Genomic DNA, 112,893 nt, shown 5'->3' with positions numbered 1-112,893 from the left:
TCCGCTGAACCTGTATGCTCGTGTGCGTGTTCTTATGCACATATTGCACACGAGACCGCGGGTGCAGCGCGCACCCGGCTTTCCCTGCGCCCTCTGCTTTCCAGGAGGGACGTACGATCAGGCAAACCTCGGGCGAATCCCGTCGCGAGAATGCGAACGCACATCTGGAACTTCAGCGTCATTGCGAGCGAAGCGAAGCAATCCATCGCGCCGCAAGAGGGCATGGATTGCTTCGTCGCTTCGCTCCTCGCAATGACGGTGGTGGTTGTTTGAAAATCGAATCCGAAAACAAACACCGGCGTCGTCCCGGCCTTGAGCCGGGACCCATAACCACAAATCTGCGCCGTTACGCCACGCTGGGGCCGCAACACGATCCACAACTCACGCCGGTGGTTATGGGTCCCGGCGTTCGCCGGGACGACTCGCGGAGAACGCGGTCCTCACGCCTTGCGCTTCGCCGCTTCCTTCTGCAAATCCGGCGCGTTGATGGTCGGGATCGCCACCCGGCCTGGGCCGGTGAGCGTCAGCGCGGCCGCGGCCTTTTCGTTCTCCATGATCTTGGCCATCACGGCTTGCCCCGCGCGCTCGAACACCGCGCGGTTCTCGATCACGAATTTCTGCGATTTGCGCAGGCCCGCGACATAGCCGTTGATTTCCGGAATCACGTAGCGCGCCACCATGTCCCAGCTGCGGCGGGTATTTTCCGGGTTGGCCCAGTCATGCACGAAGCCGACGATGGTGCCGACGCCGCCGGAGACCTCCATCAGGCTCTTGATGGTTTTGACGAGATCGTCCGGCGTGCCGATGGTGGAGGCGGCGTTCTCGCCGCCCGCGGTTTTCTCGATCGCGTCCTCGGGCGAGGTGAACGGCTCCAGGCCCGGCCGCTGCAGCGTGCCGACATTATATTCATTGTGCCAGCGCATCAGTCCGGCGCCGGCCTCGCGCCTTGCCTGTTCGCGGGTCTCGGCGATGTGCCAGCTCAACAGCACGCGCCAGTCGGACCGGCTCACGGTGGTGCCGGCCTTCCTGGCGGCGTCCTCGGCAAAACCCCATTGCGTCGGCAGCGCCATCAGGCCCTGCGTCGACATCGAGCCGAGCGAAATGATGCCGATGCCGTATTTGCCGGCCAGCGTCATGCCCGACGGCGAAATCTGCGACGCCACCACGAACGGCATCTCTTCCTGCAGGGGCAGCAACTGCAGCGCGGCGTCGTTCATGGTGAACCAGTCGCTCTTGGCGGTGACGCGCTCGCCCTTGAACAGGCGGCGAATGATCGCGATCGCCTCGTCCTGACGGTCGCGCTGCGTCATCGGATCGATGCCGAGCGTATGCGCATCCGACGCCAGTGCGCCTGGACCCGAACCGAAGATCGCGCGGCCGCCGGTCATGTGGTCGAGCTGCACCATGCGTTGCGCGACATTGAAGGGATGATGGTAGGGCAGCGAGACCACGCCGGTGCCGAGCTTGATGCGCTTGGTGCGCTCACCGGCGGCGGCCAAGAACATTTCCGGCGAGGCGATCATCTCCCAGCCCGAGGAATGGTGCTCGCCGCACCAGAATTCGTCGAAGCCGAGCGCGTCGATCTGCTCGACGAAATCGAGGTCGCGGCGGAATTGCAGCATCGGATGCTCGCCAATGGGGTGATGCGGGGCGAGAAAGGCTCCGAATTTCAGGCGCGCCATGGGTGTTCTCTCCGGATTTATTGTTTGGCTTTGTTGTTGTTTGGGTTCGGCCCCCAAACTACGGGCTGGGAAGGGGCAACGCAATCGCGTAAAGCCGCCGGCGGCGCATGGTTGTCGTGCGCGTTTATGTGACATACCGTCGCCCGGAATTTCTTCGCGGTAACGCTTGCGATAGCTGACGCCTGTAAACGACAATGAATCTGGCAAAACCCCGCATCGATATCGGCTTTGCGACCAACGACGCGCCGGCAGCGCTTGCGTTCTGGCAATACCAGATCGGCCTGCCGTTCGACCACATGCAGCCGATCCGCCGCGGCTACAAGCAGCACCGGCACGACCTCTGCGGCTCGATCCTGAAGATCAATCAGGTCTACGAGCCGCTGCCGGACAACCCGCCTTCGGGCTATCGCGAGCTTCTGATCGCCCGCGACGGCATTTTGGCGCGTGAGTCGATGATCGATCCGGACGGCAACCGGGTCTCGCTGGTGCCCAAGGGAATGTTCGGGATCGAACGCATCGGGATCCGACTCGGCGTGCGCGACGTCGAGGCGCATCGGCGCTTTTACATGGAGGCGCTGGGATTGCCGCAAGGCGAGGCGGCCGGTGCCGCGATGACCTTCCTGGCCGGCGATACGGTGCTGATCGTCGAGCCCGCGCCCGACGCGCCGGATGACGCGTCGTTCGAGGGCAAGGGCTGGCGCTACATCACCTTTCAGGTATTCGAGGTCGATCGCGAGCACGCGCATGTGCTGGCCCATGGGGGCCGCGAGGCCCGCGCGCCGGTGACGCTCGGGACGACCGCGCGGATTTCGATGGTGCGCGACCCCGATGGCAATTGGATCGAGCTGTCGCAGCGCGCTTCGCTCACCGGCTCGCTGGAGCCGTCGGCGCCGTAAACGCCAGCGTCTCTCTCAAACTTGCCATTGTCAGGGTTGCACGTTCAACGTCCGGACCACGCGGAAGCTGAAGCCGCCGCCGTCGACGATCGAGTCCTCGCGATAGCCCGAGCGCAGCATGTTGGCCGACCAGTTCCATCTGCCGCCGCGCAAGATGCGCTTGTGGCAATCGCCTTCCAGCCATGGCGAACCATCGGCCGGCGTATCCTCGGTATAGCGCTTGTTGAAGCAATCCTCGGTCCACTCGAGCACGTTGCCGTGGACCTGGTACAGCCCGAACGGATTCGGTGCGTAGGAATCCACGACCGCCGGTCCCTTGCTGTCCGGTCCATGCGGTCCGCTGCCATAGGGTGTCGATGCCTGGTAGTTGGCGTCCTGTGCGGTGACCGTGATACCGAACCAGAACGGCGTCGTGGTGCCGGCGCGGGTAAAATATTCGCGCTCGGATTCGCTCGGCAGCCGGTAGGTGCGGCCGACCTTCCGCGACAGCCACGCCAGATATGATTTCGCCGCCTCGAAACTGATGCCCTGCGCCGGCATGCGGCCGCGGCCAAAACCGTTGTCGTCGCCCTTGTTGCCGCCGCAGCCGCCGTCGGCGAGACAGGCGTCCCATTCGTCGAACGAGACCGCGAAGCGGCCGACTGCGAACGGCTTTGCCAGCGTGACGCGATGGATCGGGTCTTCTCCCTTGAAGCGGTCCGGCTCGTTCGCCGGGGTTCCCATCATGAACGAGCCCTTCGGCACCACCACCATTTCAGGGCAGGCGTCGCATTCCTTAAAGCTGTCCTTTGGCCGCAGGGACTGTTCGAGCTCGGGCGTCAGCGGCTGGATGGCTTTTTCGGGGAAGAACTGGCGCGGAAGCGGCGCGGGCGGGGTTTGCGCTTGCTCCACCACGGGCGCCGGTCCCGGTCGCTCCTGCCTTGGCCTGGCCGATGCGCCATCGGCGAGCGAAACAACGAGCGCACCGGCGATGAGTGCGAGCAAAAGCCGCGATATTTCGATCATGAACCATCCTTGGGGAGAGCCAGCATTGCAGCTTGGTCGCGCGCAAAGGAGATCGCGTTCACATCGAAGGCCGTCCCGAACGCGCGAATGGCTGAACAGACTGCAGGAAGCCCCGATTCCCATGCAGCAATCGGGCCAAATTCCCAGCGATTGCTTACCTGCCAGGTAATCGCCGGGATGACCGGAATCAGTAGCCTGGGCGTGCAACGGATTTCGGACAGGACCGCCCAACATGCACCAGATCGTTTCAAACCCGGTGGATTCCTCGCGCCGCTGGTGGGTGCTGGCGATCGTCGTCGCCGCACAATTCATGTTCGGCGTCGATGCCTTCATCGTCAACGTCGCGATCCCGACGATTGCGGTCGAATTGCGCGCCAGCGCGGCGCAGATCGAGGCCGTCATTGCGATCTATCTGATCGCCTATGCCACGCTGGTGGTTACCGGTGGCCGGCTCGGCGATATCTACGGCACCAAGAATGTATTCATCGCCGGTGTGCTCGGCTTCACCGTCACCTCGCTGTGGTGCGGGCTGGCACAATCCGGCCCGGAACTTATTCTCGCCCGGCTGGCGCAGGGCGCGACCGCGGCGCTGATGGTGCCGCAGGTGCTGGCTACCCTTCATCTGCTGTTTACCGATTCGTCCCGCGCCCGCGCGTTCGGCATTTACGGCATCGTGCTGGGTTTGGCGGGCGCGGCCGGCTTCATGCTCGGCGGCGTGCTGGTGACGCTCGATCTTGCCGGGCTCGGCTGGCGCGCGGTGTTTTTCGTCAACGTGCCGTTCGGCGTCGTCATCATCGCTGCGGCGTTGAAGATCATGCCGACGGTGCCGCGTCGCGCCGGCACGCGGCTCGACGTGTCAGGTGCGATCGTGCTGTTCACGGGATTGCTGTGCCTGATCGGCCCGCTATTGTTCGGCCACGATGTGCATTGGTCGCCGTGGGTCTGGCTGGTGATGGCGGCGGGTGTTGCGATCATTGCCGGATTCCTCAGGCTCGAACGATCGGTCGCGCGCCGTGGCGGCATGCCGCTGATCGATCTGACGCTGTTGTCGGATCTGGCCTTCATGCGCGGCCTGGTCGCCGTGTTCTTCTTCTTTTTCGCCAATTTGTCGTTCTATCTGCTCATGACCATGTTCATGCAACGCGGCTTGCAGATTCCGCCGCTGCACGCAGGGCTGGTGTTCGTGCCGCTTGCGCTGACCTTTGTCATCGCCTCAAGGCATAGTGGCGCGCGCGCCAGGCATCGCGGCACGCGGGTGCTGATCGAAGGCTGCGCGGTGCAGCTCGCCGGTCTTGCGGCGTTGGTGACGACGATCGAATCGGTGGCGGCGCCTTCCGCGATGTTGCTGGCGCTGGTGCTGATGGTCTTCGGCTACGGTCAGGGCCTGGTGATGGCGCCATTGTCGAGCGCCGTGCTCTCGACGGTGAAGCCGGCCAGCGCGGGCGCGGGCTCCGGCATGTACGGCACCACGGCGCAAATCGCCAACGCCGCGGGTGTGGCCGCAATCGGCGCGGTATTTTTCGCGATGGAAGCGGCTCACTCGGCGCAACTGGCGTTATTTGCAGCATGCGCATTGTTTGCGCTGTCGATCGGTATTTGCGCCGTATTTCTGTCATGGATGCGCCGCGCGACGGCCTGATCACGCATTAACGCCGATTCTCACAAATCCCTGGGGAACGACCGCACACGGCCTTTTCATTTTGCAGTGCAGCAACTATCTGCTCTTGGTGAGGTTAGAATGCAAATCACCTCGGGAGCTGCTGTTGTCCCTCGCCAAGAACGTCGAATTTTTGCACCACCTGCCCAAGCTGAACGGCTTCAATGGTTTGGCCGCCTTTGGACGCGGCCTTGCGCCGGGCGTTCACAGTCCGCTGTTTGAGATAACCGGATTCGGCACGAATCCCGGCGCGCTCAGGATGTTCTCCTTCGTACCTGAGCACCTCCAGCCCGCGCCCGCGCTCGTCGTGGTTCTGCACGGTTGCGGCCAGACTGCCGCCGGCTACGATCTCGGCACCGGCTGGTCGACGCTGGCAAACCATTACGGCTTTGCGTTGCTGATGCCCGAACAGCAGGCATCGAACAACGCCAACACCTGTTTCAACTGGTTCAATCCGGAAGACACCACGCGAGACGAAGGCGAGGCCTGTTCAATCCGGCAGATGATCGCGCACATGGTCGCCGATCACAAACTCGATCCCCGTCGCATCTACGTCACCGGGCTTTCCGCCGGTGGCGCCATGACGTCGGTGATGCTCGCGACCTACCCGGAAGTTTTCGCGGGCGGCGCCATCATCGCCGGCCTGCCTTACGGCATTGCCAGCAATGTGCGCGAAGCCTTGAGCGGAATGATGCAGTCGTCGTCGCGTCCGGCCAGCGAGTTGGGCGATCTCGTGCGCAACGCCTCGAAGCACAAAGGTCCGTGGCCGAAATTGTCGGTGTGGCACGGCAGCGCCGATCGCACGGTCAATCCTGCGAATGCCGACGAGATCGTCAAGCAATGGCTCGACGTGCACCAATTGCCGCAGGCACCGATGTCGGCGGCGGATGTCGACGGTTATCCCCGCGAGGTCTGGTGGAACGCGGATGGCGAGACCGTCGTCGAGTCCTACACCATTACCGACATGGCCCACGGCACCCCGCTCGGGATCGCCGATAATGACGAGCGATATGGCGAGGGCGGCGCATTCCTGATCGAAGCGGGAATTTCGTCGTCCTATCACATCGCGAATTTCTTCGGCCTGACCGAACGTGTCAGGCAACCCAAGGCCGCCCCGACCGGAGTTTCGCGGGAACGCACCGGTACGATTTCGATGACGGTTCCGGTGCCTGCACCAGAACCGGATCTCGCCGCGATCCTGTGGCCGCAGGCAGCGTCCAGCCGCCGTGCCGAGCCGCCGAAAAAGCCGCGTCGCCGCGCCATCGATGTCGGCGCTGTCATCACCCGGGCGCTGACGGCCGCGGGGCTGATGAAATAGACGCAAGCTGCAGCGTTCACGCGGCCGCACTGTCTCCCGTCATCCCCGGACGAACGCACTTGCGTTCGCTCGGGAGGTGCGCTCAGCGGCGCAATCGCGCCGCAGACTTGCGCGCCTCGCAGGATGAGCACCGCGCGTGGCCCATCCCTCGAGGCTCGCGCCTCCACCGCCAACGGCGAAGCCGTTGCGCAGGGATGACTGGTGCGCTGATTCAGCCCAAACTCATCATGTGCTAGGCCGCAGTTTCGGCGATCAGTTCGATCGGCGTGACCGTGACGTCGCCGCCGGCGACCTGCCTTGTCTTCTCGGTGTAGTGCTTGAAGAAATCCCGCGCCTGCAGCGTCTTGACCGCGAGATCGTCGGCGGCCGAGGCGAGGTGGAAATAGCTGGAATCGTCGCGGTTCTTCATGCAGCGGTAGTTGATCCGCCCCTTCAGCTCGGGGTCATTGTCGATGGCTGAAATGAAGCGGCCGATTTCCCGGTGCCACTCCTCGGTCGTGCCGTTGGCGAACGCATATTTGATCATGAAATGCTTCATTGAAGGCTCCTTCGTTGGGCTGCATCGGATCATCTGGTGCGCTTGAGGGCGAAAGCGCAAGTATGGACAAAATTGATAGTATGGACTTTCTTGTGCTTATTCCTATCCTCCCCGCCGGCAACGTATCGGAGGTCATGAGATGGCAAAGCCGAAATCAGCGTTGACCTGCGGCTGTCCGGTCGCGGCATTCCAGAAAATGATCAGCGGCAAATACAAGCTGCGCATCGTCTGGGACCTGAAGGATGGTCCGCTGCGCTACGGCGAAATCAGAACCGGCCTGCTGCGCGGCTCCGATGGCAGCTCCGAGATCGCGCCGCGCGTGCTCAGCCGCGAACTGAGGGCGCTGACCGAAACCGGGCTGATCGACCGCAAGGATTACGGTGTCGTGCCGCCCAAGGTCGAATATCGCCTGACCCGCAAGGGCAAGAGCTTTGTGCCCGTCATCGCCGCGATCCGCGACTGGGGCTCGCGCCATCTCGCTCAGGCTGGTTCAGGCGAAATGGCGAGCGGAATGGCGGCGGAATAGTCGCCGCCAGCTCTTTATTTTTGACGCGTTTTCTACCGCAGATAAGTCTACGCAATCCTCGTAAACTTGATTGCTACGCGAACCGGTATCGACCCCGGATCAAGTCCGGGGCAGGCTTTCGCTCGAAAACGCTCTACATCTCGCCGGTCAAAAACGGATTGGTCATCCGCTCCTGGCCGATGCTCGATCCGGCGCCGTGGCCGCAGATGAAGCCGACATCGCCGCCGAGCGGCAGCAGCTTTTGGGTGATCGAATCGATCAGCGTGGCGTGGCTGCCGCCGGGCAGATCGGTGCGCCCGACCGAGCCGTTGAACAGGACGTCGCCGACATGGGCGAAGCGCAGCTCCTTGTTGAAGAACACCACGCTGCCCGGCGAATGGCCGGGGCAATGCAGGACGTCGAAGACGAGATCGCCGATCGAGACCTGGTCGCCTTCATCGAGCCAGCGATCGGGTCCGAAATTGCGCACGCCGGTCATGCCGAAGCGCTCGCCGCTGCTCACGACATTGTCGAGCAGATATTTGTCCGCAATGTGCGGGCCTTCGATCTTCACCTGCAGCGCATCGCGCAGCTCGGCGGCGCCGCCGACGTGGTCGATATGGCCGTGCGTCAGCCAGATCTTCTCGACGGTGACGCCGGTCTGCTTGATCGCGGCCTGGATCTTGTCGACGTCCCCGCCGGGGTCGATCACCACGGCCTTTTTGGTCGGCTCGTGCCAGATGATGGTGCAGTTCTGCTCGAACAGCGTCACCGGAACGATGATCGCGCCGGCTTTCGGTTTTGTCTCGGTTTTGTCATCCATGGGGGCACCATATTCTTCCCTGAAACGCCGTCAACACGAGGGGACGCCGTGCGATCCGGGCCGGGTCTGTGATAGGGTTGAACGCAACATTTAGTGCTCAAGGCCGAAAGCGCATCGGCCGCAGGCTTGGTTTTTTGACGTCGGCAGGCCGGAAATTGCATGAGTCAGGCTTCCACATCGCCGCTGGGGGGGACGCGTACAACGGCCCGCGCGTTTTTTGTCGCCGACCGCCTGAATACGTCGGGCCTCGAGCGTGGCGACGTGCTGGCAACGACGCCGCTGGCGTTTCGCGTCAACGAGAACGGCGTCGCCATTCTGTTCCGCTATGGCGTCGTCGTCCTCATCGGGCTGAATGCGCTGGAGGAGGACGAATTCCTGCGTAGCCTGCAATCGCGCATGACAGGACCCGCGGCCCGGCGCGAGGAGGAGATCGCGACCATCGAACTCGCCTCCGAGAAGGACGACCAGATTCCGCCGGGTGGTCCGATCTACCTGCAGAGTCTGTCGCCGGAGCGGCTGATCCTGGTTGGCGAGGCGCTGGCCAAGAGCGTCGTTCTGGCGCGGCACGAGCGCGAGGTTGCGGCCGTGTTCGACATGACCGAACCGTTCGCGCGCGAACTGGCGCAGAACGGGCAGATGCGCGGTGGCCGGAACGCGATCCTGAAGCACATCGGCAATGCGTTGTCGGTGCGGCATCGCGTCTCCGGTCCGGTCGAGGTGTCCGAAAAGCCCGATATTCTCTGGGACAAGCCGCAGCTCGAGCGGCTCTATGCCCGGCTGGAGGATGAATACGAGCTCAAGGAGCGCGCCGAATCGCTCAATCGTAAACTTGCGGTGGTCGCCGAGACGGCGCAGGTCCTGACCGATATCATCGATACCCGCCGCTCGCTACGGCTGGAGCTGATCATCGTGTTCCTGATCCTGTTCGAGGTGCTGATCACCGTGTATCAGATCGCCATGACCCGGCATGGCTAAACGCGCAGGGCGTACGCATGGCAGGGGATTGTCCTGAAAAATCCGGTCAGCTTTAGCCCGACCGTTGCCGCTGCCTTGTTCAAGCCGGATTTGAAGGGTGATTTCCAAGGATGGATCAGGGCGACAAAAATTGGTGGCGGCACGGCGTTTTCTATCAGATCTATCCGCGGTCGTTTCAGGACACCAACGCCGACGGGGTCGGCGATCTCGCGGGGATCATCGAGCGGCTACCCTACTTGAGGGAACTCGGGATCGACGCGATCTGGCTGTCGCCGATCTTCCCGTCGCCGATGGCCGATTTAGGCTACGACATATCAGACTATACCGACATCGATCCGATGTTCGGCACGATGGAGGATTTCGACACGCTGATCGCCGCCGTCCATGACAGCGGCCTCAAGCTGATCCTCGACCTGGTGCCGAACCACACCTCGGACCAGCACCCCTGGTTCATCGAAAGCAGGAGCTCCCGCGATAACCGAAAGCGCGGCTGGTATATCTGGCGCGACGGCAAGCCGGAGGGCGGGCCCCCGAACAACTGGTTATCGGAATTCGGCGGCAGCGGCTGGGAACATGACGAGACGACCGGCCAATATTATTATCATGCCTTTCTCACCCAGCAGCCGGACCTGAACTGGCGCAACCCGCAAGTGCGTGAGGCGATCTATGACGTGATGCGCTTCTGGCTACGCAAGGGCGTCGATGGCTTTCGGGTCGATGTGATCTGGCATCTGATAAAGGACGCGAAATTCCGCGATAATCCGCCCAATTCACATTATGTCGAAGGACGGCCGCCGCACGAGGCCATCCTGACGCAGTATTCGACCGACCAGCCCGAGGTACATGAGGTGATCGCGGAGATGCGGCGCGTGATCGACGGATTCGATTCCTGCGTGCTGATCGGCGAGATCTATCTGCCCCTGCACCGCATGGTCGCCTATTACGGCAACGACCTTGCCGGCGCGCAGATGCCGTTCAATTTTGCCCTGTTGTCGACGCTGTGGAGCGCGCACTCGATCGAGAAGATCGTCGCCGATTACGAGCGCGCTTTGCCCGCCGGCGCCTGGCCGAACTGGGTGCTCGGCAATCATGACCGGCCGCGGGTGGCGAGCCGGGTCGGGCCTGAGCAGGCGCGCGTCGCGGCGATGCTGCTGTTGACGCTGCGCGGCACGCCGACGCTCTATTACGGCGACGAGATCGGCATGCGTCAGGCTATGATCTCGCCCGACCAGGTGCGCGATCCCTTCGAGAAGAACGTGCCGGGGATCGGGGTCGGTCGTGACGGTTGCCGCACGCCGATGCAATGGAGCGCGCGTCCGCATGCGGGGTTCTCGATGGCAAAACCATGGCTGCCGCTGGCGCATGATTTCGCGCGTGAGAATGTCATCAATCTCGATGCCGTCCCTGACTCGATCCTCAACTTCTACAAGGCGCTGATCGCGCTCCGGAAGAAATTGCCGCAACTGGTGACCGGCGCGTACCAGCCGGTCGCCGCCCAGGGCGATATCCTGCTCTATCGCCGCGAGGGCGAGGGCGGCGCGGTCGTCATTGCGCTCAATCTCGGCGCCGAGCCCGCTTCGATTGCCTCGAGCTCGATCGGCTTCGGGCGCGAGATCCTGCTGTCGACCATGCTGGATCGGCAGGGTGAGCAGGTCCAGGGCACGCTCGATCTGCGCGGTAATGAGGGTGTGATTCTCGGGACGCCCGCTCACGCCGGGTGACTGGCCTTCCCTGTCGCATCCGCATCGATATCGCTGCGCTTCAGCAGATAATCGAGGCCGCCGACGCGATACCATCGGTAGCCGTAACCTTCCAGCATCAGCGTATGCTTGCCGCGCTCATCGGCTTGGCTGTGATCCTCCGACAGCAGGTTGACCAGCAGCTTGCCGGCCTCGCCGGGCAGCCCGACCACAAACGTGACTTCGCGTGGCTTCTCGTCGAGATTATGCACGAACAGCACCGAATTGTTGCGCCAGTCGTAGCGGATCACCAGCACCGCGGGATCGCGCGCCGCAATCACCTTGAAATCGCCCCAGCCGACCTCGGGGACTTCCTTCCGCATCCGGATGATGCCCTCGGTCCAGTTCAACATCGAATCGGGATCGCGGCGTTGTTTCGCGGCATTGACATGCTCGTAGCCATAAGGACCCTCGTCGATGACGGGCGAGCAGGGCTTGTCGCTCTCGGTGAATCCGGCATGCGGTTCGGTCGACCATTGCATCGGCGTGCGCGCGCAATTGCGCTCGGGCAGATCGAGATTGTCACCCATCGCGATCTCGTCGCCATAACGAATGACGGGTGTCCCCGGCAGCGTGCACATCAGGCTGTAGGCGAGCTCGAGCCGCCGCCGGTCGCCGCCCAGCATCGGCGCGAGGCGCCGGCGGATGCCGCGATCGTAGAGTTGCATGTTCTTGTCGGGGCCGAACGCCTTGAACACGGTGTCGCGCTGCGGCTTCGTCAGCCGGCCGAGATCGAGTTCGTCATGGTTGCGCAGAAACAGGCCCCATTGCGCGGTCGCGGGCCGCGGCCTGGTCGCGGTCAGCGATTTCGCCAGCGGGCGGGTATCGGCGGAGGCCAGTGCATAAAACAGATGCTGGTTGACCTGAAAATTGAACATCATGTGCATGCGGTCGCCGTCTCGGCCGAAATAGTCCATGTCGGTTTCGGGCAGCACATTGGCTTCCGCCAGAATGATGGCGTCGCCTTTCCGCCATTGCAGGAATTCGCGGAACGAGCGCAGCATGTCGTATTGTTCGACGGGCTTCTTCACCTTGGCGCCCTTGGTCGCAATCACGAAGGGGACCGCGTCCATGCGAAAGCCGGAGACGCCGAGCTGGATCCAGAACCCCATGATCTTGAGGATTTCTGCCTGCACATGCGGGTTGGAGGTGTTGAGATCGGGCTGGAAATCGTAGAAGCGATGGAAATACCAGGCGCCCGCTTCCTTATCCCGCGTCCAGGTCGATTTTTGCACGCCGGGAAATACCACGCCGGTGTTGGCATTCGCCGGCCGCTTGTCGGACCAGACATACCAATCGCGGTATTGCGAGTCCTTTGCGCTTCGTGCGTCGCGAAACCAGGAATGCTGGTCGGAGGTGTGGTTGACGACGAGGTCGATGATGACGCGGATGCCGCGCTGCCGGCAGCCATGGGTGAATTCGACGAAGTCGCCGAGCGTGCCGTAACGGGGATCGACGCCGTAATAATCCGAGATGTCGTAGCCGTCGTCCCGGCCGGGCGAGGGCTGGAACGGCATCAGCCAGATCGCGGTGATGCCGAGACCGTGCAGATAATCCAACCTCCGCAACAAGCCTTTGAAATCGCCGATCCCGTCGCCATTGGCATCCATATAGGTGCCGACGGAGAGGCAATAGATGACGCCGTTCTTGTACCAGAGATCGTCAATCATGCCGGGCAGCTCTCATCGGTCCGCCCAGGACGTCGTTAGCGGCCGATAGATAAGCGGTGAGGGGGCTGCGAAGTTCCGGCGAAATTCACCGTCGTCCCGGCCCTTATGCGCAATTGCGCATCAGGAGCCGGGACCCATAACCACAGGACCGTGTTGTACGAAGGCTGTCGCCCTAGCGCGGTGTAACAACAGCCATCGGTGGTTATGGGTCCCCGCTCCCGTGCGCAATTGCGCACTAGGCGGGGACGACGATGTTGGATGCCGCTATCTCACCGCCTGATCTGCGCCTTCAGCGTATCCTCCACCACGCGATCGAACGACAATGCCTTCGATTGCGCCTTGGCGCGCTGCTCGGCGACGTATTTGTCCCGCATCGCCACCAGGGCCGAGAGCTTGTCGTTGAGCTCCTTGCGCTGGTTCATCTGCTTGTTGACTTCATCCATGCGGGCTTCCGGTTTCAACGCGCGCAGATTGTCCGGCAATTCCTCGTCTTTCAGCGTGGCAAGCTTCTGCCGGCCGGCGGCGATATCGCTGACCAGGTCGCCTTCGCCGGTGACGGCTTCCGAGGTCGCCTTGGCGCGCTTGTTGATGAAGCTCGCCATCTCGGAAGCCTGCGAGGGCGCCGCTGCCGCGACGTTCGACAGTTGCTGGGTCTTGTCCTCGGTGCGTTTCTGCAGCGCCCGCGGGCCGTAGGGGATCACGGTGCCGTTGATCTCGCGCTGCAGGATGATGATGTCCTGATCGAACGGCGTCTCGATCACGACGATCTGTCCGCCATCCTGCGGGATCGGAATGAAGCGGCCGTTACCGTTCTGGGCGATATCGCGCCAGACCCGTTCGGTATCCTGCGCGTTGCCGGCGAGCACGGTGTTGACGATGATGTCCTTTTGCTTCGCCACCGACAGCGTGACCGGATATTTGGTGTCCTGCGCGTAATCCATGTGCGGCGGCGCGTCGCCGACCAGAAACACGATCCGCCTGGTATCGCCGCCGGTGGTCCATTGCAGCTTGTTGACGGCGACATCGAGCGCCTCGTTGACACTTTCCGGCCAGTCGCCGCCGCCACGAGCCCTCAATTCCAGAAGGTGAGCGTAGAGATCCTGGATGTCGGTGGTGAGTTCAATCTTCCTGGTGACGTAGTCGTCGCCGATGTCGCGGTAGGCGACGAGGCCCATGCGGATGTCGGCGTCGGGATTGGAATCGACGATCGCGGTCGCGATCGACCAGATCTTTCGTTTGGCGCCTTCGATCAGCCCGCCCATCGCTCCCGTGGTGTCGAGAACGAAGGCGACTTCGACGGTGGGTTTTGCAACGGCGGCCGACAGCGGGAATGTTGCGAGAGCGAATGCGAGCGAGCGAAGTGCGATGCCTGACTTCATGGTTCTCCTCCGTGTGTTCCGTCCCTCGGAACCAAGGTTCCACTCGGTTCACGGTCGCCTGAGGTCGAAAACAAGGCGGGGCGGGTGCGAATTTGCGGTGCATTTCGCGCCCCCCTCCCGTTGGGCGGCGGTGCCGAAATCGGCTAGGATTGCCGGATGGAATCGCCCGCCCGCCAGATCAGCCTTGCGCCCGCGCCGGACGGCCGTCAGTCGGAGACCGCGCTCAAGATCGCGCGCGGCACCGCGAGGCTGTTGAGATCGCTCGGATTTTCCTGCATCAGCGAACTGCCGCTGCCGTCGGGCCGGCGCGCCGATCTGGTGGCGCTGAACGAGCGCGGCGACATCTGGATCGTCGAGATCAAATCGTCGCTCGAGGATTTCCGGGCCGACCAGAAATGGCCGGAGTATCGCGCGCATTGCGACCGGCTGTTCTTTGCCTTTACGCAGGATCTGCCGTGCGAGATTTTCCCAGCCGATACCGGCCTGATCATCGCCGACGCCTATGGCGCGCATATGCATTGCGAGGCGCCCGAGCATCGCCTGCCGGCGCCGACGCGCAAATCGATGACGGTGCGGTTTGCCATTGCCGCCGCACAGCGCATCAACCGGCTGGTCGATCCGCAGGGGCAGGGCGAGTTTTAGCGGGGCGAGTTGACCGAACCGGTCAACCCTTGCGCTTTACCGCCTGATACGCCAACCGCTTGAATTCGACCGCGAACGGATGCGTGAAAGCCATCTGACGCTGTGTCATCATCAGGCCCGCGACATTTGCCTCGGGTGAAATCCACCATTGCGTGCCAGCTATGCCGCCCCAGTAGAGTTCGCCGACGGAGTCCGGATGGTCGAACGGCGAAGGCTGCAGGATCCGCGCGCCAGCCAAGGCGAACCCTCTGCCCGGGAGATCGCCGATCCTGGCGAAGCGTATCCAGACGCCGTCCGGCAACTGGTTGGTCATCATCAGCGCAATCGTATCCGGCTTGAGCAGGGTGGGGCCGCCCGGAAGCAGGCTCCGGATCAGCGCCACCATATCCGGCAACGTCGAAACCAGCCCGCCGCCGCCATTCAGCCGCGGGACGGGACGCAAATAAGCTCCCGGATAGGGCGCGTCATCGGTGCGCGTGAGGCCCGGCTTCATCGGCTCCATGATATCTGCCCCCGCGTAATACGCGGCGAGGCGGTTTCGATTTTGCTCCGGGATGACGAATCCGGTGTCCACCATGCCAAGCGGATCCAGGATTCGCGCCTGGATGAATGCGTCGAACGGCTGCCCGCTGACGATTTCGACCAGCCGCGCCGTGACATCGCTGGCGACCGAGTACTCCCATGACGTACCGGGATGGAACACCAGTGGCAGGTCGGCCAGCACGTCCATCATGTCCGCCAGCGTTGTGGCGGGGTTGAGCACCTTGCGCTCGTTATACGCCTTGAAGATCGTCGTTCCTGGATCGAGCAGACCGTAGCTCAGTCCCGAACCGTGGCTCAGCAGATGGCGGATGGTGATCGAGCCCTTGGCGGGCTCGGTATCGTCCAACAAGGTTGCATCCGGACGCAGCACACGGCGGTTCGCCAGCTGCGGAATGAATTTTTCGATGGGGTCGTCGAGCTGGAAGCGCCCTTCTTCAAACAGCAGCAGCGCGGCACAGGAGGTGATCAGCTTGGTATTGGAAAACACCCGGAAGATGTGGTCGACCCGCAAGGGTATCTGCGCCTCCTTGTCGGCCCATCCAACGCAATTCACATCCACCAGATCCCGGCCGACCAGCACCGCCGACGAAACACCCGAAAGAATGTTGCCATCGACGTAGCGGCGCATGGCGGCATGCGCTGCGCCAAAGTCGTAGCCGCCGGCCGTCACCTTCATGTCTTCCATCATTGTCCCCTGTTCCCCGGAAATGCGTCACATGCATATCATCTCGCGACGGGGCCGCGAGTGAGAAATGACAAACAGCTGGCTGTTCGAATTTTTCCGTAGAGTGGGCAAAGCCAACGGGTCGCGCGAATGCGCGCCCGATGACAGGCTCCGCGTGCCCACCATGGAGTAGTCGATGTGGATAAATGGTGGGCACGGCGCAAAGAGCGCCTTTGCCTACCCTACGATCTCAACTCAGCGCGGCGCGCGCTTGGCCAGAATGCGCTGCAGGGTGCGGCGGTGCATGTTGAGGCGACGGGCGGTTTCCGAGACGTTGCGATTGCACATCTCGTAGATGCGCTGGATGTGCTCCCAGCGGACGCGGTCGGCCGACATCGGGTTTGCCGGCAGTTCGGATTTCTCGGTGCCGCTGGCCAGCAATGCCGCGACCACGTCGTCGGCGTCGGCGGGCTTTGAGAGATAGTCCACCGCGCCCATCTTCACCGCGGTGACGGCGGTGGCGATATTGCCATAACCGGTCAGCACGATCGCGCGCGCCTCCGGCCGCTTGCGCTTCAACGCGGACACCACGTCGAGGCCATTGCCGTCGCCGAGCCGCAAATCCACCACGGCGAAAGCCGGCGCGGCGCGGCCGATCTCGGCCAGTCCATCGGACACGGTGTCGCAGGACGTCACCGAGAAGCCGCGGGTCTCCATCGCGCGCGACAGCCGCTCCAGAAACGGCTTGTCGTCCTCGACGATGAGGAGCGAGCGGTCGGCGTGATCATTCAGTTCGGTGATGGCGTTCACGGTTGGATATCCTTGTGTCGGATATTCAACATATGGCGTGGCAAAATGGCGCTGCCAAGGCCACCTAAAGTCGACCGGACTGCCATCCTTAATGCCAGGAACCGCTGTTAGGACGCAGTCTCAGGTTCGGCCTCGGCCGCCTCGAAGCGGTCGCGCGGCCAGACGATATGAACCACGGCGCCGTGATCGGGAAACACGCGGTTGGAGAACGACACCTTCGCGCCGGTGCGTTCCAGCAGGGTGCGGGCGATGAATATCCCAAGTCCAAGCCCGCCATGCTGGCTTTGCGCCTCATCCGCGCTGCGCCGCCGCGATAAATAGGGCTCGCCGATCCGTTTCAGCATGTCCGGCGCGATGCCCGGGCCATCGTCGGAAATGTTGATCTCGACGGTGTCGGCGTTCCACCACGCGTTCACCTCGACGGTCGTGCGCGCGAAATCGACGGCATTTTCCAGGATGTTGCCGACCCCATAGAGGATCGCGGGATTGCGGGCGCCGACCGGCTCGCGCGTGGCTGCGACAGCAAGCCGCACCTTGATGGCGACACCGAAGTCACGGTGCGGTGCAACCGTCTCCTCGATCAGCGTCGACAGCGGCATGCGGTCGAACGGCGCGCCGGACGCGGAGAGCTGGGTAATCTTGGCCAAAATGTCGCGGCAGCGCTGCGCCTGCTCGCGCAAGGTCTTGAGATCGGCGGCGAGATGGCCGTCCTGCACGGTCTTCTCCAGTTCACGCGAAATCAGGAAGATCGTCGACAGCGGCGTGCCGAGTTCGTGCGCGGCGGCGGCGGCAAGCCCGTCGATCTGGGTGAGGTGCTGCTCGCGGGTCAACACCAGTTCGGTCGCGGCCAGCGCATCCGACAGCTTGCGGGATTCCTCGGTGACCTGGAACGCATACAGGCTGGTGACACCGATCGCGAGCACGATCGAGAGCCAGACGCCGAGCAGATAGATCGGCGGCAGCACCAGGGGATCTTCGTTGTCCCATGGCAGCGGTAGATGGAAGAACACCAGCGCCGAGGCGCAGGCCACCGCGAGCACGCCGAGCGCGATCGTCAACCGGATCGGCAGCGCGGTTGCCGAGATCAGGACCGGGGCGAGGAACAGGAATGAAAACGGATTTTGCAGGCCGCCGGTGAAGAACAGCAGGGCGGCCAGCTCGACGATGTTGAGCGCCAGCAGCGCCGCGGCATAGACCGGTTCCAGCCGCTGCATCGGATTGAACGCGATCTGCAGCGCGAGATTGACCACGGCCGAGAGGCTGACGATGGCGACGCAGGGGATGACGGGGACATCGAATTCGAGTCCCTGCGCCACGATGAAGATCGCGGCGAGCTGACCGAGCGCGGCCAGCCAGCGCAGCCGCAATATCGTATCCAGACGGACATAGCGGCGCGGCTGGCGGAAATCGGAGGCTGCAATTTCGGTCATATCCGCAGTTTAGCCGCGCAAGCGCCCGATCACAAACGCGCGGCTCACGGCTTCGATTCTCGCGCAAGTCTTGCACTCACCGCCGCAATGGCCCAATGAACGGCCCCAAATGGCGAAACGTGACCCGGTGCCTAATCCGTCGCCCGCCGCCGATCCGGCAGGATCCGCGGCGATCGACGTCGCGCATCTGGTCAAATTCTACAAGACGACCCGCGCGGTGGACGACGTGACGTTTCGCATTAGGCGCGGGAGCATCACCGGCCTGCTCGGCGGCAACGGCGCCGGCAAGACCACGACGATTGCGATGATCATGGGGCTGGTGCTGCCGACCGCAGGCCGCATCCAGGTACTGGGCGCCGCGATGCCCGAGCAGAGCGCCGACGTGCTGGGGAGGATGAATTTCGAAAGCCCCTATGTCGACATGCCGATGCGGCTCACGGTGCGGCAGAATCTGACCATTTTCGGCCGCCTCTATGCGGTCGAGAATCTGCCCGCACGGATCGCGCAACTCGCTTCCGATCTCGACCTCGGCGACTTCCTCGACCGCGCCAACGGAAAACTCTCCGCCGGCCAGAAGACCCGCGTCGCGCTGGCGAAAGCGCTGATCAACCAGCCCGAATTGCTGCTGCTCGACGAGCCGACCGCGTCGCTCGACCCTGACACGGCCGACTGGGTCCGGCAGCATCTGCAGAATTATCGCAAGACCCATGACGCGACCATTCTGCTGGCCTCGCACAACATGCTGGAGGTGGAGCGGCTGTGCGACCGCGTCATCATCATGAAGCGCGGCAAGATCGAGGACGACGACAGCCCCGACCAGATCATGGCCCGCTACAACCGCGCCACGCTGGAAGAAGTCTTTCTGGACGTCGCGCGCGGGCGGGAGCGGGAGGGCGCGGCGTGAGCGAAGCGGCGATCCGGCACACAATTTCGCTGCATCGCATCAACGCGATGGTGCTGCGCTATTGGTATCTCCTGGTGTCGTCATGGCCGCGGGTGCTGGAATTGATCTACTGGCCGGCGCTGCAGATCATCACCTGGGGTTTTCTGCAGAATTACATCGCGCAGACGTCGGGGTTCTTCGCCCGCGCCGGCGGCTCGCTGATCGGCGCGGTGATCCTGTGGGACATCCTGTTCCGCGGCCAGCTCGGCTTTTCGATCTCGTTTCTCGAGGAGATGTGGGCGCGCAACCTCGGCAATCTGATGATGAGCCCGTTGAAGCCGATCGAGTTCCTGATCTCGCTGATGATCATGAGCCTGATCCGGCTCGCGATCGGCGTGATCCCGATGACGCTCTTGGCGCTGTACTTCTTCGATTTCAATTTTTATGGCATCGGGCTGCCGCTGATCGCCTTCTTCTGCAACCTGATTTTCACCAGCTGGTCGATCGGGATCTTTGTTTCAGGCCTCGTGCTGCGCAATGGGCTCGGCGCCGAGAGCATCGTCTGGACGCTGATGTTCGGCCTGATGCCGCTCGCCTGCATCTATTATCCCGTCAGCGTGCTGCCGCATTGGCTGCAATATCTCGCCTGGGCGTTGCCGCCGACCTATGTGTTCGAGGGCATGCGCGCGCTGTTGATCAATCATGAGTTTCGGACCGAGCTGATGGTCGACGCCCTGGCGATCAATGCGGCGCTGTTCATTGCCTCATTTGCGATCTTTCTTGCCCTTTTACGCAGCGCCAAGCGGCACGGCTCGCTGCTCGGAGGCGGTGAATAACTCTCACTTTCCCGTGGATTTGCGGGGTTTTTGGTGGTTTTGGCAGGTAGATTTACCGATCTGTGCATTGACGCAATATTACGCATTCGGCACTATGCTGCGGCGCAAACGAGGGTCACAGATAATGCCGATTGGTGAATTTGGCGGAGCACCGCCACTGGCGGCCGAAGGCAGTCCGGCACTTACGACGCCGATGTACTGGATGTACGAATTGGCCCACGCGTCGCTCAACCCGGGGCGCGCCGTGACCGACGCCACGAAAATCCTGTTTCAAAACCCGCTCAATCCGTGGACGCACACCCAACTCGGCAAATCGATCGCCGCCAGTTGCGAATTGTTCGAGCGGGCCACGCGCCGTTACGGCAAGCCGGAATGGGGTCTCGACACCACCGAAGTCAACGGCATTCGCACGGCGGTGGAAGTCCGCTCGATCTGGGAAAAGCCGTTCTGCCGTCTGCTGTATTTCGATCGCAAGCTGACGCGCCCGCTGCGCGCGCCCCAGCCGCGCGTCCTGATCGTGGCGCCGATGTCCGGCCATTACGCGACGCTTTTGCGCGGCACCGTCGAAGCCTTCCTGCCGACGCATGAGGTCTACATCACCGACTGGTCGGACGCGCGCATGGTGCCGCTCGCCGAAGGCCGCTTCGACCTCGATGATTATGTCGATTACGTCATCGAGATGCTGCACGTGCTCGGCGGCAACGTGCATGTCGTCGCGGTGTGCCAGCCGTCGGTGCCCGTGGTGGCGGCGGTTTCCGTCATGGAAGCCGCAAACGATCCGTTCGTGCCGCTGTCCATGACGCTGATGGGCGGGCCGATCGATACCCGCCGCAATCCAACCTCGGTCAACAACCTCGCCGCCGAGCGCGGCATCGAATGGTTCCGCAACCACGTCATCACCAAGGTGCCGTTCCCGCATCCCGGTGTGATGCGCGACGTTTATCCGGGTTTCCTGCAGCTCTCGGGCTTCATCACCATGAATCTCGACCGCCATACCGACGCCCACAAGCGGCTGTTCAGCAATCTGGTCAAGGGCGACGGCGATCTGGTCGACAAGCACCGCGAATTCTACGACGAGTACCTCGCGGTGATGGATCTGACCGCGGAGTATTATCTGCAGACCGTCGACGTCGTGTTCGTCAAGCACGCGCTGCCGAAGGGCGAGATGACCCATCGCGGCAAGCCGGTCGATCCCTCGAAGATCAGGCGCGTGGCGCTGATGACGGTGGAAGGCGAGAAGGACGACATCTCCGGTCTCGGCCAGACCGAAGCGACCCACGCGCTATGCACCGCAATTCCCGCTCATCGCCGCGTGCATTACGTGCAAAAAGGCGTCGGGCATTACGGCGTGTTCAACGGTTCGCGTTTTCGTTCGGAAATCGTGCCGCGAATCTCCGATTTCATGCTGTCGGCGGCGAATACCAAGCCGAAATTGGTCGCCGCTGCCGAAAAATCGGTCGCCGCTGCCGAATAAGGGTGATTCTGGGTTCGAATCGGGGGGCGCGATAAGCCCCTGAATTGATTAAAAGAACCGAGATTCGCCGCCCTCGCAAAGAATGAGGATGACCTCAGTCTTTGAGGGAGCGTTTTCGGCCCGGTTCCATCCAAAATTTATGGTTCCGCCCCCAGCCGGTAGGGGTCAATTAGTGACCAGCCCCTGTATATTGGGCAAATGATTTGTTTTTGCGCCGAGCGATTTCAGTGGCGGCGGTTATGGCAGAATCCGGGCGAACTCCTGCTCCCCGGACTGTCAGACATGGCTACTCGCGCGCTCCTCTATCGGCGGCCTGCCGAACCCTCGACTGTCGTGGTCAAACACGGCTCCCAATTCTTCGCGATCAGGCTGCGCCGGCATCGCCGCGCGCGGCGCTACACCTTGCGCATTCATCCAACCGACCGCGAAGCGATCCTGACCATGCCGCCGCGCGGCACGCTCGCGGAAGCTAAGGACTTTGCGCAGCTCCACGGCGGCTGGATCGCCGCGCGTCTCGGCCGTTTGCCGAAGGCGGCGCCGTTTCATTCCGGCACGGTGGTGCCGCTGCGCGGTGTTCCGCACCGGATCGTGCATCGCTCCGGCGAACGCGGCACGGTGTGGACCGAAACCCGTGACAGCGGCGAGAGGATTTTGTGCGTGGCCGGCGGGCCCGAGCACATGGACCGGCGCGTCCACGACTTCCTCAAGCGCGAAGCGCGCAAGGATTTGCACAAGGCTTCATTGGCCTACGCCGCCGATCTCGGCGTGCGGGTCCGGCGGGTGTCGATCCGCGATCAGTCGAGCCGCTGGGGTTCGTGCACCTCGGCCGGATCGCTGTCGTTCTCATGGCGGCTGATCCTGGCGCCGCCTTACGTGCTCGACTATCTCGCCGCGCATGAAGTGGCGCATCTCGTCGAGATGAACCATTCGCCGCGGTTCTGGCGGGTGGTCGGCCGGGTCTGCGATCACGTCGATCGCGCCAAGCGTTGGCTCGATACCTACGGCAACGATCTGCATCGGTATGGGATCGAGGATTAGGGCGGCGTTCGCCACGTATCTCTCCTCCGTCGTCCCCGCGAAAGCGGGGACCCATAACCACCAGCGTCGATTGTTCATGGAAGGTGTCTACTCCGTCGCCCAACCGATAGGCCGCGGCGTATGGGTCCCCGCTTTCGCGGGGACGACCCGGGGATAGCTTTTCGCAAAACGGCGGTCACCTTCCGCCGAACACCCGGTCCATCAACCAGCCGTCCAGTCCCGCCGCCGCTTCCGGCCGCGCCGACGATGCAGGCGGCGCGGACGTCCGCGTCGGCGGCGGACGATAGCCGCCGCCGGATGGAATCGGCGCGAGCGGGACGGGGGCCTGGGCCGTCGGCGCGGAAGGTGCGCTGACCTGCGATACGGTCTGCATCAAATTCGAGAACAGCCCGCCGCCGGTTTGCGAGTTCGGTAGACTCGCCACCGGCACGCCCTGATGCGCGGCTTTCATGAAGCGGGACCAGACTTCGACCGGCAGGCCGCCGCCGGTCGCCTTCCTGGTTGGCGAGTTGTCGTCATTACCGAGCCAGACGCCCGTTACGAGATTGGCGGTGTAGCCGATGAACCAGGCGTCGCGGAAATCCTGGCTGGTGCCGGTCTTGCCGGCGGCGGTCCAGCCCGGAATTTCAGCCTTGTGCGCGGTGCCGGAGATCAGCGTCTCCTGCATCATGGTGTTCATCATTGCGACATGGCGCGGTTCGATTACCTGACCGAGCTGATCGGCCGGCCGCATATACAGCACCTTGCCCTCGCTGGTGCGGATCTTGGTCACGACATGCGGGGAGACGCCGAGCCCGCCATTGGCAAACGGCGCATAGGCGCCGACCAGTTCGATCACGGACACTTCCGAGGTGCCGAGCGCGATCGAGGCATTGGCGTCGAGCTTCGATGAAATGCCGAGCCGGTGCGCGGTCCGCACCACGTTTTTGGCGCCAACTTCGAGGCCGAGCCGCACCGCGACCGTGTTGAGCGACATCGCCAGTGCCTGGGTCAATGTGACCGCGCCGAAATATTCGTGGCTGTAATTCTCCGGCTTCCAGCCCTTGACGTCGAGCGGCGCGTCTTGCCGGATCGTTTCCGGCGTCAGGCCCGCCTCGATCGCGGTGAGATAAACGAACGGCTTGAACGCCGAGCCGGGCTGGCGCTTTGCCGTGACCGCACGGTTATACTGGCTCTCGGCATAGTTCCGGCCGCCGACCATGGCGCGCACCGCGCCGTCAGGCGTCATCGCCACCAGCGCGCCCTGGCTGACATTGAACTTTACGCTTTTCGCCGCGAGTTCGTCGATGATGGACGCCTCCGCCACGCTCTGCAGCTTCGGATCGATCGTGGTTTCGACGGTGATGTCGCGGTCGATCTGGCCGACCAGATCGTCGAGCACTTCGCCGATCCAGTCGGCGACGTAGTTGACGGTGCCGGCGCCGGCCGGCTTCACATTGATCTGGGGATGGCCGATCGAGGCCTGCGCCTGCGCGTCGGTGATGAATTTGGCGTCCGCCATCGCCGCGAGCACGGTCTGGGCGCGCTGCGCGGCGCCTTCCGGATTGCGGTTCGGCGCCAGCCGCGACGGCGACTTGACGAGGCCCGCCAGCATCGCGGCCTCGGCGAGGGTGACGTTCTTGGCCGACTTGCCGAAATAGCGTTGGGCTGCGGCCTCGACGCCATAGGCGCCGGAACCGAAATAGACCCGGTTGAGATAGAGCTCGAGGATTTCGGTCTTGGAATGCTTGCGCTCCAGCCAGAGCGCGAGTTCGACCTCCTGCAATTTTCGCTGCAGGGTGCGTTCCTGGGTCAGGAACAGGTTCTTCGCGAGCTGCTGGGTCAGCGTCGAGCCGCCTTGCGAGACGCCGCGATGCAGGATGTTGGCGACGGCCGCGCGTAAAATGCCGATCGGGTCGACGCCGTAATGCGAATAGAACCGGCGGTCCTCGATGGCGATGAACGCCTTCGGCAGATAGGGCGCCAAATCCTTGAGCGAAACATTGGCGCCGGCCATTTCGCCGCGCTGTGCCAGCACGCTGCCGTCCATGCCGACAATCTGGATCGTCGGCGGACGCTTTGGAATTTCCAGCGACTGGATCGCCGGCAGATGCGCGCCGACCCAGACCACGACGCCGATAACCGCAATTCCCGCCCACAGTCCGAGCACCGCGCCCCAATAGAACAGGCGCGCAAGACCGAGGCGGCCCCGCGACTTCGACCGGCGCCTGGCGCCGCCGCGGGACGCACGCGGTTTTCGCTCGCGCGGCGGCTCCTCGTCATCTTCTTTGCGGTTTGCGGATGATTTGGCGGAAGATTTGGTCGAGGATTTCCTGGGCGTGTCTTCGGCGGCGGGGATGCGATCATCCGGCGAAAGACGCAGCTCCGCGAGCGCGGCCGGAAGCCCGAAAAGCGGCTCCTTGCGTCCGCCGCTCTTTTTCCGTCCCAACACCATACGCACCGCCCACACCGGTCCCGCCGCACGCTAGCGCCCGGAATTTAAGGGCCGGTTACGCAAAGGTTAACGGGGGATTAGGAGGTGGGGCGGTGCGTGGTAAAGGTGGCCAAAGTCACAAGGAGAGCCGCATGGGCCACATCGATCCGACCAAGGAAGTTTTCGCGCAATTCCGCGCCAACGATCGGCCAGGGCCGATCCACATGCTCAATCTGGTGCGCTTGAGGGAACACGCGGCCTATCCCGACGGCCGCAAGGCAACCGGCGCGGAAGCCTATGCGGCCTATGGCCGGGAAAGCGGGCCGGTGTTCGGACGCCTCGGCGGGCGCATCGTCTGGCAGGGCCGGTTCGAGCTGATGTTGATAGGCCCTGCGGAAGAGCGCTGGGATCACTGCTTCATCGCCGAATATCCAAGCGTCGCTGCGTTTGCGGAAATGATCCGCGATCCCGTTTACCGGGAAGCGGTGAAACACCGCCAGGCGGCCGTCGAGGATTCGCGCCTGATCCGGCACGCGGTGTTGCCGGTCGGCAAGACGTTTGGGGAGATTCCGAAGTGAGTTTCGCTCGTCATGCGCGGGCTTGACCCGCGCATCCATCAAGAAAAACGCCTCCCTATGGGATAGGCTGCCGGATCAAGCCCGATAATGACAGGCGAAAAGCCGGCACAAAAAATCGGCGGCTCCGAGAAACCGCCGATTGCAGATCTTAACCGCCCGTCATTGCGAGCGAAGCGAAGCAATCCATCTCGCCGCGCCAAGAAAGAATGGATTGCTTCGTTCGCTGCGCTCCTCGCAATGACGAGCGTCGAACCGTACTACTAGCCCGCCGGGCCGGAATCCTCGAGGATCGGGCCGAACAGTTCCCAGCGCTCGCCGTTGAACTTCTGCATCTGCAACTGCTTGTTGACGCGATAGTCGTCCGGCGCGGTGCTGTTGACGATGCCCGGCAGCGACAGGTCGAGCTGGACATTCTTCAGGCTGGTGGCCTGCTTCATGACGTTCTCGCGCGTCAGGTCGTCGCCGCACGCCTTGAGAACGTGAATCAGCAACTGCGAGGTCGAGTAGCCATAGGTGTTGAAGATCGAGTCCTTGTCGCCATCGGGATAGTACTTCGCCATGAAGTCGAGATACTTCTTCATGCCGGCATCGTCCTTCCAGGTCGGATCGAGCGGATCCTTGCCGTAGTTGACGCTGATCACTCCCTTGGAGGCCTCGAGTCCCGCCGGCTTCATCACCGCGCCGACCGAGGTGGCGTTGATGTCGAGGATGTGCACCGGATGCCAGTCGAGCTCGGCGATTTTCTTGATCGCCTGTGCCGCCTGCTTCGGGGTCGATGCGCTGAAGAACAGGTCCGCACCGGAGGACTTGATCTTGAGGATCTGCGAATCGATGGTCGGATCGGAAACCTCGTAGGAGGCCTCGGCCACGATCATGGTCGCGGCCTTGTCGCCGAGGCCGGCCTTGATGCCGTTCAGATAGTCCTTACCGAGGTCGTCGTTCTGATAGAGGATTCCGACCTTGGCATTCGGATGATTTTTGATGATGTACTGGCCGTAGATGCGGCCTTCGACGAAGTAGTTGGGGTTGAAACCCATCGTCCACGGGAAATTCTTCGGGTCGGTGAACTTCGACGCGCCGGTGGCGGCGAACAGCTGCGGCACCTTCTTGGCATTGAGATATTTCTGTACCGCCGCGTTCGAGGGTGTGCCGAGGATCTGGAACGTGAGCAGCACTTCGTCGCTCTCGACCAGCTTGCGCACCTGCTCGACGGCCTTGGGCGGGGAGTAGGCGTCGTCATACTGGATCAGATTGATCTTGCGGCCGTTCACGCCGCCCTGGTCGTTGATCATCTTCATATAGGCGGCCTGGGTCTTGCCGATGGTCGCGTACGACGAGGCCGGTCCGCTGAACGGATTGGTCTGGCCGACCTTGATCTCGGTATCGGTCGCGCCGGTATCGTATTTCTTCTGCGCGTAGGCCGACGAGGCCGACAGCGCGATTGCGAGCGCCGTGCCGGTGACCAGATGGAGAATACCCTTCCTCATAATGCTTATTTCCTCATGTGTTGTGATTGAGCCGACGGTCTTGTCCCGGGCCTTGATCGGCCCAGTGGATGCCATCGCTGGCCGGGATACTGGCGGAACGCTTGCTGCAATGCAAGGTGAGCCCTGCCGAAAAGGTGAACGATTTCGGGCCGACGAAAGTAGGATTGATGCGGGTGCAGTGGCCCAGCGCCCCTTCTCCCCGCGTGCGGGGAGAAGGGGACTCTCCGCGGGTAATGCTCGCGGAGGGTCCCCCTCACCCGAAGCCTTCGCTATGCAAAGGCTTCGACGTTTCAAGAACGGCCGCCGCAAGCGGCGGCCTATGCTCTCCCCGCAAGCGGGGCGAGGTAAGAGAACTAACCCGCAGGTCCGGTATCCTCGATGATCGGGCCGAACAACTCCCAGCGCTCGCCGTTGAACTTCATCATCTGCATCTGCTTGTTGATGCGATAGTCGTTCGGCCCCGTCGTGATCGACATGCCGGGCAGCGCCAGGCTGGGGACGAAGTTCTTCAGGCTGGTCGCCTGCCTCATCAGGTTTTCGCGGGTGAGATCGTCGCCGCACTGACGCAGGATCTGCACCAGCAATTCCGCGGTCGAATAGCCGTAGGTGTTGACGGTGTTGAGCTTGTCGCCCTCCGGATAATATTTGTCCATGAAGGCGAAATAGGCTTTCAGGCCGGCATCGTCCTTCCACTGCGGGTCGGCCGGATCCTTGCCGTAATTGGTGGAAACGATGTCCCTGGAGATGTCGAGGCCCGCGGGCTTCAGCGTCGCCGACACCGGACTCGCATTGATGTCGAGGATGTGGACCGGCTTCCAGGCGAGGTCGGCGACCTTCTTGATCGCCTGCGCCGCGAATTTCGGCGTCGAGGCGTCGTAGAGCAGATCGGCGCCCAGCGATTTCAGTTTCACGATCTGCGAATCGATGGTCGGGTCGGTCAACTCGTACGACACTTCGCCGACGATCATGGCCGCGGCCTTGTCGCCAAGCCCGGCCTTGAGGCCGGTGATGTAGTCGCGGCCGAGGTCGTCGTTCTGGTAGAAGATGCCGATCCTGGCGTTGGGGTAATTCTTCAGAATGTATTTGGCGTAGATGCGGCCCTCCGACTGGTAATTGGGATTGAACGCGATGGTCCAGGGCGCATTTTGCGGATCGGAGAAGCGCGAGGCGCCGGTCGAGGCGAGCAGTTGCGGCACCTTCCTGCCGTTGAGGTATTTCTGGACCGCGGCATTCGACGGCGTGCCGATGATCTGGAAGGTGAACAGGACCTCGTCGCCTTCGACCAGCTTGCGCACCTGCTCGACCGCCTTCGGCGGCGAATAGGCGTCGTCATACTGGATCAGATTGAGCTTGCGGCCGTTGATGCCGCCCTGGTCGTTGATCATCTTCAGGTACGCAGCTTGCGTCTTGCCGATGCCGGCATAGGCGGAAGCAGGGCCCGAGAACGGCACGGTCTGGCCGATCTTGATCTCGGTATCGGTGGCGCCGGTGTCGTATTTCTTTTGCGCAAGGGCCGATGATGCCGACAGTGCAATGGCAAGCGCAGTCGTCGCGATTAGCCGGGTAATCCCGTTCTTCATATCGTTATCTCCCATATGTGCCGATGGTCGAATGCCATCGTTGACGGGGAGTTTGGGGGATCGGTTGTGGCATTGCAAGGCAATGCCAAGGCGAGTGCCTTACGCCAGCCTGAGCAGGATCAACGCCAGCACAGCCGGTGCTGCCTGCACATACAGGATCCGGCGGCTGACGGTGGCGGCGCCATAAATACCGGCAACGATCACGCAGAGCAGAAAGAAGGTTTTGATCTGGAACGCGAAGCCGGGATTGCCATGGAACAGGCCCCAGACAAGGCCCGCGGCAAGGAAGCCGTTATAGAGCCCCTGATTGGCGGCGAGCACCGCGGATTCGGCAGCCTTCTCGGGCGTGTTGCGAAAGGTTTTCAGGCCGAGCGGCTTGGTCCAGAGAAACATCTCCAGCACCAGAAAATAGACATGCAGCGCGGCGACCAGCGCCACCAGGCCATTGGCGATCCAAATCATGGTGCGGTCCCCCCAACCGGCAACGGAATTCGGGTGGACGCTAGCATGCCCAGCGTGAAAAGTGCGGCGGCTAACTAGGAATTGGACGAAAATGATGATGTCCGAAAACCGCCAGACAATCCGGTCCCGATCGATGATGCTTCGATCGATGCACCGCAACGCCAGGAAATGACAATGATGCCGGGTCGTAACGCCAGCAAGACCTATGGGACCGTCAGTGCCGGCACGCAGAAGGCGATGAGCGGGCTGGAATTCGTTCAGGGGCTGGCCGACGGAACGCTGCCCCTCAACACCATCGCCCAGACCCTGGGTTATGATGTGGCTGAAGCCGCGAGCGGGCGCGTGGTCGTTACCGCGAAACCGAGCGACATTCATCTCAATCCTGCCGGCACGGTGCACGGCGGTCTGGCGGCCACGCTGCTCGACAGCTGCATGGGATTGGCCGTCCAGTCGACCCTCGAGAAAGGCGTCGGGCAGACGACGCTCGAGTTCAAGATTTCGCTGCTGCGGCCGATTACGCCGGAGACCGGAGAGATCAGGGCCGAAGGCGTCGTGTTGAGCCGCGGCCGGCGTGTCGGCACCGCCGAAGGGCGCATCACCGATGGCAAGGGGCGTTTGCTCGCCCATGGTACAACCACCTGCCTGATTTTTGAGAGCTGATCGTTTGTCCGATATTTCCATGATGGATATGGACCGCACCGCCTGCTTCCGCGCGATCTCGACGCGGGATGCGCGCTTCGACGGAAGGCTGTTCGTTGGCGTCAGGACCACGGGCATCTATTGCCGGCCGATCTGTCCGGCGCGCACGCCAAAATTCGAGAATGTGTCGTTCTATCCTTCCGCGGCGGCGGCGCAGGAGGCCGGCTTTCGCCCCTGCCTGCGCTGCCGGCCGGAAGTCTCGCCCGAGCTTGCGTTCTGGCGCGGCACCTCCAACACCGTGTCGCGCGCGCTGGCGTTGATCGAATCCGGCGGGCTCGCCGGCGACGATGTCGAGGGCCTTGCCAACCGGCTCGGCGTCGGCGCGCGGCAGCTACGGCGGCTGTTCGCCCAGCATGTCGGTGCGTCGCCGGTCACGGTGGCGCAGACGCGGCGGGTGCTGCTCGCCAAGCAGTTGATCCATGAGACCACGCTGCCGATGGCGGAGGTCGCGCTGGCTTCGGGTTTCAACAGCGTCCGCCGTTTCAACGAAACCTTTCGTGACTTGTTCGGCCGTCCGCCGGCGGCGCTGCGGCGTATCCGCGACAGGGGCAAGGACGGGCGCGAAGCCGGCGCATTGTCGGTTCGTCTCGCCTACCGGCCGCCCTATGATTGGGACGCGATGCTGGCCTTTCTCGCCGCCCGCGCCATTCCCGGCGTCGAGACCGTGTCGGAAAATGTCTACCGGCGCTCGATCGCGATCGGCGAAAATTGCGGCGTGATCAGCGTCAAGCCGGCGGACAAGAATCGCGTCGATGTCCGGGTACGTTTTCCCGATATGGCGGCATTGCCGCAGATCATCGCGCGGGTGCGGCGGGTGTTCGATCTATCGGCCGATCCCGATACGATCGGGGCGCATCTGGCGCTCGATCCGGCGCTGGCGCCGCTGGTGGCGGCACGGCCGGGCCTGCGCGTGCCCGGCGCCTGGGACGGTTTTGAGCTCGCGGTGCGCGCAATCTTCGGCCAGCAGATCACCGTTCCGGCCGCGACCAGACTGCTCGGCAAACTGGTGCAGGCCTTTGGCGATCCGCTGCCGGCGGCGCTGCGCGAGAGCGAAGGCCTCAGCCATCTGTTTCCGTCGACCGCGCGGATCGCAGGAGAAAATCTGGCAACGCTCGGCATGCCCGGTGCGCGGGCGAGAGCGGTGACGTCGCTGGCGCAGGCGATTGTCGCCGATCCCGCGATCTTCAGCCGCGGCGCCAACCTCGAAGACGCCATTGTAAAACTGCGGTCGTTGCCGGGGATCGGTGAATGGACCGCGCAATACATCGCCATGCGCGAGCTGCGCGAACCCGATGCGTTCCCGGCCGCCGATGTCGGCTTGCTGCGCGCCCTGGCCGATTCCGACGGCCGGCGTCCCTCGCCGCCGGAGCTGCTGTCGCGCGCCGAGCGCTGGCGGCCGTGGCGCGCCTACGCGGCCTTGCATTTGTGGGCCGCCGGCGTCCAGCATCCCGCGCTGTCCGGAAAAATCGATGCCCGCGAAGCCGCCTGAAACGTTCGGTCTCGACCGGCTGCAAACGCCGATTGGCGTGGCGCTGCTCGTTACCGATGCCGGCGGCGTTTTGCGCGCGCTGGACTGGGAGGATTTTGCGCCGCGCATGAAGGAGCTGCTGCGGCTGCAAGTGGGTGCCGTGGTGTTGCGCGGCGCACGGGCTCCCCAAGAGCTCAGGGCGGCGCTATCAGGTTATTTCAAAGGCGATCTCGATCGCCTGACCGCGATCAGATGGCGCGTTGCCGGCACGCCGTTCCAGCAAAAGGTCTGGAACGCGCTGCCAGGAATCCCCGCCGGCACAACGATGAGCTACGGCGCGCTGGCGGCGAAACTGAAATTGCCCAACGCGATGCGCGCGGTCGGCCACGCCAACGGCTCAAATCCGATCAGCGTGGTGATCCCCTGTCATCGCCTGATCGGCGCCAATGGTTCCCTGGTCAAATATGGCGGCGGGCTCGAGCGGAAGCGCTGGCTGCTAAAGCACGAAGGCGTGGCGATTTAGCTGATATCGGCTTCTCGTCATTGCGAGGAGCGAAGCGACGAAGCAATCCATTCTTTCTTTTCGTGGTGAGATGGATTGCTTCGCTTCGCTCGCAATGACGTTTCCCTGGAAACGTCAGGTCCGTAAACCGCCAGACGAATTCCGAAACGGCCCTTAGCGTCTCCATCACACACAATGGAGACGACCAATGACCGATGCAGAGATTCAGGATTTCGTGACGCGATTTGCCGCCGCCTGGGCGGCGCGCGATGGCAAGGCTTTTCTCGATCTGTGGCACCCGGAAGGCTTGCTGCACACGCCGCTGGTGGACCGCGCGGTCTCGGGAAGCGAACTCGATCGACTGATGGAGGTGCAGAAAGCCGCCGCCCCGGATTTCGTCTGGCAATTGCTCGACTGGACCTCGCGCGGCGATGTCGTCATCATCGAATGGCAGACCACCCGGGTCATCAACGGCGCACGGTTCGACTGGCGCGGCGTCGACAAATTCCGGATTCAAGACGGCAAGATCATCGAGGAGCGCGTCTACAGCGACACCGCGCCGCTGCGCGCATTCCGCAAAGGCGAAACGCTGGAGCCGATCACCAAATTCTAGAAGCGCTCGTAACGTCTTCGAGTGAGCGCGTGGCCAACACGGCCAACTGGCGTGTTGGCCATTACACTGCAATCACCTCGGCGGGGATAGCCCTCGTCAGACAATCGTAACCGGCTTGTTTTCCTGGAGCTAATCGAGATCTTCGCCACGGGTGTTTCGAATGTCCCGCATGATCCAGGCGAACACAAGAAGCGAAGGCGCCCACGCGAGTACCGCTCCGACTATCATCGCTTGTGCTGTCGTCATCATAGCTCCTTGATGTCCCACGCGCTCCATCGACACCAATGCAACGGTTCAACGGGCTCGATTTCCGCAACGTCCGGGACGCGATTGCGGGTGCGCCGCGATTCCTTGACGCGCCCGGTTCCTTACGCGCCAATGACACTTCCAACTCCGGTATCGTCAAGAATGCCTCACGAGCGACAAGTATCCGGTCTGGGAGCTGCCGCGTCGCCGGACTATTTTTGGTCTGCGACAGACGCCTCAGGACATTTGTAGAGCCATCGCCAATAGGCTTTGTTGCGTTCGCGCTGACGTTTGTAGTTCTCGCGGCACCTGGCCGAGCAAAATTGCGCGAAGTGCCAGCTGAACCGGACTAACCCGAAGGGACGATCGCAGTCCGGATTGCCACAGCGATTGGTCACGACACGGCCTCCGCAATCGTCTGCTGCATCAACCGAATGAAGTTCTTCTGGCCTTCGCGAAGACAAGCGCGTCCGCAGTAATGTTCACCCGCAGGACTTCGCAAAGAGACTATCTTGGCGTCTTCACTGTCGCATTCGGAACAGCGTGGGCATGCACGCATGGCGGCCTCCTTTTGAGGAATTGCCATTCACTGATCGTAGTGTGATGCATTATCTCGCCGTCGAATTATCGAAAGGCGACGATACCCCTAGTCTCATTCCCGCCCCCCCGATATTCAACTTGTCTAGATGGTTGGTCCGCTCATCCCTACGTATATCGGGCCCCCGCCCGATGGCGTCGGTGGTACGTCGATGGTATGCTGTTCCCGTTTTGTCCGCCGTCGCCCGGACCGATCCGGTCGGTGCCGCCCTGGCCAAATTGCGTCAATTGCTCCTTCCATCGCCGTGATTACGCAGAGCGAGGTCGAGGCAGCTGATCAAAGCTTCTCCGGCGAACGGCTTGGCCAGGAAACAGGTCGCTCCTGCTGTCAGGGCCCGCGCGCGAACGTTCTCGGTAGAGAAAGCCGTGATGAAAATGAACGGCACCCGGTATCCGCCGGCAAGCAGGTGGGCTTGTAGTTCGAGACCGTTCATTATTGGCATGTGAACATCTGCTATCACGCACGAGGTGGCATTCAGGTCAGGCGAGCGCAGGAACTCCTCGGCCGATGCGAATGCATGGACGATGTATCCAAGCGACCTCACGAAGTTGTAGGTCGCGGCGCGAACGGAGCCGTCGTCGTCGATGATCGAAATTACGGCTGGGTTGGACAAAGCGGTCCTTCCTGGAGGGCGAGCAGAATACCTCTTGGTGTAAGCCGCTTTGCGGCAGAGTGCTCGGCAAATAAAGAACGGAAAATCATACTTAGGTTTGTAGGGCGCAAGCGGATGGCTTGATGATGCATCAGGTCACTTTATGCGCAGGTCACTGCGGCGGCGCCGCGCGCTGCAATCCGAGCCTCTGGGCCATCTTCACCAGATCGGCCAGCGATTTCGCGGCCATTTTTCGCATGATTTGCCCGCGATGTATCTTCACGGTGATCTCGGCAATTCCGATTTCGGCCGCGACCTGCTTGTTCATGAGTCCAGCGGTGACCAGAGCCATCACCTCCCGCTCCCGGGCGGTCAGGGTCTCGAAGTGCGCATGCAGGTCCGAGAGGATCTTGGCTTCATCGCGGCTATTTCGGTCGCGTTCGATCGCCGCCGCCACGGCATCCAGCATGTCCTGATCGCGGAATGGCTTGGTCAGAAAGTCGACAGCGCCGGCTTTCATCGCCCTGACCGTCATCGGGATATCGCCGTGACCCGTCATGAAGATGATTGGAATGTGGATGCCCGCCCTGGCAAGGTCGACCTGAAAGTCGAGACCACTCAGTCGAGGCAGCCTGATGTCAAGGATCAGGCAACTGGCAACATCCGGAAGCTTGCTCTGCAGGAATTCGGAAGCCGACCCGAACACTTCGACGCGCAAGCCCACTGACCGGAACAGACTGCTGAGTGCCTCACGCACCGACGCGTCATCGTCGACAACGTAGACGATCGGCTCCTCCGCGCTTGCAACGTTGCGAGGCGATGTCGAACGGCCGATCACGGTGTATTGTCCTCCTGCTGCATCGGCAAGCTGAACTGAAACGTCGCACCGGGTCCCGTATTGCCGGAGGCCGACAGCCGCCCGCCATGAGACTCGACGATCGATCGGCAGATCGACAGGCCCATGCCCATGCCGCCGGATTTGGTGGTGAAGAAGGGGTCGAACAGCCGGTCGGCGTGCTCGGCGGCCAATCCGACACCGCAGTCGCTTACCGTGACCAGAATTTGACGACCTTCATCCTGATGCGTCCGGATCACCAGCTCGCGCGGTCGGTCGGTGACGGGTTGCATCGCTTCAATGCCGTTGACAACGAGATTGAGGATTACCTGCTGCAGCTCGATCCGATCGCCGAGGACCAGGCCGAGGCCGGGGGCCAGTTCCATACGCAGCGACGTCCGCTGGCCGAACAGTTCGCGATGCAGCAAGGTGATCACCTCGTTGACGACTTCATTGATGTCCAGCGGCACTTTCTGGTAGGCGGTCTTGGTTACCAGAGCACGGACGCGCTGGATCACTTCGCTAGCCCGATTACCGTCATTGACAATCGACTCCAGAGCGATGTGCGCTTCCTTCAGGTCGGGAGTGTCGCGGTCGAGCCAACGCAGGGCGGCCGCGGCGTTGGCGACGACGGCAGCGAGCGGCTGGTTTACCTCATGGGCGATCGATGCAGCCAGTTCCCCGAGAGCCGTCACGCGCGCGACGTGCGCGAGTTCGGCCTGCGCTTCATGCAGTTTCTCTGCGGCTCGCTTGTGTTCCGTGACATCTGTCACCGCTCCGACAAATTCGACGCCGCCCGATGCATCGGTCACAGCATGCGCCGTCGCATGGACACATTTGGTCGAGTCGTCGGGCAGCAGCAATCGATATTCGTGATCGAAATCCCTCCCGTCGCTGGACGCCCGGTCGATGGTCTGTTGCGCGCCCGCTCGATCGTCGGGATGAATGCGTTGAACGACCATGTCGAGCGTGACGAAAGGTGCCCTGTCGTAGCCAAATATTCGGAAAGTTTCGTCCGACCAGATGCTTTCGCCGGTGGCGACACGCCAGCCGAAGCTGCCGGTGTGGCTCAATCGCTGCGCTTCGGCCAAATAGTTCCCACTCTGCCGCAGGGCGTTTTCTGCCTCCTTGCGCTCGGTGATGTCCTCGCATGCGATCAGGACGATCAACCGGTTATTCTGCCGTCGCACGGCTTTGGCGTTTTCACGAACCCATAGCGCCGAACCGTCGTTGCGGACCTTTCGGATCTCCCAACTGTGGGTTTGGCCGATATTGTCCAGGCAGACGGCAACATTATTCCGGACCCGGTCCCGGTCTTCCTCAAAGAAGACTTTCAGCACGGATTGCCCGAGCAATGCGCTGACCGGATAGCCGAGCTGCGCGGCACCAAAAGTATTCACGGACAAGACAGTGCCGTCCGCATCGACCATGAAGTACATGACCGGGTTGTGCTCGAAGACCTCCTTCCACTGCGCCTCGCTCTCGCGCAGCGCTTCTGTCGCACGCTGTTCGGCCCTTGTGCGGCTGTCGAGTTCGGCTTCCATTTGCCTGCGGGTACTCCCCACCAGGTGCACCATGATCATTGCGGCGAGAAACAAGGCGATCAGCAGCGCGACGGCAATCAAATGGTCAGCGATATCGGGTGCGGGGCCGAGCACGAGCCAGATGCAGGCTGCCGCCAGCCACGCCAGCGCCATGCCGCCGAGCAGCGATTGCTCGGCAGAGCGCGAGAATTTCAGTTTCTGGTTACGCATGGCAGCACTAAGCATTTGGCCATCCGGGCCGGCGCTGCGTCGTCAGGTGATCACGACCATCAGCGGCAACGACGTGGCCCTCCCAACGGACAGCATCCTAGCAGCTTTTCAAGCTTCGGCCTGTCAAGTAGTTGCGTGAATACCAGGACGTTATGGTGCGCCGCGATATGCGCAGCGTCTCAAGCCATTTGCCGTCGGGGCCGTTCGTGCGCCTGTCCCTCGCCAGGCTCAGGCCGCCGATCCTAAACCTAGGTATGTTCCTCTCAACCAAATGTAACCTACGGATCAACCTCCGTTCAATGGTCCGGCGCATCTGCGCGATTACGCTCGCTGGATAGCCGAGCCGCACCTGAGCGACCTGCTCGCATTGGACGTTGCATGTCGCCGCCGTTGTCCGGAATAGCCGCTTTGTTAATCCTGCTTGCTTAACGACCGCCGTCTTGTCCCGCCACAAATCCGGGGATTGATATGTCAAAGCCAAGCCTGCGATTGATCCATTGCTCGAATGGCATCGGACCGGAAGCAAGGCGCCGGCCGCGCGGCGGCGGCTTCCGACCATTCGTTATTCGTGGAGGCTATGGATCCGTGCCGGACGAGCGTTCATGGCAGGCTGCCCTTGAACTGATCGATCTCGGCTTTCTGGTTTTCTTTGGAAACTATTTTGCCCTCGTGGAGGCGAGTACGGCCGTTCTCGGCGGCCGCAACTGGACGGATCCCGAAAACACCAGCTAGATTGACGTGGTGCGCCCGAACCATCTGCCGCGACCGGGTGGGCCGCTGCAACAGCGCCTCAGGCGCATCGTTCGCATCGACGCTTTGTCCCTCCGGGTCGCGCTAGCTGCCTCGTCACATCGGCCAGCTTCGGCATCTTCCGACCCGCAGGCAGAGATCACCCTGCTGACCTGCGCGTCTCGAATTAGGAGATCAGTGCCTGATGTCACCGCTCGACAAGATCGCGCTCTTTATCGATGGCGCCAATCTCCACGCGACCTGCAGAGCGCTCGGTTTCGAGGTCGATTACAAGCGTCTGCTCAAGGAATTCCAGAGCCGTGGCGTGCTGCTGCGGGCGTTCTATTTCACAACCATTATCGAGGATCAGGAATATTCATCGGTCCGTCCCCTCATCGATTGGCTCGACTATAACGGCTATACCGTCGTTACCAAGCCCACCAAGGAGTTCATCGACGCCGGCGGCCGCCGCAAGGCGAAGGGCAGCATGAATATCGAGCTCGCCGTCAATGCGATGGCGCTCGCCGGTCATATCGACCAGATGTTTCTGTTCTCCGGCGATGGGGACTTCCGCCCGCTGCTCGAAGCGATGCAGCGCCGCGGCGTCCACGTTACCGTCGTCTCTACCAATGCCAGCCAGCCGCCGATGGTGGCCGACGAATTGCGGCGGCAGGCCGACCTCTTCGTTGACCTTGTGGGATTGAAGCCCAAGCTCGGGCGCGACCCGTCGGTGCGGCCGGGACCACGCGAGATACGCCAGCGATCGCCCCAATTCGCGTCGCGCGGGACGATCAATGGAAATGACCTCACGGAATGATTTCTCGACGCTAACCGGCCGGCGCCGAAAACCACAGCATGAGCTTGAGCCCCGGCGAATTGTCGCGCATCTCGATCCGTGCACCGTGCAGGCGGGCGACGGCGGCCACAAGGCTCAGCCCGAGACCGTTTCCCGGCGTGTAGCGGCTCTGCTCGAGCCGGTAGAAGCGCTTGAAGACATGCTCATGCTGGTCGGCGGGAATTCCCGGCCCGTCATCGGCGATCGAGACCACCGGCCTGCCGTCGATGGTCTCGTTCGCCACCACGACATGCCCTCCGGCGCGGCCGTGCTTGATCGCATTGTCGACGAGATTGGCGATCGCGTCGAAGATCAGATCGCGATCGCCCGTCACCAGCACCTTGGGATCGCCGACAATGGTGAGACGGGTGCCGTCCGGTTCGGCCGCGGCATCGTACAGCTCGACGACCTCACCGGCGATTTCGACCAGGTTCACGGTGCGGAACGCGCCCTTGCGCTCCCGGGTCTCGATCTGCGCAATCCGTGTCAGCGAGGAGAATATCCGCAACACCGCGTCGAGGTCGGCGATGGTGTCGCCGATCAGCGATTGATCGCCGGCGCCATCGCGCTGACCGTGATAGGCCTTCTCCAGCCGCCCGCGCATCCGCGTCAGCGGGGTCCGCAGATCGTGCGCGACGTTGTCGCTGACCTGCTTGACCTCGCCCACCAGGGTTTCGATGCGGTCCAGCATCTGATTGAGATTCTCCGCAACGCGATCCCATTCGTCATTGGTGCCGCGGAGCGGGATGCGCTTGTCGAGCCCGCTCTGCATGATGGCCCGGCTGGTCGCGTTGATCGATTCGATGCGCCCGACGGTCCGCCGCGTCACCAGAATGCTGGCGACTGCCGCCAGCACGAAGATCAATGCGATGCCCGAGATCACCGCGAGCTTCATCTGATCGGTAAAGCTGTCGAGGTCACCGATATCGCGTCCCACCAGCAGACGATCGCCGTTGGCGAAGGTTTCGAGCATGGCCCGCAGCAGCGGCCGGTCGGCCGTGCCACGCAACGGCTCCGGCGCGCGAAACTCGGCCCATCCCCTGGCCGCCGCGACCGTCGCCGGCCATGCCTTCAGGTTCCCGGCCAGCGGGACCAATGCGCGATCGACGAGCAGATAGACATTGCCGGCAAAGCCCCGGTCGGCGATGCGCTGCTCGATCAGGGCGGCCAGGCCTTCGCGCCCCGATTGCGCGTAAGCGCCTTGCAGGCTGACATAATCGGTCATGATGGCGCGATCCGAGCGGCCGCGCACGTAGGAGGAGGTGGATAGATAGACGTAGCTGAAAATCGCCGACGCGATCAGGCCAAATGTCCCGATCGCGATCAGCGCCAGCCGGAACGTCGATGACGTGAGCGTCTTAGTCAGGAGCACGGAGGCAGTATCCCATGCCGCGCACCGTATGGATCAGCGGATAGGCCTGCTGGCCGTCGACCTTGCGGCGCACGCGTCCGACATAGACATCGATGATATTGGTCGAGGGATCGAAATGAAGGTCCCAGACGTGCTGCAGCAGCATCGCCCGGGATACGACGCGACCCTCGTTGCGCACCAGATATTCCAGAAGCTGGAATTCCCTGGGCAGCAGCAGGATGTCCTTGCCGTGCCGGCTGGCGGTCCGCGACATCAGGTCGACGGCGAGATCGCCGACCCGCAAAATGGTCTCCTTGACGATGGTATCGCTGCGCCGCCCCAGCGCCTCGACGCGCGCCAGCAATTCGACGAAGGAAAACGGCTTGACCAGGTAGTCGTCGCCGCCGGAACGCAGACCGCGCACCCGGTCGTCGACCTCTCCGAGCGCGCTGATGATCAGCACGGGTGCGGCAACGCCGTCGTCGCGCAATTGACGCATCACCGCAATGCCGTCGATATCCGGAAGCATGCGATCGATCGTGATCACGGCATAGTCGGAGGTCGCGCCGCGGTTCAGCGCCTCGTTGCCGGTGGCGGCCAGATCCACCTGGTAGCCGCTGCTGGTGAGCGAATCCACCAGCTGCCCGGCGGTTTCCGGGTCGTCTTCAACGACCAGAATACGGCGGTGACCTCCCGTCATGGTCCTTGTTCTCCGAACGACCGGTCGAGCGCCCAATCAAGCGCCCAAACGAGCGCCCAAGTCTCAAGCGTCCAAGTCGCCTCGCTTGGCCTAGATATACGTCAGAAACCGAGTGGAAGGTCGTCTGACGGGTCGCACATAAGCGTGATGGCCGCAGCCGGCCGATCCAGATTCGGCTTCGCTGCTCACGACCGCAGCTTGCCCGTGAACCGAGCCGACGCGATGGTACGCGATACAGGCCAACGCGTCGGGCGGCGTTCCAGCCATGCGCCGGATCGAGATGACAGCGGCGTCCGTTCGATCGCGCCGCGCTTCGGCCGCGTCAGTAATAGTTGCCGTAGCAGACGTTGACCCACTGCAATCCATAGGACGTCCACACCCGGCGCCAGCAATCGTCGTAGCCGGCGTAGACATAGGACCCGTCAAAGAATGCGAAGCGATGGTGGCGATGATGGAAGAACCGGCCGTTATGGAAGAATCGGCCGTTATGGAACGCGAACCGGGGCGAGATTCCGGCATGGGCGAACCGCGCGCCTCCGAAACGTCCGCCGACGAAATGCGGTCCGCCGATAGCGGCGAAATGCGCGCCTCCACCGCCGAAGTGCGGGCCACCGCCGCCAAAGCCGCCGCCATGCATGCCGCCGCCAAAGCCGCCGCCATGACCGCCGCCCATGCCGCCGCCAAAGCCGCCGCCGTGTCCGCCACCGCCACCACCGCCGCCGTGCCCGCCACCACCACCGCCGCCACCGCGGGCGAGCGCCGGTGACGCAAGCGCTAGCGACGTAGCAAGCGCGCCTGCGATGAGGCTTCTAAAGAACTTGTTGTTCATCGGGATCCTCCTCCGTGGTTCAATTGCAGCGACGAATACCGCCGCAGGAAGAACGATCAGGAGACCCAACCGATCCAATGATTACAACTTACAAAGGCGACAGTTTCTGACAGCGAAGTTAGTTTCGCCGCACGTCGCGGAGGCGAAGTTGCTAGGGGCGAAGAACGAGGCTCGTAACGGGCTGTTCGACGGCCGGGAAGCGCCAATCAAGGCATAACAAGCGTGATGACCCCGTCGGCGCTGTCCCCGCTGTTGATGCCGTCGCGGGCCATCGATTCGATGACAGGCCATTTCTGCCGAAAAAGCGCCGACGCCTCGTGTATGTCCGAGGCGTCTACCCTGACGCAGCACGCCCGCCGTCCACCTTCGTTCGCGATCTGAAAGAAGAAGGTGTAGCCAGCCGGCTCCCCATTGCCTTTCATCGGCGTTCGTTCTTGTCGCATCCAGTATCCCCTCTGATTTGCGTCGAACCAGAGCAGACTGCATTTTCAATTTGGATTTTCGTGCGGCGCGATTGTGACACAGGAAAAATCCGCGCGCAGTGTTGCAAACATCAGACAGTTGGAACGGCGACGGTCTGGGAAGACGCAGCGATTCGCGGAATCGTCACGACGAAGGAGGACGAATCCTCCGGCGATCATGCATCACGGTACGCGCTGCCGCCGCATTTTCGTTCCGCGAAAATTTCGCGCCTGTCGCATGCACACAATCGTGATTCGTGGAACCGTGGCTGCGCGTAACGAAGGTGCCGCGCGTGCGTAAATCGGGAACGTGCCGCGAAAAGCGGCAGCTGTCGTCAATCTTGATCAGGGAACGAAATGGTCGGCATGAAAACATCACTCAACATCGCCGAAAAAGGCGCCGGATCCTATCGTGTTCTGGCCATACTGCGCTGGGTCATGGTCGTGATCTTCGTGTCGTTTGGCATGCAGAAGTTCACGCTGCAGTCGGCCCAGGGCATTGTTCAGTTCATCAGCAATAGTCCATTTATTTCGTGGCTATCGGTATTCGGCCTAAGGGGAGAGGCGTATTTCCTCGGCGTTGCTGAGTTTGGCATTGCGGCGCTGCTCGCGGCGGGCGCGTTCAGCCCGATCCTGTCGGCGATCGGTTCGCTGATGGGGGTGATCACTTTTGCCATCACTTGGTCGTTTTTCTTCACGACTCCCGGTGTTGTCAAATGGAGCCTGTCGACCGATCCGATAGCCTGGAATTTGACCGGCGAGTTCATATTCAAGGACATCGTCCTGCTGTGCGTCTGTGCGGTGTTGTTTCTCGCGTCCCTGCCGCAATCCGTCATCCGGTCACGCTCGGCCTAGAACGTGTCCATCATCGTGGCTCGCGGTTGCGCGTGCCGGAAATGACGCGCGGAGAGAGCGCCCGGCTCACGCCGCCGGCTGGGCCGCGGTGTCTTCGTTGGTGAGCAGATGGATCAGCGCGCTCTTGATCGCGGCCTGCCGCGTCGGTGCGTTGATCTGCGCGCCCAAGAGGTCGGTGACGTAGAACACGTCGCGGGCGCGCTCGCCGAAAGTCGCGACATGGGCCGAGGCGATATTGAGGTTGAGTTTCGAGATCGCCGTCGTCAGCTGGTACAACAGACCCGGCCGGTCGAGACCGGAGACCTCGATCACGGTGTAGCGGTCCGACCATTGATTGTTGATGATGACTTCCGGCTCGACCACGAAAGGGCGCGTCTTGCCGCGGCTCGCCGCCCGGCGCGCCACCACGTCGGGCAGGCGCAACTTGCCTTCGAGCACGTCCTCGATCATCTCGCCGATCCGGGTGGCGCGCCGTCCTTCGTCCTCGTCGCGGTCGTATTCCCGCGAGATCGCGATGGTGTCGAGCGCGCGGCCGTCGGTGGTGGTGTAGATCTGCGCGTCGACGATATTGGCGCCCGCCGACGCGCAGGCCCCGGCGATGATCGACAGCAGCCAGGGATGGTCGACGGCCAGAATCGTCAGTTCGGTGACGCCGCGCGCCTCGTCGAAGCCGACATTGATCGCAAGCTTGTGGCCGGCGGTTTCGCTGGCGCGCAGGAAGCGGGCATGGCGGATCTTGCGCGGCAGCTCGACCTTGAGCCAGTACGCCGGATAATGCCGGCCGATATAGGCGTTGAGTTCCTGCTCCGGCCATTCGTTGAAGGCGGCGCGGAATTCCCGTTGCGCGACCTCGATGCGCTGTGCGCGGTTCACTTCCGAGAAGCCGCCGGTCAGCACCGGCTCGGTCTCGTAATACAGCGTGCGCAGCAGCTGCGCCTTCCAGCCGTTCCAGACGCCGGGCCCGACGCCGCGGATGTCGGCCGTGGTCAGGATGGTCAACAGCTTCATCTGCTCGACCGACTGCACGACGGCGGCGAAATTCTCGATCGTCTTGCGGTCGGACAGGTCGCGCGACTGCGCCACCGACGACATCGTCAGATGCTGCTCGATCAGCCAGGCGATCAGTTCGGTGTCGGCGGTGTTGAATCCGAGCCGCGGGCACAGCCGCCGCGCTACCTTGGCGCCGGCGATCGAATGATCCTCGGGGCGGCCCTTGGCGACGTCGTGCAGCAGCGTGGTGATGTAGATCACCGCGCGGTGCTCGGGGCGGATCTTGCGCATCAAATCGCTGGCGACGATGAACTCGTCGTTGCCGCCGCGTTCGATCTCCTGCAAATGGCCGATGCAGCGCAGCAGATGTTCGTCGACCGTGTAGTGATGATACATGTTGAACTGCATCATCGACACGATCTTGCCGAAGGCGCGGATGAAATGACCGAGCACGCCGGTCTCGTTCATGCGCCGTAGCACGGTCTCCGCATCGTTCGATGCCAGGATTTCCATGAACAGCCGGTTGGCTTCCGGGTTCTCGCGCAGCGGCGTGTTGATCAGCTTCAGCGAGCGCGTCACCGTGCGCATGGCGTCGGGGTGGAAGGCGAGATTGTTCTTCTGCGCCAGGCGGAAGATCCGGATCAGATTGACCGGGTCGTGCTTGAAGACATCGGGGGCGGCGAGGTTGATGCGGTTGTTGTCGACGATGAAATCGTCGCTGTCGGGCACCCGCCGCCGGTGCATGCTCGGCCTTAAGCGAGCCACCATGCGGCTCAGGACCGGTGCCGGCTTCTTCTGCTCTTCTTCCAGCTTGGCGCACAGGATCGCGGTGAGATCGCCGACGTCCTTGGCGATCAGGAAGTAGTGCTTCATGAAGCGTTCGACATCCTGCATGCCGGGATGCGAGGTATAGCCGAGCCGGACCGCGATCTCGCGCTGCATGTCGAACGACAACCGCTCCTCAGGCCGCCCGGAGAAGAAATGGATGTTGCAGCGGACCGACCACAGGAAATCGGCGCAGCGGCGGAAGGTGCGGTATTCCTGCGCGTCGAACACGCCGCGTTCCAGCAGTTCGTCGGTCTCGCGCACGCGGTAGACATATTTGGCGATCCAGAACAGCGTGTGCAGGTCGCGCAGCCCGCCCTTGCCGTCCTTCACATTGGGCTCGACCAGATAGCGCGATTGGCCGGCGCGGCGGTGCCGCTCCTCGCGCTCGGCGAGCTTTGCGGTGACGAATTCGGACGCGGTGCCCTGCACGACCTCCTTGTCGAACCGGTTGACCAGTTCGTCGTACAGCGGCTGGTCGCCGGTCAGGAACCGGGTCTCGAGGATCGCGGTGCGGATCGTCATGTCGCCGCGCGCCTGCCGGATCGATTCATCGACCGAGCGGGTGGCGTGGCCGACCTTCAAACCCATGTCCCACAGGCAATAGAGGATGGCTTCGGCGACCTGCTCGCCCCAGGCGGTCTGCTTGTAGGGCAGGATGAACAGCAGATCGATATCGGACTCGGGCGCCATCAACCCGCGGCCATAGCCGCCGGTGGCGACCACCGCCATGCGCTCGGCGCCGGAGGGAATATGCGAGCGATAAAGGTGCCGGGTTGCTGCGGCGTAGAGGATGCGGATGATCTCGTCCTGGACGAAACACAGCCGCTCCGCGCAGTGCCGGCCGTGCCGGTCCTTCAGCAGCACGGCCTGGGCGGTGGTGCGCGCCGCGACCATTTCGGCCTTGAGCAGTTGCGCCATCGCCGCGCGAAACACGTCCTCGCGGCCGGCGTGTTGTTCGGCAAGCGCGTCGACCGCGGCGGTGATCCGCGCGGTATCGAACCGTTCGTCGGCTTGTGGGCGGGGCTCGGTCACGGCGCTGTCCATGACCTACCCCGATATCGGACGCCGCTTGCGCTGTCACTGTACATTCTGCGGCGGCGGCGTATCCATGGTGGAATTCCAAAGGGCATGTATATATAACGTATTGAACTATCAAATGATTTTGTCTGGGCCGCAACCTTGCGTGGTGACATCGGCGTGATTTGGTATTAAAGCCGCCCTACAAGAAGCATCCGGGAGAAAAAAATGGACGCTGCCGAACTGCGCATTATGCAGGCCCCGATCAAGGAACGTTACAAGTCCGATCCCTCCGCCGCGGTCATCACGCTCAAGGCCAAGGGCTCGATCGACAATGACGGCCTCACCTGCAAGGTCGAGACCGGCCGCGCGCTCGCGGTGGCAGGTCTGCATCCCGCCACCGGCGGCTCCGGACTTGAATTGTGCTCGGGCGACATGCTGCTGGAGGCACTAGTGGCCTGCGCCGGGGTCACGCTGAAATCGGTCGCGACCGCGGTCGACGTGCCCCTGAAAGCCGGCAACGTCATCGCCGAAGGCGATCTCGATTTCCGCGGCACGCTCGGCGTCGACAAGGAAGCCCCGGTCGGCTTTGCCGAAATCCGCCTGCGCTTCGACGTCGCAACCGACGCGCCCCAGGACAAGCTCGACCTGCTGTTGAAACTGACGGAGCGCTATTGCGTGGTCTACCAGACCATCAAGAACGGCCCGAAGGTTTCGGTTTCGATGAAGCGGATTTGATCTTGCGTCGTCCCGGCGAAAGCCGGAACCCATACGCCGTGTCCCCTCGTTTCTAGATCCGCCGCTCAACGGCTTTCGCGCCACACGAACAGCTGCGGTTATGGATCCCGGCCTTCGCCGGGACGACAAAAATGTCCCCCGAACTCATCTTCATCCTGACGCTCGTCCTTCGTATGGCGATCACGGCGGCGTTCGTGGTGACGGCCTCCGTCATCACCGAGCGGTCGGGCCCCGTGATCGGTGCGCTGGTCGCGACGCTGCCGATTTCGGCGGGGCCGTCCTATGTCTTCCTCGCGCTCGATCATGACGCCGCGTTCATCGCCGAGGGCGCGCTGGCGAGCCTGCCGATCAATGCCGCGACGATCCTGCTGGGGCTCAGCTATGTCATCCTGGCGCAGCGCCGCAGCGTGCTGGTCAGCGCCGGCGCCGCGGTCGCAGTCTGGATCGCGCTCGCGTCCGTGATCCGCTCGGTGCAATGGACGCTGGCCGGCGGATTGATCGCCAATGCGATTGCGTTTGCGATCTGCGTGCCGCTGTTGCAGCGCTACCGTCACGTCAAGATGCCGATCGTTGCACGCCGCTGGTACGACATTCCGCTGCGCGCCTGCCTGGTCGCGACCTTGGTGGCAACCGTGGTCACGCTGTCCGGCTGGGTCGGTCCCAAAATCAGCGGCATCATCGCGCTGTTCCCGGCCGTGTTCACTTCAATAATGCTGATCCTGCATCCGCGCATCGGCGGCCCGCCGACCGCGGCGGTGCTCGCCAACAGCGCCTGGGGATTGATGGGGCTCGGCGTCGCCATTGCCGTGCTGCATGTCGCCGCACTGCAGTTCGGCTCGGCGATCGCCCTCAGCGCGGCGCTGGCGGTCTGCGTGAGCTGGAATCTCGTGCTGTGGTGGTATGGGCGAAGGAAGGTGGCGCGGTAACCGTTAGGTTGTCATTCCGGGATGGTCCGAAGGACCAGACCCGGAATCTCGAGATTCCGGGTTCGATGCTCCGCATCGCCCCGGAATGACGGCTAGGGCTTCGGCAATTTCGCCTTCAGCGCATACAACGCCTCCAGCGCCTCGCGCGGCGACATCTCGTCGGGGTGCAGCGTCTTTAACGCCTCGACCAGCATTTCCGCCTCGGTCGGCGGCGCCGGTTCGGCGGCGGCGCGGGAGGGGACGGCGAACAGCGGCAAATCGTCGGCGAGCGCACGCGCGCTCTGGCCGCGGTCCTGCGCTTCCAGTTTTGCCAGCACCGATTTGGCGCGCGCGATCACGGCCGGCGGCAATCCTGCGAGTTTCGCGACCTGGATGCCGTAGGATCGGTCGGCCGAACCCGGCAGCACTTCGTGCAGGAACACGACGTCGCCCTGCCATTCCTTGACGCGCACGGTGGCGTTGAACATCCGCGGCAGTTTTGCCGAGAGCGCGGTCAGTTCGTGGTAATGCGTCGCGAACAAGGCGCGGCAGCGGTTGCTCTCATGCAGATGCTCGATCGCGGCCCAGGCGATCGAGAGGCCGTCGAAGGTCGCGGTGCCGCGGCCGATTTCGTCGAGGATGACCAGCGAGCGTTCGCTGGCCTGATTGAGGATCACGGCGGTCTCGACCATTTCCACCATGAAGGTGGAACGGCCGCGCGCCAGATCGTCGGCCGCGCCGACGCGCGAGAACAGCCGGTCGACGATGCCGATCCGCGCCCGCGACGCCGGCACGTAGCTTCCAATCTGCGCCATCAGCGCGATCAGCGCGTTCTGGCGCAGGAAGGTCGATTTACCGGCCATGTTGGGGCCGGTGATCAGCCAGATCTGGCCGGACTTTTGTCCGGGTCCCGGCGAAAGGTCGCAGGCGTTGGCGATGAACGGCTGGCCGTCGCGCTTGAGCGCCTGTTCGACCACCGGATGTCTTCCGCCTTCGATCGCAAAGCCGAGCGAAATATCGACGTCGGGCCGCACATAGTTATCATCGACCGCAAGCTTTGCCAGCGCGGTCGCGACGTCGAGCAGTGCGAACGCATGCGCCGCGCCGCGCAACTCGTCGCTGGCGGCGAGCGCCTGTCCGCACAGCCGCTCGAAGATCTCCAGTTCCAGCCCGAGCGCGCGGTCGCCGGCATTGGCGATCTTGGCTTCGATCTCGCCGAGTTCGGAGGTGGTGAAGCGAACCTGCCCGGCCAGCGTCTGGCGATGGATGAAGGTCGCGTTCAAGGGCGGCGACATCAGTTTGTCGCCGTGCTGCGCGGTGACCTCGACGAAATAGCCCAGCACATTGTTGTGACGGATTTTGAGGCCCTTGATGCCGGTGTCGTCGGCGTAGCGCGCCTGCATCGCGGCCACCACAAGGCGCGAGGCGTCGCGCAGGCTGCGGGTCTCGTCGAGGGCGGCTTCATAGAATTCGCGGACGAAACCGCCATCGCGCTTGATCAGCGGCAATTGCTCGGCCAGCGCGCGCTCGAATTCGCGCGCCAGATCGCGCGAGGGCCGGCGCAGCGCCTCCATTACGGCAGCAATCTCGGCCGGCGGCGCCTCGAGTTGCCCCAGCCGCGCCAGCGCCTGATCGGCCGCCAAAATGCCGTCGCGCAATCCAGCGAGATCGCGCGGGCCGCCGCGTCCGACCGATAGCCGCGCCAGCGCGCGCGACATGTCGGGCGCGCCTTTGAGCATGCTGCGGATATCGTCACGCGCGGCGCTGTCGGCGACGAAGGCGGCGATGGCGTCCAGCCGCCGCGCGATCGCGGCGCTGTCGGTCAATGGGGCCGCCAGACGTTGCGCCAATAGCCGCGATCCGGCCGCGGTGACGGTGCAGTCGATCGCATCGAGCAGCGAGCCGCGCCGTTCGCCGGCCAATGTGCGCGTCAATTCGAGATTGGCGCGGGTGGCGGGGTCGATCGCCATGGTGGTTCCGGCGGCCTCGCGCGACGGCGGCGACAGCGGCGGGCGTTTTCCCACCTGGGTGCGGTCGATATAGGTGACGGCGGCGGCCGCCGCGGTCGCCTCCAGCCGCGACATCGCGGACAGGCCGTCCATGGTCGCAACCGCAAAGTAGTCGCACAGCCGCCGTTCGGCGGTGGCGCTGTCGAACACGTCGCGGGTCAGCGGTGTCACCGCGGGCAGTTCGCGCAGCAGGGGACCGAGATCGGGATCGCCATAGAGCGCGTCGGTGACGATGACCTCGTTCGGATTGATCCGCGCCAGCGTTGCCGCGAGTTCCGCGGTCGCGCATTCCGTGACCGAGAATTCCGAGGTCGAAATATCGATCCAGGCAAGCCCGATGCGGTCGCCGCCGGCCGAGGCCCGGGCGCGGGCAATCGCCAGCAGATAATTGTTGGTGCGGGCGTCCAGCAGCGTGTCTTCGGTCAGCGTGCCCGGCGTCACCAGCCGCACCACGCCACGGCGCACCACGCTCTTGTTGCCGCGCGCCTTTGCTTCGGCGGGATTCTCGGTCTGCTCGCACACCGCGACGCGGTGGCCGGCTTCGATCAGGCGGTGCAGATAGTCCTCGGAGCGCTCCACCGGCACGCCGCACATCGGGATGTCCAGGCCCTGATGCTTGCCGCGCTTGGTGAGCACGATGCCGAGCGTTTTGGAGGCGATTTCGGCGTCCTCGAAGAACAGCTCGTAGAAATCGCCCATCCGGTAGAACAGCAACAGCCCGGGATGGCCGGCCTTGATCTCCAGGTATTGTTCCATCATCGGCGTGACGCGCGACGGCGCGTCATTGGCCGGAGTAGCCTCGGGCGTTGCTTCGGGGGGCACGGGGATGGACTGCTGGATTGTCATCGGGGGCGGAAACTACAAAATTTTCGCGGTCGGGTCCTATTCCTTTGCCGGTGTCATCCGGGTTTTCCACCTCTGTGGCCGCTTAATTCAGCACCCCGGCGCTGCGGGCATGACCGACCTCCCGCGAAAGCGCGGCGGGGGGCGCTGCGGTCAATTGACCTGCCCCAAAGGCGCTCCTAAAACTCGCCATCAAATCCAGCGGGGCCAACGCCTAAAACGCGGCATTCAGGGAGAAATTCGATGCGTGATGTCTATATTTGCGATGCCGTCCGGACCCCGATCGGCCGCTTCGGTGGCTCGCTCGCCAAGGTGCGCGCCGACGATTTGGCTGCGGCCCCGATCAAGGCCTTGATGGCCAAGCATCCGAAGCTCGACTGGTCGCAAGTCGACGAGGTGTTTTTCGGCTGCGCCAACCAGGCCGGCGAGGACAACCGCAACGTTGCGCGCATGGCGCTGCTCTTGGCCGGCATGCCGGACTCGGTTCCCGGCCAGACGCTGAACCGTCTCTGTGCCTCGGGCCTCGACGCAGTGGGCGCCGGTGGCCGCGCGATCCGCGCGGGCGAAATCGATCTTGCGATTGCCGGCGGCGTCGAATCGATGACGCGGGCGCCGTTCGTGATGGGCAAGGCGGCGGAAGCGTTTTCGCGCTCCGCCGACATTTTCGACACCACCATCGGCTGGCGCTTCATCAATCCCTTGATGAAGGCGCAGTACGGCGTCGATGCGATGCCCGAGACCGGCGAGAACGTCGCCGAGGAGTTTCAGGTGTCGCGCGCCGATCAGGATGCGTTCGCGATCCGCTCGCAGCAGCGCGCAGGCGCGGCGATCGCCTCGGGCTATTTCGCCGAAGAGATCACGCCGGTTTCGGTGCCCGGCGGCAAGGCGGGTCCCATTACCGTCGACAAGGATGAGCATCCACGCCCGGAAACCACGCTGGAAGGCCTCACCAAATTGAAGCCGATCGTGCGCAATCCCGGCACGGTGACCGCGGGCAATGCGTCCGGCGTCAATGACGGCGCGGCTGCAATGATTCTCGCCTCGGAAGCCGCGGTGAAGAGGCACGGGCTGACGCCGCGGGCGCGCATCCTCGGGCTCGCCTCGGCTGCGGTGCCGCCGCGCATCATGGGCATCGGCCCGGTGCCGGCGACGCGCAAGCTGATGGAACGGCTGGGCCTGAAAATCAGCGATTTCGATTTGATCGAGCTCAATGAAGCCTTTGCCTCGCAAGGCATAGCTTGCCTGCGGCAACTGGGCGTCCAGGACGATGCCGACTTCGTCAACCCGCATGGCGGCGCGATCGCGCTCGGCCATCCCTTAGGCATGAGCGGCGCGCGGCTGGCGCTGACGGCGGTGCACGGCATGGAGAAGCGCGGCGGCAAACGCGCGCTCGCCACCATGTGCGTCGGCGTCGGTCAGGGCGTCGCGATGGCGATCGAGAAGTTGAACTGAGGGAATCCTGGCCGTCATTGCGAGGAGCGCAGCGACGAAGCAATCCATTCTTTCTTTTTGCAGCACAATGGATTGCTTCGCTACGCTCGCAATGACGGGGAGGGTGCTGAAAGGACTTACCCCATGACTTTAAACTACCCCATCGAAAGCCTCGCGGCGCATCCGCCGCGGCTGTCGCCGGCCTACAAGAGCACGGTGAAACGCACGCCCTCGAAGCCGCTGATCATCATGCGGCACACGCTGTCGGAACTGACCGGACCGGTCTACGGCCACGAGACCGTGCGCGAGAACGACAACGATCTCACCCTCCAGTGCAAGGGCGAGCCGCTCGGCGAGCGCATCATCGTGCACGGACACGTGCTCGACGAAGACGGCCGCGGCGTGCCGAATGCACTGATTGAGCTGTGGCAGGCCAATGCCTGCGGCCGTTACATCCATGTCGTCGATCAGCATCCAGCACCGCTCGATCCGAATTTCACCGGCGCAGGGCGCACCCAGACCGACGCTGCGGGCTACTACAAATTCGTCACCATCAAGCCCGGCGCCTATCCCTGGGGCAATCACCACAACGCCTGGCGTCCGGCCCACATCCATTTTTCGGTGTTTGGCCATTCCTTCATCTCGCGGCTGGTGACGCAGATGTATTTCCCCGGCGATCCCCTGTTTCCGTTCGATCCGATTTTCAATTCGGTGACGGATGAAAAGGCGCGCAACCGGATGATCTCGAGCTTCGATCTGGAAAACACCCGGCCGGAATGGGCGCTGGCCTACCGCTTCAACATTGTGCTGCGCGGCCGCAACGCCACGCCGATGGAGACCAAGTAGTGCCCGAGAGTTCAAAAGGAGTTACGCCGTCGCAGACCGTCGGTCCCTATTTCGCCTACGGACTGACCCCGAACGGCAAATATGACTGGAACGACGCTTTCAGCAATAATCTCGTCACGCCGGACACCTCGGGCGAACGCATCCGCGTCGAGGGCAGGGTGTTTGACGGCGACGGCGCGCCGGTGCCGGATTGCATGCTGGAGATCTGGCAGGCCGATGCGCAAGGCGGGTTCTCCGATCCGCAGGACAAGCGCGCGCTGCCCAATTCATCGTTCAAGGGGTTTGGCCGCTGCGGCAGCGACGGCAATGGCGGCTATGCCTTCGACACCATCAAGCCGGGCGTGGTGCCCGATCCCGACGGCAAGCCGCAGGCGCCGCATCTCGTGCTCGCGGTGTTCGCGCGCGGCATGCTGCTGCATCTCTATACCCGGATCTATTTCGACGGCGAGGCGGGCAATGCCGCCGACCCCGCGCTGGCGCTGGTGCCGTCCGATCGCCGCGCCACGCTGATTGCGACCCGCAAGCCCGGGACAGGGAATGCAGTCTATTGCCTCGACATCCGCCTGCAGGGCGACAACGAGACGGTGTTCTTCGAGGTGTAGCGCAGCGTTCCAGGCGCGGAGTCGAACTCTTCTCCCTCGCCCCGCTCTTCGCGGGGAGAGGGTTGGGGTGAGGGGCTGCTTCCGCAAACACTGAATGCGCGGAGAGTCCCCCTCACCCGAAGCCTTCGGCTTCGACCTCTCCCCGCAAGCGGGGCGAGGTGACCTGAACGGCTCTAGGGAGGTCGGCATGATCATCGAACGTCAGCAGGATGTCACGGTTGCCGCGGCATCCGTGATGGAACGGACGTCCGATCCGCGGCTGCGCGAAATCATGGTGTCGCTGGTCAAGCACCTGCACGGCTTTGTCCGCGACGTCGGCCTGACCGAGGCGGAATTCCGCGATGCCGCCGCGATTCTGGCCGAACTCGGCAAGCTTTCGACCGACACCCACAACGAAGTCATCCTGATGGCGGGTTCGCTCGGGGTCTCATCGCTGGTGTGCCTCCTGAACAATGGCGATCAGGGCAACACGGAAACCTCGCAATCCCTGCTCGGGCCGTTCTGGCGGCTGCACTCGCCCAAAGTTGACAACGGCGGCTCCATCGTCCGGTCGGAGACCCCGGGCGCGCCGCTGTTCGTCACCGCGCGCGTGGTGGACCAGGCGGGAAATCCGCTTCCCGGAGCGGAAGTGGATATCTGGCACGCCTCGCCGGTCGGGTTGTACGAAAACCAGGATCCCGAACAGGCGGACATGAACCTGCGCGGCAAGTTCACCACCGATGCCGACGGGCGTTTCTGGTTTCGTTCAGTGATGATGATCGGTTATCCCATTCCGACCGACGGCGTGGTCGGGCGCCTGCTGAAGCTGCAGGACCGGCATCCCTATCGGCCGGCGCATCTGCACGCGCTGATCTTCAAGCCGGGATTCAAGGTTTTGGTTTCCCAGGTCTACGATCCCGCCGACCCGCATATCGACAGCGACGTGCAGTTCGGCGTCACCAGGGCGCTGATCGGCAATTTCGTGCGTCATGAGGAGCCGCATCCGACGGACGCCGATGTAGGTCGGCCCTGGTATTCACTCGACTACGTCTACAGGATGGAAGAAGGCGACGCCGTGCTGCCGCGGCCGCCGATCAAGTAGCGGGTACCTGCGCCGTGTCAAAATTCCCGGCAAAATGGCTGGGCGGCTAGAGCAACGTCTCATTGATACAAAAGGGGGGAGCCACGATGGCTATCAAGATCATGATCCTGAACGGACCTAATCTGAATTTCCTGGGCATTCGGGAGCCTCACATTTATGGCTCGACGACGCTCAAGGAGATTGAAGCGAGTTGTGAGGATGCGGCTGATTATCTCGGGGTCTCGATCTCGTTTCACCAGTCAAATCTCGAAGGCGAACTGGTCAATTTGATCCAGTCGGCGCACGGGACGTTCGATGCCATCATTATGAACCCGGCAGCCTACTCGTTTACGTCGATAGCACTGATCGACGCCCTGAAAATATTCGAGGGCCCAAAGATCGAGGTCCATATCTCCAATATTCACGCGCGCGACGATCTGCACCGGCATTCGATTACGTCGAGCGCTTCCACCGCCGTCATCTGCGGCCTCGGTCCTTACGGATACATCGCCGCCATCCTGGCTGCCGTGCAAAGGCTGGGGAAGTTGCCCGATGTGGTTCCGGCATCGTTGCACGGCTTGCGGGCGAAAGCGTAGCACTATCACCCACGTCGTCCCGGCCTTCGCCGGGACGACGAACAGCGCGCCCCTTCTACTCGATCACCGCATGCTCCGCCGGCGCGGCTTGCGCCCGCAGCGTGGCCTTGGTCGAGCCGATCATGATCGCGAGCGGGATCGAAGCGAGAATGAACAGCATCACCAGCTGATAGTCCTGCGAAAACGCGATGATCTGCGCCTGAATGCCGACCATCGCATCCGCCATGGCGCGGCCGGTGTCGGTGTTCATGTCGATCATGCCGGCGACATTGGGCATCTGCATGGCGTGGTTGAACGGATTGATGTGCTCGGAAAGATTGGCGTAGACGCGCCGCGATCCCTCGGTGAGCTGCGCGATCACGACCGAAATACCGATCGAAGAGGCGACGTTGCGCATCAACGTCAGCATCGAGGTGCCGTCGGTGCGCAAATGATTGGGCAGCGTCAGGAACGCCACCGTGCTCAGCGGCACGAACACCAACCCGAAGCCAAAGCCCTGGATGATGCTCAAGGTGACGATCTCGGGGACGCCGGTCTGGTCGGTCCAGCCGGTCATGTAGAACAGCGACAGGCCGGTCAGGCTGAGACCGCTGATGATCAGCGTGCGTGCCTCGATAAAGCGCATCAGGCGGCCGACCAGCATCATGGCGACGAAGGTGCCGGAGCCGCGGGTCGCCAGCAGCACGCCCGCGGTGATGATGGGGTAGCCGATCACGTTCTGCAGGAACGGCGAGGACAGCGCCATGGTCGAATACAGCACGAGCCCCATCACCGCCATGAAGACGCAGCCGCCGACGAAATTGCGGTCCTTGAACAGCGCGAACTGGATGAACGGCTTTGACGTCGTCAGCGAATGCGCGAAGAAATAATAGAAGCCGATGCCCGAGACGATGAACTCGCCGATGATCTCGCCGGATTCCAGCCAGCCCAGCTGTTCGCCGCGGTCGAGCGCGATCTGCAAGGAGCCGATGCCGATCGCCAGCGCCGTGAAGCCGAACCAGTCGAATCGCAGATCGAGGTCCTTCCTGGTCTCGTCCATGAACACCATCAGGCCGAGCACGGTGAAGATGCCGAACGGCAGATTGACGAAGAACACCCAGTGCCAGGAATAGGTTTCGGTCAGCCATGCGCCCAGCGACGGGCCCATGATCGGGCCCATCATCACGCCCATGCCCCAGATCGACATTGCTTTTGCCCGCTCCCGCAGCGAATAGGAGTCGAGCATGACCGCCTGCGACAGCGGCACCAGCGCCGCGCCGAACACGCCCTGCAGCAAACGGAACAGCACCATCTGGTTGATGTCCTGCGCCAGGCCGCACAGCACCGAGGCGATGGTGAAGCCGCCGGAGCAGATGATGAAGATGCGCTTGCGGCCGAAGCGGTTGGCGATCCAGCCGACCGGCGCGGTCATGATCGCGGCGGCGACGATGTAGGAGGTCAGCACCCAGTTGATCTGGTCGGTCGAGGCCGACAGCGTGCCCTGCATGTAGGGCAGCGCGACATTGGCGATGGTGGTGTCCAGCGCCTGCATGATGGTCGCCGTCATGGCGCAGATCGTCACCATGTTCCGGCGCAGGCCGGGAACGGCGGATGGTGATGGGCCCGGCGTCGGCATGGCTATTCCTGGTTGGCGACCGCCGGCGAGAAGCCGAGCAGGCCAGCCAGCGAACGGCGATGGTTGGTGTCGATGGTGGCGTAGACGCTCATGCCGGCCTTCAGCTTGGCGACGAACTTGTCGTCCTTGTCGAAATAGATCCGCACCGGGACGCGCTGCACCACCTTGACGAAATTGCCGGTGGCGTTCTGCGGCGGCAGGATCGCGAATTGCGCGCCGGTGCCGGGCGAGAGCGAGCCGACCGTGCCCTTGAACACGTGGTTGGGGAACGCATCGACGTCGAGCGTGACGGGCTGGCCGACCGCGACATAGGTGAAATCGGACTCCTTCGGATTGGCGTCGACCCAGGGGTTGGCGACATCGATGATGGAGAACACCGGCGCACCCGCCATCGCGAAGCGCCCGAGCTGAATCTGGTCGACCTGGGTGGCGATGCCGGCCATCGGCGCGCGCATCACGGTGTGGTCGAGATTGCGCTCGGCGATCCCGAGCGCCGCCTTGGCTTGCGCGTAGGGCGGAAACTGTTCCAGCGGCAATTCGGGATTGCCGAGCAACTGGGCCTTGGCGTTGGAAAGCTGCTGCTTGACGAACTGGGCCTGTGCGCCCGCGGTAACGAGGCTGGTCGCCGAATTGTCGAGGTCGAGCTGCGAGCCGACATTGCTCTTGACCAGCGCGGACTTGCGATCGACGTCGCGCTGCTTCAGATCGATGCCCTGCTGCGCGAGATCGAGCATCTGGCCGTAGATTTTGACGTTGGCGACCAGATTGTCGTAGGTCGTCTTGGCCTGTTCGAGCGTCGCTTTGGCCTGGTCGACGGCAAGGCGGAACGGCACCGGGTCGATCTCGAACAGCACGTCGCCTTCATGGACCTGCTGGCCTTCCCTGACCACGACCTTCTCGATCTTGCCGGAGATGTCGGGCGTGATCAGCACTTTCTGCGCGCCGACATAGGCGTCGTCGGTGGTCACGTAGCGGCCGCCATTGAGATAGAAGGTGAGGCCGGCGATCGCCGCCACCAGCGGCAGCACCACCAGCAGCAGAAAGCGGCGGTAGCGGCGCAGGCCGGCCATCAGCCGGCGGCGCGGCTCCGCGGCGATCTTGCTGCGGGGCGCGGGAGACGCCGGGCTGCCCTTCTGTTCGGGCGGGAATTTGAGGACGGGATCAGCCATAGCGCTGCTCCTTTCTGGGAGGCTCGCCGGCTGGGTTCTGGATGGCATTGCGAATGTTTTCCTTGACCGATTCCAGTTGGGCGAGCAGGCGGTGGGCATCGGCGGGATTGATGCCCTCCAGCGCGGTCGCGGTGATGTCGGAGCGCAGCCCCGAGAGCTTGCCGAGCAGCGGACGCGCGGCCTTGCGCAGATACAGGCGGTTGACGCGGCGGTCGGTCTCGTCGTCGCGGCGTTCGATCCAGCCATTGTCGCAGAGCTTGTCGATCAGTCGCGTCAACGTGATCGGCTGCATCTCCATCTGTTCGGCTAGTTCCGTCTGCTTCAGGCCCTCGGTACGCTCGACCTTGGCCAAAACCGCCCATTGCGCGCGGGTGATGCCGTAGCGCGCGGCCTGCTTGTCGGCATAGGCGCGCACCAGTCGTTGCAATTCGCCGAGCGTAAACAGGAAGTTCATATCCACGGAACCGCGCATGGTCTTTCCCCGCCTCCATAAGCTTTGGATATAATAAGCTAGCTTATGAATTCCGCATGGCAGGTTAACAATTGGCTGACCTGCTCTGAGAACATGGCTGGGGCGCGTGATGCGCCGGGCTTTGGGATTGCAGGCAAAAATGCTACAAATCGGGGTGATGACCCTGACAAAACCTACCTTCCCCGCGCCCGGCCACGATCACGGCCGCTGCACTGCGGATGCGATGACGCATGCCGAGCAGGTTTGCGCGCGGCGGGCGCAGAAATTCACGCCGATCCGCCGCCACGTGCTGCAGGCGCTGCTGTCCAGCCACCGTCCGCTCGGCGCCTATGAGGTGATCGACGAACTCGCCAAATCAATGCCGCGGCCGGCGCCGATCACTGTCTACCGCGCGCTGGATTTCTTGATGGAAAACGGGCTCGTCCACCGCATCGAAAGCCGCAACGCGTTTCTGGCCTGCGCGCATGACCATGACGCCACCGCCATGGTGGCTTTTCTGATCTGCGATCATTGCGGCTCGGTCGGCGAGATTCCCGCGGCCCCGGTGGCGCAAAGCCTCAATGCGGCGGCGCGCGCCCTGGGTTTTGCGCCGAAACTCTCGGTCGTCGAAATCGCCGGCACCTGCGCGCACTGCCAGAAACAATAACAAGAACACGGCGCCAAGCCGGCCACGAGGATCGATGTCGTCAACCCAGGTGATTTCTCCAAATCAAGCCGTCTCCACGACCGGGCGCGAGCTCAGCGCGGGGGCCATCGCCCTGATGCTGATGCTGTGCCTGAGCTGGGGTTTCAACCAGATCGCAGTCAAGCTGGTGCTGCCGGACGTGCCGCCGATGCTGCAGGCGCTGATCCGTTCCGCCGGCGCGTTGCCGGTGCTGCTCGTCATCGGCCGGCTGCGCGGCACGAAATTCTTCGAGCGTGACGGCACGCTGTGGGCCGGGCTGTCGGCGGGCGTGATCTTCGGCATCGAATTCGTGCTGATCTATCGCGGCCTGCTGCTGACCTCGGCGTCCCGCGCGGTGGTGTTTCTGTACACCGCGCCGTTCTTCGTGGCGCTGGGGTCCTATGTGTTTCTCGGCGAGCGGCTGCGCGCCTGGCAATGGGGCGGGCTCGGCCTGAGCTTTGCCGGCGTCGCGCTCGCGATCGGGGTGCCGCAGCCCAACGTCGATTCGAATGTGCTGCTCGGCGATCTTCTGATCGTCGCCGGCGGCGCGCTATGGGCGACGACGACCCTGATCGTGAAGGCCACCGCGCTGATCAGGGCGCCCGCGGAAAAGGGCCTGGGCTATCAGGTGGCGTTGTCGATCCCGATTCTCGGCCTTGCGGCGTGGATATCGGGCGAGCGGATCACCCACGTCCCGAGCCCGCTGTCGCTGTCGCTGCTGGCCTATCAGTCGTTCTGGGTGGTCGGACTGACCTTCCTGTTGTGGTTCGCGCTGGTGAAGGCCTATTCCGCCAGCAAATTGTCGGCGTTCACCTTCATCACGCCGCTGTTCGGCGTCGCCGCCAGCTATTTCATCATGCACGACACGCTGACGCTTGCATTCGGCGCCGCGGCGCTGCTCGTGATCGCGGGGCTCTATCTCGTCAACAAGCCCGATTCGAAGGTCGTGCCGGATCCGAATGTGCCGGCGTGATTGCCACCCCCGCCATTGCGAGCAACGGTCGTAGGATGGGTAGAGCTCTTGCGAAACCCATCAACTACACCGACGAAGGATGATGGGTTTCGCTTCGCTCTACCCATCCTACGAACTCACCGCGTCATTGCGAGGAGCAATTGCGACGAAGCAATCCATGCTTGAGCAAGCCGTGCGATGGATTGCTTCGCTTCGCTCGCAATGACGCGGTGAGAACGGCCCGAGCGCATAACCCGTCAACCCGTCTCGATCGGCAGCGACGAATCCCTGGCCCATTCGCCCATCGAGCCGTCGTAGAGCGTGAGGTTGTCGTAGCCGAGCTGGTCGAGCAGGAACAGATCGATCGTGGCCGAGATGCCGCCACCGCAATAGGCGACCACGCGCTTGTCCCTGGTGATGCCCTGGGCGGCGAATCTCTTCTCCGCATCGGCGAGCGGCACGAAAGCCTTGGTCTGGGGATCGAGCAAGGTTGCCGCCGACACATTGCAGCTGCCGGGAATGCGGCCCGGCCGGCCGTAGCGGCTGGGCTCGAGACCCCTGTGGAATTGCGGCCCGAGTGCATTGACAACGACGGTGTTGCGCCTGGCGCTCGCGGCAAGAACCTCGTGCTTGCCGACGAAATATCCGGGCTTCGGCTTCGCCGTGAACGTCGCCTGCGAATATCCCTTCGCGGCTCCGGTCTCGATCGCGCGGCCTTCGGCCTTCCATTTGTCGAGACAGCCGTCGAGCACCGACGCGTTGTCGAAGCCCAGCGATTTCAGCATCCACCAGAACCGCGTCGCCCACATCGCGGTGCCGATCGAATACAGCACCACCCGGCTGTCGGCCGATATCCCGTGACGGCCGAACGCAGCCTCGAGCTGGGCGACCGCGGGCATCATGAAGCGGAGCGCGGTCGTCTGGTCGGAGAACTCGCCCTGCAGGTCCAGAAAATCCGCGCCCGGAATATGCCCGGCCTCGAACGTATGCCGTCCGGGGACCGCGAGATAGGGAACCCCGCTGCCCTCGGGCGCAGGCTCGAGATAGGTCGTGCAATCGAACAGGCGGATATCCGCGTGAAGGAGGATGTCGGCGAGTTCCGCCGTGGTGATCAGCCCGCTCCGCTCCGCCATTATCTCCTCCCTCACCTTGTTTTGTCCGATGCTATTGGGTGCGATCGGCCATGAAAAGGCGGCAGATTGCCCTTTGAATCCCGTGATTCCCGTCCAATATAGCGGTGAGGCCTGGCGTCCCCGGGGCGCCCTTGCTTTCGACCCCAGCCCGCGTAATAAGCTATTGAATTAACAGCGTAAAATTTCCAATTCCGACGAAGGCGCCGCGCGCGCTCCCATCCCCTTGGTGAATGTCACCAAAACCTGATATTCGAGACGCCATGAACAAGCCTGAAAAACCGTCCCAAGAAAAACTTCAAGGCGACGTCGCCGGACCCAGCGCCCGGCATAAGACCACGCAAGTCATGGTGGGCAAGGTCGCCGTCGGCGGCGGTGCGCCGATCGTCGTGCAGTCGATGACCAATACCGACACCGCCGATATCGAAGGCACCATTGCCCAGGTCGCCGCGCTGTCGCGTGCGGGATCCGAGATGGTGCGCATCACGGTCGACCGTGAGGAAGCCGCCGCTGCTGTGCCGCACATCCGCGATGGCCTGCGCAAGCTTGGCATCACCACGCCGCTGATCGGCGATTTCCATTACATCGGCCACAAGCTCCTGGCGGACTATCCGGCCTGCGCCGAGGCGCTCGACAAATACCGCATCAATCCGGGCAATGTGGGCTTCAAGAACAAGCGCGACACCCAGTTCGCCGACATCATCGAGATCGCGAACAAGAACGACAAGCCGGTCCGCATCGGCGCCAACTGGGGTTCGCTCGATCAGGAATTGCTGACCAAGCTGATGGACGAAAACGCGCTGCTTCCCTCACCGAAGGATGTCCGCGCGGTGACCCGCGAAGCCATGGTGCAGTCGGCGCTGTTGTCGGCGGCACGGGCGCAAGAGCTCGGCATGCCCAAGAACAAGATGATCCTGTCGGCCAAGGTGTCGGCGGTGCAGGATCTGATCGCGGTCTATCAAACCCTTGCCGAACGTTCGGACTACGCCATCCATCTCGGTCTCACCGAGGCCGGCATGGGCTCGAAGGGCATCGTGGCCTCATCGGCTGCGCTCGGCATTTTGCTGCAGGGCGGCATCGGCGACACCATCCGCATTTCACTCACGCCCGAGCCCGGCGGCGATCGCACGGTGGAAGTCCAGGTCGCGCAGGAGCTGCTGCAGACCATGGGTTTCCGCACCTTCGTGCCGCTGGTGGCGGCATGCCCCGGCTGCGGCCGCACCACCTCGACCACGTTCCAGGAACTGGCGCGCTCGATCCAGGACTTCATCCGCGAGGAAATGCCGGGCTGGAAGACGCAATATCCCGGCGTCGAGGAGCTCAACGTCGCTGTCATGGGCTGCATCGTCAACGGCCCCGGCGAATCCAAGCACGCCAATATCGGCATCTCGCTCCCCGGCACCGGCGAAGCGCCGGCCGCGCCCGTGTTCGTCGACGGCAAGAAGTTCCGCACCCTGCGCGGCCCGAGCATTGCCGCCGATTTCAAGGCGCTGGTGATCGACTATATCGACCAGAAGTATGGCGCAGGCAGCAAGACGCCGGTGACCGCGGCGGAGTAACCATTCGTCGTCCCGGCTCAAGGCCTCGACGACGAAACGGATGCATTGCGCTTCGCATTGCGTGAGCTACGATGATCCCAATCAAGAACGATTGGGAGAACGTCGATGAGTTCGCTTTCCGGCAAGCACGGACCCCGCTATCGGCACCTCGCCGACGAAACCGAACCCTACGAGACCATCGGCGTCGAAAAACTGACGCCGATCATCGGTGCCGAGATCTCGGGCGTCGATATCGGCAAGCTCGTCTCCGACGATGCGCGCTCCAATCGCCAGATGGATGAGATCCATCGGGCGCTGGCCGAAAACCTCGTGATCTTCTTCCGCGACCAGCACATCACGCCGCAACAGCATCTCGCCTTCGGGCGCAAATTCGGCGATCTGCACATTCACCCTGCGGCGCCCCATGAGGGCAACGACCCGGCGCTGATGAAGATCTATGCCGACAAGGATTCGCCGCGCGCCAATGGCGAGGGCTGGCACACCGACGTGTCCTGCGACGTCGAGCCGCCGATGGGCTCGATCCTCTACATCCGGCAATGCCCGCCGCGCGGCGGCGACACGCTGTTCGCCAATATGTATGCGGCATATGAGGCGCTGTCGGACCGGATGAAGGCCTATCTCGAGGGGCTGACCGCGCTGCATGACGGCGAATCGACCTATCGCGGGCTCTACGCCAATTACGGTGTCGCCGACCGCCCGAGCTATCCGCGCGCCGAGCATCCGGTGGTGCGCACCCATCCGGTGACGGGCAAGAAGGCGCTCTACGTCAACCGCGGCTTTACCCGCCACCTCATCGGCATTCCCCGCGACGAGAGCGACGCCATGCTGGCGTATCTCTACCAGCACGCCGAAAACCCGCTATTTCAGTGCCGCTTCCGCTGGACTGAAAACGCCATCGCGTTCTGGGACAACCGCTGCGCCCAGCACCGCGCGATGTGGGACTACTGGCCGCACACCCGCGCCGGCACGCGGGTGACGGTGAAGGGGGAGCGGCCGGTGTGAGCTGAACCGCGTTGACGCCCCGCTTCGCCTGCGCCAAGCTTGCTCAAAATCAATAAGATCCCGGAGGACGCTCATGCTCCGCGCAGAAGACAACAAATTCCTCACCGAAAGCGGTGCGGGCACCGGCATGGGCGAATTGCTGCGCCGATTCTGGATGCCGGTGCTGCTCTCGAAGGAGTTGCCGGAAGCCGACGGGCCGCCGAAGAAGATCGTCGTGATGGGCGAGGAGTTGCTCGCGTTCCGCGACTCTAGAGGCGTGGTCGGCGTCATCGATCAATATTGCCCGCATCGCGGCGCCAATCTCTGGCTCGGCCGCAACGAGGAATGCGGCATTCGCTGCGTCTATCATGGCTGGAAATTCGACACCGACGGCCGCTGCGTCGACATGCCGACGTCCTACCCCGATCTCAACGCCAAGGACCTGATCCGCATCAAATCCTATCCGGTGCGCAAATGGGGCGACATGATCTGGGCCTATATGGGCCCGGCGGATGCCGTTCCGGAATTGCCGGCGCTGGAAATGGCGCTGGTGCCGCCCTCGCATCGCTACGTCACCAAGAAATGGCAGGACTGCAACTGGGTGCAGGCGATGGAAGGCTCGATCGACACCGCGCATTTCACCTTCGCGCATCTGAGCTTCGAGAAAGAAGAGAACGAAATCCTCGATATCAAGAAGCACTTCGTGAATCCGCTGACGCGGGTCGCGACCGACCACATGCGCTGGATCGCCGAAGATCCCCGCCCGGTGATCAAGATCAATCCGCACGATGCGGGTCTCACGGTCGCCGGCGGACGGCTCACCGGGTCAGACAATATCTACTGGCGCATCGCCCAATTCCTGATGCCGATTCACGCCTATGCGCCGAGCTCGATGCCCGGCGAGAATATTTTCGGCCAGAGCTTTGTTCCGGTCAGCGATACCAATTGCTGGATCTACACCTATGCCTGGAATCCGGAGCGTCCGCTGACGCAGGCCGAGCGCGATGGCTACGACCGCGGCAACGGCGTGATGTCGATGGTCGACGAGAATTACATTCCGCTGCGCAACAAGGGCAACGACTATCTGATCGACCGCAAACTGCAGAAGACCAGCAGCTATACCGGCATCAAGGGCGTGTCCGAACAGGACGCGGCGGTGCAGGACAGCCAGGGTCCGATCGCGGACCGCACCCGCGAACATCTCGGGCCGACCGATCTGGGCATCCTGCATTTCCGCAAGCTCGTGATGGATGCGGCGCGCGCGCTGCAGCAGGGGCAAGCGCCTTCACACCTTGCGCATCAGGACCGTTATACGGTGCGTTCCGGCGCCTGGGTGACCAGCAAGGCCAAGGATCTGACTGCGGTCATGATCGAGCGGTTTGGCGACGCGGCGGGTTATGTCGGGCGGCCGCGGACTGCGGCGGCGGAGTAGCCAAAGTCCATCCCACCGTCATTGCGAGCCAACGGGTCGCGCGAATGCGCGCCCGATGACAGGCTCCGCGAAGCAATCCATCTCGCGGCTGGCGAAGTAAAGAGTGGATTGCTTCGTCGCTTCGCTCCTCGCAATGACGTCTAATTACAGCGGTATCCTGCGATATTCGCGGTTGGAGAGGCTCGCTTCCTCCAGATCGAGATCGCGCTCGATCCGCCGCCGGGTCTCGTCGGTGATCTTGCCGTCGCGCAAGAGGGCGTGGATGAATTTTCGCTCCGTTGCAATCAATTCACGTGTCAGCGCGGTCCCCGCCGCCGTGACGTCGTGCGCATCGGGATCGAGCGAATCCGGCAATTGATTGGCGCGGATCTCGTGCCGCGCCCGCAGCAGTTTTACCACCTCGTCGGACAATTCGCGATCGTCCGTCATGGCGTCGAGCGATTCCAGCGCCTTGGCGAGCGCCTCGCGCCGGGCCGCGATTTCAGATTCGTGCTCGACGATGTGTTCGTCGCGTCCGTCGTCGGCAACGCCGAGCCATCGCACCAGCGGCGGCAGCCCCAGGCCGGTTCCGATCAGCGTGATCAGGATGACGCCGAAGGTCACGAACAGGATCAGGTCGCGATACGGAAAAGCCTCGCCGTTTGAAAGCGCATAGGGCAGCGCGAGCGCCGCCGCCAGCGATACCGCGCCGCGAACCCCGGTAAATGCGATCACGAACACCCTGCGCCAGGACGGGTAGGGGTCGCGCTCGCGCAGCCGCTTGTTCAGCGCTCGCGGCAAATAGGTCGCGGGATATACCCAGGCAAAGCGGGCAATGACGACAATGAATACGACCAGCCCGATGGCAGACACGATCTCCCCGAGCGGAAACGCTTTCGATTTCTCCAGCAGCGAGCGCAACTGGAAACCGGTCAGCAGGAACAGCAGGCCCTCGATCAGGAAGATCACGAGGTCCCAGAAGAAGACGCCCTGCAATCGCGTCGCGGCGGAAATCAATAGCGGGCCGTTCCAGCTCATATAGAGGCCGCAGGCGACGGTCGCGATCACGCCGGAACCGCCGAAATGTTCGGGAATCCAGTAGGCGACATAGGGCGTGATCAGCGACAGCGTGATCTCGACCTGCGGGTCACGTGCGCGGTGGCGCATGCGCAGGCTGAGCCAGCCGACGGCGGCGCCGAACAGCACTTCGGCGACGACAATGACCAGGAATGCGCCCGCCGCTTTCGGCAGCGAAAACATGCCGGTCGAAATCGCCATCACCGCGAAGCGGTAGAGGATCAGCGCGGTGGCGTCGTTGGCCAGCCCCTCGCCCTCGAGCACGACGAGGATCCGGCGCGGCAGCCCGAGCTTGCGGGCGATTGCCAGCGGCGCCACCACGTCCGGAGGTGCAACGATGGCCCCCAGCAGGAAACCGACTGGCCAGGGCAAGCCGATCAGGTAATGCGTGGCAGTGGCGACCGCGAAGGCGGTGAAGATGACTCCGCCGACCGCGAGCAGGGAGATGACGCGGAGATTGAACTTGAATTCGCGCCAGCTCATGGCGACGCTGGCCGAATAGATCAGCGGCGGCAGCACCACCAGCAGCACCAGTTCGGGTGGCAGTTCCAGCGACGGCATGCCCGGCACGAACGCGAGCACGATGCCGGTGAGCAGCAGCAGGATCGCCGGCGCGACGTTGACCCGGCGCGCCAGCAGGGCGGTTCCCGCCAGCACGGCAAGCAGGATCAGGAAAATCTGAAATTTGGCTTCCATGGCCCTTCAATTCGCCCGGAAGACCCTTGAGGTCAATCCGGCCGGACGACGGAGGTGCTGCGGTGCGGCTTATTCACGCAGATCGTAGCGATAGGATTTGGAGACGATCTGCCAGCCGTCGGCAAGTTTCATCGCGACCAGGTAGTCGGTGAAATAGCGCGGCGGCAATTGGCAGCGCACCTTGATGAAGGCGGTGGAGTCATCGGAGCGGTCGATGGTGACGATGAAATCCTCGCGCGGCTTGCCTTCCGCCTTGGCCGACGGCCGCTTGCGCACGCGGTCGAGCCAGTCGGGTACGGTCAGGACCTGCAGCTCGCCTTTTTCCAGCCAGCGCAGATCGGCGGTGGGATGAAAGATCGCCCCCAACTGGTCGGCATTGCCCTCATACAGGCCGTCGAAATAATTCCTGACCACGGCTTCGACGGTCGATCGGTCATGGCTCACGGCGGGTCCTCCGATTGGCTGATTGATCTTTGTTCGAATTGAATTAAGCCACGAACAGACCAATTGCGCTACGGCTGGCTTTCATCTTCATGCGAGGAAATTCCCGGTGGCAGGTTCAAAAAATCCGAATGCTCGCATTCTTGCCGGAGAATGCTTCTGCGGTGCGGTACGCTACGCCGTGGCGGACGCGTTTGCCTATGCCCTCAACTGTCATTGTTCGAATTGCCGGCGCACGACCGGCTCGGCGTTCAAGCCGTTTGCCGCAATCGAACGCGATAAATTCAGGGTGACCGAGGGCGATAGCGACCTGATGACATATGGCGAGGAGACCGGTCACGACGCGCACTGCAGGCGTTGTGGTTCCCTGCTCTATTCGGTGGTGCGCGACGGTACCTTTGTCCATGTCGCGATGGGGACCCTCGTCGATGATCCCTCGATCCGCCCGACCGCGCATATTTTCGTCGGCTCGAAGGCGCCATGGTACGTCATCACCGACGGCCTGCCGCAATATCAGGGGCATGTCACGGCGGACTGATCGCGGATCGTGACATAACTCACAAAGCCCGGCTGCGGCTTCTGGTAGGCATGCGGGTGTGTTAGAACGTGCGAGTTCCGGAAGCGGATCATGAAATCGGGATCGCTAAGATTGGATCGCTTTTTCCCTCGATTTTTCCTCGGATTTTTGGCTGCCGCACTGCTGTTGCTGTGCCAGCCGGCCTTTGCCGAGAAGCGCGTGGCGCTGGTGCTCGCCAATTCCGCCTATCAAAACGTCGCGGCGCTGACCAACCCGGTCAATGACGGTACCGTGATGGCGGCGACGCTGAAGGACGCCGGCTTCGATGTCGTCGATTTCCGCCGCGATCTTCTGGCGGCCGAGACCCGCCGCGCGCTGCGCGACTTCGCCGACCGCGCGCGCGACGCCGATATCGCCGTGGTTTACTACGCCGGTCATGGCATCGAGGTGGACGGCGCCAATTATCTGATTCCGGTGGACGCAAGGCTGGAGCGCGACACCGACGTCTATGACGAAGCGTTTTCGCTCGACCGCATCCTGATCGCGATCGAGCCGGTCCGGAAATTGCGGCTCGTGATTCTCGACGCCTGCCGCGACAATCCCTTTGCCAAGAGCATGAAACGGACGGTGGCGTCGCGCGCGATCGGGCAGGGGCTGGCCAAGGTCGAGCCGAGCAGCCCGAACATGCTGATCGCCTATTCCGCCAAGGCCGGCTCGACGGCGGCCGACGGCGACGGCAAAAACAGCCCGTTCACGATCGCGCTGTCGAGGCATCTGACGACGCCGGGGCTCGATGTGCGGCGCGCCTTCGGGTTTGTTCGCGACGACGTGCTCAAGAGCACCGGCAACCGGCAGGAGCCGTTCGTCTATGGTTCGCTCGGTGGCGACGACGTGCCGCTGGTTCCCGCGCCGGCCCGAGCGGCGCAGCCACCCGCGCCCACGGCGCAGAGCGAGGCCCGCCGCGACTACGAGCTGGCGCTGCAGGTCGGCAACAAGAGCGCGCTGAATGCTTTCCTCGCGCAATATCCGGACGGATTCTACGCAAGCTTGGCAAAGCTTCAGCTTGAGAAGATTGCCGCCGAGGAAACCCGGGTCGCCGCCACCGAAAAGGCACGGCTGGCCGAACAGGAGCGCGCGCGGCTCGTCGCCGAAGGCGCGCAGAAGGCGCAGCAGGCCAAGGCTGACGCCGCCGCCGGGGCCGCCGAGCAGGCGCGCCTTGCGGCCGAGAAAGCCAAGCAGATTGCCCAGGATCAGGCCGCCGCTGCCGAGCAGAAACGCGCCGCGGCCGAAACGCTCCCGTCCGACAAGACCGCTGCCGCTCCGGCACCCGCCGACAAGGAGATGAACCTTGCAGCCCTGAACGCCGGGCCGCCGCAGGCCGATGTCACCAAATCGGTGCAGGCTGAACTGCGCCGCGTCGGCTGCCTGACCGGCGCCGCTGATGGTGACTGGAATTCGTCATCGCAGCGTTCGCTCATGCTGTTCAACCGCTATGCCAAGACCAAATTCGACACCAGGCTGGCCAGCACCGATGCGCTCGATGCGATCAAGCTGAAGACGTCGCGGGTCTGCCCGCTGGTCTGCGAGCGCGGTTTCAAGGCCGATGGCGACCGTTGCAGCAAGATCGCCTGCGCCGAAGGCGCGTTCCTCAACGACGATAATGAATGCGAGAAGCGGACGGCGAGAAAGCCGGTCGCCAGGCGCGACAGGCCGGAAGCAAAGCGAGTTATTGCCAGGCCTTCCCATGCACCGACTTCACCGCGAACGGCTGCCGGTTTACCGGGTATGGGCCAGTCGGGCGAGCCGCTTACCGGCGAACAACGTGTTTGGGGTTGCAACACGAACAGCGCCATCATGTCAGGAAAGTGCCCATAACCACGGCTGCGTGTTATCGAACACGCTGAGTCCCAGCTTAAGGCCGGGACGACGAGGATGGATTTCGCGCGCTTCGCTAGATCGCACTCGCGGCGATGTTCACCATCAACGCCACCAGCGCAGTATTGAACACGAACGAGATGATCCCGTGCACGGTCGCCGTGCGGCGGATGATCTTGTCGGTGATGCCGACGTCTGACACCTGCGCGGTCATGCCGATCACGAACGAGAAATAAATAAAATCCCAATAGTCGGCATCGGCATGCTGGTCGCCGCTCGGAAACTGCAGGCCGCCGGGTTTGTCGCCGCGGTAAAATTCGTGGGCGTAGTGCAGCGAAAACGCGGTGTGCACCGCCGCCCATGACAGCGCGATCGTCCCCGTCGCCAGCGCCAGCCCGGGGACGCTGCGGTTCGAGGCGCCGAGTTCGAACACGATGGCGGCGATGCTGGCAAAGGCGCCGAGCGCCGTCACCAAAAGAATCAGAAAACGGCCATCGTCCTGCAGCGCCGCGTTGAGCCGGACATGCCGGACGCCGCTGCTCAAGACCATGGTGAAGACCAGCACTAGATAGAACGCGACGAAGACGTCCCAGCCGATCAGCGCCCGCGTCACCAGCCGCAGCGAGCCGGGCAGCAGGAAGAACGCGACGATCCCGATCAGAATCGAAATGAAGGTGCGCGGCCGCCCATAGACCACGCGGACCGGCTTCGGCATTTCCTGAATCGATGAAGGCGTTCCTCGAATTCCTTGCCGGGCATCTGGTTCCCTAGCTCTTGCGTTCGGCGACAAAGTGCGCCGCCGCCCGCAGCACGTCACCCCTGGCGCCGAAGATCGACAGCGCCGAATCGGCGCGCGCCAAAAGGTCGCGCACGCGCTGCCTGGCGCCGTCGATGCCGAGCTGGGTGACGAAGGTGGTTTTGCCGAGCGCTGCGTCCTGGCCGGTCTGCTTGCCGAGGGCGGCGGCATCGCCCTCGACGTCGAGCAGATCGTCGGCGATCTGGAACGCTTCGCCGAGCGCGCGGCCGTAATCGTCGAGCGCCTGATATTGTTTCGGCGTGGACTGGCCGAGGATCGCGCCGGCGATGCAGCCATAGCGCAACAGCGCGCCGGTCTTCATCTGCTGCAGGCGGGCGACGTCGACCGGCTCGCGGTCGCCGAACCGGCCTTCGCCGGCGAGGTCGAGCATCTGGCCGCCGACCATGCCGCCAAGGCCCGATGCGCGCGCCAGCGCCTGGGTCAGCAGCAGGCGGACCGTTGGGTCCTTGTGGATCTGGTCGCGGGTGATGATGTCGAACGCCAGCGTCAACAGCCCGTCGCCGGCGAGGATCGCGGTGGCGTCGTCGGTCTTCTTGTGCAGCGTCGGCCGGCCGCGGCGCAGATCGCTGTTGTCCATCGCGGGCAGGTCGTCATGGATCAGCGAATAGCAGTGGATGCATTCGAGCGCGGCACCGGCCAAAAGCGCGGCCTCGCGGCCGACGCCGAACACGGCCGAGCTCTCGACCACCAGAAACGGCCGCAACCGCTTTCCTCCGCCGAGGCTGGAATAGCGCATGGCGTCCATCAGCCGCTTCGGCCGCGCGATCTCGTCGGGCAACAGCGCGTCGGACAACAATCTTGCCAGCAGGGCTTCGGTATCCTCCGCGGTCTGGTCCAGTCGTTTCGAGAAGTCTGCAATAGTAGCGGTCGTCATCAAGAATAACTCCAGATCGATTTCGGCCGGACAATCGTTGATGCCACTGGCTTCGTCAATTCCGCTGGCCGGCCGGAAACGCCTTAAAAGGGCTGGAAAAACCGGTAATTATCATGGAGATGTCAGCTGATACGGGCTTGTTCATCGGCCCCGGGGCCGGGCGGCTCGAACCGGAAGCATCCTGATTTGCGCTTGGTCCGAATTCTTTTGCTGATTTTGCTGGTCGTGCTGCTGCTGCCCTATCTGCTGACGCCGCTCTATCGCACCGGCCATCCGGTCTCCACGCTGATGGCCTGGCGCTGGCTGAGGGGCGCCCAGGTGATGCGGCCATGGACCGATTTCCATGCGATTTCGTCGGCGCTGCCGCGTTCGGTGGTCGGCTCCGAAGACGCCAGATTCTGCAGCCATCGCGGGGTCGATTGGGGCGCGCTGCGCGAAGTGATCGACGACGCCGAGGATGGCGATGTGGCGCGCGGCGGCTCGACCATCACCCAGCAGGTGGCCAAGAACCTGTTCCTGTGGCCGGGCCGCAGCGTGGTCCGCAAGGCGCTGGAGCTGCCGCTGGCGCTATGGATTGACCTCGTGCTGCCGAAGCAGCGGGTTCTCGAGATCTATCTCAATATCGCCGAACTCGGGCCCTCCGGGCAGTTCGGCGCCGAAGCCGGCTCGATTTACGCCTTCGGCCATTCCGCCGCGACGCTTTCACCGCGCGAGGCGGCCCTGCTGGCGGCCATCCTGCCCAATCCGGTCAAGCGCAGCGCCCGCAATCCCGGCCCCGGCGTGCGGCGCCTGGCCGGGACCTATATGGCGCGGGCGAATGCGGTTCAGCGATGCTGGAGCGAAAATCGTGCTTTTTGAGCCAATTTTTGGCCGTTTTAACCGCAACCCGGCCTAGCTTTACGCCACCCCATCCTCTATAAGCGCGGCCTTATCGGCATTTCAGCCCGCGCGGGATAAGCGCCGGGCGTCCGCACCCGGACGATGCCCTCCGACAACACCCCTAGAGGACCGTTATGGCCGTTCCCAGAAGAAAAACCTCGCCGTCGCGTCGTGGCATGCGCCGCTCGGCGGATGCGCTCAAGAAGCCGACCTATGCCGAGGACAAGGATTCCGGCGAATTGCGCCGTCCGCACCACCTCGACCTCAAGACCGGCATGTACAAGGGCCGGCAGGTCCTGAAGGCCAAGAAAGAGTCCTGATCGGGCTTTGCGGGCAGGGCGCTGCGGCGCCTGCCCGAATTCGACCACCGAGAGGTATGACAGTTCCCGGTGGCGGCGCGGACAGCGCCGCACCAGGGAATGTTCCGGTTCTACCAACAGGGCCTCGCCGATGATCGGCTTTCCGCTGCTTCTGATTCCGCTCGCGGTCTACAACATCATCGTCTTCCTGATGCCCGGCGTGTCCTTCGCCGATCCGCTGATCAAGCTGACATTAGTGTCGGGTGCGGAATGGCAGGTGACGCTGAGCGACATTCTGCTCGGGCTCGGCATTCTGCTATTGCTGTTCGAAGTCATCAAGGGCGCGCGTCCCGGCGCGAAATATCTCACCGACCATTTGCTGTCGCTGATCGTGTTCGGCGCGGCCGCGGCCGAATTCGTGCTGTGGCCGAAATTCGCAACCTCTACCTATTGCCTGCTGACGCTGCTGGCGCTGGTCGATTTCCTGTCCGGCATTGCGCTGCGCACGCGCCGGTCAGCGCTCGCGACCTCGCCCGCCACCGTTTCCAGAAAGAGCGCGAGAAAAGCTGATCCGAAAGCCGATCCGCCGGTGGCCGAGCCTCAATTCGAACCGGTCCACGCGCCTGCGGCATCGGTGCCGCCCGCAGCCTCCGTCGCCGAATCCGTGCTGCTGGATCACCACGAACCGACGCTGGCGCAGCCTGCGGTGCAATCCCCGGGACTGCAGCCGGGCGGTAGCCCATCGCCGGATACACCGCAGCGCTAACTCAAATAATTTGCCGGGTCCGGAAGCCGACCCGCGGGCGCGGGTGCGGACCGTAAGCGATCTGCGCGTCGGCCAGCGAGGCCCGGCGCAGGCTTCGGGTCTGCGGCGCCTGCTCGGCGGTCGCGATCAGTTGGGTGACAAAGCCCGGATCGGGGCGCGTGAGGGGGCGTTTCGGCAACCAATGCACCGACGCGGTCACCGGCACGAGCTCGACAGAGGCGGGCCCAGCGTCATCCAGGACCTCGCCATCCAACACCTGCTCTGATCGATCGATATCCAGCATCGCACACCGTAACCGACTGAAATGTCACGTTTTGGGACGTTACGTCCCCTGCGATCTGACCCTCGCAAGCCCTATGCCGGTTCGTTGTAGATCGTTCCCGGCGGGTGTGAGAATGGTTTGAAACATGGTTTCCAGATTATTTATCAACTTTGCCTAGCGTGCGATTCGCAACAGCCACTATCCTTGGGATGTTAGAATCACCCGGCGGTGTGCCGAAACGAGGCGAATTTGATGCCCTCTGTCCCGCAAGCCTCCAGCATCCTCGCTTCGCTCGAGCAGGCGGCCTTCGTCTGGGATTTGGCTACCGATACCATCGCCTGGAGCGACAACGCTGCCCAGGTCTTCACCGACATTCCCCCGGCCACGCTGGCCAGCGGCGCCGAGTTCGCCAAGTTGATCGAGCCGGCGCGCTCGGTCCGCTTCGACGCGCTCGCGCAGTCGGGGCCACCGCGCGGCGGCGAAGGCGTGGCCTACCGAATCGAATATGGCGTGCGGAACTCGACGTCCGCGCCGGTGATCTGGATCGAGGAAACCGGGTGCTGGTTTGCCGGCCCCGACGGCAAGCCCGCGCGTGCGCAAGGCATCGTCCGCGTCAACAATGAGCGCCGCGCCCGCGATGAACAATTGCTCAAACTTTCGCGGCACGATCCGCTGACCGGCGAACTCAACCGCACCCATCTGATCGCCTCGCTGGCCGAGGCGATTGAGGAAACCGCACGCTTGCGTTCGTCCTGCGCCTTCATGCTGATCGGCATCGATCATCTGGCGCGGGTCAACGATGCCTTCGGCTTCGATGTCGCCGACGCCGTGATTGCCGAAGTCGGAAAACGCATTCGCACCCGCTTGCGCGGCGGCGACGTGCTCGGGCGGTTTTCCGGCAACAAATTCGGACTGATCCTGCGCAACTGCACCGTCGACGACACCAACGTCGCGGCGGAACGGTTCCTCGCCGGCATTCGCGACGAGGTGGTGCCGACCAAATCCGGACCGGTGTCGGTCACCGCGTCGATCGGCGCGATCAGCGTGCCGCGCTATGCCAAAAATGCCGACGAGGCGGTCAACCGCGCCCAGGAAACGCTCGACGGGGCCAAACGCCGCCGCGCCGGATCGTTCGCGCTGTGGCGGCCGAACGTCGAACGCGACGCCCAGCGCCGCGTCAATATCCGGGTCACCGACGAGATCGTGACCGCCCTCAACGAACGCCGGATCGTGACCGCGTATGAGCCGGTGGTCGAGGCGCGCTCGCGGCAGCCGGCGTTCTACGAGTGCCTGGTGCGGATGGAGCAGGACGACGGCCAGGCGCTGCTGGCGCCGGATATCGTTCCGGTCGCGGAGCGATTGGGCCTGATACGGCTGGTCGATCACCGCGTGCTCGAACTCGCGGTGGCGGAATTGGCGGCGTCGCCGAATGTGCGGCTCTCGCTCAACATCTCGCCCGACACCACGATGGATCCGGACTGGTGGAGCACGATTGAGTCGCTGATGCGGGCGAGCCCCGGCGTCGGCGAACGGCTGATCGTCGAAATCACCGAAACCGTCGCGATCCAGGATATCGACGACATCAGAGGTTTCGTGACGCGGCTGAAGAATTTCGGCAGCCGGATCGCGATCGACGATTTCGGCGCCGGCTACACCTCGTTCCGCAACCTGCGCAAGCTCGGTGTCGACATCGTCAAGATCGACGGCGCCTTCGTGCAGAACATCGCGCGCTCGGCGGACGACCGCGCCTTCGTGCAGACGCTGATCGATCTGGCGCGCCGGCTGCAGATCAAGACGGTCGCGGAATGGGTGCAGGACGAAGAGTCCGCGGTCATGCTGCGCGAGTGGGGCTGCGATTATATCCAGGGCCGCCTGATCGGACTCGCTTCGCCGGAGCGGCCATGGAGCGTGGCGGATGAAGCGGTGCTGCCCGCGGCGAGCTGAGCGTCGTCTCGCGCCAAGCGAGCGCAACTTTATCCGCCGTCGTCCCTGCGAAAGCAGGGACCCATACGCCGCGGCTTATCGATAAGGCGATTGGGTAGACGCCTTCGCGCAATATCAAAGATTTATGGTTATGGGTCCCCGCTTTCGCGGGGACGACGTGCTGAAAGATTCGCGTTTCGAAAGAAGAAAACTACTCTTCCTTCTTCGGCTCTTTCGACATGCGCTCGAGGCGCTCCTGCATTTCCTTCATCTGGCGGCGAAGGTCGTCGATATTGTCGTCGTCGACGGCAGGCTCCGGGACCTTCTCCGGTTCGGGCGCGGTTGCGCCAGCGCGCGGCGGCACGAACGGCTTGAACATCGAGAAGGTCTGCTGAAACAATTCCATGTTGCGGCGGACATGCTCTTCGAGCGGAGCAAAGGGCGTTCCGCTGAACGTGTTGGTGAGCTGCTTGCGGAATTTTTCCTGCTCGCGCGTCAGCGTGTCGATCGACTGCTCGAGATATTTCGGCACCACCATCTGCATGCTGTCGCCATAGAAGCGGATCAGCTGGCGCAGGAACGTGGTCGGCAGCAGATTCTGCCCTGCCTTGTTTTCCTGTTCGAAGATGATCTGCGCCAGCACGCCGCGGCTTATCGATAAGGCGATTGGGTAGACGCCTTCGCAAAATCAAAGATTTGTGGTTATGGGTCCCCGCTTTCGCGGGGACGACGTGCTGAAAGATTCGCGCTTTTAGAACAACGAAAGAAGAAAACTACTCTTCCTTCTTCGGCTCTTTCGACATGCGCTCGAGGCGCTCCTGCATTTCCTTCATCTGGCGGCGAAGGTCGTCGATATTGTCGTCGTCGACGGCAGGCTCCGGGACCTTCTCCGGTTCGGGCGCGGTTGCGCCAGCGCGCGGCGGCACGAACGGCTTGAACATCGAGAAGGTCTGCTGAAACAATTCCATGTTGCGGCGGACATGCTCTTCGAGCGGAGCAAAGGGCGTTCCGCTGAACGTGTTGGTGAGCTGCTTGCGGAATTTTTCCTGCTCGCGCGTCAGCGTGTCGATCGACTGCTCGAGATATTTCGGCACCACCATCTGCATGCTGTCGCCGTAAAAGCGGATCAGCTGGCGCAGGAACGTGGTTGGCAGCAGATTCTGCCCTGCCTTGTTTTCCTGTTCGAAGATGATCTGCGCCAGCACCGATCGCGTGATGTCGTCACCGGTCTTGGCGTCATAGACGAGGAAATCCTCGCCATCTTTCACCATCGCCGCGAGATCCTCGAGCGTCACATAGGTGCTGGTGCCGGTATTATAAAGCCGCCGGTTGGCGTATTTCTTGATCGTGGTGGGTTGGTCTGATTTCGCCATGGCTCACACATGCACACCGAGGACGGGGGAACCCGACGGCATCGCCGGCGGGCAGACGAGCAACGCAACGCAGCAAAGTAAGCATTTTCAATGCGGTTCGGCTACCGTTTTGTGCGGCACGGTTAATTCCAAGGCATGGAGGCTGCTCTGGAAACCGCCATCGACGCTAATTTGAATGCGTCGCGGCGTAATTTAGGCCTCTGACCGATTGACATGCCTCAATGACGTTAACAGGATGAGGCGAGAGACTGGCCAGCCAATCCGGCCGCCCGCCGTCCAAGAAACCTCAACCCCAGGAGATGTCCATGTCAGACGATGTCGTCATCGTCAGCGCCGCCCGCACCCCGGTCGGCAGTTTCAACGGCGCGTTCGCCACCATGCCGGCCCACGACCTCGGCGCGATCGCCATCAAGGCCGCCCTGGAGCGGGCGGGTATCGAGCCCGGCCGCGTCTCCGAAGTCATCATGGGCCAGATCCTGACCGCGGCGCAGGGCCAGAACCCGGCCCGCCAGGCCTCGATCGCGGCCGGCATTCCGGTCGAAAGCCCGGCCTGGGGCGTCAACCAGCTCTGTGGTTCGGGCCTGCGCACGGTCGCGCTCGGCTATCAGGCGCTGCTCAACGGCGATTCCGAAATCGTCGTCGCCGGCGGCCAGGAATCCATGAGCATGGCCCCGCACGCGCAATATCTGCGCGGCGGCACCAAAATGGGCCCGATCGAGTTCGTCGACACCATGATCAAGGACGGCCTGTGGGACGCCTTCAACGGCTATCACATGGGCAACACCGCCGAGAACGTCGCCCGGCAGTACCAGATCACCCGGGCCCAGCAGGACGAGTTCGCCGTCGCATCGCAAAACAAGGCCGAGGCCGCGCAGAAGGCCGGCAAGTTCAAGGACGAGATCGTCCCGGTCACCATCAAGACCCGCAAGGGTGACATCATCGTCAGCGACGATGAATATCCGCGCCATGGCGCCACCATCGACGCGATGGCCAAGCTCAAGCCGGCCTTCGAGAAGGACGGCACCGTGACCGCCGGCAGCGCATCCGGCATCAATGACGGCGCCGCCGCCGTGGTGTTGATGACCGCCAAGCAGGCCGCCAAGGAAGGCAGGAAGGTTTTGGGCCGCATCGTGTCCTGGGGCCAGGCCGGCGTCGATCCCAAGATCATGGGCACCGGCCCGATCCCGGCCTCCCGCGCCGCGCTGAAGAAGGCCGGCTGGAGCATCGGCGACCTCGATCTGATCGAGGCCAATGAGGCCTTCGCCGCGCAGGCCTGCGCGGTCAACAAGGACCTCGGCTGGGATACCGCCAAGGTCAACGTCAATGGCGGCGCGATCGCGATCGGTCACCCGGTCGGCGCATCCGGCGCGCGGGTGCTGGTGACGCTGCTGCACGAGATGCAGAAGCGCGACGCCAAGAAGGGCCTCGCCACGCTGTGCATCGGCGGCGGCATGGGCATAGCGATGTGCATTGCACGCGACTGAACAACAGGCAGAGTGACCGGTTGAATGATGAAAAGATCATCTGTCAACTTCAGACTACGCTGATAAAAAAGAAATGCCCGGTCTTGCGCCGGGCATTTTCATCTCTGGCGTTTCCGAACGAAGCGGGGACCTTCGTGAAAGAAACGCCTGACGTTCAACGATCAGGCTTCGTCAGGAGACCGGAACAATTCCGGCTTAAAAAACGACCGAGGAGGAGACCGACATGGCACGTGTTGCATTGGTGACCGGGGGTACGCGAGGCATCGGCGCGGCAATCAGCAAGGCGCTGAAGGCTGCGGGTTACAAGGTTGCGGCGAGCTATGCCGGTAACGACGCGGCGGCCGAAAAATTCAAGGCCGAAACCGGCGTTCCCGTCTACAAATGGGACGTCAGCTCGTTCGACGCCTGCGCCGCCGGCGTCAAGCAGGTCGAGGCCGATCTCGGCCCGATCGATGTCCTGATCAACAATGCCGGCATCACCAAGGACGGCGCCTTCCACAAGATGACGCTCGAACAGTGGAACGCCGTCATCAACACCAATCTCGGCTCGCTGTTCAACATGACCCGGCAGGTGATCGAGGGCATGCGCGCCCGCAAATTCGGCCGCGTCATCAACATCTCCTCGATCAACGGCCAGAAGGGCCAGTTCGGCCAGGTCAATTATTCAGCGGCGAAGGCCGGCGACATCGGCTTCACCAAGGCCTTGGCGCTCGAGAATGCCAAGGGCGGCATCACCGTGAACGCGATTTGCCCGGGCTATATCAACACCGAGATGGTGCAGGCGGTGCCGAAGGACGTGCTGGAGAAGAGCATCCTGCCGCTGATCCCGGTCAACCGCCTCGGCGAGCCCGACGAAATCGCCCGCGCCGTGGTGTTCCTCGCCGCCGACGAGGCCGGCGCCATCACCGGTTCGACGCTCACGATCAATGGCGGGCAGTATATGGTGTGACCGTTACTCATCGTCATTGCGAGGAGCGATAGCGACGAAGCAATCCATCTTCGCTATTGAAGACAGATGGATTGCTTCGCGGAGTTTATCATCGGGCGCGCATTTCGCGCGACCCGTTGGCTCGCAATGACGGATCAATGACCCCCCGCACCGCCACGCTGATCGGACTGACCGCAATCCTGATGTGGTCGCTGCTGTCGGTGATGACGGTTGCGACTGGAAAAATCCCGGCGTTTCAGCTGGCGGCGATGACGTTTGCGATCGGCGCCGCGGTCGCTTTCATCAGCTTCATCTGGCGGCCCGCAGCGTTCGGCGCGCTGAGGCAGCCATTGGTGGCGTGGGTCGTCGGCGTCGGCGGGCTGTTTGGCTATCACGCGCTGTATTTCCTGGCGCTGCGCTTTGCACCGCCGGCCGAAGCCGGGCTGTTGAATTATCTCTGGCCGCTGTTGATCGTGCTGTTCTCGTCGTTGTTGCCCGGCGAGCGGCTGGCGCCGCACCACATCATCGGTGCGCTGCTGGGATTGGCCGGCACGGTGCTGCTGTTCGCCGGCAACAGCGGCGGCGGGTTCGCGCCCGGCCAGATCCCGGGACTGGCTGCCGCCTTCGTCGCCGCGTTCGTGTGGGCGGCCTATTCGGTGATGTCGCGCAAGCTCAAGGCGGTGCCGACCGACGCGGTGGCGGGATTTTGCCTCGCGACCGCGGTGCTCGCAGCAATCGTCCATGGCCTGGTCGAGACCACGATCTGGCCGGAAACCACGACGCAGTGGCTGGCGATCATCGGGCTCGGCGTCGGTCCAGTGGGGGCAGCCTTCTTTGCCTGGGACATCGGCATGAAACGCGGCGACATCCGCGTGCTGGGCGCCGCGTCCTACGCCACCCCGCTGCTCTCGACCGCGTTTCTGATTCTCGCCGGCTTTGCCAAGCCGAGTGCCACGATCGCGATATCAGCGATCCTGATCGCCGGCGGCGGATTGATCGCAGCGAAGGATATGGTCTGGAAGCGCTGAGTCACACTCTCACTCCCGTCATTCCGGGCCTGCGCCAGGGGGCGCATCCACGATGTGAAATTGCACATCGGGGAATGACGAGCTCACGTCGGCTCCCAGTCCTTCGGCGCCAGCTCGAACGTCGCGAAATCAAATCCGGGCGCGACCGTACATCCGACCAGAGTCCAGTCGCCGCTGCTTACGGCGGATTGCCAGGTGTCCGGCGGCACGATGGCCTGTGGCAATTCGCCGGCCGCGAGATCCGGGCCGAGCCTGAAACTCCACTGCCCGTCGTCATCCGCAGTCTTCAATGTCAGTGCGCTGCCGGCGTAATAATGCCAGACTTCCACCGCGTCGATGCGATGCCAGTGCGAGCGCTCGCCGCGCGCCAGCAGGAAATAGATCGCGGTGGAGCGCGAACGTCCATCGGCGTCGGTGCGCGCATCGCGGAACGTCTCGCGAAAGTGCCCGCCTTCCGGATGCGGCCGCAATCCAAGCCGCGCGATGATGTCGGTAGCCGCCAGCGGAAGCGCCATCAGGATTTGTTCTTGCGTTCGCGCAATTCGCCGAACACGTCGGCGGCATTGGCGCCCTTCATGTGCAGCTTGGCGGCGACCGACGGATCGTCCGCGCGCAGGAACACGTTGGCCTTCTTCTCGTCGCCGAGCAGCGTCGGGATCGTCGGCTGGTTGGCGGCGCGCAGCCGCGTTACTTCCTCGGCGCGCGCTTTCAGCGCGGCATTATCCGAATCGACCGACAGCGCGAATTTGACGTTGGCCGCGGTATATTCGTGGCCGCAATACAGTTTGAAATCGTCGGGCAAGGCGCGCAGCTTCAACAGCGAATCCCACATCATCGGATAGGTGCCCTCGAACACCCGGCCGCAGCCGATCGAGAACAGGGTGTCGGCGGCAAACAGTGCCTTCTCGCCGTCGAAGACGTAGGAGATGTGATCGAGCGTATGGCCCGGGGTTTCCAGCACCCGCGCCAGCAGGCCGCCGACCTTGACCACGTCGCCATGGGCGGCGCGCAGGTCGACATTGGCGATCCTGGCGGATTTGTCGTGCGGCGCCACGACGCGGCAACGATATTTCTGCTTCAGCTCGGCGACGCCGCCGACATGGTCGTGATGATGGTGGGTGACCAGGATATCGGTCAGCGTCCAGCCTTCGCGCTCCAGCGCCTTGATGATGGGACCGGCCTCCGGCGCGTCGATCGATGCGGTCGCCTGGGTCGCGGGATCGTGGATCAAATAGCCGAAATTGTCGTTGAGGCAGGTGAAAGTACGAATTTCCGCGACCATGATATCTCCGTAAGTAAGGCGAACAGCCCCATGCGCCCAAGAAATATGGCGTTAACGCTCGCAGGGCAATGCAGGAATTGGCGCGCCGCACCAGCCGGCGGCGTGCCCTGTTGTTTTGACGCGTTTTCTCCGCGCGAACCGGTATCCACTTCGCTCGAAAACGCTATAGATTAAGCTCATGACCATCGATGTCATCGACCTCCGTGATTTCTACTCGCAGCGCCTCGGCATCGTGGCGCGGCAGCTGATCAACCGCGGCATCCGGGCGCGATGGCCCAATGCGGACGGCCAGCGCGTGCTCGGGCTTGGCTATCCGACGCCCTATCTCGGCCTGTTTCGCGAGGATTCGGAACGCTGCATCGCTTTCATGCCGGCGGCGCAGGGCGTGCTGAAATGGCCGACGGCGCGGCCGGCGCTGGCGACCCTGATCGATGAATTCTCGATGCCGCTTCCGGATGCCGCGGTCGACCGCATCCTGCTGGTGCATGCGCTGGAAATGTCCGACGATCCGGAGCGGTTGCTGCGCGAGGTGTGGCGCGTGCTGGCGCCGTCCGGCCGGCTGATCGCGGTGATTCCAAACAGGCGCGGGGTGTGGACCCGCACCGACAACACGCCATTCGGTCACGGCCGGCCCTATTCGCGCGCGCAGATCACGCAATTGCTGCGGCAGACCTGGTTCACGCCGACGGCGTGGGGCGAGGCGCTGTTCCTGCCGCCGGTCGGGAAAGGCTGGTTCCTGCGCTCGGCCATGGCGTGGGAGCGCGTTGGCGCGGCGCTGTCGCTGCCGTTCGCCGGCGTGCATATCGTGGAAGCGACCAAGCAGGTCTATCGCGCGATCCCCGCACAGCGCGAACGCGCGCGGCTGATTCCGTCGCTGCAGCCAGTGCTGGTGCCGACGTCAACGGCGACGCGGGGATAAAGACAGGGCGGGCACGCTTTCGCGGCCCGCCCTGTCAAATTGCTAAACGCGTATTGCGATAGCGCTGCTTATTCATTCCCCGGATTGAAATCTTCGCTCGGTGCCGCCGGTGCGGCCACGCCTTCGGGGCGCGGGCCGTGCGGCCGGCGGCGACGGCGCGGGAAGCGCTCTCCGCCGCCATTGCCTTCGAACCCGCCGGGGGCGCCATTCACCTGCGGCTGCGGGCCGGTGATGAACGACGGCAGACGATCGACCCCGCCGGCATCGGCAATCACCGGCTGCGGCTGGGGCTGCGGCGGCTGATATTGTGGCTGCGGACGATGCTCGCGATCACGATCGCGATAATGTTCGCGCGGCTGCTGGTCGCGCGGCTGGTAGGGCTGGCCTTCACGCTGATTGTTGTCGCGCGGATTGTTGTCGCGAACGTAGGGCTGCGGCTGCTGTGGAACGAAGCCCGGCTCCTGGCCGAAATGCGAGAAGCTCTCGCCCTCGTCGTCGCCTTCCTCGGCGGGCATTTCATTGTCGGTGCGCGGCTGCGGCTGGTTCTGCCGGAACTGCTCCTGGGCAGCGGCAATCAGGCGGAAATAATGCTCGGCATGCTGGTAGTAGTTCTCGGCGGCGACCGGATCGCCGGACGAGCGCGCGTCGCGCGCCAGCTGAACGTATTTTTCCGCAACGTGGGACGCGGTGCCGCGAATCTTGATGTCCGGTCCGTTGGATTCGAACACCCGGGTCATCGGGTTTTGACCGCGCCGGTTATTGTTGTTGTTATTATTATTGTTGTTGTTCCGGTTACGCATCCGCTTGTTGTTCTGACCGTTTCTCATGTCTCGCCTTTTATTCCAGCCCTGAAGTTATGCAGTTGCCGTCGTAGCCTGATCCGATCCGCCGCGCGATTGCGCGCACCGAATCACGATGCCGTCCAGATTCCTGTCGATTTCGCCAACCATCGCGTTCAGCAAAGACGCGTTCCCCAACGGCCGACATTCGTGCCAGCCGGACCAAATCATTCAGCCCGCCAAAGCAGGCCAGGTTCCTATTGCGTACGTGTTTCTTGCGTAAGTCTTCAAGCGCAATATCAGGCTTTCGTTCGCTTTGCGGTCGAGAGCAGCACAGCTTTGGCTATTGCGCTCGAATGGACCCGCGTTTTGGAACCTTTCAATCGGCGGGCTCTCGTCTCGAGAACTCTGGCCTTCACCCGTACACCTACGGGGCCAGTACCCCTGGACCGATGCTGTGGCCGGAACGTAGTCGCTCCCGGGCAATATTCCAAGCGATTTTTTTGCGTTCCAATGGGACTTTATCGGGGCGTTTTGCGGCCGGCGACGGCCCTCTGGATGCCCGCCAGGTCGGCTTTTGGGGCGCCTGCGGGCGCTAATCCCGCCGCCGTCATCAAGCCCTGGATCGGGCCGCTTTGGCCCTGTCCGGCCTCCACAACCAGCGCGCCACCCGGCGCCAGAAGACCCGCGGCCTGCGGGATCAGCGCCCGGTAGGCGTCAAGCCCGTCGGCGCCGCCGTCGAGCGCGGCGCGCGGGTCGTAATCCCTGACCTCGGCGGCGAGGCCTGCAATATCCGCGGCGCGGATATAGGGCGGGTTGGACACGATCAGGTCGAACGGGCCGGAGAGCCCGGTTGCATAATCGCAGGCCACGAACGTTGCGCGATCGGCGAGCCGGGCGCGCGCGGCATTGGCGCCGGCGGTCTGCAGCGCTTCCGCCGAGATGTCGGTGCCGAACCCGTGGGCCTGCGGCAACTCCGACAACAGCGCCAGCAGGATCGCGCCGGAGCCGGTGCCGAGATCGGCGATGCGCAACGGACGATGTAAGGCGCCGTCGTTGCGCAACATCTCCAGCGCCAGTTCGACTACCGTTTCGGTGTCGGGCCGCGGCACCAGCGTCGCGCGCGAGAGTTGCAGCGGCAGGCCCCAGAATTCCTTGTGGCCGAGGATCCGCGCGACCGGCTCGCCGGCGAGACGGCGGCGCGTGAAATCTTCCAGACGAAGCGCTTCGCCGCAGTCGAGAAGGCGGTCCGCTGCCGTGATCATGCCGGTGAGGTCGAGGCCGAGAACCGCGCCGACCAGCATTCGCGCATCGAGTTCGGCGGAATCGATGCCGCCGGATCTGAACCGCGCGGTGAGCGCGCGCCGCGCGGCTTCGACGGTTCGGCCGGCGAGGGTGTCGGTCATTTTCCGAACTCGCTCACACCTATCGACCCGTCGTCCCTGCGAAAGCAGGGACCCATACGCTGCGGCTTCTCGATTCCGGTGGTGGATGTCCATATCTCGGGCAATAACGAAGGCCTGTGGTTATGGGTCCCTGCTTTCGCAGGGACGACAACTCATTTGTGTTCACGCCGCGGAGCCCTGGGCAGCGAGCTGGGCGGCCTGATGCTCGGTGGTCAGCGCGTCGATCAGCTCTCCCAGCGCTTCGCCCGCGATCACCTGCGGCAACTTGTAGAGCGTCAGATTGATGCGGTGGTCGGTGACGCGCCCTTGCGGGAAGTTGTAGGTGCGGATGCGCTCGCTGCGGTCGCCGGAACCCACTTTCTCCTTGCGATCTGCCGAGCGCACCGCGTTGATGCGCTGCTGCTCGGCGTCATAGATGCGCGAGCGCAGGATGTTCATGGCCGAAGCGCGGTTCTTGTGCTGCGAACGGCTGTCCTGCATCATCACCACGATGCCGGTCGGAATGTGGGTGATGCGGATCGCCGATTCGGTCTTGTTGACGTGCTGGCCGCCGGCGCCCTGCGCGCGCATGGTTTCGATCCGCAAATCGTCGTTCTTGATATCGACGTCGACATCCTCGACCTCGGGCAGGACCGCAACCGTCGCCGCCGAGGTGTGAATCCGCCCCTGCGTCTCGGTGTCGGGCACGCGCTGCACCCGGTGCACGCCGGATTCGAATTTCAGCTTTGCGAATGCGCCGCGGCCCTGCACCTCGGCGACGATTTCCTTGTAGCCGCCCATGGTGCCTTCGCTGGCGGAGATCACCTCGACCTTCCAGCCCTGCAGGCCGGCAAAACGCTCATACATCCGGAACAGGTCGCCGGCGAACAGGGAGGCCTCGTCGCCGCCGGTGCCGGCGCGGATTTCCAGCACCACGTTGCGGTCGTCCATCGCGTCCTTGGGCAATAGCGCGACGCGGATCTGCTGCTCGAGCGCGGTGTTGCGGGCCTGCAGCGTCTCGAGCTCGGCCTCCGCCATGCCGCGCATCTCGGGATCAACCGCGGAGTCCGCGATCAAGCTCGCGGTATCGACGATCTCGGCCCGGACGGCGCGATAGGCCTTGACGGCATCGATCAGCGGATTGAGTTCGGCAAGCTCGCGCGTGATGGCAACGTATTTCTCGGAATTGAGCTGCCCAAGCAGCTGGGCTTCGAGGGAGGCGTGATGGGCGAGCAGGATATCGAGTTTGGCTTCGGGTAACATTGGAGCGTTCTCAACTGCGAAAGAGGGAGGCGGCGTTGTCGCGACCGAGCCTCGCTACAACGACAGCCCCTCGGCTTCCGCGAATGCAATCAGCTTCTCCCGGATCGACACGCTGCCGGACGGTGCGTCCAATAGCGGCATCATCATCGCCTCGGCCTTTTTGGCGTCGAGATCGAGGATCAGCGCCTTGACCGGACCATGCCCGGTGGCGGACAGCGACAGCGAGCGGTAACCCAGCGCGATCAGCGCCAGCGCGCCGAGCGGCTTGGATGCCATCTCGCCGCACAGGGACGCAGCTTTTTTCGCCGCGTTGGCCTTGCGCACGATGTCGCGCAGCGCGCGCAGGATCGGCGCCGACAGGGTATCGAACCGTTCGGAAACTTTTGCGTTGCCGCGATCGACCGCGAACAGGAACTGGAACAGATCGTTCGACCCGACCGAGACGAAATCGACCTTCTTCAAGAGTTCGTCCATCTGATAAAGCAGCGCCGGCACCTCCACCATGGTGCCGACGTCGATGCGTTCCGGCAGCGCGTGGCCGTGCTGGCGCAGATAAGTCAGTTCGCGCTCGACGATGCCTTTGGCCTGATCGAATTCGGCGACTTCGGAAATCATCGGAAACATGATTTTCAGCGCGCGGCCGCCGCCGGCGCGCAGCAGCGCGCGAATCTGGCCGCGCAATAATCCCGGCCGATCCAGCCCGAGCCGGATCGCGCGCCAGCCGAGCGCGGGATTTTCCTCGATCACGGTCTCCATATAGGGCAGCGCCTTGTCGCCGCCGATGTCGAGGGTGCGGAACGTGACCGGCTTGGTGCCAGCGGCATCCAGCACCGTGCGGTACAGCGCGAGCTGGTCGCTGGTCCGCGGCAGGCTCTGGCCGACCATGAATTGCAGTTCGGTGCGGAACAGGCCGATGCCGGCGCTGCCGGTATCGTCGATATGCGGCAGGTCGATCACGAGGCCGGCATTGATCATCAGTTCGACCGGCTGGCCGTCCTTGGTCACGCAGGGCTTGTCGCGCAACGCTGCATATTGCGCCTGCCGCCGGGCCCGGAACCGCACCCGCTCGGCATAGGCCGATTCGATCTCGGCCGAGGGGCGGACGTAGATCGAGCCCGAGGTGCCGTCGACGATGATGGCGTCGCCGGGGTCGGCGATCCCGGGCGCGTTGGGTATTTCGCCGACGGCGGGAATGCCGAGCGCGCGCGCCACGATCGAGACGTGGGAGTTGGCGGTGCCTTCCTCCAGCACCAGGCCGCGCAGCCGCTTGCGGTCATAGTCGAGCAGCGCCGCGGGGCCCATCGCGCGCGCGATCAAAATGGCGTTTTCGGGAAGCTGCTCGCGCGAGGGCGCATGATCCTGGCCGACCAGTTGCCGCATCAACCGGTGGCCGAGATCCTCGAGGTCGTGCAGGCGATCGCGCAAATAGGGGTCGGTCGAACGCAGCATGCGCGCGCGGGTGTCGGACTGCACGCGTTCGACGGCAGCTTCCGCGGTCAGGCCGGTGGCGACCGCCTCATGCAGCTTGTGCGACCAGCCGTGATCGTTGGCGAACATGCGGTAGGCTTCCAGCACCTCGCGGTGTTCGCCGCCCTCGGCGACGTCGCCGCGCTCCAGCATGCGGTCGAGATCGGCGCGCAGCTTGGTGAGGGCGGCATCCAGCCGCTTGATTTCCTTCGGCAGGTCTTCGGCGATGTAATTGGTGATGACGACGCGGGGCTCGTGCAGCACCACATGGCCGAGCGCGATACCGTCGGACAGGATCGCCCCGGTTTTGTGCAGGGAGTGCCGCGCCGCGGGCTCGGCGCCGGGCTGCGCCAGCGCGGCCAGTTCGCCGGAGGCGATCATCTCCGCCAGCACCATCGCGGTGGTCTGCAGCGCCTCGACCTCTTCCTCGACGTAAGTGCGCTTGGCGCGGTTCTGCACCACCAGCACGCCGAGCGTGTTGCCGGCGCGCAGGATCGGCACGCCCAGGAAGGAATGGTAGATTTCTTCGCCGGTCTCCGGGCGGAACGAGAACGCCGGATGGCTTTGCGCGTCGCTCAGATTGAGCGGTGTCGCCTCGCTGGCGACCAGGCCGACCAGGCCTTCATGCGCGCTCATCACCGTCCTGTGCACGGCGTCGCGGTTCAGACCCTCGGTGGCGTAGAGTTCGAGCGTGTTATCGACGCGCAGCACATAGGTCGAGCAGACCTCGGCGACCATGTTGGCCGCGATCAGCACCACGATCTTGTCCAGCCGCTCCTGGGCCGAGACCTGCTCCGCCATGGTTTCGCGGAGCCGTCTTAACAAGACGCGGGGGCCTCCCGACGCGCTCCGCATGTGCTGGTACCCTCCCCCGAAAGGCCAGCCCGCCGGGTGGCCGGTAGCTGGCGTGAAACGCAAGAAAAACGACAATTTTATTCATTCGGCGCCGCCACAAGCTCGCTCCCGGCCGAATCAGGATCGCCAAAAACTGTGGCACAGTTTGCGGCAGCTCACCTATCAGGCCGTATAGCCAATCGAGGCTTGCTTTGCCAAGCAAAACGCCTGCCAGACGCAATAACGCCTCTGTAACGTCTCTGTCAGCCAATGCTGCGCCCGCGAAGCGCGTTATCCGCCAAATGCGGGCGGTTTGGCGGTCAGATCACGCGCCAAGGCGAAAGGGAAAAATCTGCTACTTCGATCGCCGAAAATGGATTGGAAGTCCGCCAAACCCGGCTCAACCTTCCCAAAATCACACCTGATCGAGTCCATAGAGCGTGTGCAGGGTGCGCACCGCCAGTTCGGTGTAGGCGGCGTCGATCAGCACCGAAAACTTGATCTCGGAGGTGGTGATGGCGCGGATATTGATATTGCGCGCGGCCAGCGCCTTGAACGCCTGTGCCGCGACGCCGGCATGGCTGCGCATGCCGCTGCCGATCACCGAGACCTTTGCGACATCGGTGGCGCTGTCGAGCCGCGCATAGCCTATTCTGCTCTTGGACGCCGTAATGGTGTCGCGGGCGCGGTTATAGTCGGAAGCCGGCACCGTGAAGGTGAGGTCGGTGGTCTTGCCGTCCTCCGAGACGTTCTGCACGATCATGTCGACGTTGATATTGGCTTCCGCCAGCGGCCCGAAGATCGAAGCGGCGACGCCCGGCTTGTCCTCGATCTGGCGCACCGAAATCTGGGCTTCGTCCTTGGAGAAGGCGATGCCGGTGACGACGTGGCTTTCCATGATTTCCTCCTCGCTGCAGATCAGCGTGCCCGGCGGCGTGCCGTGCGGGTCGATATCTTCGGGCTTGTCGAAGCTGGAACGGACGAACACCGGCATATTATGGACCATGCCGAGTTCCACCGAACGCACCTGCAGCACCTTGGCGCCCTGGGAAGCCAGTTCCAGCATGTCCTCGAATGCGATCTTGTCGAGCCGCCGCGCCTTCGGCACCACGCGCGGGTCGGTCGTATAGACGCCGTCGACATCGGTATAGATATCGCAGCGGTCGGCATGGATGGCGGCGGCAATCGCGACCGCCGAGGTGTCGGAACCGCCGCGGCCGAGCGTGGTGATCCGGTTGGTCTGCGGATTGATGCCCTGGAAGCCGGCGATGACCGCGACCTCCTTGCGATCCTTGAAGCGGTTGACGATCTCGGAGCCGTCGACCTCCAAAATCCGCGCCGAAGCGTGGACGTCGGAGGTCCGAATCGGGATCTGCCAGCCCTGCCAGGAGCGGGCCTGGATGCCGATGGCCTGCAGGGCGATCGCCAGCAGTCCGGAGGTGACCTGTTCGCCGGAGGCGACCACGGCGTCGTATTCGCGGGCGTCGTGCATCGGCGACGCGTCGCGGCTCCATTCGACCAGCTCGTTGGTCTTGCCGGACATTGCCGACACCACCACGGCGACGTCATGGCCGGCGTCGACTTCGCGCTTCACATGGCGCGCGACGTTGCGGATTCGGTCGATATTGGCGACGGACGTACCGCCGAATTTCATCACGAGGCGGCCCATGACGACGCGTGCATTCCCTGCGAGGATAAGTAAGGTAACCCGCGCGGAAACTCGAGCGCCCGGGGCGAAAGCGGCGTATACATAGCGGCGCGGTCGGGGGCAAGCAACCGGGTTCATTTTCACCCGGAAATGGCGCAAATTGCTGTGGTAGCAGGTTAATTCAGGGCAGGCGTATGGGGCGTTATATCGACGAAATCCTCCAGCCCGGCGAAAAGGTGCTGTATTCGACCAATGCGCACTGGATGTTCTATTTGCCGGCGATCGCGGCCTGGATCGTGGCCCTGATCCTGCTCATCCTGTCCCGCGCGACGACGACCGAAGGCGTCGTCCTGTTGTGCCTGTCCGCCTCGGCCGTGGTGGCGGTCGCCGCGCTGTACTGGAGCGCCAAAGCCTGGTTCCATCGCTGGACCACCGAGACCGACGTCACCAATCTGCGCGTGATCCACAAGACCGGTTTCATCACACGCAAGACATTCGAGATGAGCCTCGACAAGGTCGAGAGCGTCGACGTCAACCAGAGCATTCTGGGCCGCATCCTCAACTACGGCGACGTCACCATCCTCGGGGTCGGCGAGGGCAAGCAAACCATCTCGACCATTGCCTCGCCGCTGGCGTTCCGCAATTCCATCACCGCGCGATAGGGCGCAGCGCGCAAACCCATGGCCATGCAACAAAATTCTCCCGCCAACATGTCAGGCGCTTCCACCAGCACCGTCGACCCCGCCGAAGTCGCGAAATTTTCAAAACTGTCGGACGAGTGGTGGGATCCCCGCGGCAAGATGGCGCCGCTGCACAAGATCAATCCGCTGCGGCTGACCTATATCCGCGATGCCGCCTGCCGCAAGTTCGAGCGCAACGTCAGAAGCCTGAATTGCCTGTCCGGCCTGCGCATGCTCGATATCGGCTGCGGCGCCGGCCTGTTGTGCGAACCGTTCACCCGGCTGGGTGCTCAGGTGATCGGGATCGATCCGTCCGCCACCAATATCGCGGCGGCAAAGCTGCATGCCGACAAGGGCCATCTGTCGATCGACTATCGCTGCACTACGGCAGAAGAAATGGACGTGCGTGAACGCTTCGACCTCGTATTGGCGATGGAAGTGGTCGAGCACGTCACCGATGTCGGCGTGTTCCTCAACCGCTGCACGGCGATGCTCAAGCCGGGCGGGATGATGGTGATCTCGACGCTCAACCGCAACTGGAAGAGCTTTGCGCTGGCGATCGTCGGCGCCGAATACGTGCTGCGCTGGCTGCCGCGCGGCACCCATCAATGGGACAAGTTCGTCACCCCCGACGAACTCGCCCAGCATCTCGCTGACAACAAGCTCACCATCACCGAGCAGGCCGGCGTGGTCTACAACCCGCTCGCCGACAAATGGAACATCTCGTCGGACATGGACGTGAACTACATGGTGGTGGCGGAGGGGGGTTAGGTTTCTGTCGTCCCTGCGAAAGCACTGCGAAAGCAGGGACGACGAGAGATTTTGGCGCAATCGCAATCCTGTCATGCGCCGTGCAGGTTGACCGCATGCCTCGCGCCCGGCACGGTGGCCGCCATTTTAGCCGGCAACGAATCCCCGCACATGTTCAGCATCGCCTCGCTCTGGATTCCCTTCACCATTACTGCTGCGCTCGGCCAGGTCGCGCGCAATGCGATGCAGCGGTCGCTGACGCGGCCGCTCGGCACCTGGGGCGCGACCAATATCCGCTTCCTGTTCGGGTTTCCGTTCTCGATCGTCTTCTTCGTGGTTGTGGTCGCCGTGACCGGCGACCATGTGCCATGGCCGACGGCTCAGTTCTGGCCGTGGCTGCTGCTCGGCGCGCTCACCCAGATCACCGCCACCGGCATGATGCTGCTCGCCATGAACGACCGTTCGTTCGTGGTGACGACGGCTTACCTCAAGACCGAAGCGATCCAGACCGCGATCTTCGGTTTTGTGTTCCTCGGCGATCATCTGACCTGGCTCAAGGTGATCGCGATCCTGATCGCGACGGCCGGCGTGGTCATTGCTGCGCTGCGGCCGGGTGCCGGAAAGGGCTTTGCGGATTTGAAGCCGACGCTGCTTGGCCTTGGCGCCGCTGCGTCGTTCGCGCTGTCGGCGGTCGGCTTTCGCGGCGCTGTCATCGTGGTGCCCGGCGTGTCGTTCGTGACCGCGGCGTCCTACACCCTGGTGTTCGGGCTGTTCGTGCAGACGCTGGTGCTGACGGTCTATCTGCTGTTTCGTGCGCCCGACGTGCTCAGAAAAATCCTCGGATTGTGGAGGCCCTCGATGCTCGCGGGCTTCATGGGCGCGTTCGCATCGCAGTTCTGGTTCCTGGCGTTCGCGCTGACCGCCGCCGCCAACGTGCGCACGCTGGCGCTGGTCGAAGTATTGTTCGCGCAGGGCGTGGCGTATTATTCGTTCAAACAGCCGCTGTCGGCGCGCGAATTGTCCGGCATCGTGCTGATCGTGATCGGCGTGGCGCTATTGGTCGCGGTCTAGTCAGCGCTTGAAAGCGATCAGCACGGCGCCCGCGGCGATCAGCGCGATGCCGAACCAGCCGTTCAGCGACGGCCGTTCGCCCAGAAACACCACGCCGAACAGCGCCACCAGCACCACGCTCAATTTGTCGATCGGCGCCACCAGCGTCGCCGGGCCGAGTTTTAGCGCGCGGAAATAGCAAATCCAGGAGGCGCCGGTGCCGAGGCCCGACAGCACCAGGAAGATCCAGCTCCTGGTCGAGATCGGTCCGAACTGATTGAACTGGCCGGTCGCGAACAGGATCAGCGCCAGGCTGAACAGCACGACGACGGTGCGGATCAGGGTGGCGAGATCGGAATTGATGTCCTCGACGCCGATCTTGGCGAAGATCGCGGTCAGCGCCGCGAAAGCGGCGGAGAGCAACGCCCAGACCAGCCAGGAAGGAAGCGTCTCCGGGCTCATGAAGAATCCTTCAAACGACACCGCCCGTCATTGCGAGGAGCGAAGCGACGAAGCAATCTATACTTTCTGTGCGGATAAATGGATTGCTTCGCTTCGCTCGCAATGACGTGGAGCCGCCAGCTACCGTTAACGCATCAATTTCTATCGTCCGGCAGTACCGGCAGCGGCGAGACCTCGACGCCTTCGTCAATCAGCGCACGCGCTTCCTCCGGCGAAGCTTCGCCATAGATCGGGCGGTGCTCGATATCGCCATAATGCATCTTGCGCGCCTCGTTGGGGAAGCGCTCGCCGACATTGTCGGCGTTTTTCACGATGTGATCGCGCAACTCCTTGATCTTGGCGCGCAGCTCGCGCTCCTGCGCCATCAACAGCGGCGTCGACCCCGGCGCCGCTACCTCTGTGGCTGCAACATCCGCAGGCGCTGCGGGCGCGGCACTTTCGCGGCCCTTCTTGCTTACGATCTGCGGGGCCATGATGGCCCGCTCGACCTTGGCCGAACCGCAGGCCGGGCAGTTCACCAGTTTGCGCTTTTCCTGGGTTTCATAGGCCGAGGAACTCTGAAACCAGCTCTCGAACGTATGGCCGCGCTCACAGCGCAGGTTATAGCGGATCATGCCGATCCCCGGACGAGATGCAGATGTTCCGGACCGGCCTTGGGGTCGGCGATGCCAAAACGCCGACCGTGCTGCAGCGACGGCACGGCTTTGCGCGCCATCTCGACCTTGGTGGGATCGATCCTGGCGAGGAAAACCCCGGGCTCGACGCCGCCCTCGGCCAGCACGACGCCCCAGGGGTCCACGATCAGCGAATGGCCAAACGTTTCGCGCTTGTTCTCGTGCATGCCGGCCTGGGCGGCCGCGAACACGAAACAGCCGGTCTCGATGGCGCGGGCGCGCAACAGCGTATGCCAATGCGCCTCGCCGGTCTTGCGGGTGAAGGCGGAGGGCACCGTGAGATACGACGCGCCGCTTTCGGCGAGCGCGCGATAGAGCGCGGGAAAGCGCACATCATAGCAGATCGTGAGCCCGATCCGGCCCCACGGCAGGTCCGATATCACGGCGGTTTCGCCCGGCTGGTAATTGGCGGATTCGCGATAGCTCTCGCCGCCGGGCAGATCGATGTCGAACATGTGGATCTTGTCGTAGCAGGCGAGCAAATTGCCGTCAGGTCCGATCAGGAACGAGCGGTTGACGGCGCGCTCCGGCGAAAAGCGCAGCGCCAGCGAACCGATATGGATGTGGATCTTCAATTCGGCCGCAAGCGCGCGATAGGCCTTCAGCGACTTGTCGTCCTCTTCGGGCGCGAGATGCTCGAACAGCGCCTTGCGGTTCAACTGCATCATGTTGCTCACCTCGGGGGTGAGCACATAGTCGGCGCCTTGCGCCGCCGCCTCGCGGATCAGTTTTGTCCCTTGCTCGAGGCTGGGCTCAGGCAACAATCCGGTGCGCATCTGCACCATTGCTGCGGTAAAAGTGTTGTCAGTGCTCATGAGCCGGCCTTTTCGCCCGCCAGCAGCCCATCGAGCCTGCCCTCGCGGTCCAGGGCGTAAAGCTCGTCGCAGCCGCCGACATGGGTTGCGCCGATGAAGATCTGCGGAAAGGTCGAGCCGGCGCCGGCACGATCCCACATCTGCTGTCGAAGTGTCGGGTCGGTGGCGACATTAAACTCGGTGTATACGGCATTCTTGCGCGTCAGCAACGATTTGGCGGCGGAGCAATAGCCGCAGCCCGGACGGGTAAAGATGTCGATGGCAGCGGTCATGACGCGCTCTGTTGTTGAGGGTTGCCGATTATATGGGAGCTTTATGGGTGTCCACAACCCGCGCAAATACCAGCACGTCGACTGCGGCGGCCTTGGCGCGCAATAACGCCCGCGCGCAGGCGTCGACCGTGGCGCCGGTGGTCAGGACGTCATCGACCAGAAGCACCCGGCGGCCGGCGATGTCGGCGGTTCGGTCGCTGGCGACCTTGAACGCGCCCTGGACGTTGCTGGCGCGCTGCGACCGGGACAGGCCGATCTGCTGCTCGGTGGCCCGGACGCGGCGGAGCGCTTCGGAGGCTAGTTTCACGCCGCTTTGCCTGGAAATGATGCGCGCCAGTGCACCGGACTGGTTGTAGCGGCGGCTCCAGCCGCGCCGCCAATGCAGGGGAACCGGGACCAGTATGTCGGCTTCGTTAAGTAATTCCTGACCCGCCCGCGCCATCCAGCGGCCCATCGCGGGCGCCAGATCGGTGCGGTCCTGGTATTTCAGCGCATGCACCAGCGTGCGCGCGACATCGTCATAGCGCACGGCGGCGCGGGCGCGCGCATAGGCCGGCGGATTGGCGATCGCTTCCATCGACAATAATTCGGGGCCGGGATCGTAGACAAAGGGAATGCCGAGCCGAGGGCAGAACGGCGGCGCGATGAACGACAATTTTGCCCAGCACTCGGCGCAGACGCCTTCGCCGTTGACCGGTTCGCGGCAGGCCACGCACAGCGTCGGCAGCGCGATGTCGAGCGCCAGCCGCGCCGTGTGGGCCCACACGCCACGGGCGGCGTTCAACGCGCCGCGCAAATGGCCGGTAATGGAGCGTGGTGGTGATGCCTCGGCGTCCATGGGCGAAGGTTAACGCCGCGGAGCGCGATGCTCAAGCGGCGGATTGCCAGATGTTGCGGGATCGGAGTACCAACCGGCATGGCTGCAAACCCCAACGCCGCGCCGATCCTGTTCGACCGCGCCTTGCTGCGCGCACGGCAGGCGCGTGCGCAACGCGGCGAGCCTGCGACGTTCCTGCTCGACCGCGTCACCGAGGATATGGTCGAGCGGTTGCAGGCGGTGACGCGGAATTTTTCCGATGTCGCGGATGTCTGGACCCCGGGCGCGGCGCTGCAGGAATTGTTGCGCGGTCGGTTCAAGTCGATCAGCCATGTCGGGCTGGGAGATTCCGAGACGCTTCCGCTGCAGCCGGAATCGCTCGACCTCGTCGTCTCCGCGCTGGCCTTCCAGTTCGTCAACGATCTGCCGGGCGTGCTGGCGCAAATCCGCCGCGCGCTGAAACCCGACGGGCTGCTGCTGGCGGCGATGATCGGCGGCGATACGCTCACCGAACTCCGGCAGGCCTTTGCGCAAGCCGAGGCCGAATGCGAAGGCGGGGTGTCGCCGCGGGTCGCGCCGTTCGCCGATCTGCGCGATGTCGGTGCGCTGTTGCAGCGCGCCGGCTTTGCGCTGCCGGTCGCCGACGTCGATCGCACAGTGGTGCGCTACGACAACGCCTTGGTGCTGATGGAAGACCTGAGGCGGATGGGCGCGACCAATGTCATGATCGAGCGGCGGCGGACGCCGACGCGCCCCACCACCATGTTGCGGATGTCGCAGATCTACGCCAAGCGGTTTTCCGATCCCGACGGCCGCATCCGCGCCACCTTCGACGTGATCTGGCTGTCCGGCTGGGCGCCGCATGAAAGCCAGCAGCAGCCGCTGCGGCCGGGTTCGGCGAAGGCGAGTTTGGAGGCTGCGGTGAGGAAAGCTGCACCCAAATCAACATGATCCGTCATTGCCGGGCAAAGCCGTCCGAAGGACGGCGTCGCTTCCGCTCGCCTATGACCCGGCAATCCATCCACTTCGCATAACTCTTTCTGAAGTTCGATGGATGCGCGGGTCAAGCCCGCGCATGACGAGTGTGGGCGTTGCGGCCAGTTCACATCAGCAAATCGATCAAATGCGGGATCAGCGGGATGTCCGCCGGCGGCATCCTGTAGTCGCGCAGTTTGTTGGCGCGGACCCAGGCCAGTTGCTGGCCTTCACGCGCGGTCACCTGGCCTTCCCAGCGCCGGCAGATATAGAGCGGCATCAGCAGATGAAAACTGTCATAGGCATGGCTGGCGAAGGTCAGCGGCGCCAGGCACGGTTCGCTGACGGTGATGCCGATCTCCTCGTGCAATTCGCGGATCAGCGTTTGCTCGGGCCGTTCGCCGGGCTCGAGCTTGCCGCCGGGAAATTCCCACAAGCCGGCCAGCGCCTTGCCGTCCGGGCGCTGCGCGATCAGCACCCGCTTGTCGGCATCGACCAGCGCGCAGGCGACCACGAGGGTAAGTTTGATGTCAGCCATGCGCCGATGTTTCGCTCACGACCGGTAGTCGCCATTGATCGCGACATATTCCTTGGTGAGGTCGCAGGTCAGCACGCGGTCGCGGCCCTTGCCGAGCCCAAGCGCGATCTTGATCTGGATCTTCGGGTTCTTCATCACTTCGGAAACTTCCGCCTCGTTATAGGACGGATCGCGGGCACCGCTCCTGGCGACGCGGATGCCGTTGAACGAAATCGAAAGCTTGTCGCGATTGGCGGGCTCGCCGGCCTTGCCGACCGCCATCACCACGCGGCCCCAATTGGCATCCTCGCCGGCGATCGCGGTCTTCACCAGCGGCGAATTCGCCACCGACATCGCGATTTTGCGCGCCGAGGCCTTGGTGGTCGCGCCGTCGACGATGATCTCGACCAGCTTTCGCGCGCCTTCGCCGTCGCGGGCGACCTGTTCGGAGAGGTCGGCAAGCACGGCGTGAAACGCCTTGGTGAAGGCCTTCAGCCTGGGATCGCCGGCGCGGCTGATTTTCGGCGCGCCGGTGGCTGCGGCAGCGCCGGTGGCAAAGGCGAGCAGGGTGTCCGATGTCGAGGTGTCGCTGTCGATGGTGAGGGCATTGAACGTGTCTTCGACGCCGCTCTTGAGCAGCGACTGCAGCACGCTTGAGGACAGCGGCGCGTCGGTGAACACGAACGACAGCATCGTCGCCATGTCGGGCATGATCATGCCGGCGCCCTTGGCCATGCCGTTGATGGTGACCTTGGCCTTGCCGAGCTTGACGGTCCTGGTGGCGACCTTCGGGAAGGTATCGGTGGTCATGATGGCTTTGGCAGCAGCCATCCAGTCGCCCGGCACAGCGCTTTCGGAAAGCGTCGCCAGCACGCCGTCGAACTTGGTGGCGTCGAGCGGTTCGCCGATCACTCCGGTGGAGGCGAGATACACCTCATTGGTGCTGCAGCCGACCGCCTTGGCGGCGATCTGCGCCGTCAGCGCGGTCGAGCTCTTGCCGGTCTTTCCGGTGAAGGCATTGGCGTTGCCGGAATTCACCACCAGTGCGCGGGCAGCGCCCTTGGCCAGTTTGGCGCGGCACCATTCCACCGGGGCGGACGGGCATTTCGACTTGGTGAAGACGCCGGCCACGGTAGTCCCCTTGTCCATTACCGCCAGCAGGACGTCGGTGCGCCCCTTGTAGCGGATGCCGGCCGCTGCGGTCGCGAGCTTCACGCCCGGGATCACGGGCATGTCGGGAACATCGGTCGGGGCGAGGGGGGAGATCGCGGTGGACATGATGAGGCGCCTTATCGACAGAGAAGCTGAACCGTCATGGCCGGATTTATTCCGGCCATCCACGTCTTCACCATCCGTCAATGAAGGCCTTAAGACGTGGATGCCCGGGCCATTATCTGGCCCGGGCATGACGTCTAATTACTGAACTTGGGCGGCGAAGTCGATTTACTTCTTCGCCGGCGCCATCTTGGAGTCGGCGGGCTTGGCCGGCTCCTTGGCCGCGTCCGGCTTGGCATCAGACTTCGCCGTCTCTTCCGGCTTGTCCATGCGCTCGACCTTGGCGGCTTCGCGCAGTTTTGCGACGTAATCGGCCTGCGCCTTCCGCGTCACATAGGTTTCGATCTGGGCCTTGACCTGCTCGAACTCGGGCGCCTTGCGGTTGCGCTTTTCCTCGACCTTGATGATGTGCCAGCCGAACTGCGACTTGACGGGATCGGAGATCTTGCCGGGCTCCAGCGCAAACGCGACCGCGGAGAATTCCGGCACCATCTGCTCCTTGGTGAAGAAGCCGAGATCGCCGCCGTCGGAGGCGCCGGGGTCCTTGGACTTCTTCTTGGCCAGTTCGGCAAAATCGGCACCCTTGTCCAGTTCCGCCTTGACCGCCTTGGCGTCGTCCTCGGTCTCGACCAGGATGTGACGGGCATGCACTTCCTGCTCGCCGGTGATCTGCTTGGAAGCGTCCTCATAGACCTTCTTCATGGCCTCGTCGGTGGTCGCAGCCTTGCCTTCGGTCGCCAGCAGGCTGTCCATCAGAAGCCGGCTGCGCGTGAACGCCAGGCGTTTCTTGAAATCCTCGGAATTCTCGAGCTTCTTGTCCTCGGCGGCCTTAGCGACGACCTTCAGGTCGATCAGGAAGGACAGGACGTTGTCCTTTTTGGTCGCCGGGTCCATCTGCGCGAGGCTGGGGCCGAGTTCCTCTTCGGCCAGGGCGACGTCGCTCTGGCGGATCTCCGCGCCGTTGACCTTGGCCAGCACGGGGTTGTCCTCGGCGCGGGCCGGCAGGCCCAAGCCCGGAGCAATGGCCAGAACCGCCGCCAGGCAGCCTGTTACGGCCAGGGAGGCCAAGCCGAAGCGCAGGCCGGTTTTCATTTCCGGGAACGGGGAGGTCATGCAAAATCCTTGTCTTGAAGATGGGATCCTAAAGGCGGCGGGACACTCGCCCAATCATGGGGCATTGGCAACGCGAAAAGTCTGTCAAAATGATGAATTCCCGGACAGGCCGGCGCCCCAAATCGGCGCCACCAGCCACGTTGACAAGCCCCTAACCCAGCCATATCTCTGCCCGATCGTGTCAACGGCGATAGCGCTTATTTTGCTGCGTTTTTGGCCGTTGAACCTTGGATTGCTTAATTCCCACTCATTAGGCGGATGACCCCTCGGTTTGGGGCTTTTGCCGCGATGCGTCACGGTGAGTTGATAGGCAATCCGGTGGACCACGTCACGGCTGCAACGCAGAACCGCTAAAGACAGGAATTCGGTATGATCGGCGCGCTCGCCCGCAAGTTTTTCGGCTCCGCCAACGACCGGCGGGTGAAGGGATACCAGTCCCGCGTCAGCGCCATCAACGCGCTCGAGCCCGAGCTCGCCGCGTTGTCGGACGACGCGCTGAAGGCCCGCACCGCCGAATTCCGCCAGCAATTGGCCGAAGGCAAGAAGCTCGACGACATCCTGGTTCCGGCCTTCGCCACCGTGCGCGAGGCGGCCAAGCGTACCCTCGGCCAGCGCCATTTCGACGTCCAGCTGATCGGCGGCATGGTGCTGCATGAAGGCGACATCGCCGAGATGAAGACCGGCGAAGGCAAGACGCTGGTCGCAACGCTTGCGGTCTATCTCAACGCGCTGGCCGGCAAGGGTGTCCACGTCGTCACCGTCAACGATTACCTCGCCAAACGCGACTCCGAATGGATGGGCCAGATCTATTCCTTCCTCGGCATGACCACCGGCGTGATCGTGCACGGGCTCGACGATGGCGAGCGCAAGAACGCCTATGCGTGCGACATCACCTACGGCACCAACAACGAATACGGTTTCGACTATTTGCGCGACAACATGAAGTACCGGCTGGAGGACATGGTCCAGCGCGCCCACTTCTACGCCATCGTCGACGAAGTCGACTCGATCCTGATCGACGAGGCGCGCACGCCCTTGATCATCTCCGGCCCGCTCGACGACCGCTCGGAATTCTACAACACCATCGACACCTTCCTGCCCAAGCTCGACAAGACCGACTACGACGTCGACGAGAAGCAGCGTACGGTGACGCTGACCGAAGCCGGCATGGAGAAGATCGAAACGCTGTTGCGCGACGCCGGCCAGCTCAAGGGCGATTCGCTGTACGACGTCGAGAACGTCTCGGTGGTTCACCACATCAACCAGGCGCTGCGCGCGCATTCCTTGTTCACCCGCGACAAGGATTACATCGTCCGCGACGACGAAGTCGTCATCATCGACGAGTTCACCGGCCGCATGATGCAGGGCCGCCGCTATTCCGAAGGCCTGCACCAGGCGCTGGAAGCCAAGGAGCACGTTCAGGTCCAGCCGGAAAACCAGACGCTGGCCTCGATCACCTTCCAGAATTATTTCCGGATGTACGAAAAGCTCGCCGGCATGACCGGCACGGCGCTGACCGAAGCCGACGAATTGTTCGACATCTACAAGCTCGAAGTGGTGGAAATCCCGACCAACGTGCCGGTGGCGCGTCTGGACGAAGACGATGAGGTCTATCGCACCCAGAACGAGAAATACGCGGCGATCCTGGCCGAGGTGGAGCGCGCCAACGCCCGGCTGCAGCCGGTGCTGGTCGGTACCGCCTCGATCGAAAAATCCGAAGTGCTGGCCGATTACCTGAAGAAGAACGGCTACAAGCAGATCGATTTCGGCAGCGAACACGGCATGGAGAAGCTTTATGCCGCGGCGCGCGCGGGCAAGCCGGCAAAGCTGTTCGCGGTCCTGAACGCGCGCTTCCACGAACAGGAGGCCTATATCGTCGCCGAGGCCGGCGTGCCCGGCGCGATCACGATCGCGACCAACATGGCCGGCCGCGGTACCGACATCAAGCTCGGCGGTTCGCTCGACATGCGGATCCTGCAGGAGACCGTCGGCATTACCGACGAGGCCGAGAAAGCCGCCAAGATCGAACGCATCAAGGCTGATATCGAACGCTTCCGCGACATCGTTTTGAAAGCGGAAGATGTTGTCGAGGTCGAACCGGCCAAGGGTTCGAAGCCCGCGAAAACCGTGAACAAGCCGGGCGGACTCTACATCATCGGCTCCGAACGCCACGAATCGCGGCGCATCGACAACCAGTTGCGCGGCCGCTCCGGCCGTCAGGGCGACCCCGGCCGCTCGAAATTCTTCCTGTCGCTGGAAGACGATCTGATGCGGATCTTCGGCTCCGACCGGCTCGATTCCATGCTGACGCGGCTCGGCCTCAAGGAGGGCGAGGCCATCATCCATCCCTGGATCAACAAGGCGCTGGAAAAAGCCCAGCAGAAGGTCGAGGCCCGCAACTTCGACATCCGCAAGAACCTGCTCAAATTCGACAACGTCCAGAACGACCAGCGCAAGGTGATCTTCGACCAGCGCGTCGATCTGATGAAGGAGGACAGCGTCGCCGAGACGGTGGCCGACATGCGTCACGCCTTCGTCGAGGATGTCGTCAACAAGCACGTGCCCGAGCATGCCTATGCCGAGCAGTGGGACGTGGCCGGCCTCAAGGAAGAATTGAAGCGGGTGCTGGACGTCGATCTGCCGGTCGACGCCTGGGCCAAGGAAGAAGGCATCGCCGACGAGGAACTGCTGTCGCGCATCGAGACGCGCGTCGACGAGCACATGGCGGCCAAGGTCGCGCAATGGGGCCCCGACGTGATGCGCTACGTCGAGAAAACTATTTTGCTGCAGACGCTGGATCATCTCTGGCGCGAGCATCTGGTGATGCTCGACCATCTGCGCCAGGTGATCGGCCTGCGCGGCTACGGCCAGCGCGATCCGCTGCAGGAATACAAGTCGGAAGCGTTCAGCCTGTTCGAGGCGATGATCGCGCATCTGCGCGAGGCGGTGACGGCGCAATTGATGCGCGTCGAGATCGTGCCGCCGGAGGAGCAGCAGCCGGTCTTGCCGCCGATGGAAGCCCACAAGCTCGATCCGAATACCGGTGAAGACGAGATGGCGTTCGCCCAAGCCAACTTTGCCCAGGCCTCATTGGTGCCGGCCGCGGTCGGCGCCGATCGCGACCCCAAAAATCCCGCAAGCTGGGGCAAGGTCGGCCGCAACGAGGATTGTCCCTGCGGAAGCGGCAAGAAGTACAAGCACTGCCACGGCAAGTACGCGTGAGTCTGCGCTGACTGTCATCATCCGCGAAAGCGGATGATCCAGTACGCCGCGCGCTATCTCGATTGCTGACCAAATTCCCGAAATACTGGATGCCCCGCCTCGGCGGGTGCGACCCGCTTTTGCTGTGGCAGGGAATGTCCAACCGCGCTTGCTTCATCGTCCCGAAGCGGACGCTTGCCTCGTTAGTCAGCCCGAAGTGCTCTTAAATGCCTTTAACGCGAAAGCAATAGCGACGACCAATGCCAGAGCTACTATCATTGCTAGTAGCAGCATATTCCGCTCATGCTCGGTGAGGAGAAACTGCATGAGGAGGAAAATGAACATACCGAGGCCCGAGCCTGTGCGGCCAAAGCGCCGTGGTTGATTTTGCTTCGACGCTGTTGACGGCATCAACGGCTCGCGTTGCAGACCCTCTGCTGCATGATAGTCCTGGTGGATAATCACTGGGGCGAAGGCCCCACGATCGGCGCGCAGGTGCCAAATGTAGGCGCCGAGCATTGCTGGAATTGGAACGCCGTACGTCGTCAGGGCATCAAGCCAGTGCGGCATGTGAGCGGTGGTATCTCCGCCGTGGCCGCCCCAAATCGCGTCGCAGACGCAAAACACAAACCATGCCGAGATCGATAAGGCGCCATTCAGGAGCTTCTCGTCTGGTGCTATTTTCGCGGCGATGTAGCCCGCCGGAACCGGCGCCAGGAAGAAGATCAATGTCGTTGCGGCAAGGAGCCCGGTCGACGATTTCATCTGGCCGAAGACGGCCGCCACGTCTGCGGCCCCGTCCGACGAAATAGTTGCGCCAGCCCAATAAGAACGATCGCGAGGACCCAGCCAGTCACAAAGAATATCCAATGCGCGAGGTTGGAAAGCGATAACATTCCTCCCTGCCATGCCGTTGTTGGCACATCGCGATATTTCGCTGGGCAGCGGGATTAGTCGGCTATCGGGGCGCAGCGGACATTGGACAAGCCGTCAGCTGAGGCGGAAACCGGAGAGATTTTCGAGGTTAGCTTTACTCTTCGTGGTATCTTGAACACCGTTGTGATGGCTCCCGGCTGGACGCCCTTGAGAGAAGAGCTTGCGCAAATGGAGCCGCCGATCGACGTGTAGCGCACGCCCGATCGAGACGCCTGAACAACGTGGAGGATGATCATGCCGAATTGGCTCGGACCGCTTCTGGCGTTATGCGCGCTGGTTGGATTTCTCGGCTTTGCATTTCGTCAGGGCACGAAGGTGAAGCCTGATGGCGACGGCAATCGCGACAATTCGATAGGTGGGTATTCCGGGTATTCTGGCGGAGATGGATCACACCACGGTTCTGACGGTCATTCCTGAGCAGGCCGGTATTAGGTCGGCATTGTATTGCGGTAAAAGTGCGCCCAACTACCACCGCGTAATTCAATTTAGTGCACCGGACTGCACCCCATAAGTGAGACACGGCAATCTCGCGTGGTTTGCTCGCGTTTGGAGGCACGGGTTCAGGGTCGATTTGGTCGATTTGCTTGAAAGTGTTTCAAGCGTCGTGCGTATTTTCTGATTATGACGCAGCCATAAGCTCTCTCGTGGTGCCGTAACGGCGAATGACGAGGTATGCAATGAAGACGCGGCAATTGGGAACCAACGGTCTCAAAGTCTCTGAAATAGGTTTCGGCTGCATGGGCCTGAATTCCACTTACAGCCACTCGCTCGCCAGTGAAGAGAGCATCGCGCTGATCCGATCGGCAGTCGATCTGGGCGTCACCTTCTTCGATACCGCCGAAATCTATGGTCCCTTTACCAACGAGCAGATTGTCGGCGAGGCTTTGCGCAACGTGCGCGACCAGGTCACTATTGCGACCAAGTTCGGCTTCGCAATCGATCCAACGACCAAGGCGAACACCGGCCTGAGCAGCCATCCGGACACCATCCGCAAGGCCGCCGTGGGATCGCTGAAGCGACTGGGTGTTGAGGTCATCGATCTGTTGTACCAGCATCGCGTCGATCCCAACGTGCCGATCGAAGATGTCGCCGGCACCGTCCGCGACCTGATCGCCGAAGGCAAGGTCAAGCATTTCGGCATGTCCGAGCCGAGCGTCGAGACGCTGCGCCGTGCCCATGCAGTCCAGCCCGTCACCGCGCTCCAGAACGAATATTCACTGTGGACGCGTGGCCCTGAGACCAACGGCATCCTCGGCGCCTGCGAAGAGCTTGGCATCGGCTTCGTGCCGTACAGCCCGCTGGGCAGGGGGTTCCTGACTGGCGCCATGTCATCGGAAACCAGGATTGCGGAGGGTGATTATCGAAAGCTTCTGCCCCGCTTTACACCCGAAGCGATGCAGAAGAACCAGGCGCTGGTGGAGCTGCTGAAGCGGATCGCGCGCGAAAAGAACGCCACCCCGGCTCAGCTCGCGCTCGCCTGGCTGCTGGCGCAGCGCCCGTGGATCGTCCCGATCCCAGGCACTACGAAGCTCCATCGCCTGCAGGAGAATATCGGCGCATCGACCGTCGAGCTGACCGCTGCCGATCTCGCCGAGATCGAACGCGCAGCTGCTGCGATCCAGGTCGAGGGCGACCGCTATCCCCCGCAGCTCCAAGCGATGATTGGTCGCTGATTGAGCTGCACTCCGCGGCCCTTGGTCGCCATCCTCGATGATATCCAGCGAAGGATTGCCGCGCTTACGCGGTGCGCGCCTCATCGGATGCCGTTGCAAGCTCCACCTCGACTTGTCGAACCTGCTCCCAGATGAAATCGATCACAAGACGCGTGCGTGGCGCGAGATGCCGTCGCGATGGATAGACCAGGCTGAACGGAACACCGGGAGCGGGAAAGTCCCTTAGTACGCGAACCAGCCTGCCATTGCGGAGGTCATCGGCCACTTCGAACAGGGCGAGATAGGCGATGCCGTATCCGGTCCGAGCGGCCAGGTGCACCGCACGTACGTCGTTGGCGAGAAATCCGCCCGACGCCCGAAAATCCCTGGGGCCATCCGGCGTAACAAAGGTCCAGAGGTCCGAATTCGGTCCGACGTCGTGCACAATGCAGGTGTGGTTTGCGATCTCGGCGGGACTGGATGGTTCGCCGTGCCGCCTGATGTAGCTTGGCGCTGCCGCGGCAACGCGCACGGCGGTCCCGCTACGGCGCGCCACCAGTGACGCATCCGTGATCTCGCCGACGCGCATGGCAAGGTCGAGCCGCTCTTCGATCATGTCGCCGAGCCGATCACCTACCACAAGTTCGACCTTCAAACCCGGATGACCGGCGAGCAAGATCGGCAGACGTTGCGCGAGAAGGCGGCTCGCCGCCACCGTGACACCCACCCGCACGAGCCCGACAGGTGAGCCGCGCTGCCGCCCGAGCGCTGCTTCCAGCCCGTCAACACCGTCCAGCACGGGCCGGGCCAGACCCAGCAGCACCTCGCCATCGTCGGTCAGGCTGAGCTTTCGCGTGGTGCGGTGAAAGAGGCGGACCCCGAAATGTTCCTCCAGCTGCGAGACCTGGCGGGCGACCGCAGCCTGGCTGAGTGCGCGCTCACGGGCGACGGCCGAAAACGAACCCGTCTCCACCACGCGGACCAGGACTCCGAGCGCGCCGAGAAGGTCCATCGATTTCCTCGAAGAACGCAAAGATCATTCAAGGAAATGTGGGCTAATCGCGCCGATTCAAGGGGGTTACCTTAGCACTACAGGAGACCGGCGATGCATGTGAGCCAGGTCGCATTTCACTCTTGCGACGCAGCCGGAAAAAGAAAGCGGGTGTCCGATGTCAAAGCTTCTCGCAATATTGGCCACTCTGAAGGCCATTCTCATCGCGGCCAGCGTCGCCTTTGCGCGCGGCGACATGCTCCCGGTCATCCTGATCTCGATCTTGCTCAACCTTACCCAGTTGGGCGCGAAGCCGATTGGTCAAGCGGTGCCGCGAGACCCGGTTGCGAGTCCGCCGAGCCAGGATCGAAACCGCTGATTTCGAATTCACGCAACCAAGTCTCTGGTGGCTGACACACATGGATGGCACCGTAGTTCACAGGAAGCTGAGGTTCGGCCCTTTTGAGCTTTCGATTGGCGAGAGGGTGCTCCGGCGCGACGGTCGAGTGCTTCCCCTCGGGGATCGGGCGCTGGATATTTTGACCCATCTTGCCGACCGCCCAGGTGAGGTCATCGCGAAGCAGGAGCTGATGGATCACGTCTGGTCGGACGTAACCGTTGAGGAAGGGAGCCTCCGGGTCCACGTTGCCGCCATCCGCAAGGCGCTTGGTGACGGCCAATTTGGCAATCGATACATCGCAAACATCAAGCGACGGGGCTATTCGTTCGTCGGCACCGTCGTCCCTCTCGCAGGCAGTGCGGAGAGCGGGAACGACTATGTGGCATTGAGCATACTCGGCTGCCTGACGGCCCTCTTTTCTGGCGATTTCGATATTGCAAGGGAGATGGTGGACCGTGCGGTCGCCTTAAACCCTAATTCATTGCGCGCATGGGAACAGCGAGGTTGGACTTATGTAATGGCGGGGCAGCCCGAAGAGGCAATCCGGAGTTTTGCGCGCACCATTCGGCCAAGCCCATTTGACCCGTCGCTTTTTTCAGCGTTTACAGGAATGGGCGCTGCATTCATCGGTCTTGGTCGTTTCGATGAGGCAGTCGCGGCAACCAGGAAGGCCATCCGCCGGAACGAGCTTTATCCGGTGACTTATCGTTGCCTTGCAATTGCCCTGGCTCATCTAAGGCGCGAAGCAGAAGCGAGAGAAGCAGCAGCCGGTCTGCTCAAACTCGAACCCGGTTTTCGCATTTCTGAATGGCCTGCCGGCCGACGGCTACCTCAGATCTATATCGACGGCCTCCGCCAAGCAGGGCTTCCGGAGTAATGCGCCGCCTTGTCTCGCGGCACCAACGATCGAGTAGGCCGCGACCGCGACTTCAGCTGTTGGCACGTTTGAGACATGCCGACAGGCTGTGACGATGTCCGTTGTTCGGGGTGGAGCAGAAGTGGCGTTTCTGGGCCGTCAGGGCCGGTTTTGACCCACGTCAGACGTTGACCATCTCATGATATAGTTTGAGAGAAACCGCCGGAGGCGGAAGCGCGAGAGCGCCTTCGGCGAGAGCGGCTCGGAGGTTTGCGTGGACACCAGGAGAGCCTACAAATCTTTTCGCTACAAAGCCAAGACCGCTTGGAGTTCCGCACGGCGGGGTACGCTTTCGGCGCTTGGAAAACCAAACATCGTCGTTGGCAGCCCGCCGGAGTTCAAAGGTCAGCCGGACATCTGGGCGCCCGAAGAGCTACTCGTGGGCTCGGTTAATACGTGCTTGATGCTGACGTTCCTCACGCTCGCCCAAGCGAAAGGCCTGGTTCCGGTGGGATATCAAAGCGAGGCCGAAGGCCTGCTCGAAAACATCGAAGGCAAGTACCGCATCACGGAAGTCACCGTTCGACCTCGTGTAACCCTTAATGACACAGCTGAGGTTGGGCGCGCCCGCGAAATCATGGAGAGCGTTGAGGCACAGTGCTTCATCTCGAATTCGATAAAATCGAAGGTCACGCTCACTGCGGAGTTTGTCATAGCTCCCAGCCCGAAGTGAAAAGGACCAGGGTCGCCCAAGAGTCCGTTCATGGCACGAAACGGACATGCCGGGTTGGCCGGACGATGTCTGCTCTTGAGGGTAGAACGGAAATGCCGTTCAGGCGGGGCCACTTCCGTTTTTTGACCCATCTCGGACATTGGGCAATCGGACATCGGCTTATTTTTCTGCTAAATAGTTATTTGATTTCCCGGTCGAGGTGCGTCTTGAGCGAAGAGCGCGTGGAACGGCGACTGGCGGCTATTCTTGCGGCGGACATCGCGGGATATAGTCGGCTGATGGGTGCCAACGAAGAAGGTACGGTAGCCCAGTTAAAGTCGATTAGAAAAGCGCTTGTCGACCCCGCAATCGCGGCGCATCGCGGCCACATCGTCAAGACTACGGGCGACGGAATGCTGGTCGAGTTTGCCAGCGCCGTCGATGCGGTGCACAACGCGGTTGAAATCCAGCGCAGCATGGCCGAGCAAAATACCGCCGTGCCGCAGGATCAAAGGATCGAATTCCGCATCGGCATTCATGTCGGTGACATCATTTTTGATGATAATGATATCTTCGGCGACGGCGTCAATATTGCTGCCCGCCTTGAAGGCATCGCCGAACCGGGCGGGGTCTGCATGTCCGATGATGCCTATCGGCAGGTTCGAGGCAAGGTCGAGATCGCCTGTGATGATATGGGACAGCAGTCCCTTAGAAATATAGCTGAGCCGATGCGAGCGTGGCGGGTACGGCTGACTGGTCAAGCCCCTTCCGCAGTAAAATCAGGTCTGGCTATGAGCCAACCTCAGGTCCTCCCTCCCCCCGACAAGCCGTCCATCGCCGTGCTCCCGTTTCAGAACATGAGCGGCGATCCGGAACAGGAATACTTTGCCGATGGAATGGCCGAGGACATCATCACGGCGCTGTCCCGTTTCAAGGCGCTATTTGTCATCGCCCGAAACTCCAGCTTCACCTACAAGGCGCGCGCCGTCGACGTGAAGCAGGTGGGGCGCGAGCTTGGGGTGCGCTACGTGTTGGAAGGGAGCGTTCGCAAGGCGGCAAGCCGAGTGCGCATCACGGGACAACTGGTCGATACCGCTACTGGAGCACATCTTTGGGCCGATCGGTTTGATGGCGGGCTCGGCGACATCTTCGATCTGCAGGACCAGGTGACTGAGAGCGTTGTCGGGGCGATCGCGCCTGCGGTGGAAAAAGCCGAGATCGAGCGCGCCAAGCGCAAGCCGACCGCGAGTCTCGACGCTTATGCGCTCTATTTGCGCGGTCTGGCCCGGCTTTATCAGTTTGGTAACCGGCAAGCGAACGACGAGGCATTGCGCCTGTTCAACAGCGCGATCGAGCTCGACCCGGAATTTGCCTCCGCCTACGGTCGTGCAGCCTTTTGCTACGTCATTGCCAAGATCAATGGCTGGATTTCAGATACAGCGAACGCGATTGCCGAAGTGAAGAGGCTCACCCAACGGGCGGTTGAGTTGGGCAAGGATGACGCGATCGCGCTCGCCGCTGGCGGGAATGCGTTAGCGTTTGTTGTTCGGGATCTCGGGGTAGGCGCCGGCTTAGTCGATCGCGCGCTTGTGCTTAATTCCAATTTGGCCGAGGCATGGAATTTCGGCGGCTGGGTAAAAATCTGGCTCGGCGAGCCGGAGACGGCGATCGAGCGCTTCGCACGTGCCATGCGCCTGAGCCCACTTGATCCGTGGCTGATGGGAATGCGAGCCGGGACCGCGTATGCACATTTCTTCCTGGGCCGCTATGACGAAGCGGCATCATGGGCGGCAATGGCATTGCAGTGCAGTCCGGACTATCTACCTGGATTACGTATCACCGCCGCAAGCAACGCAATGGCCGGGCGGCCGGAGCAAGCACACAAGGCAGCGGCTCGGCTGCGAGAACTGAACCCCACGCGCCTTTCCAATTTCAAAGACGTGCTTGGCCCTTATCGACGTGCTGAGGACGTCGCGCGATATGAAGAAGGATTGCGGCAAGCAGGGCTGCCCGAGTGACCATCCCGGCCAAGGTACGTCGCCCTTGGCGACGAGGTGATCGAATGAGCGCGACTTCCGCTAATGGCGCTTTTCGGACATGCCAACTGCATTGCGCCATGTCCGCTTCCAGGGGCAGAGCGGAAAACATATGCTCACATTGAGCTTTCCGGTTTTGACCCACAAGCGACATTTTGACCGAAGAACCATCTCGTTATTATCGAGCTGTCGGAAGGTTGATTATTTGGCCTCTTTGCTATGGACAAAATCCAGATACTCGGTCCGACATCCCGCTCTTGCGACGATATGATCTCCGAGTTCGAGGTACGGATCGGACCCAATCCGGTATGGCTGCCAATAAGGTAGATTGTCCCCATCTGGATCAGAATTAGCGTCAAAAACGTACCATCATGCCGCGGCGTCGGCCCCAATTCCCGCGGCCGGAAATGATTGTTGCGAAACGCGCAAACAAATGTTGGAGTGCTGGTCGAAATCGACCGAAGCCCTCGCCGGACTACCGAATGTCGCAGGAAGCGGCCGATCGGGCGAGTGCTCGACGTTTCGTCGCAACGGCGATACGGAGGCGCCAAAATGGACTATCTGGGCGCGCTGCGTATGTTCGTGCGAGCGGTGGAGGTCGGCAGCTTTTCGAAAGCTGCAATTGCCACGAATACCAAGACATCGACCGTCTCGCGAGCGATCGCCAGCCTTGAAGAGGATCTTGGTGTCAGCCTGTTTCATCGCACCACGCGCCGCGCGCATCTCACCGAGCCGGGCGCCACATTCTACGAGCACGCACGCGGCGTTCTGCGGGGTCTGGAGGAAGCGCGGGATGCGGCCTCGGCAATGGAGGGGCGGCCACAGGGATTGATCCGCCTGCATGTCCCGAGCGCCTTCGCCCGCCTGCATATAATGCCGTTCGTGCCAGACTTCCTGGCCGCCTATCCCGATATTCGTCTCGATGTCTCATTGACCGATGTGCGAGTCGATCTGCTGGCCGTCGGCGCCGACCTGGCGATCCGTATCGGTCCACTCATCGATTCCAGCATGCTGGCCCGCAAGCTCGCGCCGCACCGGCGCATTGTCTGCGCGAGCCCGGCCTATCTGGACCGCAGGCCGCCGATCGCCGAGCCGATCGATCTGCTGCAGCACAATTGTCTTGTCTATGCGCTGCAGCCGACCGATCGTTGGTTCTTTCGTCACCGGGCCGAGCCAGGCGATGCTTTCGAGCAAGTGCCCGTCACCGGCACGTTGCGCGCCGACGACTCCGAGCCGCTGCGCGATGCGGCGGTTGACGGCGTAGGGGTCGTGCTCCTCCCGACATGGCTGGTCGGAGAGGATATCAAGGCGGGTCGTCTGCGGCATGTGCTTCCCGAATGGTCTTCCATGATCGCTACGAAGCCGAGTGGCATATTCGGGGTCTTTCCTCCGCATCGCATGGTGCCACCGAAGGTGCGGGCTTTTCTGGATTTTGCCCAGAAACGGTTTGGCAGGCCGCCCTACTGGGATCCTGATTGGACAGAGGACCGGAATAAGAGCTCGCACGACGTCACCGAATAAGACGGCTCAGAGAGCGTCTGACAATCGCGGTGCGTTGCGCGCCACGCACTAATCTTTCCCAGCATCGGGCATAGAGCGCAGCCGATCGCCAACCCACATAAGCCTTACGCCTGACGGCGATGGTTTTGTTCCAGGTTCTTAAGGAGAAGCGTAATGTCGAAACTTGGTATTGTAGGGGCGACGGCCCTGTCACTCGCGTTAGCAGTTGCGACCCCGGCCTTCGCCATGGGGCTCCGTGGCGTCCGCGGTGGCGGTGCGATGTACGTCAGCAGCAGCGGGTCCCGCGTTGCTCAGACAAGCGCGGTATCGAGCGCTGATGCTTCCTATTGCCGGAGTCTTGGGGCGTACTACGACTCGACATCCCGGGAGTATATGGACGGCACTGGTCTGTGGCGTCCTTGCCCATAAAGGCAGGAAAAGAGCGGCTCAGGCCGCTCTTTTTCTATGCTCGACACTTTCCAGGCTCGACAATCGGCCGGAGTAGATTGAAAGCTATCAAGCCTCGCACTGTTCGGGCGGGTTTTCATTCGGCCGCCTCAGTTTGAGGGCTCGAACGACCTGAGATGAACCGATGACCGTTGCGCACTTCTGGTTATGGCACCCTTGAGACATGCCGGGGCGGTCTGACGATGTCCGCTGATCGGGGTAGAGCGGAAGTCTCGTTTCGGGGCCGTCAGGGCCGTTGTTGACCCTGGCTGTGTGAAAACGTGAAATCTTGCGAACGCTGGAGAGCCTAATACGCGGCGGAATCATAGGCCACGCGCGGCCCCCCAACGAGCATGGGAAATGAACCGATTTGCGGTCCAATCTAGAGGCCGAGCGTGCCTGCCTTCGCGGCGGCATAGCGCTGCGCGATCTTGCCCCAGTTCACAGTGTTCCACCAGGCTTTGAGGTAATCAATGCGGCGGTTCTGGTAGCTGAGATAATAAGCGTGCTCCCAGACATCGTTGCCAAACAACACGCGCTTTCCATCCATGAGTGGAGTGTCCTGGTTCGGGCGGGTCTCGATCTTGAGCTTGCCATCCTTTGTGACAGTTACGAACACCCAGCCCGAGCCGAACTGGCGTCCGCCCGCAGCATTGAAATCGGTCTGGAACTTCTCCAGGCCGCCGAGATTGCGATCAATCGCTGCCAATACCTCGCCTTCGGGCTTGCCGCCATGTGGTCCCATGATTTCCCAGAACATTGTGTGATTGGCGTGGCCGCCAAGATTGTTGCGCACACCAGTGCGGATGGACTCCGGCACCGCCTCAAGGTCGCCCAGCACTTCCAAGACCGGCTTTTCTGCGATCTGCGGATGGTCTTTGGCAAAGCTATTGAGGGCGGCGACATAGGCTCCATGGTGTCTGTCGTGGTGGATTTCCATGGTCCTGGCATCGATGTGCGGCTCAAACGCATTGGTCGGATAGGTGAGCGGCGGAATCCTAAATGGACCGCTCGGCACAGGCTCCGGTGCGGCCGCGGGCGCTTGAGCGAATACAGTACGAGGCGCCGTTACGGCGGCCGCGATGCTCGCCGCACCGCCGAAAAAATGACGACGCGACAATGATGATAACGACATGAATCCCTCCTTAAGATGACGAGTCCGGGTTGTTAGATACGGATTATGGAGTAAAGCGACTCCGCCGATTCAACCTGACGTCCCATCAAATTGACGTGTTGGCGCGGCTTCGTAGTGAACTGCTCATGCGAACGATCGACGAAGATCGAGTCTCATGGATTGCAGCGCAATACCGGTGCAAACATTGCTATACTGTCGGTGAACCAAGTACGTCAGCAGCTGCGTCGTTGCCATTAAACAAGAACTTGTAAAGCTGATCGCTTTCACCGAGCAGGTTAGTTAGGCTGCGCCTTCACTATCCATCATGGATGTCGGGTTGTAGCACGAACCCGACCTCCAGCGATGTCCGCTATTCGGTCGCTATCGGGTGTAGACCGGACATGGCGCAGACAGCCCGGTTCGGTCGTGAATGACCCCGGCTGTGTGAAAACGTGAAATCTTGCCAACGCTGGAGAATCTACTTCTCAGATCACGCGGCACTGGAACTCAGCATGCTCTCCGTAGTCTCAGAAGCGGCGTCAGAAGGAATGCTTTTCTCCGCAATTTGCGCGCCGTCGCGTTTTCACACAGCCAAGACCCATTTCGGAAGTATGAAGACCAAAGCGCGAATTCGGTGATTGAGGGCTGAACCCGCGAATATCCCGATCAGTGGCTGTGGCTCATCACTGCTGGCGGTAACGCCCACATCCTGGATGGGATTACGGACCGCGGGCTTTCCAAGCCAAGCGCACCAGCGAACTTTGCCGTCCACCAAACGGCATCCTCGATGAGCTCACAGCACAAGCTCCGTGGCCCTCACGGAGGCACCGTCCAACTCGGCAATCCGGCGGTCAATCTCACTGATCACGCGCTTCGAGAACGGCCCGAGGTGCATGTACAGCGCCATCAGCATCACGATG

The 112,893-nt window shown here is 62.9% G+C and carries 103 protein-coding genes and 1 pseudogene (1 of these 104 only partly in view); 52 read left to right on the top strand and 52 right to left on the bottom strand.

What is annotated here, in order from left to right; genetic code table 11:
• Positions 1-440 precede the first annotated feature (440 nt).
• Positions 441-1,682, bottom strand: a complete 1,242-nt coding sequence (locus tag NL528_RS44545; protein WP_309180693.1) for an LLM class flavin-dependent oxidoreductase — start codon at positions 1,680-1,682, stop codon at positions 441-443.
• 194 nt (positions 1,683-1,876) lie between these two features.
• Between NL528_RS44545 and NL528_RS44540 the strand changes: the two genes are divergently transcribed.
• Positions 1,877-2,578 (top strand): VOC family protein, encoded by a 702-nt coding sequence (locus NL528_RS44540; protein WP_309180692.1) that lies wholly within the window; start codon positions 1,877-1,879, stop codon positions 2,576-2,578.
• A 30-nt stretch (positions 2,579-2,608) separates the two neighbouring features.
• Here the strand turns inward: NL528_RS44540 and NL528_RS44535 are convergent, their stop codons facing one another.
• The gene (locus NL528_RS44535) at positions 2,609-3,583 is read right to left on the bottom strand and encodes a formylglycine-generating enzyme family protein (RefSeq protein ID WP_309180691.1); all 975 of its coding nucleotides are present in this window, start codon (positions 3,581-3,583) and stop codon (positions 2,609-2,611) included.
• Positions 3,584-3,815: 232 nt separating this feature from the next.
• Between NL528_RS44535 and NL528_RS44530 the strand changes: the two genes are divergently transcribed.
• A complete protein-coding gene (locus tag NL528_RS44530) occupies positions 3,816-5,222 on the top strand; it encodes an MFS transporter (RefSeq protein WP_309180690.1) in 1,407 nt (468 codons plus the stop codon).
• A gap of 124 nt (positions 5,223-5,346) precedes the next feature.
• Complete coding sequence (locus tag NL528_RS44525) at positions 5,347-6,558, top strand: PHB depolymerase family esterase (RefSeq protein WP_309180689.1); 1,212 nt, start codon at positions 5,347-5,349, stop codon at positions 6,556-6,558.
• A 232-nt stretch (positions 6,559-6,790) separates the two neighbouring features.
• Here NL528_RS44525 and NL528_RS44520 read toward each other — a convergent pair whose 3' ends face one another.
• Positions 6,791-7,096: a hypothetical protein gene (locus NL528_RS44520; protein ID WP_309180688.1), complete on the bottom strand. Its 306-nt coding sequence runs from the start codon at positions 7,094-7,096 to the stop codon at positions 6,791-6,793.
• Positions 7,097-7,235: 139 nt separating this feature from the next.
• Between NL528_RS44520 and NL528_RS44515 the strand changes: the two genes are divergently transcribed.
• Positions 7,236-7,622 carry a helix-turn-helix domain-containing protein gene (locus NL528_RS44515; protein ID WP_309180686.1) on the top strand — a complete coding sequence of 129 codons (387 nt, stop codon included), beginning with the start codon at positions 7,236-7,238 and terminating at the stop codon, positions 7,620-7,622.
• A gap of 133 nt (positions 7,623-7,755) precedes the next feature.
• Here the strand turns inward: NL528_RS44515 and NL528_RS44510 are convergent, their stop codons facing one another.
• Entirely contained in the window at positions 7,756-8,424 is a 669-nt protein-coding gene (locus NL528_RS44510; RefSeq protein ID WP_309180684.1) for an MBL fold metallo-hydrolase, read from the bottom strand.
• A 159-nt stretch (positions 8,425-8,583) separates the two neighbouring features.
• Here NL528_RS44510 and NL528_RS44505 point away from each other — a divergent pair, with 159 nt between their 5' ends.
• Positions 8,584-9,399, top strand: coding sequence for an RMD1 family protein (locus NL528_RS44505; RefSeq protein WP_309180683.1), 816 nt, complete (start codon positions 8,584-8,586; stop codon positions 9,397-9,399).
• 110 nt (positions 9,400-9,509) lie between these two features.
• Complete coding sequence (locus tag NL528_RS44500) at positions 9,510-11,120, top strand: alpha-amylase family glycosyl hydrolase (protein ID WP_309180682.1); 1,611 nt, start codon at positions 9,510-9,512, stop codon at positions 11,118-11,120.
• Here the strand turns inward: NL528_RS44500 and NL528_RS44495 are convergent.
• Together NL528_RS44495 and NL528_RS44490 are read right to left on the bottom strand one after the other, a co-directional pair.
• Positions 11,108-12,808, bottom strand: coding sequence for an alpha-amylase family protein (locus NL528_RS44495; RefSeq protein ID WP_309180681.1), 1,701 nt, complete (start codon positions 12,806-12,808; stop codon positions 11,108-11,110). The genes NL528_RS44500 and NL528_RS44495 overlap by 13 nt on opposite strands.
• A 269-nt stretch (positions 12,809-13,077) precedes the next feature.
• Positions 13,078-14,187, bottom strand: coding sequence for a VWA domain-containing protein (locus tag NL528_RS44490; RefSeq protein ID WP_309180680.1), 1,110 nt, complete (start codon positions 14,185-14,187; stop codon positions 13,078-13,080).
• 156 nt (positions 14,188-14,343) lie between these two features.
• Here NL528_RS44490 and NL528_RS44485 point away from each other — a divergent pair, with 156 nt between their 5' ends.
• Positions 14,344-14,829 (top strand): MmcB family DNA repair protein, encoded by a 486-nt coding sequence (locus NL528_RS44485; protein WP_309180679.1) that lies wholly within the window; start codon positions 14,344-14,346, stop codon positions 14,827-14,829.
• A 22-nt stretch (positions 14,830-14,851) separates the two neighbouring features.
• Here the strand turns inward: NL528_RS44485 and NL528_RS44480 are convergent, their stop codons facing one another.
• The 3 genes from NL528_RS44480 to NL528_RS44470 form a co-directional block, all read right to left on the bottom strand.
• Positions 14,852-16,057 (bottom strand): serine hydrolase domain-containing protein, encoded by a 1,206-nt coding sequence (locus NL528_RS44480; RefSeq protein WP_309180678.1) that lies wholly within the window; start codon positions 16,055-16,057, stop codon positions 14,852-14,854.
• Between the two features lie 234 nt (positions 16,058-16,291).
• Positions 16,292-16,846, bottom strand: a complete 555-nt coding sequence (locus tag NL528_RS44475) for an ActR/PrrA/RegA family redox response regulator transcription factor (RefSeq protein WP_309180677.1) — start codon at positions 16,844-16,846, stop codon at positions 16,292-16,294.
• Positions 16,847-16,953: 107 nt separating this feature from the next.
• Complete coding sequence (locus NL528_RS44470) at positions 16,954-18,276, bottom strand: ActS/PrrB/RegB family redox-sensitive histidine kinase (RefSeq protein ID WP_309180676.1); 1,323 nt, start codon at positions 18,274-18,276, stop codon at positions 16,954-16,956.
• 109 nt (positions 18,277-18,385) lie between these two features.
• On the opposite strand from NL528_RS44470, the gene NL528_RS44465 reads away from it, so the two are divergent.
• The 4 genes from NL528_RS44465 to NL528_RS44450 all read left to right on the top strand — a co-directional run bounded on the left by NL528_RS44465 (position 18,386) and on the right by NL528_RS44450 (position 22,507).
• Positions 18,386-19,180, top strand: coding sequence for an ABC transporter ATP-binding protein (locus NL528_RS44465; protein WP_309180675.1), 795 nt, complete (start codon positions 18,386-18,388; stop codon positions 19,178-19,180).
• Positions 19,181-19,227: 47 nt separating this feature from the next.
• On the top strand, positions 19,228-19,995 hold the full coding sequence (locus tag NL528_RS44460) for an ABC transporter permease (RefSeq protein ID WP_375144116.1): 768 nt from the start codon (positions 19,228-19,230) through the stop codon (positions 19,993-19,995).
• Positions 19,996-20,119: 124 nt separating this feature from the next.
• Positions 20,120-21,469 (top strand): polyhydroxyalkanoate depolymerase, encoded by a 1,350-nt coding sequence (locus tag NL528_RS44455; RefSeq protein ID WP_309180673.1) that lies wholly within the window; start codon positions 20,120-20,122, stop codon positions 21,467-21,469.
• Positions 21,470-21,667: 198 nt separating this feature from the next.
• Entirely contained in the window at positions 21,668-22,507 is an 840-nt protein-coding gene (locus NL528_RS44450) for a SprT family zinc-dependent metalloprotease (RefSeq protein ID WP_309180672.1), read from the top strand.
• Between the two features lie 175 nt (positions 22,508-22,682).
• Here the strand turns inward: NL528_RS44450 and NL528_RS44445 are convergent, their stop codons facing one another.
• A complete protein-coding gene (locus tag NL528_RS44445; RefSeq protein ID WP_309185277.1) occupies positions 22,683-24,941 on the bottom strand; it encodes a penicillin-binding protein 1A in 2,259 nt (752 codons plus the stop codon).
• 131 nt (positions 24,942-25,072) lie between these two features.
• Between NL528_RS44445 and NL528_RS44440 the strand changes: the two genes are divergently transcribed.
• Positions 25,073-25,498 (top strand): DUF1330 domain-containing protein, encoded by a 426-nt coding sequence (locus tag NL528_RS44440; protein ID WP_309180671.1) that lies wholly within the window; start codon positions 25,073-25,075, stop codon positions 25,496-25,498.
• Positions 25,499-25,758: 260 nt separating this feature from the next.
• On the opposite strand, the gene NL528_RS44435 is transcribed toward NL528_RS44440, so the two are convergent.
• The 3 genes from NL528_RS44435 to NL528_RS44425 form a co-directional block, all read right to left on the bottom strand.
• Entirely contained in the window at positions 25,759-26,985 is a 1,227-nt protein-coding gene (locus NL528_RS44435) for an ABC transporter substrate-binding protein (RefSeq protein ID WP_309180669.1), read from the bottom strand.
• A 353-nt stretch (positions 26,986-27,338) separates the two neighbouring features.
• A complete protein-coding gene (locus NL528_RS44430; RefSeq protein ID WP_309180668.1) occupies positions 27,339-28,565 on the bottom strand; it encodes an ABC transporter substrate-binding protein in 1,227 nt (408 codons plus the stop codon).
• A gap of 99 nt (positions 28,566-28,664) precedes the next feature.
• Entirely contained in the window at positions 28,665-29,027 is a 363-nt protein-coding gene (locus NL528_RS44425) for a DUF1304 domain-containing protein (protein WP_309180667.1), read from the bottom strand.
• 174 nt (positions 29,028-29,201) lie between these two features.
• Here NL528_RS44425 and NL528_RS44420 point away from each other — a divergent pair, with 174 nt between their 5' ends.
• The 4 genes from NL528_RS44420 (at position 29,202) to NL528_RS44405 (ending at position 32,309) form a co-directional block, all read left to right on the top strand.
• The gene (locus NL528_RS44420; protein ID WP_309180665.1) at positions 29,202-29,687 is read left to right on the top strand and encodes a PaaI family thioesterase; all 486 of its coding nucleotides are present in this window, start codon (positions 29,202-29,204) and stop codon (positions 29,685-29,687) included.
• Between the two features lie 19 nt (positions 29,688-29,706).
• Positions 29,707-31,215, top strand: coding sequence for an AlkA N-terminal domain-containing protein (locus NL528_RS44415; RefSeq protein ID WP_309180663.1), 1,509 nt, complete (start codon positions 29,707-29,709; stop codon positions 31,213-31,215).
• Positions 31,196-31,717, top strand: a complete 522-nt coding sequence (locus NL528_RS44410; RefSeq protein WP_309180661.1) for a methylated-DNA--[protein]-cysteine S-methyltransferase — start codon at positions 31,196-31,198, stop codon at positions 31,715-31,717. The genes NL528_RS44415 and NL528_RS44410 overlap by 20 nt, the downstream gene beginning before the upstream one ends.
• A 187-nt stretch (positions 31,718-31,904) precedes the next feature.
• Positions 31,905-32,309 carry a nuclear transport factor 2 family protein gene (locus NL528_RS44405; protein ID WP_309180660.1) on the top strand — a complete coding sequence of 135 codons (405 nt, stop codon included), beginning with the start codon at positions 31,905-31,907 and terminating at the stop codon, positions 32,307-32,309.
• A 1,067-nt stretch (positions 32,310-33,376) separates the two neighbouring features.
• Here the strand turns inward: NL528_RS44405 and NL528_RS44400 are convergent.
• From NL528_RS44400 to NL528_RS44390, 3 genes are all read right to left on the bottom strand, one after another.
• A complete protein-coding gene (locus tag NL528_RS44400) occupies positions 33,377-33,766 on the bottom strand; it encodes a response regulator (protein ID WP_309180659.1) in 390 nt (129 codons plus the stop codon).
• Positions 33,767-33,917: 151 nt separating this feature from the next.
• On the bottom strand, positions 33,918-34,583 hold the full coding sequence (locus NL528_RS44395; protein WP_309180658.1) for a response regulator transcription factor: 666 nt from the start codon (positions 34,581-34,583) through the stop codon (positions 33,918-33,920).
• Positions 34,580-36,349 (bottom strand): PAS domain S-box protein, encoded by a 1,770-nt coding sequence (locus NL528_RS44390; RefSeq protein WP_309180657.1) that lies wholly within the window; start codon positions 36,347-36,349, stop codon positions 34,580-34,582. The genes NL528_RS44395 and NL528_RS44390 overlap by 4 nt, the downstream gene beginning before the upstream one ends.
• Before the next feature lie 570 nt (positions 36,350-36,919).
• On the opposite strand from NL528_RS44390, the gene NL528_RS44385 reads away from it, so the two are divergent.
• Both NL528_RS44385 and NL528_RS44380 read left to right on the top strand, forming a co-directional pair.
• The gene (locus NL528_RS44385; protein ID WP_309180655.1) at positions 36,920-37,066 is read left to right on the top strand and encodes a hypothetical protein; all 147 of its coding nucleotides are present in this window, start codon (positions 36,920-36,922) and stop codon (positions 37,064-37,066) included.
• A 202-nt stretch (positions 37,067-37,268) separates the two neighbouring features.
• Positions 37,269-37,880 (top strand): NYN domain-containing protein, encoded by a 612-nt coding sequence (locus NL528_RS44380; RefSeq protein ID WP_309180653.1) that lies wholly within the window; start codon positions 37,269-37,271, stop codon positions 37,878-37,880.
• Positions 37,881-37,890: 10 nt separating this feature from the next.
• On the opposite strand, the gene NL528_RS44375 is transcribed toward NL528_RS44380, so the two are convergent.
• The 4 genes from NL528_RS44375 to NL528_RS44360 form a co-directional block, all read right to left on the bottom strand.
• Complete coding sequence (locus NL528_RS44375; RefSeq protein ID WP_309180652.1) at positions 37,891-39,270, bottom strand: ATP-binding protein; 1,380 nt, start codon at positions 39,268-39,270, stop codon at positions 37,891-37,893.
• A complete protein-coding gene (locus NL528_RS44370) occupies positions 39,257-39,949 on the bottom strand; it encodes a response regulator transcription factor (RefSeq protein ID WP_309180650.1) in 693 nt (230 codons plus the stop codon). Before NL528_RS44370 ends, NL528_RS44375 begins: the two co-directional genes overlap by 14 nt.
• A 322-nt stretch (positions 39,950-40,271) precedes the next feature.
• Complete coding sequence (locus NL528_RS44365) at positions 40,272-40,778, bottom strand: hypothetical protein (RefSeq protein ID WP_309180649.1); 507 nt, start codon at positions 40,776-40,778, stop codon at positions 40,272-40,274.
• Between the two features lie 206 nt (positions 40,779-40,984).
• Positions 40,985-41,221, bottom strand: a complete 237-nt coding sequence (locus tag NL528_RS44360; protein WP_309180648.1) for a hypothetical protein — start codon at positions 41,219-41,221, stop codon at positions 40,985-40,987.
• Between the two features lie 384 nt (positions 41,222-41,605).
• Between NL528_RS44360 and NL528_RS44355 the strand changes: the two genes are divergently transcribed.
• The gene (locus tag NL528_RS44355; RefSeq protein ID WP_309185275.1) at positions 41,606-42,094 is read left to right on the top strand and encodes a DUF417 family protein; all 489 of its coding nucleotides are present in this window, start codon (positions 41,606-41,608) and stop codon (positions 42,092-42,094) included.
• A gap of 66 nt (positions 42,095-42,160) precedes the next feature.
• On the opposite strand, the gene NL528_RS44350 is transcribed toward NL528_RS44355, so the two are convergent.
• Positions 42,161-44,956, bottom strand: a complete 2,796-nt coding sequence (locus NL528_RS44350) for a [protein-PII] uridylyltransferase (RefSeq protein WP_309180647.1) — start codon at positions 44,954-44,956, stop codon at positions 42,161-42,163.
• A 201-nt stretch (positions 44,957-45,157) separates the two neighbouring features.
• Here NL528_RS44350 and NL528_RS44345 point away from each other — a divergent pair, with 201 nt between their 5' ends.
• Positions 45,158-45,667 (top strand): OsmC family protein, encoded by a 510-nt coding sequence (locus NL528_RS44345; protein WP_309180646.1) that lies wholly within the window; start codon positions 45,158-45,160, stop codon positions 45,665-45,667.
• A gap of 131 nt (positions 45,668-45,798) precedes the next feature.
• Complete coding sequence (locus NL528_RS44340; protein WP_309180645.1) at positions 45,799-46,593, top strand: hypothetical protein; 795 nt, start codon at positions 45,799-45,801, stop codon at positions 46,591-46,593.
• 92 nt (positions 46,594-46,685) lie between these two features.
• Here the strand turns inward: NL528_RS44340 and mutS are convergent, their stop codons facing one another.
• Entirely contained in the window at positions 46,686-49,427 is a 2,742-nt protein-coding gene (mutS, locus tag NL528_RS44335; protein WP_309180644.1) for a DNA mismatch repair protein MutS, read from the bottom strand.
• A 240-nt stretch (positions 49,428-49,667) separates the two neighbouring features.
• Here mutS and pcaF point away from each other — a divergent pair, with 240 nt between their 5' ends.
• The 5 genes from pcaF to NL528_RS44310 all read left to right on the top strand — a co-directional run bounded on the left by pcaF (position 49,668) and on the right by NL528_RS44310 (position 53,959).
• A complete protein-coding gene (gene pcaF, locus NL528_RS44330; RefSeq protein ID WP_309180643.1) occupies positions 49,668-50,876 on the top strand; it encodes a 3-oxoadipyl-CoA thiolase in 1,209 nt (402 codons plus the stop codon).
• A gap of 123 nt (positions 50,877-50,999) precedes the next feature.
• Positions 51,000-51,701 (top strand): protocatechuate 3,4-dioxygenase subunit beta, encoded by a 702-nt coding sequence (pcaH, locus tag NL528_RS44325; protein ID WP_309180642.1) that lies wholly within the window; start codon positions 51,000-51,002, stop codon positions 51,699-51,701.
• The gene (pcaG, locus tag NL528_RS44320) at positions 51,701-52,303 is read left to right on the top strand and encodes a protocatechuate 3,4-dioxygenase subunit alpha (RefSeq protein ID WP_309180641.1); all 603 of its coding nucleotides are present in this window, start codon (positions 51,701-51,703) and stop codon (positions 52,301-52,303) included. The genes pcaH and pcaG overlap by 1 nt, the downstream gene beginning before the upstream one ends.
• 187 nt (positions 52,304-52,490) lie before the next feature.
• Entirely contained in the window at positions 52,491-53,384 is an 894-nt protein-coding gene (locus tag NL528_RS44315; RefSeq protein ID WP_309180639.1) for a dioxygenase, read from the top strand.
• Positions 53,385-53,470: 86 nt separating this feature from the next.
• On the top strand, positions 53,471-53,959 hold the full coding sequence (locus tag NL528_RS44310) for a type II 3-dehydroquinate dehydratase (protein ID WP_309180637.1): 489 nt from the start codon (positions 53,471-53,473) through the stop codon (positions 53,957-53,959).
• A 55-nt stretch (positions 53,960-54,014) separates the two neighbouring features.
• Here the strand turns inward: NL528_RS44310 and NL528_RS44305 are convergent, their stop codons facing one another.
• The 3 genes from NL528_RS44305 to NL528_RS44295 are packed head-to-tail and all read right to left on the bottom strand — an operon-like array spanning position 54,015 to position 57,215.
• A complete protein-coding gene (locus NL528_RS44305) occupies positions 54,015-55,574 on the bottom strand; it encodes an MDR family MFS transporter (RefSeq protein WP_309180636.1) in 1,560 nt (519 codons plus the stop codon).
• Between the two features lie 2 nt (positions 55,575-55,576).
• Positions 55,577-56,743 (bottom strand): HlyD family secretion protein, encoded by a 1,167-nt coding sequence (locus tag NL528_RS44300; RefSeq protein ID WP_309180635.1) that lies wholly within the window; start codon positions 56,741-56,743, stop codon positions 55,577-55,579.
• Entirely contained in the window at positions 56,736-57,215 is a 480-nt protein-coding gene (locus NL528_RS44295) for a MarR family transcriptional regulator (RefSeq protein WP_309180634.1), read from the bottom strand. The genes NL528_RS44300 and NL528_RS44295 overlap by 8 nt, the downstream gene beginning before the upstream one ends.
• Before the next feature lie 157 nt (positions 57,216-57,372).
• Between NL528_RS44295 and NL528_RS44290 the strand changes: the two genes are divergently transcribed.
• Both NL528_RS44290 and NL528_RS44285 read left to right on the top strand, forming a co-directional pair.
• Positions 57,373-57,861, top strand: coding sequence for a transcriptional repressor (locus NL528_RS44290; RefSeq protein WP_309185273.1), 489 nt, complete (start codon positions 57,373-57,375; stop codon positions 57,859-57,861).
• 115 nt (positions 57,862-57,976) lie between these two features.
• A complete protein-coding gene (locus NL528_RS44285; RefSeq protein WP_375144115.1) occupies positions 57,977-58,852 on the top strand; it encodes a DMT family transporter in 876 nt (291 codons plus the stop codon).
• Between the two features lie 236 nt (positions 58,853-59,088).
• Here NL528_RS44285 and NL528_RS44280 read toward each other — a convergent pair whose 3' ends face one another.
• The gene (locus NL528_RS44280; RefSeq protein ID WP_309180632.1) at positions 59,089-59,964 is read right to left on the bottom strand and encodes a sulfurtransferase; all 876 of its coding nucleotides are present in this window, start codon (positions 59,962-59,964) and stop codon (positions 59,089-59,091) included.
• A 260-nt stretch (positions 59,965-60,224) separates the two neighbouring features.
• Between NL528_RS44280 and ispG the strand changes: the two genes are divergently transcribed.
• The 3 genes from ispG to NL528_RS44265 all read left to right on the top strand — a co-directional run bounded on the left by ispG (position 60,225) and on the right by NL528_RS44265 (position 63,933).
• Entirely contained in the window at positions 60,225-61,520 is a 1,296-nt protein-coding gene (gene ispG / locus NL528_RS44275; protein ID WP_309180631.1) for a flavodoxin-dependent (E)-4-hydroxy-3-methylbut-2-enyl-diphosphate synthase, read from the top strand.
• A gap of 105 nt (positions 61,521-61,625) precedes the next feature.
• Positions 61,626-62,522, top strand: a complete 897-nt coding sequence (locus tag NL528_RS44270) for a TauD/TfdA family dioxygenase (protein ID WP_309180630.1) — start codon at positions 61,626-61,628, stop codon at positions 62,520-62,522.
• A 73-nt stretch (positions 62,523-62,595) separates the two neighbouring features.
• Positions 62,596-63,933, top strand: a complete 1,338-nt coding sequence (locus NL528_RS44265; RefSeq protein WP_309180629.1) for a Rieske 2Fe-2S domain-containing protein — start codon at positions 62,596-62,598, stop codon at positions 63,931-63,933.
• Positions 63,934-64,077: 144 nt separating this feature from the next.
• On the opposite strand, the gene NL528_RS44260 is transcribed toward NL528_RS44265, so the two are convergent.
• Positions 64,078-65,685, bottom strand: coding sequence for a Na+/H+ antiporter (locus tag NL528_RS44260; protein ID WP_309180628.1), 1,608 nt, complete (start codon positions 65,683-65,685; stop codon positions 64,078-64,080).
• A gap of 69 nt (positions 65,686-65,754) precedes the next feature.
• Complete coding sequence (locus NL528_RS44255; RefSeq protein ID WP_309180627.1) at positions 65,755-66,129, bottom strand: nuclear transport factor 2 family protein; 375 nt, start codon at positions 66,127-66,129, stop codon at positions 65,755-65,757.
• A 106-nt stretch (positions 66,130-66,235) separates the two neighbouring features.
• On the opposite strand from NL528_RS44255, the gene NL528_RS44250 reads away from it, so the two are divergent.
• Together NL528_RS44250 and NL528_RS44245 are read left to right on the top strand one after the other, a co-directional pair.
• On the top strand, positions 66,236-66,664 hold the full coding sequence (locus NL528_RS44250; RefSeq protein ID WP_309180626.1) for a GFA family protein: 429 nt from the start codon (positions 66,236-66,238) through the stop codon (positions 66,662-66,664).
• A gap of 90 nt (positions 66,665-66,754) precedes the next feature.
• Positions 66,755-68,518: a caspase domain-containing protein gene (locus NL528_RS44245; protein WP_375143961.1), complete on the top strand. Its 1,764-nt coding sequence runs from the start codon at positions 66,755-66,757 to the stop codon at positions 68,516-68,518.
• Positions 68,519-68,594: 76 nt separating this feature from the next.
• On the opposite strand, the gene NL528_RS44240 is transcribed toward NL528_RS44245, so the two are convergent.
• Together NL528_RS44240 and NL528_RS44235 are read right to left on the bottom strand one after the other, a co-directional pair.
• Entirely contained in the window at positions 68,595-69,233 is a 639-nt protein-coding gene (locus NL528_RS44240) for a DUF1345 domain-containing protein (RefSeq protein ID WP_309180623.1), read from the bottom strand.
• A 52-nt stretch (positions 69,234-69,285) separates the two neighbouring features.
• On the bottom strand, positions 69,286-70,209 hold the full coding sequence (locus NL528_RS44235; RefSeq protein ID WP_309180622.1) for a farnesyl diphosphate synthase: 924 nt from the start codon (positions 70,207-70,209) through the stop codon (positions 69,286-69,288).
• A gap of 186 nt (positions 70,210-70,395) precedes the next feature.
• Between NL528_RS44235 and mtgA the strand changes: the two genes are divergently transcribed.
• From mtgA to NL528_RS44220, 3 genes are all read left to right on the top strand, one after another.
• Positions 70,396-71,067: a monofunctional biosynthetic peptidoglycan transglycosylase gene (gene mtgA / locus NL528_RS44230; protein WP_309180621.1), complete on the top strand. Its 672-nt coding sequence runs from the start codon at positions 70,396-70,398 to the stop codon at positions 71,065-71,067.
• A 155-nt stretch (positions 71,068-71,222) separates the two neighbouring features.
• The gene (gene rpmF / locus NL528_RS44225; RefSeq protein ID WP_027540899.1) at positions 71,223-71,408 is read left to right on the top strand and encodes a 50S ribosomal protein L32; all 186 of its coding nucleotides are present in this window, start codon (positions 71,223-71,225) and stop codon (positions 71,406-71,408) included.
• Between the two features lie 130 nt (positions 71,409-71,538).
• Entirely contained in the window at positions 71,539-72,153 is a 615-nt protein-coding gene (locus NL528_RS44220; RefSeq protein WP_309180618.1) for a hypothetical protein, read from the top strand.
• 1 nt (position 72,154) lies between these two features.
• Here the strand turns inward: NL528_RS44220 and NL528_RS44215 are convergent, their stop codons facing one another.
• A complete protein-coding gene (locus NL528_RS44215; RefSeq protein WP_309180617.1) occupies positions 72,155-72,436 on the bottom strand; it encodes a hypothetical protein in 282 nt (93 codons plus the stop codon).
• Between the two features lie 231 nt (positions 72,437-72,667).
• Between NL528_RS44215 and NL528_RS44210 the strand changes: the two genes are divergently transcribed.
• Complete coding sequence (locus NL528_RS44210) at positions 72,668-74,359, top strand: bifunctional diguanylate cyclase/phosphodiesterase (protein WP_309180614.1); 1,692 nt, start codon at positions 72,668-72,670, stop codon at positions 74,357-74,359.
• 190 nt (positions 74,360-74,549) lie between these two features.
• Here NL528_RS44210 and NL528_RS44205 read toward each other — a convergent pair.
• Together NL528_RS44205 and phaR are read right to left on the bottom strand one after the other, a co-directional pair.
• Positions 74,550-74,993 (bottom strand): annotated as a pseudogene (locus NL528_RS44205) (polyhydroxyalkanoate synthesis repressor PhaR); the annotation flags it as partial.
• Between the two features lie 118 nt (positions 74,994-75,111).
• A complete protein-coding gene (gene phaR, locus NL528_RS44200) occupies positions 75,112-75,711 on the bottom strand; it encodes a polyhydroxyalkanoate synthesis repressor PhaR (RefSeq protein WP_309180613.1) in 600 nt (199 codons plus the stop codon).
• A 305-nt stretch (positions 75,712-76,016) separates the two neighbouring features.
• Here phaR and NL528_RS44195 point away from each other — a divergent pair, with 305 nt between their 5' ends.
• The 3 genes from NL528_RS44195 to NL528_RS44185 all read left to right on the top strand — a co-directional run bounded on the left by NL528_RS44195 (position 76,017) and on the right by NL528_RS44185 (position 79,151).
• A complete protein-coding gene (locus NL528_RS44195; RefSeq protein WP_309180612.1) occupies positions 76,017-77,195 on the top strand; it encodes an acetyl-CoA C-acetyltransferase in 1,179 nt (392 codons plus the stop codon).
• Between the two features lie 223 nt (positions 77,196-77,418).
• Positions 77,419-78,144, top strand: a complete 726-nt coding sequence (phbB, locus tag NL528_RS44190; RefSeq protein ID WP_309180611.1) for an acetoacetyl-CoA reductase — start codon at positions 77,419-77,421, stop codon at positions 78,142-78,144.
• A 137-nt stretch (positions 78,145-78,281) separates the two neighbouring features.
• Positions 78,282-79,151, top strand: a complete 870-nt coding sequence (locus NL528_RS44185; RefSeq protein ID WP_309180610.1) for an EamA family transporter — start codon at positions 78,282-78,284, stop codon at positions 79,149-79,151.
• Positions 79,152-79,234: 83 nt separating this feature from the next.
• On the opposite strand, the gene NL528_RS44180 is transcribed toward NL528_RS44185, so the two are convergent.
• Positions 79,235-79,666, bottom strand: coding sequence for a cupin domain-containing protein (locus NL528_RS44180; protein ID WP_309180609.1), 432 nt, complete (start codon positions 79,664-79,666; stop codon positions 79,235-79,237).
• The gene (gloB, locus tag NL528_RS44175; protein WP_309180608.1) at positions 79,666-80,433 is read right to left on the bottom strand and encodes a hydroxyacylglutathione hydrolase; all 768 of its coding nucleotides are present in this window, start codon (positions 80,431-80,433) and stop codon (positions 79,666-79,668) included. Before gloB ends, NL528_RS44180 begins: the two co-directional genes overlap by 1 nt.
• Before the next feature lie 178 nt (positions 80,434-80,611).
• Here gloB and NL528_RS44170 point away from each other — a divergent pair, with 178 nt between their 5' ends.
• The gene (locus NL528_RS44170; RefSeq protein WP_309180607.1) at positions 80,612-81,352 is read left to right on the top strand and encodes a methyltransferase domain-containing protein; all 741 of its coding nucleotides are present in this window, start codon (positions 80,612-80,614) and stop codon (positions 81,350-81,352) included.
• Positions 81,353-81,420: 68 nt separating this feature from the next.
• Here NL528_RS44170 and NL528_RS44165 read toward each other — a convergent pair whose 3' ends face one another.
• The 5 genes from NL528_RS44165 to NL528_RS44145 all read right to left on the bottom strand — a co-directional run bounded on the left by NL528_RS44165 (position 81,421) and on the right by NL528_RS44145 (position 88,749).
• Complete coding sequence (locus NL528_RS44165) at positions 81,421-82,179, bottom strand: DUF4167 domain-containing protein (RefSeq protein WP_309180606.1); 759 nt, start codon at positions 82,177-82,179, stop codon at positions 81,421-81,423.
• Positions 82,180-82,652: 473 nt separating this feature from the next.
• The gene (gene prmC, locus NL528_RS44160) at positions 82,653-83,537 is read right to left on the bottom strand and encodes a peptide chain release factor N(5)-glutamine methyltransferase (RefSeq protein WP_309180605.1); all 885 of its coding nucleotides are present in this window, start codon (positions 83,535-83,537) and stop codon (positions 82,653-82,655) included.
• Between the two features lie 162 nt (positions 83,538-83,699).
• Positions 83,700-84,779, bottom strand: a complete 1,080-nt coding sequence (prfA, locus tag NL528_RS44155; protein ID WP_309180604.1) for a peptide chain release factor 1 — start codon at positions 84,777-84,779, stop codon at positions 83,700-83,702.
• Positions 84,780-84,833: 54 nt separating this feature from the next.
• Positions 84,834-87,101 (bottom strand): phosphoenolpyruvate--protein phosphotransferase, encoded by a 2,268-nt coding sequence (gene ptsP / locus NL528_RS44150; protein ID WP_309180603.1) that lies wholly within the window; start codon positions 87,099-87,101, stop codon positions 84,834-84,836.
• A gap of 394 nt (positions 87,102-87,495) precedes the next feature.
• The gene (locus tag NL528_RS44145) at positions 87,496-88,749 is read right to left on the bottom strand and encodes an aspartate kinase (RefSeq protein WP_309180602.1); all 1,254 of its coding nucleotides are present in this window, start codon (positions 88,747-88,749) and stop codon (positions 87,496-87,498) included.
• Between the two features lie 173 nt (positions 88,750-88,922).
• Here NL528_RS44145 and NL528_RS44140 point away from each other — a divergent pair, with 173 nt between their 5' ends.
• The 3 genes from NL528_RS44140 to NL528_RS44130 all read left to right on the top strand — a co-directional run bounded on the left by NL528_RS44140 (position 88,923) and on the right by NL528_RS44130 (position 91,229).
• Complete coding sequence (locus NL528_RS44140; protein ID WP_309180601.1) at positions 88,923-89,390, top strand: PH domain-containing protein; 468 nt, start codon at positions 88,923-88,925, stop codon at positions 89,388-89,390.
• Positions 89,391-89,408: 18 nt separating this feature from the next.
• Positions 89,409-90,179, top strand: coding sequence for a bifunctional 2-polyprenyl-6-hydroxyphenol methylase/3-demethylubiquinol 3-O-methyltransferase UbiG (gene ubiG, locus NL528_RS44135; protein WP_309180600.1), 771 nt, complete (start codon positions 89,409-89,411; stop codon positions 90,177-90,179).
• A 150-nt stretch (positions 90,180-90,329) separates the two neighbouring features.
• On the top strand, positions 90,330-91,229 hold the full coding sequence (locus NL528_RS44130) for a DMT family transporter (protein WP_309180599.1): 900 nt from the start codon (positions 90,330-90,332) through the stop codon (positions 91,227-91,229).
• Here the strand turns inward: NL528_RS44130 and NL528_RS44125 are convergent, their stop codons facing one another.
• The 5 genes from NL528_RS44125 to NL528_RS44105 form a co-directional block, all read right to left on the bottom strand.
• The gene (locus NL528_RS44125; RefSeq protein WP_309180598.1) at positions 91,230-91,670 is read right to left on the bottom strand and encodes an EamA family transporter; all 441 of its coding nucleotides are present in this window, start codon (positions 91,668-91,670) and stop codon (positions 91,230-91,232) included. It abuts the gene before it with no gap.
• A 134-nt stretch (positions 91,671-91,804) separates the two neighbouring features.
• Positions 91,805-92,284, bottom strand: a complete 480-nt coding sequence (locus tag NL528_RS44120; RefSeq protein WP_309180597.1) for a DUF1178 family protein — start codon at positions 92,282-92,284, stop codon at positions 91,805-91,807.
• The gene (locus tag NL528_RS44115) at positions 92,281-93,159 is read right to left on the bottom strand and encodes a carbon-nitrogen hydrolase family protein (RefSeq protein ID WP_309180596.1); all 879 of its coding nucleotides are present in this window, start codon (positions 93,157-93,159) and stop codon (positions 92,281-92,283) included. The genes NL528_RS44120 and NL528_RS44115 overlap by 4 nt, the downstream gene beginning before the upstream one ends.
• Positions 93,156-93,431 (bottom strand): glutaredoxin 3, encoded by a 276-nt coding sequence (gene grxC, locus NL528_RS44110; RefSeq protein WP_309180595.1) that lies wholly within the window; start codon positions 93,429-93,431, stop codon positions 93,156-93,158. Before grxC ends, NL528_RS44115 begins: the two co-directional genes overlap by 4 nt.
• Positions 93,432-93,459: 28 nt before the next feature.
• On the bottom strand, positions 93,460-94,269 hold the full coding sequence (locus NL528_RS44105; protein ID WP_309180594.1) for a ComF family protein: 810 nt from the start codon (positions 94,267-94,269) through the stop codon (positions 93,460-93,462).
• A gap of 78 nt (positions 94,270-94,347) precedes the next feature.
• On the opposite strand from NL528_RS44105, the gene NL528_RS44100 reads away from it, so the two are divergent.
• A complete protein-coding gene (locus tag NL528_RS44100) occupies positions 94,348-95,199 on the top strand; it encodes a methyltransferase domain-containing protein (protein WP_309180593.1) in 852 nt (283 codons plus the stop codon).
• A 151-nt stretch (positions 95,200-95,350) separates the two neighbouring features.
• Here NL528_RS44100 and mutT read toward each other — a convergent pair whose 3' ends face one another.
• The 3 genes from mutT to NL528_RS44085 form a co-directional block, all read right to left on the bottom strand.
• Positions 95,351-95,761, bottom strand: a complete 411-nt coding sequence (gene mutT, locus NL528_RS44095) for an 8-oxo-dGTP diphosphatase MutT (protein WP_309180592.1) — start codon at positions 95,759-95,761, stop codon at positions 95,351-95,353.
• Positions 95,762-95,776: 15 nt separating this feature from the next.
• On the bottom strand, positions 95,777-97,018 hold the full coding sequence (gene argJ / locus NL528_RS44090; RefSeq protein ID WP_309180591.1) for a bifunctional glutamate N-acetyltransferase/amino-acid acetyltransferase ArgJ: 1,242 nt from the start codon (positions 97,016-97,018) through the stop codon (positions 95,777-95,779).
• A 165-nt stretch (positions 97,019-97,183) separates the two neighbouring features.
• Complete coding sequence (locus NL528_RS44085) at positions 97,184-98,128, bottom strand: peptidylprolyl isomerase (protein ID WP_309180590.1); 945 nt, start codon at positions 98,126-98,128, stop codon at positions 97,184-97,186.
• 369 nt (positions 98,129-98,497) lie between these two features.
• On the opposite strand from NL528_RS44085, the gene secA reads away from it, so the two are divergent.
• The gene (gene secA, locus NL528_RS44080) at positions 98,498-101,350 is read left to right on the top strand and encodes a preprotein translocase subunit SecA (protein ID WP_309180589.1); all 2,853 of its coding nucleotides are present in this window, start codon (positions 98,498-98,500) and stop codon (positions 101,348-101,350) included.
• Between the two features lie 186 nt (positions 101,351-101,536).
• On the opposite strand, the gene NL528_RS44075 is transcribed toward secA, so the two are convergent.
• Complete coding sequence (locus NL528_RS44075; protein ID WP_309180588.1) at positions 101,537-102,115, bottom strand: hypothetical protein; 579 nt, start codon at positions 102,113-102,115, stop codon at positions 101,537-101,539.
• Positions 102,116-102,942: 827 nt separating this feature from the next.
• Between NL528_RS44075 and NL528_RS44070 the strand changes: the two genes are divergently transcribed.
• Positions 102,943-103,938, top strand: coding sequence for an aldo/keto reductase (locus NL528_RS44070; RefSeq protein WP_309180587.1), 996 nt, complete (start codon positions 102,943-102,945; stop codon positions 103,936-103,938).
• Between the two features lie 64 nt (positions 103,939-104,002).
• On the opposite strand, the gene NL528_RS44065 is transcribed toward NL528_RS44070, so the two are convergent.
• On the bottom strand, positions 104,003-104,929 hold the full coding sequence (locus NL528_RS44065) for a LysR family transcriptional regulator (RefSeq protein ID WP_309180586.1): 927 nt from the start codon (positions 104,927-104,929) through the stop codon (positions 104,003-104,005).
• Between the two features lie 157 nt (positions 104,930-105,086).
• Between NL528_RS44065 and NL528_RS44060 the strand changes: the two genes are divergently transcribed.
• The 5 genes from NL528_RS44060 to NL528_RS44040 all read left to right on the top strand — a co-directional run bounded on the left by NL528_RS44060 (position 105,087) and on the right by NL528_RS44040 (position 110,433).
• Complete coding sequence (locus NL528_RS44060) at positions 105,087-105,287, top strand: hypothetical protein (RefSeq protein ID WP_309180585.1); 201 nt, start codon at positions 105,087-105,089, stop codon at positions 105,285-105,287.
• A 40-nt stretch (positions 105,288-105,327) separates the two neighbouring features.
• A complete protein-coding gene (locus tag NL528_RS44055) occupies positions 105,328-106,185 on the top strand; it encodes a winged helix-turn-helix domain-containing protein (RefSeq protein ID WP_309180584.1) in 858 nt (285 codons plus the stop codon).
• Positions 106,186-106,438: 253 nt separating this feature from the next.
• Positions 106,439-106,897: an OsmC family protein gene (locus tag NL528_RS44050; RefSeq protein ID WP_309180583.1), complete on the top strand. Its 459-nt coding sequence runs from the start codon at positions 106,439-106,441 to the stop codon at positions 106,895-106,897.
• A 278-nt stretch (positions 106,898-107,175) separates the two neighbouring features.
• The gene (locus tag NL528_RS44045) at positions 107,176-108,894 is read left to right on the top strand and encodes an adenylate/guanylate cyclase domain-containing protein (protein WP_375144114.1); all 1,719 of its coding nucleotides are present in this window, start codon (positions 107,176-107,178) and stop codon (positions 108,892-108,894) included.
• A gap of 570 nt (positions 108,895-109,464) precedes the next feature.
• On the top strand, positions 109,465-110,433 hold the full coding sequence (locus NL528_RS44040) for a LysR family transcriptional regulator (protein WP_309180581.1): 969 nt from the start codon (positions 109,465-109,467) through the stop codon (positions 110,431-110,433).
• A gap of 808 nt (positions 110,434-111,241) precedes the next feature.
• On the opposite strand, the gene NL528_RS44035 is transcribed toward NL528_RS44040, so the two are convergent.
• Both NL528_RS44035 and NL528_RS44030 read right to left on the bottom strand, forming a co-directional pair.
• Positions 111,242-111,994: a superoxide dismutase gene (locus NL528_RS44035; RefSeq protein WP_309180580.1), complete on the bottom strand. Its 753-nt coding sequence runs from the start codon at positions 111,992-111,994 to the stop codon at positions 111,242-111,244.
• 772 nt (positions 111,995-112,766) lie between these two features.
• Positions 112,767-112,893 carry the 3' end of a B12-binding domain-containing radical SAM protein gene (locus NL528_RS44030; RefSeq protein WP_309180578.1) on the bottom strand. It continues 1,466 nt past the right edge of the window, so 127 of the gene's 1,593 nt are visible here — the last part of the coding sequence; its start codon lies beyond the right edge, outside the window; its stop codon occupies positions 112,767-112,769.

This window comes from Bradyrhizobium sp. Ash2021 (genome assembly GCF_031202265.1).
Taxonomy (GTDB): domain Bacteria; phylum Pseudomonadota; class Alphaproteobacteria; order Rhizobiales; family Xanthobacteraceae; genus Bradyrhizobium.
Note: the sequence above shows the minus strand (reverse complement) of the source record. Positions and strands in the feature narration are given on the sequence as shown.

Excerpts from the sequence above, each read along its gene's own strand:
- NL528_RS44415 (WP_309180663.1), top strand. The coding sequence starts at position 29,707 with ATGATGGATATGGACCGCACCGCCTGCTTCCGCGCGATCTCGACGCGG.
- NL528_RS44515 (WP_309180686.1), top strand. The coding sequence starts at position 7,236 with ATGGCAAAGCCGAAATCAGCGTTGACCTGCGGCTGTCCGGTCGCGGCA.
- NL528_RS44340 (WP_309180645.1), top strand. The coding sequence starts at position 45,799 with ATGTCCCCCGAACTCATCTTCATCCTGACGCTCGTCCTTCGTATGGCG.
- NL528_RS44425 (WP_309180667.1), bottom strand. The coding sequence starts at position 29,027 with ATGATTTGGATCGCCAATGGCCTGGTGGCGCTGGTCGCCGCGCTGCAT.
- NL528_RS44285 (WP_375144115.1), top strand. The coding sequence starts at position 57,977 with ATGCTGATGCTGTGCCTGAGCTGGGGTTTCAACCAGATCGCAGTCAAG.
- NL528_RS44530 (WP_309180690.1), top strand. The coding sequence starts at position 3,816 with ATGCACCAGATCGTTTCAAACCCGGTGGATTCCTCGCGCCGCTGGTGG.
- NL528_RS44445 (WP_309185277.1), bottom strand. The coding sequence starts at position 24,941 with ATGGTGTTGGGACGGAAAAAGAGCGGCGGACGCAAGGAGCCGCTTTTC.
- NL528_RS44350 (WP_309180647.1), bottom strand. The coding sequence starts at position 44,956 with ATGGACAGCGCCGTGACCGAGCCCCGCCCACAAGCCGACGAACGGTTC.
- NL528_RS44240 (WP_309180623.1), bottom strand. The coding sequence starts at position 69,233 with ATGCCGAAGCCGGTCCGCGTGGTCTATGGGCGGCCGCGCACCTTCATT.
- NL528_RS44545 (WP_309180693.1), bottom strand. The coding sequence starts at position 1,682 with ATGGCGCGCCTGAAATTCGGAGCCTTTCTCGCCCCGCATCACCCCATT.
- NL528_RS44420 (WP_309180665.1), top strand. The coding sequence starts at position 29,202 with ATGATGCCGGGTCGTAACGCCAGCAAGACCTATGGGACCGTCAGTGCC.
- NL528_RS44120 (WP_309180597.1), bottom strand. The coding sequence starts at position 92,284 with ATGATCCGCTATAACCTGCGCTGTGAGCGCGGCCATACGTTCGAGAGC.
- NL528_RS44145 (WP_309180602.1), bottom strand. The coding sequence starts at position 88,749 with ATGGGCCGCCTCGTGATGAAATTCGGCGGTACGTCCGTCGCCAATATC.
- NL528_RS44460 (WP_375144116.1), top strand. The coding sequence starts at position 19,228 with ATGGTGCTGCGCTATTGGTATCTCCTGGTGTCGTCATGGCCGCGGGTG.
- NL528_RS44520 (WP_309180688.1), bottom strand. The coding sequence starts at position 7,096 with ATGAAGCATTTCATGATCAAATATGCGTTCGCCAACGGCACGACCGAG.
- NL528_RS44045 (WP_375144114.1), top strand. The coding sequence starts at position 107,176 with ATGGGTGCCAACGAAGAAGGTACGGTAGCCCAGTTAAAGTCGATTAGA.
- NL528_RS44235 (WP_309180622.1), bottom strand. The coding sequence starts at position 70,209 with ATGACGACCGCTACTATTGCAGACTTCTCGAAACGACTGGACCAGACC.
- pcaH (WP_309180642.1), top strand. The coding sequence starts at position 51,000 with ATGACTTTAAACTACCCCATCGAAAGCCTCGCGGCGCATCCGCCGCGG.
- NL528_RS44510 (WP_309180684.1), bottom strand. The coding sequence starts at position 8,424 with ATGGATGACAAAACCGAGACAAAACCGAAAGCCGGCGCGATCATCGTT.
- NL528_RS44435 (WP_309180669.1), bottom strand. The coding sequence starts at position 26,985 with ATGAGGAAGGGTATTCTCCATCTGGTCACCGGCACGGCGCTCGCAATC.
- NL528_RS44470 (WP_309180676.1), bottom strand. The coding sequence starts at position 18,276 with ATGACCGAAATTGCAGCCTCCGATTTCCGCCAGCCGCGCCGCTATGTC.
- NL528_RS44140 (WP_309180601.1), top strand. The coding sequence starts at position 88,923 with ATGGGGCGTTATATCGACGAAATCCTCCAGCCCGGCGAAAAGGTGCTG.
- phaR (WP_309180613.1), bottom strand. The coding sequence starts at position 75,711 with ATGGCGAAATCAGACCAACCCACCACGATCAAGAAATACGCCAACCGG.
- ispG (WP_309180631.1), top strand. The coding sequence starts at position 60,225 with ATGAACAAGCCTGAAAAACCGTCCCAAGAAAAACTTCAAGGCGACGTC.
- NL528_RS44450 (WP_309180672.1), top strand. The coding sequence starts at position 21,668 with ATGATTTGTTTTTGCGCCGAGCGATTTCAGTGGCGGCGGTTATGGCAG.
- NL528_RS44055 (WP_309180584.1), top strand. The coding sequence starts at position 105,328 with ATGGATGGCACCGTAGTTCACAGGAAGCTGAGGTTCGGCCCTTTTGAG.
- NL528_RS44485 (WP_309180679.1), top strand. The coding sequence starts at position 14,344 with ATGGAATCGCCCGCCCGCCAGATCAGCCTTGCGCCCGCGCCGGACGGC.
- mutS (WP_309180644.1), bottom strand. The coding sequence starts at position 49,427 with ATGACAATCCAGCAGTCCATCCCCGTGCCCCCCGAAGCAACGCCCGAG.
- NL528_RS44210 (WP_309180614.1), top strand. The coding sequence starts at position 72,668 with ATGCCCTCTGTCCCGCAAGCCTCCAGCATCCTCGCTTCGCTCGAGCAG.
- NL528_RS44280 (WP_309180632.1), bottom strand. The coding sequence starts at position 59,964 with ATGGCGGAGCGGAGCGGGCTGATCACCACGGCGGAACTCGCCGACATC.
- NL528_RS44305 (WP_309180636.1), bottom strand. The coding sequence starts at position 55,574 with ATGCCGACGCCGGGCCCATCACCATCCGCCGTTCCCGGCCTGCGCCGG.
- NL528_RS44535 (WP_309180691.1), bottom strand. The coding sequence starts at position 3,583 with ATGATCGAAATATCGCGGCTTTTGCTCGCACTCATCGCCGGTGCGCTC.
- NL528_RS44300 (WP_309180635.1), bottom strand. The coding sequence starts at position 56,743 with ATGGCTGATCCCGTCCTCAAATTCCCGCCCGAACAGAAGGGCAGCCCG.
- NL528_RS44465 (WP_309180675.1), top strand. The coding sequence starts at position 18,386 with ATGGCGAAACGTGACCCGGTGCCTAATCCGTCGCCCGCCGCCGATCCG.
- NL528_RS44345 (WP_309180646.1), top strand. The coding sequence starts at position 45,158 with ATGGACGCTGCCGAACTGCGCATTATGCAGGCCCCGATCAAGGAACGT.
- pcaF (WP_309180643.1), top strand. The coding sequence starts at position 49,668 with ATGCGTGATGTCTATATTTGCGATGCCGTCCGGACCCCGATCGGCCGC.
- NL528_RS44505 (WP_309180683.1), top strand. The coding sequence starts at position 8,584 with ATGAGTCAGGCTTCCACATCGCCGCTGGGGGGGACGCGTACAACGGCC.
- NL528_RS44310 (WP_309180637.1), top strand. The coding sequence starts at position 53,471 with ATGGCTATCAAGATCATGATCCTGAACGGACCTAATCTGAATTTCCTG.
- NL528_RS44290 (WP_309185273.1), top strand. The coding sequence starts at position 57,373 with ATGACCCTGACAAAACCTACCTTCCCCGCGCCCGGCCACGATCACGGC.
- NL528_RS44180 (WP_309180609.1), bottom strand. The coding sequence starts at position 79,666 with ATGGCGCTTCCGCTGGCGGCTACCGACATCATCGCGCGGCTTGGATTG.
- NL528_RS44085 (WP_309180590.1), bottom strand. The coding sequence starts at position 98,128 with ATGACCTCCCCGTTCCCGGAAATGAAAACCGGCCTGCGCTTCGGCTTG.
- NL528_RS44130 (WP_309180599.1), top strand. The coding sequence starts at position 90,330 with ATGTTCAGCATCGCCTCGCTCTGGATTCCCTTCACCATTACTGCTGCG.
- NL528_RS44370 (WP_309180650.1), bottom strand. The coding sequence starts at position 39,949 with ATGACGGGAGGTCACCGCCGTATTCTGGTCGTTGAAGACGACCCGGAA.
- NL528_RS44185 (WP_309180610.1), top strand. The coding sequence starts at position 78,282 with ATGACCCCCCGCACCGCCACGCTGATCGGACTGACCGCAATCCTGATG.
- grxC (WP_309180595.1), bottom strand. The coding sequence starts at position 93,431 with ATGACCGCTGCCATCGACATCTTTACCCGTCCGGGCTGCGGCTATTGC.
- NL528_RS44270 (WP_309180630.1), top strand. The coding sequence starts at position 61,626 with ATGAGTTCGCTTTCCGGCAAGCACGGACCCCGCTATCGGCACCTCGCC.
- secA (WP_309180589.1), top strand. The coding sequence starts at position 98,498 with ATGATCGGCGCGCTCGCCCGCAAGTTTTTCGGCTCCGCCAACGACCGG.
- NL528_RS44540 (WP_309180692.1), top strand. The coding sequence starts at position 1,877 with ATGAATCTGGCAAAACCCCGCATCGATATCGGCTTTGCGACCAACGAC.
- NL528_RS44220 (WP_309180618.1), top strand. The coding sequence starts at position 71,539 with ATGATCGGCTTTCCGCTGCTTCTGATTCCGCTCGCGGTCTACAACATC.
- NL528_RS44100 (WP_309180593.1), top strand. The coding sequence starts at position 94,348 with ATGGCTGCAAACCCCAACGCCGCGCCGATCCTGTTCGACCGCGCCTTG.
- NL528_RS44365 (WP_309180649.1), bottom strand. The coding sequence starts at position 40,778 with ATGAACAACAAGTTCTTTAGAAGCCTCATCGCAGGCGCGCTTGCTACG.
- NL528_RS44315 (WP_309180639.1), top strand. The coding sequence starts at position 52,491 with ATGATCATCGAACGTCAGCAGGATGTCACGGTTGCCGCGGCATCCGTG.
- NL528_RS44490 (WP_309180680.1), bottom strand. The coding sequence starts at position 14,187 with ATGAAGTCAGGCATCGCACTTCGCTCGCTCGCATTCGCTCTCGCAACA.
- mutT (WP_309180592.1), bottom strand. The coding sequence starts at position 95,761 with ATGGCTGACATCAAACTTACCCTCGTGGTCGCCTGCGCGCTGGTCGAT.
- ptsP (WP_309180603.1), bottom strand. The coding sequence starts at position 87,101 with ATGCGGAGCGCGTCGGGAGGCCCCCGCGTCTTGTTAAGACGGCTCCGC.
- NL528_RS44380 (WP_309180653.1), top strand. The coding sequence starts at position 37,269 with ATGTCACCGCTCGACAAGATCGCGCTCTTTATCGATGGCGCCAATCTC.
- NL528_RS44035 (WP_309180580.1), bottom strand. The coding sequence starts at position 111,994 with ATGTCGTTATCATCATTGTCGCGTCGTCATTTTTTCGGCGGTGCGGCG.
- NL528_RS44245 (WP_375143961.1), top strand. The coding sequence starts at position 66,755 with ATGAAATCGGGATCGCTAAGATTGGATCGCTTTTTCCCTCGATTTTTC.
- NL528_RS44480 (WP_309180678.1), bottom strand. The coding sequence starts at position 16,057 with ATGGAAGACATGAAGGTGACGGCCGGCGGCTACGACTTTGGCGCAGCG.
- NL528_RS44115 (WP_309180596.1), bottom strand. The coding sequence starts at position 93,159 with ATGAGCACTGACAACACTTTTACCGCAGCAATGGTGCAGATGCGCACC.
- NL528_RS44355 (WP_309185275.1), top strand. The coding sequence starts at position 41,606 with ATGAAAACATCACTCAACATCGCCGAAAAAGGCGCCGGATCCTATCGT.
- NL528_RS44455 (WP_309180673.1), top strand. The coding sequence starts at position 20,120 with ATGCCGATTGGTGAATTTGGCGGAGCACCGCCACTGGCGGCCGAAGGC.
- NL528_RS44170 (WP_309180607.1), top strand. The coding sequence starts at position 80,612 with ATGACCATCGATGTCATCGACCTCCGTGATTTCTACTCGCAGCGCCTC.
- NL528_RS44070 (WP_309180587.1), top strand. The coding sequence starts at position 102,943 with ATGAAGACGCGGCAATTGGGAACCAACGGTCTCAAAGTCTCTGAAATA.
- NL528_RS44040 (WP_309180581.1), top strand. The coding sequence starts at position 109,465 with ATGGACTATCTGGGCGCGCTGCGTATGTTCGTGCGAGCGGTGGAGGTC.
- NL528_RS44260 (WP_309180628.1), bottom strand. The coding sequence starts at position 65,685 with ATGGAAGCCAAATTTCAGATTTTCCTGATCCTGCTTGCCGTGCTGGCG.
- NL528_RS44440 (WP_309180671.1), top strand. The coding sequence starts at position 25,073 with ATGGGCCACATCGATCCGACCAAGGAAGTTTTCGCGCAATTCCGCGCC.
- NL528_RS44125 (WP_309180598.1), bottom strand. The coding sequence starts at position 91,670 with ATGAGCCCGGAGACGCTTCCTTCCTGGCTGGTCTGGGCGTTGCTCTCC.
- NL528_RS44065 (WP_309180586.1), bottom strand. The coding sequence starts at position 104,929 with ATGGACCTTCTCGGCGCGCTCGGAGTCCTGGTCCGCGTGGTGGAGACG.
- prfA (WP_309180604.1), bottom strand. The coding sequence starts at position 84,779 with ATGTTACCCGAAGCCAAACTCGATATCCTGCTCGCCCATCACGCCTCC.
- NL528_RS44495 (WP_309180681.1), bottom strand. The coding sequence starts at position 12,808 with ATGATTGACGATCTCTGGTACAAGAACGGCGTCATCTATTGCCTCTCC.
- NL528_RS44215 (WP_309180617.1), bottom strand. The coding sequence starts at position 72,436 with ATGCTGGATATCGATCGATCAGAGCAGGTGTTGGATGGCGAGGTCCTG.
- rpmF (WP_027540899.1), top strand. The coding sequence starts at position 71,223 with ATGGCCGTTCCCAGAAGAAAAACCTCGCCGTCGCGTCGTGGCATGCGC.
- NL528_RS44060 (WP_309180585.1), top strand. The coding sequence starts at position 105,087 with ATGTCAAAGCTTCTCGCAATATTGGCCACTCTGAAGGCCATTCTCATC.
- NL528_RS44295 (WP_309180634.1), bottom strand. The coding sequence starts at position 57,215 with ATGCGCGGTTCCGTGGATATGAACTTCCTGTTTACGCTCGGCGAATTG.
- ubiG (WP_309180600.1), top strand. The coding sequence starts at position 89,409 with ATGGCCATGCAACAAAATTCTCCCGCCAACATGTCAGGCGCTTCCACC.
- phbB (WP_309180611.1), top strand. The coding sequence starts at position 77,419 with ATGGCACGTGTTGCATTGGTGACCGGGGGTACGCGAGGCATCGGCGCG.
- NL528_RS44105 (WP_309180594.1), bottom strand. The coding sequence starts at position 94,269 with ATGGACGCCGAGGCATCACCACCACGCTCCATTACCGGCCATTTGCGC.
- NL528_RS44265 (WP_309180629.1), top strand. The coding sequence starts at position 62,596 with ATGCTCCGCGCAGAAGACAACAAATTCCTCACCGAAAGCGGTGCGGGC.
- gloB (WP_309180608.1), bottom strand. The coding sequence starts at position 80,433 with ATGGTCGCGGAAATTCGTACTTTCACCTGCCTCAACGACAATTTCGGC.
- NL528_RS44195 (WP_309180612.1), top strand. The coding sequence starts at position 76,017 with ATGTCAGACGATGTCGTCATCGTCAGCGCCGCCCGCACCCCGGTCGGC.
- prmC (WP_309180605.1), bottom strand. The coding sequence starts at position 83,537 with ATGACCGACACCCTCGCCGGCCGAACCGTCGAAGCCGCGCGGCGCGCG.
- NL528_RS44500 (WP_309180682.1), top strand. The coding sequence starts at position 9,510 with ATGGATCAGGGCGACAAAAATTGGTGGCGGCACGGCGTTTTCTATCAG.
- NL528_RS44430 (WP_309180668.1), bottom strand. The coding sequence starts at position 28,565 with ATGAAGAACGGGATTACCCGGCTAATCGCGACGACTGCGCTTGCCATT.
- NL528_RS44410 (WP_309180661.1), top strand. The coding sequence starts at position 31,196 with ATGCCCGCGAAGCCGCCTGAAACGTTCGGTCTCGACCGGCTGCAAACG.
- NL528_RS44165 (WP_309180606.1), bottom strand. The coding sequence starts at position 82,179 with ATGAGAAACGGTCAGAACAACAAGCGGATGCGTAACCGGAACAACAAC.
- argJ (WP_309180591.1), bottom strand. The coding sequence starts at position 97,018 with ATGTCCACCGCGATCTCCCCCCTCGCCCCGACCGATGTTCCCGACATG.
- NL528_RS44390 (WP_309180657.1), bottom strand. The coding sequence starts at position 36,349 with ATGCTTAGTGCTGCCATGCGTAACCAGAAACTGAAATTCTCGCGCTCT.
- NL528_RS44405 (WP_309180660.1), top strand. The coding sequence starts at position 31,905 with ATGACCGATGCAGAGATTCAGGATTTCGTGACGCGATTTGCCGCCGCC.
- NL528_RS44360 (WP_309180648.1), bottom strand. The coding sequence starts at position 41,221 with ATGCGACAAGAACGAACGCCGATGAAAGGCAATGGGGAGCCGGCTGGC.